A 104,051-nucleotide genomic window follows, 5' to 3' on the forward strand; every position below is an offset into this window, starting at 1 on the left:
AAGCCTTTCGAGGCTTTAATTTCTAAGTTTTGGCTATAAATTTTAGTTACTGTTAGAAAATAAAGGCTCAAAGCTTGACTCAATCAAAGTTTCAGAATCTTGCTTCGATTATTGTTTTCCGAGAGTGACAGAACAGGGCTACTGACTATTACCTCCTTTCAAAACGAGCGACAATAGTCTTGCCTTTAGAGATGATTTCTGAATACACAAAAATGAAATTTAGTGAAATTGTAAATAAACTTGACGACATTGCCACTGACAATAGTCTCACCGCTAATCAAGACCAAGACCCAGAAATTGTAGGGTTAGCAGCCATTGATATAGCTACAAGTGGTACTTTGAGCTATGTAGAAGGTGCAAAATTTGCATCTCTTATGGGTAAAACAGGTGCTAGTGCTTTAATTTTGCCTCAAGACAAAACATTACAGATACAAGCACAAGAACGAGGTATTGCCTGGATAGTTACACCAGATCCGAAACTGTTGTTTGCCAAAGCAATCAGATTATTCTACCAACCATATCGCCCTACTCCAGAAATTCATCCTACTGCTGTGATTCACTCTACAGCAAAAATTGGTAGCGATATTTACATTGGCCCCCATGTTGTAATTCAGCAAGGAGTGGAAATTGGTAATGGTGCGATCGTTCATCCCAACGTGGTGATTTATCCAGATGCTAAGATAGGCGATCGCACTACCTTACACGCTAACTGCACCATCCACGAACGCACCCAAATCGGTGCAGATTGTGTAATTCACAGTGGTGCAGTTATTGGTGCAGAAGGATTTGGCTTTGTGCCTACGCGCACAGGTTGGTTCAAAGTAGAACAATCAGGTTATACCGTTATCGAAGATAACGTGGAAATTGGTTGCAACAGCGCCGTTGACCGCCCAGCCGTTGGCGAAACACGGATAGGTCGCAGTACAATTATTGACAATTTAGTACAAATAGGTCACGGTAGCAAAATAGGTTTTGGCTGTGCTATAGCGGGTCAAGCTGGCATGGCAGGAGGCGTAAAAATAGGAAATCGTGCGATCCTGGCTGGACAAGTAGGAATTGCCAATCAGGCTAAGATAGGCGATGGGGCGACTGTATCTGCTCAAACCGGAATTCTTAGTGATGTCGCACCAGGAGAAATTGTCTCCGGCACGCCAGCAATGCCCCATAAAATATACCTCAAGGCATCTGCTATCTATAGCCGACTGCCAGATATGTATCAATCCCTCAAAAAATTGCAACGTCAACTAGGGCAAAAGTGATTGGGGACTGGGGACTGGGGAACTCGGGGCTCCCTCTGGGGATTAGGGGCAATGGGGACTGAGGACTGGGGAAAGAATTGCTCCTCTGCCCCTCCGCCCCTCTGCCTCCTAACTCCTAACTCCCAACTTTTCTAACACCGACTTTGTGGAAACAATGTGTCGTTCTAAACCGAGTTCCTTGGGGCTAACTCCTAGTGCTAAAGCAATTAATTGGGGTAAATGTAGTACTGGTAAACCTAATTTACGCTCGATGACCTTTTCGACTTCTGGCTGGCGAGAATCTAAATTCAGATGGCATAGAGGACAAGGCGTAACTAAACAATCAGCGCCAGCTGCTAAGGCTTCTTGAATATGCATTCCTGCCATCTTGAAAGATTGGGTAGTGGCGTAGCTAGAAAGAGGCCAACCGCAACATTGGGTACGACCACGGTAATAAATTGGTGTTGCCCCCACTGCGCGAAACACGTTTTCCATCGCTTCCGGCTGGAAGGGGTCATCGTAGGGCATGGATTTTTGAGCGCGGAGAAGATAGCAACCATAAAAAGCTGCACATTTCAATCCACTTAACTTACGAGTTACACGTTTGGTAATTTCCTCTAAACCGTAATCTGTTACTAACGCATAAAGGAGATGTTTAACTTCGGTACTGCCACGATAAGGTAAACAACCTTCTTTTTGCAGCAAACCATTTACCTGCTCAACATAGGTAGGACTATTTGTCTGGCATTCTTTCAGGCGTTCGTTGACATGACCAATTACACCCTGACAAGTGCTGCAATGGGTAAGTAGAGGCAGATTTAATTCTTCTGCTAAAGCAATATTTCTGGCGTTGACAGTATCTTCCAGCAATTGGGAATCTTCTTTAAACGTACCCGAACCGCAGCAAGCAGCTTTTTTCAGTTCAATCAGTTGAATACCCAATGCCTTGGTAAGCGCTTGAGTTGATTGGTACAATTCTCGGCAAGCTCCTTGGGCAACACAGCCAGGAAAGTAAGCGTATTTTAGTGTGTGAGATAGCATAATAAGTATGTTAGGGTTAGGGCAATTCCCCCCGATAATAACTGTTTTATCATCCCTGCCAGATGATACTGACAAGGAAATGTATCCCCCTTTGGACATTCGCCCAAAAATTTAGTAATAAGTAAGAATCGGTAAAAAGCATTTACACACCGTATGCGATCGCCCACGGGGGTTTCATTGCCCAACCTTGCTCTTATAAAGCTGGGTGGCATTTTCCTTTTGAAAATTGCTAGGAAAATATAAACCATCGCGTGGCGTGTCCCTACTATGCAACTGTGCAAGTAGTAATCCCGTTGTTGAAAGTAACGCAGGAGAGTTTTTCTCTAGGAAAACCCCTTGCTAGTATCCGGGCGATCGCGCTTTCCGATAAGATGTATATGCTCAAAACCATGTCGCCCATAAAGAGCGGTTAATAGCAACTGGTGAAGGACTTTTATCTATGAGCCAAGCGGAAATTTTTGAAAAGGTCAAGAAGATCGTCGCCGAACAACTAAGTGTTGAAGCAGAGACGATCGCACCTCAGTCTAATTTTGCCAACGATTTAAATGCGGATTCCCTAGATACTGTTGAACTAGTAATGGCTTTGGAAGAAGAATTTGATATCGAAATTCCTGATGAAGCCGCCGAAAAAATTACAACGGTTCAAGAAGCGGTGGATTACATCAACAACAAAGTTGCTGCATCCGCCTAAAAAGCGATTGGAGATTAGGGATTAGGGATTGGGTATTAGAGATTGGGGATTAGGAATAATTTATGACTATATTTCTATCTCTTTCCCAGTACTCAGTACCCAGTACCCATTCCCCAGTCCCCAGTACCTTCTTTACGCAGCTTTCTCGCTATCTTTAACTGAGTCATGACAGATTATAAACGTAAACGCGTTGTTGTAACGGGTGTGGGCGCGATTACACCTATTGGGAATACACCAGCGCAATATTGGGAAGGATTGTTGAGTGGACGCAATGGCATTGACTACATCACCTTTTTTGATGCGTCTAGCCATGATTGCCGTATTGCTGGTGAAGTGAAAAACTTCGATCCACATCAATACATGGATCGCAAAGAAGCCAAGCGGATGGACCGATTTGCCCAATTTGGGGTTGCGGGTGCAAAACAGGCTCTCCAAGATGCAAAGTTAGTCATTAACGAACTAAACGCAGAACAGATAGGGGTGATGATTGGTTCTGGTGTGGGCGGCATTAAGGTTTTGGAAGACCAGCAAACAATCTACCTGAACCGTGGTCCCGATCGCTGTAGTCCATTCATGATTCCGATGATGATTGCCAATATGGCAGCTGGGTTGACAGCAATTCACACTGGTGCTAAGGGCCCCAACTCCTGCGCTGTAACTGCCTGTGCTGCTGGCTCTAACGCCATCGGGGATGCTTTTCGCTTGATTCAAGGCGGTTATGCCCAAGCGATGATCTGTGGAGGGTGTGAGGCAGCGATTACACCTCTATCTGTAGCCGGATTTGCCGCAGCACGAGCGCTTTCGACTCGCAATGATGACCCAGCTCATGCTTGCCGTCCTTTTGATCGCGATCGCGATGGCTTTGTGATGGGTGAAGGTGCGGGAATTTTAATTCTCGAAGAACTACAACATGCCATTAGTCGCGGCGCTCGCATTTATGCGGAAATGGTCGGTTATGGCATGACTTGTGACGCTCACCATATCACCTCGCCAGTACCCGGAGGCGAAGGAGCCGCTAGAGCGATACGACTGGCATTAAAGGACGCAGAACTAACTCCAGAACAAGTGAGCTATATCAATGCTCACGGCACTAGTACCCCAGCTAACGATTCGACTGAAACCGCAGCGATGAAAAAAGCTTTGGGCGACCACGCTTATAAAATAGCTGTGAGTTCTACCAAATCGATGACAGGTCATCTTTTGGGTGGTTCTGGTGGGATTGAAGCGGTGGCAACAGTATTGGCGATCGCTAACGATCAAATTCCACCAACAATCAATTTAGAAAATCCCGATCCAGAGTGTGACCTAGATTACGTTGCTAACTCTAGCCGCGCTCAAAAAATCGAGGTAGCCCTATCCAATTCTTTTGGGTTTGGTGGTCATAATGTCACACTGGCCTTTAAGAAGTATCCCTAAAATTCTCAAGACTAAAAAAGTCTGAAGTGTAAAGGTGAGACAGCGCGGTCTTGGGGAGCCACTGCGTTGGGCGGCTTTGCCGACTTGAAGCAAGTGGCGTGGTTTCCCCCATGAGCGACTGCGAATCCGAAGGGATGAAGCGTGAAATATAAACCCATTGGTAAATGCTTCGCCCACAAGTGGCGCGAAAAAGTAAACTTTTTCCAATACTCAAACTTCATCCTTTTGGGGGTAGAGTCATTTCATACTTCATAACTTGAGCCTTGAAGTAGCTCTCCTGAGATAACACACAAAAGTATCATAAATAACATTCATATCTGAATCTAGCGTTCAGCATGACCAATTTATCAGCTTGATTTATCACCAGAAACTCAGGAGATCCCGCTTGTAGATCGATAATCTGGAATGGGATGATGAAGATAGTGCGGGGAAATTTCAATCAGTGGTCAGTTATCAGCGATCGGTGACCAGGCTGATGGTGGGAAATTGAACCCGCCACAAAGAGCTAACCACCAGTTAGTGGGAAGCTTAAACCCAATGAATAAAACCCTTAACTGTTAACTGTCAACTGTTAAAAACAACCCCGGCAAAAGAGAAGCTTAGAGAGTGCTAACCCGTCGTTAACAACAAGAGATTATGGCTGTTGCAACCCAATCCCTCGAAGAACTTTGTATTAACTCGATCCGCTTCTTGGCTGTTGATGCCGTAGAAAAGGCAAAATCGGGACACCCAGGGCTGCCGATGGGCGCGGCTCCCATGGCTTTTGTATTATGGGATCGCTTTTTACGGTTTAATCCTAAAAATCCCAAATGGTTTAACCGCGATCGCTTTATCCTGTCTGCCGGTCATGGCTCGATGTTGCAGTATGCCCTGCTCTATCTGTATGGTTACGACAGCGTGACCATCGAGGACATTAAGCAATTCCGTCAGTGGGAATCCAAAACCCCTGGTCACCCCGAAAACTTCATGACTGCTGGTGTGGAAGTCACCACTGGCCCGTTGGGTCAAGGAATTGCCAATGGAGTCGGTTTGGCAATAGCAGAAGCACACCTTGCCGCCAAATATAACAAACCCGATGCGAAGCTTGTTGACCATTACACCTACGTAATTTTAGGTGATGGTTGCAACATGGAAGGAGTTTCCGGTGAAGCCTGTTCTTTCGCGGGTCACTTGGGATTAGGTAAACTCATCGCTCTGTACGACGATAACCACATCTCTATCGACGGTTCCACAGATGTGTCATTCACCGAAGATGTTTCCAAGCGCTTTGAAGCATACGGTTGGCACGTCCAACATGTCCAAGACGGCAACACTGACTTAGAAGCGATCGCCAAAGCAATTGAAGCAGCCAAAGCTGTCACCGATAAGCCTTCTTTCATTAAGGTGACAACCACCATCGGTTATGGTTCACCCAACAAAGCAAACACCGCTGGCGTTCACGGTGCTGCCTTAGGTGGAGACGAAGTGGCATTGACTCGTAAAAATTTAGGTTGGGAACACGAGCCTTTTGTAGTTCCACAAGATATTCTCAATCACACGGGCAAAGCAGTGGAACGCGGCGCTGGCTACGAAGCCGACTGGAACAAAACCTATGCCGACTACAAAACTAAATATCCCCAAGAAGCGGCTGAGTTTGAACGTTACATTGGCGGCAAATTGCCCGACGGTTGGGATAAGGTACTACCAACCTACACCGCCGAAGATAAAGCATTACCCACCCGCAAGCATTCAGAAACCTGCCTTAACAAACTAGCGGCAGTTTTACCTGAGTTAATTGGTGGTTCAGCTGACTTAACCCACTCCAACCTCACTGAAATCAAGGGCAAGGGTGACTTTCAAAAAGGGCAATACCAAAACCCCAACATCCACTTTGGCGTGCGGGAACATGGTATGGGCGCAATCTGTAATGGTATAGCGTTGCATGATTCAGGATTAATTCCCTATGGTGCCACCTTCCTGATCTTCACAGATTACATGCGGGCTTCAATCCGCTTATCTGCCCTTTCCCAAGCCGGCGTAATTTGGGTAATGACCCACGACTCCATTGGACAAGGTGAAGACGGGCCAACGCACCAACCAATTGAAACGCTGGCTTCCCTGCGCGCCATTCCTAACCTCACAGTGATTCGTCCCGCAGACGGTAACGAAACCTCTGGTGCTTACAAAGTAGCCATTGAAAGAGCAAAGCAAAACGCTCCCACCCTGTTGGCATTCACCCGTCAAAACGTCCCCAACTTGGCAGGTACGTCCCTTGAACATGTGGCTAAGGGTGGATACACCGTAGTGGATTCCGATGGTACGCCGGAACTGATTTTGATTGGTACTGGTTCAGAATTGAGCCTCGCTGTTACCGCAGCCGAGAAACTCACAGCCGAAGGTAAGAAAGTCCGTGTTGTTTCGCTACCTGCGTGGGATTTATTTGAAGCACAAGATGCAGCTTATAGAGAGTCCGTTCTACCTAAAGCTGTCACCAAGCGCTTAGCTGTAGAAGCTGCCTCCAGTTTCGGCTGGCATAAGTACGTGGGTACTGAAGGCGACGTTGTTAGTATCGATCGCTTTGGTGCTTCTGCTCCTGGTGGTGTCTGTATGGAGAAATTCGGCTTTAGCGTTGATAATGTGTTAGCTAAGGCTAAGAAATTGTTGGGTTAATTAGCAACAGAATATTCTCTTATTTTGTCGGGTGGGTCGAAAGGCCCGCCCTTTTTTTGTTTTTGAATTCAGCTTGTAAGTACCTAGTAAAATTAATATCAGCCAACTCAATGCTAAGTAAGCATTTGAATCAAGCTTGATGGATAATTTAACTTTTTGCAAAAGTTCTTAAGTATGGATCAAGTTACAGAAATTTTGATTTTATCAGCAAATCCTAAAAATACGAATCGTCTACGCTTAGATGAAGAAGTTCGGGAAATTGAGGAAGGTTTACAACGTTCCAGAAATCGGGAGCAATTTAAAATCCGTTCAAAATTGGCAGTACGTCTTAGAGACTTACGTCGGGCACTGTTGGATTATGAACCACAGATAGTTCATTTTTCTGGACATGGAGAAGTAAATGGTCTAGCAGTAGAAGATGAGGTTGGGAATGCTGTTTTACTCAATCCAGATGCTCTCGAAGGTTTGTTCGAGTTATTCACTGACAAAGTAGAGTGTGTACTCCTCAATGCGTGTTACTCAGAATTACAAGTGCAGGGAATTAGTAAACATATCCAATATGTCATTGGAATAAGACAAGGTATTAGCGACAAAGCTGCACTTGAGTTTTCTGTTGGATTCTATGATGCTGTCGGTGCTGGAAAATCTATTGAAGAAGCGTTTAGATTTGGTCGTAATGCGATTCAAATATACAACATTCCTGAGCATTTAAATCCAATTCTCTCGAAAAGCGTGAACATTCATTCAAATTCATTTTTAGGAGGAATACTAGACAGTAAAGAATATGTATTCAAATTTAGAGCAGAGTGCGATCATGATGTGAATGAATTAGATAAACTTATTGGAAAACATGTAAAAAAAATCATTAAAGTCAGGGAATCTCTTTTACCAGATGTAGAAGTAGAAATTTATGTAAATCTGTCACTTAATGAGCTTCGTAACGCTATGAGAAAAATTGAAGATGGACACGTTATGGTTCAAACCGTAGCACCGAAAGATAAATATACAGGAGAGCGAAACTATTCGCTTTGATCGGTTATTGTAATTCTTATGAGACAATCAATATGCGTACCACAAAACTATTTTGTACAGAAAACAGTAATGGTGGGTTAAGTGTAAATAAGTAAAACTGAACATAATTTTGGTAGTATTTGAATTTAGCGAATCTGAGTAAGCCAGTTATCACCTAAGTTCCTTGCTAGAATAGTTTTGTCATATGTAATAAATTGGAAATGTATCATGCAAGAAGTTTATAGTTACAATCAAGAACTTTTTAATCGCATCTCGCCAATAGCAGACAACCTCTTTAAAACTAATAGTTTGTACTTGGTGAAGTTAAAAAAATGGCAAATGATTGAGCATTTAGTAGAATTATTTGGTAAATTTTTTCCTGAAGAAATGAGAGCTATTAAAGAAGAAGATTTAACACGCAGAATTGATAAAATTTTAGTGTTAGAGGCTGTTTCTGGAACTTTAAACGATTTAACACCTGAACAGATCAAAATCTTTGATGAAGCTGTAGAAGGAAAATTAAGAGAGTGACCTATTTATTAGATAATTGGGTGGCTGCTGAGTTTTAAATTGACTAAAAAAGCGATATTATCGCGGACATTATCCCATTGAACCGATCGCTGTAGAATTAGGAATTTGGCAAGGTCGCTATCAAAATTTAGAATTACCTTGGTTGCGCTGGTGGGACGATCGAGGTAATTTGCTACAGACAGGATGGGAGCGATCGCAGTTAGTAGAAGCACGAGTCGAACGCTTGGCTAATAAACTAAGAGAATTAGGTCTTAACCCTGATGAGTTAGTGTAATTCTTACGGGGCGAGCAACATACCCACCCTGTAAAACTAACCTATAAATTAGGCAACTACGATATAAGGCGAGTTAATCGCCGCTACACGACCAGCATCGACTAAAGCTTGATAAACTATCGCAGCCACCTCAGCGCGTGTAGCATCGCGGGTGGGGTTGAGTTGTTTGGGATTCGGGTAATTGACGATAATCTGCTTATCTATAGCTTTTACTACCTCATCTTTGGCATAGTCAGGAATCTTTGCTTGGTCATCGAAAGCTTTAATGGTGGTTGCACCATCAGCAGATAAATCTAGTCCATTCACCACAGAGACTATAACTTGCACGCGCTGGATATTTTTGTTGGGAGCAAAGGTATTGTCGGGAAAACCAGAGAGAAATAGACCTTGATATGCCTCCTGAATTACCTTGGATGCCCAGAAGTCTGCTGGCACATCCTTGAATTTGATAGCTGCCCGTTTTGGCGATGGATTGAAAGCTTTTACCAGTAAGGCAGCGTATTGCGCCCGTGTCATCGTAGCATCAGGTCTAAACGTGCGATCGGGAAAACCATTGATTATCCCCTGTTTGACTAATTCTCGAATAAATGCAGCTGCCCAATGATTACTAATATCTGTTAAATCAATAGGACTGGGTGTTGGTGTCGGCGTAGGCGTTGGCGTGGGAGTGGGTATTGGTGTCGGTGTCGGCGTTGGGGTAGGTATGGGAGTAGGTGTTGGTGTCGGTGTAGGTGTTGGGGTGGGCGTGGGAGTAGGCGTTGGTGTCGGTGTGGGAGTGGGTGTTGGAGTGGGTGTTGGAGTGGGTGTTGGTGTTGGTGTCGGTGTTGGCGTAGGAACCTGACTATCAACAAATTCTACGCTTCCCGTGACTTTAGCCGGATTGATTTGATTGCCTACAGAAACCAGCTTGTTAGAACTGGCATTTTGCAAATCAAATTTACCATTGTTCCGTAGAATGTTGCCCCCAGGATTACTAGTACTGCCGAGATCCGGTAGGGCAGTTGAAATTACTGTTAAACCATCGTCAGTATTGTTTTCACTGACATTATTACGCAGTATGGGACGCGCACTACCAGAGACGACAATCCCAGAACGGTTTTCAGAAATTTTGTTATCTAGAAGTGTGGGTGAAGCTGTATCACTAATGGCAATGCCAAAACCTGTTTTTAAGCAAGTATTACCTTGAATTTGACCTTTGGAATTTTTAGCGATCGCAATCCCATTGGCTGCATTCTCACTGAACACATTACCTTGAATAACTGGGTTAGCATCACCTGTAGCAAAGACTCCCTCACGCTTACATTGGGTGAAGGTGCAATTAGCAACAGTAGGGTTAGTTGATTCAATCCAGACACCACTACCACGGCTAGCTAAGTTTGTTACAGTCACACCCCTGAGTGCAGCGTTATTTTGTAGCACCAAGGTGACGTTTTGACCGGCAAAAGTGCGGCTGAGGTAAGTACCGCTGCCTTCAATTAAAATGCCACTGCCCTTGTTGGCTTCATTACCGACTACCGTTACCCCAGATGGAATTGTTAGGGGAAAAACTTCACCGCTAGCAGCGTTGTAATTTCCCTGTGCCAGTTGAATCTTAGCGTCAGATGTTGCCACCTTCAGGGCTTGCGTAATCGTTTTCAAAGGTGTTTGTTGGCTACCAGAGTTGTTGTCACTGCCTGTTGCTGGATTTACGTAAAGAATTTGTGGCATATTTATACTTTCAAAAAATACATAGCCATACTAGCGCTAATGTCAAATTGGTTAGCGATCGCTAACATTTAATTTGCAACATTGACTACCAAATTCACCTAGTAGATTCCGGAAAACAGGGGTAAGGGGAGATGGAGGGACGCAAAGACGCAGGGACACGGGGACAAGGAAGAAAAGGTGAGACAGCGCTGCGAAGAGAAGTGCCTTGCGCGGGTTTCCAAGGCACTCCGTTGGGCGGCTTTGCCGACTTGAAGGAAGTGCCGTCGCGTTGTGGCAACTTCGGGGAGGGTTTCCAACGCCAGTCGCTCATGAGGCAGACCCCCAAGTAGAGGAAGTGGCATCTAAGACTGCGACTGCTTCACCTCCTGCTTTCTGACTAATGACAACTGATAAACTTAAGCAACACCCTTTGATAGCCTAAAACGATGAAAGCATCTGCTAAGTTCGACTTTGAGGACGAGAAATTTAATGCACCCCCTTCTCAAGTCATCCCCTGGTGTCAGATGATTAATCCTCGGTATGGCACAGATGGCACTCTTCAGCCTTATGGTTTGGCGCTGAAGCTAGATAATGCCCATGCTGTTGGCTTTCAACTAGATGAAAATTGGCAGCAGGTAGAGCATGAATTTAGTTCTGGTGTCGAAACGATTTTGCTCAGCACCACTCCACATTTGGTCATAGTACGCCGAGGCCCCTTGTCTGTCAAAGACCGAGAAACTGGTACTAAACTGGGTACGCTCAAAGAGAATTATGATGCTTTTTTAGCAGACAAGCTTAAATTTAAAACCTTTACTCGCTACCTAATTTTTCTAGTAGGAGAAAATAAAAAGTTTTTACATGAATCACCACTGCAATTAACTCTTAATGGTGCAGCAGGAGCGAGTTTCAGTAAAACTTACTGCGAATACCAACAAGGCAAAGTGGTCAGTGGATTCGTTGCTGAATTAGAAAAAGCTTATGCTGTATACCGTAAGCAACCCGTGACACCAAAAGGCCCATTGTTCCACGCGCACGGGATTTTTAGCCCCATAATTGAGTGTGAAGAAAGAGGCATCGAACCAAATATTGCTTTGGTAGCTTCAACTGTAGACTTCAAACATCCGACAGTCGGGACTTTGACACAATATTTAATTGCTTCTGATTCTCCTGAATCTGCAATCATCTGCAAAACGTTTGAAGAATACAAAGATTTTGGTAAGGAACCCGTAAAAGTAGAATCATCCAAGTTGGCAATGGCTGGTGCTTCCAGTTCTTACATTTACGCCGATGAAGATGATTTTGGGTATCCACCGTATTAGGGACTGGGGACTGGGAAGACGAGAAAAGGTTAAACATTCAAGATTAAAGGGATGGTTCTTCCCTTTTCCCCTTCCTTCTTTCCCTTTCCCCAATACCTAATCCCCAGTCGCCAGTCCCCGATCGCCAATCTCTATTCTTTGAGCAGTAAATAATATAGTGAACCATTGCCGCCTGTGACACCAGCGCGATCGCCTGCTAATTTGCCAGAACCCATGAAATAATCCACCCGTCCCGGGCCTTTGATGGCGCTGCCTGTATCTTGATCGAGTACATATCGGCTAACAGCACGAAACTCTAGCCCGCCCGACTTAGCAGGATAGGGAAATGAATTATAAATCAGCGCTAGTGCGCCCGGAGGCATGAGAGACTTATCTGTAGCAATGGAACGCTCTGCTGTGACTGGCACATTAATACTACCTGTAGCTTGTCTACCACTGGTTTCTTTAAAGAAGACAAACCGTTCCCAACGAGGCAGGTAATTACTCAACTCCTGCGGCTGTTGGCGGAAATAACTAATCAGACGTGGCATTGTCAAGCCTTCTAAGGGCAGTTTGCCATCTTTTGCCAGTTCTTTGCCAATACTAGTCCAAGGGTAATCAGTTCCACCTGCATAGCCAATAGACGTTTTCTTGCCATTAGTTAACTGAATTTGGGCAGAACCTTGGATGTGTACCATGTATGCATCTAGGCGATCGCGGAACCAAAGCATTTCTAAACCGCGCAATTGGCTTTTATCCCCTAGCAAACCATCTTGCCCTTCCAAGTCAATCCGTTTTGGATGAGGTTTAGCCCATTGCTCGAAGTCAGGCGGTAGCCGATAAAGGGGATATTTATATACTGAAGTTTTTACACGACTAGCAGTATAAACAGGCTCGTAATAGGCAGTAAATTTAACAGTACCCTTGCTATCGTTGCCTACAGATTTGTAAAACACAAACTCGCGTCGCACAGCAGCTTGCAGTTGTGCTGGGGATTTAGAATTGACAACCAGTTGGCGAAAACGTACTAAACTCCGACGCACGCGATCGCGGGTAATCCCTGGAACCGGATAGTTTTGATACGCTGCGATCGCCTTAGAGCTTGTCAGATAACGCAGACTGTTGTCAATTGAAGCCAATAGCGCCTTGCGATCGCCGAGTTTACCCTTTTGACCCAAAATTTGCTCGTCCCAACCCAAGCAAGCGTGCTTGGGAGTACAATCAGTTCCGAGGTTGACGGGCTTGAGCGGTGGTTGTATTTCTGGAGTACTTGGCGTGACTGGTGGCTGTATTTCCGGATTGATCGGTACTGGCAATGGTATGGGAACCTGAGCAACAGCTGACCAGATTGTGTTTACAAGGACAATTCCTAGACTCAAAGAAGCTAAAGCAAGGGTTTTTCTCATCATTTAGTTGAATCTTTCAACACTAGAGCTAAAAACAGGTTCTACCCGAATTGACACAATCCGGGATGGGCGTACAACCATATACTCCCCTTGAATATTTTTGATCGGTACGCTGATAAAGTCATTAGAAGCAGACTTAGGTACAAGTTCGCCACTATACCATTTTTGAAATTCCTGAATAGTAGGAAAACGTACTTCTTCACGGTGACCACTTTCTAGGAGGAGGTATACAGCGTATTCGTTCGGTGTTCTAGGCATAAGGTTGAATCTTTTGAAACACATTCAACCAATGTTAACCACGTCACCCCAGAATGAAAAGGGTAAGCATACGGGAGCAAGAAAAGCATTTTAAAAGAGTTATAAATTAATAACTCATAACTTATCAACACCCTACCCTTCTTTTAAGGTCGCTGTTGCTACGTTGCTTCCCCTCAGGGGTAGGGGAACGCTCCTAAGAAAGAGATGCTCCTGCGTCGCTAACGCCGATTCCCAACAAAAGGAAACCTTCTTTTAGGACTGGACTCACCACTTCCTACAACTTTGCGAACCAAAGCAACACAGTAGCCTAACACTTCACTTCGCCTATGACGATTGCTCACCTAGAAACAGTTCCCATAAAATCTTCAACTGCGCCTGTTATATTCTTAAGCAATTATTTCTACCGATACTGTTGCTTATGTCAAGATTAAGGTAAGGACTTAGGCAAGTCATACAATGTTAGGAAATTTACTAGATGGGCGTTATCAAGTCCTGCAAATATTAGGTGGAGGAGGATTTGGCCAAACCTATATAGCCAGAGATACCCACCGACCTGGTTACCCTAAGTGTGTTGTCAAGCACCTTAAGCCTGTCACTCAAAATGTCGAATTTCTTGAAACTGCTAGACGATTGTTCACTAGTGAAGCAGAAATCCTAGAACGACTAGGTAACCATGACCAGATTCCTCGGCTTTTAGCCTACTTTGAGGAGAAACAAGAATTTTTCTTAGTACAAGAGTTTATTGAAGGGCATTCTCTTTTAGCAGAATTATTACCAGGTAAAAGCTGGACAGAAGAGCAAGCTATTCAACTACTGTCACAGGTTTTGGAAATCCTAACGTTTATTCATAGTCACAATGTCATCCATCGAGATATTAAACCGGAAAATATTATCAGACGGCAAATAGATGGCAAGTTAGTGCTAATTGACTTTGGCGCGGTCAAGCAAATTCAATCCCAACTGCTTACTGCTTTCGGGCATATGGCTACTACTATTGCCATCGGTACGCCAGGATATATGTCTACAGAACAGGGTCGAGGCAAACCCCGACCCAACAGTGATATTTATTCTTTGGGTATTATTTGTATTCAAGCGCTGACCGGATTGCATCCCAGACAACTTGAGGAAGATCCAGAAACAGGAGAAATTGTCTGGCAGCATTTGACAAATGTCAGTCCTGGGCTGGCAACTGTGCTAACTAAAATGGTGCTACACCACTTCAGAGAACGCTATCAGTCTGCAACAGATGTTCTACAAGCGCTTCAGCAAAGCTGTAGTGTAATTAACGCTCAATTAACTCAAGCACCATATTTAACACAGCCTTCCCCAGTTTCCCTATCCTCACAAAATACAACTCTCTCTAAAGAACAGTACAGCCGCCTAGAAAATATACTCTTAGAAATTGTTGGCCCCGTAGCTCGGACATTATTACGACAAGTTACAGCATCAGCACCTAATAACCAAGCATTAATAGATAATTTGGCGCTTCATCTACCAGGAAATCAACAAATTGAGCTGAAGAAGCGAGCAACGTTCCTCATCGAAGAACCTACAGGCAACTCTACCAGCAAACAACAGAATATACTGCCAACACCATCTCAGGTACTCAGTGAAAGCTTTGTCCGTCAATGCGAGCGAGATTTGACTGATTTAATTGGCCCCATAGCAGCTTTTCTTGTTCAAAAAGCTATCAAAACTTCTCCTCAGATTTCTCGCACTGAACTTGTGCAAACTTTGGCAGCACACATTAGCGATCCGCAAAAAGCCCAGCAATTTCAGCAACGCTTACTTGCTTAAGTTTTTAAGACCATAATTCAATCTAAACCTCGTCCATGTTGAAACCTGGATTTTCCAAGAATTCAGATGCATCCATCTTGGCAAAAAACTACAGTTCTCAAGGTAAAAGAGGTTTAGCAAGTTTGAATTACCCTTCAGGTGACGCTCACAAGCTCGCTAACGCTACGCTAACGGGAGTTTGCCATCGACGCAAAGCGCCTTCGCGCCAGCGTCTCCCCTTTGGGAGAAGACGGCAACTCGCTCACGAATTACGAATTATTGACTTTGCTGATTCAACAGGTTCATAGCTATTTCTAAACTAGATTTCATCCGGTTAAAAGCTGCTGCTAAACCACCAATTTCATCATGAGACTTTTCTGCAAAATCAACGCTCATATCACCAGTACTAACTTGTTGAGCGACTTTTTCAATTTTCCTAATCCGCTGAATCACAGTTTTTTTGATTAAAAAATTAATTAACAGAACGACTATCGCAAAGATCGCAACTAAAAGTCCCATAATCAAATTCCAAGTCTGTTTGGCATTGGTAAATACATCTTCAGACGGAACAGAAATTATTTGGGCAGCAATAATCTCGTTGAGTTTCCAGCCAAAACCATTTTCAGTTCCATAACTTGCCAACAGACTTTTAGGAGCTTGATCGGGCGTGGAATGACATTGCAGGCAATTCTGTTGTTTAATAGCTAGTGGTCGCGCAATATAAAATACTTTACCGTCAGGAAAGTCACGGAAGCCGGAAATTTCTTGAATCTTCGAGTCTTGGCGGAACCGCTCAACTATTTTAGCTTCAAAATTATCAGCCTTATCCCGCAAATTAGTGGGATTGAGGGTTGCTTCTTTATAAAGGAAATTTTGATATTCTTCGTTTTTACGTAAATTCTCAAAAACTTCTGTAGCAGAGTATGCGGGTACTGTTTCTGGAATAAACGCCGCTTCGGTTGCTAACCTGGGTGCTAGTAGAGCATTTATATGATTTTGTGTATAACTTCTGACAGAGTTCATTGTTTTAATCAGAATTAGCGCTTGAGAAGTCACTTCATTTTGCGCTCTCTGGTCAAGTACCCTGGATAAAGCGATACCACTCACAAAAATGCTAATTAAAAAAACTAGCATTAAAATTAAGTTAAATTTACTACCTATCTTTAAGTTTTTTAACATCTTCTTGTGCTAATAAAAGTTTACACATGAAACTAGTATCTTAGTTACTCTAAAATCGCTGATAGCTAGTAGAAAGATATATTTCAAAAAATCAATAAATATTAATTTTTTTGCTGATAAATGATTTGTCTTTACTCCAGCCTAGCTTATTTAGATAAAACCTGAAAACACAATTATTTTCTTAACCATAATTAGTGATGTCTTGGCAATTTTCACGTCGTTTGTTTATTTTACAGCTTTTAGGTTGGACAATTACTGGATGCAAATCAACACCGAAATCTGAGGGCGTGTTAACCATTGGTGTTATCAATTATGGTGGAGGCGAAGAAATAATTAAACAATTTGCTAAATTCAATAGTCATCTGGCGCAAAAAATAAAAATGCGCATTCGACTAGAGCCTGCTTTCAATGAGAATAAAGCAATTGAGCGCCTAGAGGATCAAGCGTGGTCATTGGTATTTGCACCGCCAGGGTTAGCGGCTGTGGCGATCGCTCGTTATCGATATCTATCCATGTTTCCTTTAGTGGGTGTTAGCAATTTGCGCTCAGTATTGATCGTTCGTAAAGACAACCCGATTCAGGAGTTAAAACAGTTAGAGGGTAAAACAGTTGCCTTAGGCCAACCAGGTTCAGCAACAGGATATTATTTTCCCCTTTATAATCTCTACGGATTGACACTGGCTGAAATATTGTCTGCACCTGCACCCAAAACGGTTTTGGAATGGGTCGCTGAAGGAAAAGCTGATGCTGGGGCTATTTCCATAGCAGAATTGAATCTCTATAGTCCTCAGTTACGCCCGACTGAGTTCCGTATACTCTACACAGATCCTCACTATGTTCCACCCGGTGTAGTTTTGATTGGCTCTTCTGTGGAACGCAACCGCCAAGAATATATCCGCAAAGTCATGAGTCAAATATCTTCTGTTTTGGCTCAAGAAGTGGGGTATGTGCCTAATGGGAAAGTACCAGATTATAAATACATGATTGATGTAGTGGATCGGGTGAAATCAATTACTTCCCAGTTACAAAACAAGCCTGTTCGCCTATTTTGAGTAAACTAAAATCCAAAATGGTATACAGATGGTTTGCATTCAATTACCGTAATTACTCTATACTAAAAGCTGCACTGTCAGAATACTTGTCCTCATAACGTCGGTATCTATGTATAGAATTCGCTAACAAAGCCTCGTAGCTGCTTTACCAGTTGCAACAGACAAAGAAAATATTTGTCTGGGGTAATTTTGTGTGACTAGGTAAACTATTTATTTTTGGGTGGCGAGGCTTTCTTTATGTCAATCATTGCTAGCGAATTGAGAGAACAGAAACTTAGTTATGAGTCAAGTGGTTGTAGTTCACTTTGCAAATTTCCATTTCGACTATTACAGCATTATTCCCCATAGAACCAAGCCGCAAGTGTTAATGCTATGTGATGAAAATGGCTGGTCTTTGCCGTGGTTTGTACCTGACGAGCATCACTTTGGGGTCGTGAACCACATCAATCAAGCGATCGCAGCACAATTAGGATGCAATGTGACGGTGCTGAGATGTTTCTATGAAGATTACAGTCTAGAAACCAAAAATGGGTGTAGGGTTTATGCAATGGAAAATCACTCTCCCCAATGGACACCGCCTGAAAATTCACGTTGGGTAGGGTTTGAGGAATTAGACAGCCTCAAATTTGTTATTCCCAAACTTCGCCAAGTTCTTGACTCTTGGTTTGCTGACATTAGCAGCAAAAATATTCCAAAAATGCGAGTTCCTTGGGCACAAATAGGGTGGTTCGAGCGAGCAACGGACTGGATTAATTTACAACTTTATTTTCTAGGAGTAAATACAACTGCTCCAATTCAGCAAGTAAAATCTCAAACTCGCTCTTGCCTATTAAAAATCAGTACAACAGACGGAGAAATTTACTTCAAAGCAACATTTGGTATATTTGCTAGTGAAACCATATTCACTAAGTCAATTACTGAATTTTATCCCGAACACCTGCCTGAATTGCTAATTGTAGATACACAAAAAAGCTGGATGTTAATGCCAGATTTTGGAGGTAAACATCTGGGAAAAATTCACAATATATTCCATTGGAAGAAAGCGCTAAACTCGTTTGCTAAAATGCAAATTCAAGCTAGTAGTCAGGTAGAAAAATTGCTAGCTATTGGCTTTACTGACCGAAGAATTGAGCAAATTATTAGCCAGATTGAACTACTATTTGCAGATAACTTACTAGTACCGCAAGACGATCCGCGTCTTTCGTCTACTGAAATAGAGGCATTACGCTCTTTGATTCCCCAATTAAGAGCAATGTGTAATGAGTTAGCTATATGTGGTATACCTCAAACTTTAGTACATGGTGATTTTCACTGCGAAAATGTAATTCTTACTGATGAAAAATTTATCTATTTCGACTGGTCTGATGGTGCAGTATCTCATCCATTTTTTGATGCAGTTTTCTTTTTGGAAGATATTACGCAACAACTTCCCGATATAAGTGATGTACAAGTAAGTTTACGCAATGCTTATCTAGAACCGTGGACAGTCTACATGCCAATAGAGCAATTGATTTCTGTCTTTGCTAAAGTGCAACCATTAGCTTATCTTTACTATGCAGTTGTTAGTTATGAAATTACTCAAAGTCTTGAAGTTTCTCATAGGTGGGAAAATGAAGAAGCAGTTTCTTATTGGCTGAAAAAGTTGTTAAACTGTAGTGAGCAGACAGAATAGGGTAACTCCAACAACAAATGTTCTGCTTGAAGTTTTTGACAGTGGTCATCACTCAACAATTTTAGTATCAATAATATCTTCAAAAAAATAATTTGAATCTTGCAAGCTGAGTTTCAATCGCCTTTTTGAGAATTTTATTTAGTTCTTTACTGTCTTTGAATTGCAAGATTTGCTGTATGGGTAAGTCAAAAGGAAATTGCCCATCAATGTCTGGGCGTTGCATGTGCGCCAACAAAATTTGTTCTGAACGCTTACTTTGTATTGCATAGCCAATTTCAACACAGACATTAGGACTAGGAATCAATTGGGTGGTTTCTTTGCCTGTAATGTTGGCAATGGGTGTAGTGTCTGCAATAAACAACAAACTCTTACGGATTTTTCGCATCATGGTGCGGCTTAACCGTAGAGGAGCATCGCTCGGACGATAGGATTCTACTAATGATAGGGGAAGGCGCGATCGCAAATTTAAAGATTCTAAACTCTTTTGCAATCCCTCTTTTAGGGCATCACTCGCGGCGGCATACTCAGTTTGATAGCAGAAAAAAATTGTTGGATCTAACTGAGCTAACAAGGCTTGTTTAGTGAAATAAATTTCATGGCTGATCAAATCAATGTTAGCGACACAATAGCCACCACTACCTTCTATATAAAACTCAACATTTTCCCCTTCCAGATAGCGCCCAAACCAAGTTGATTGCTTTACTTCGTCACTGTCTTCTAAAAAGTCCGCTCGCATTGCCGATCTCAGCAGGCTTTTTTTACTGAGGCGAATGTCTGGCGGACGTTTTTCTAGTTCTGCGATCGGTTCATAATCCTGAAGATACCATGCTCTGAGCGCAATAATTGACATAAGGCGCTATTTCAAATGTCTCTTGCTATTCAACTTTGTACAAGTTTATACCATTTTGGATTAGGAATCGCTTTACATGTTCAGTGTGTGTGAATCCATCTGTCGCAATCATTTTTCAAATTGGTATGACATCTTGCCGTACCCTTAAATGCAACAACACCCAAGCTTCTACTAGCTTTGATTATTTCCTCCCCTTGTTTATTCTAGCCAGGGATGTACTTTTTTCCATCACTATAAACAAGCAATGAAAACCAGTTACAGCGCCCCCTGATTTTCAATAATTTGAGGAAATATCAGCGTTCGCGTTGGGTGTTGTTGGGTTTGGGCGAGACAGACATGTATCAAACAGCGTCTTTTACCTCTTTTCGTTTCAATCTAGCTGTTGCATCTGCCAGGGAAGCTTTATTAGCTTCAATTATTAGATTAGCACTACTAATATTAATGTAGATTTTTTTGCAACTAAACTTTACTTTTAATGTGAATGAAAGCCGAGCGAGCTTGAAATCAACTTACAGATAAACCTGCTAGTTCTTTATCTTTAGCAGCCTACTTTGTTGTTATCCCAGTCAATAGTTATACAGCTTGTAAAAAGAGTATAAGCCTCTAGTTTTTTAGTCAAATTCCAAAAACTTTTGATTTTTTTACCTAGTCCCCGATCCCTAATCCTCAGTCACGTTTACTTTTCTTAGCAGTTTGATAGGAATCTCAATCCAAAATTCTGTTCCTTTACTTGGCTCTGAAATACACTCCATTAGTCCACCATGGTTTTCTACAACGATCTGATAGCTGATTGCCAGCCCCAGTCCTGTACCTTTACCTACTGACTTGGTAGTATAAAATGGATCAAAAATTCGTTTTCTGACTACTTCAGTCATTCCTGGACCATTGTCAGCAATGCGAATTAACAGGCGTAATTTATCAATTGAGAGTCTAGTAGAAATCCAAATTTTAGGTGAGGGAAGCGAATTATTTCCTTCTATTTTTCTATTTTCTTCTAAGGCATCAATGGCATTGGTGAGAACATTCATAAATACCTGATTCATCTGCCCGGCGTAGCATTCTACCCGTGGCAAGTTGCCATAGTCTTTGATGACCTCGATAGCAGTAAAATGGACATTTGATTTGAGGAGATGGTGCAAAATTAATAATGTGTTTTCTATCCCTTCATGGATATCAACTGGCTTATTGTCGGCTTCATCCAAACGAGAAAAATTTCGCAATGATAATACTATAGAGCGGATGCGATCGGCTCCGACTTGCATTGAAGACATGATTTTTGGCAAGTCTTCCACCAAAAAATCTAAATCGATCGCTTCGGTTGCTAGGTCAATTTCCTTTTTCGGGCGGGGATAGTGCAACTGGTAGAGTTGTAAAAGTTCCATCAGTTGTTGAGTATAAGTACTAGCGTGGTACAGGTTGCCGTAGATAAAGTTAACGGGGTTGTTAATTTCGTGTGCCATACCCGCAACTAACTGTCCTAAACTGGACATTTTTTCGGAGTGAATTAATTTTGACTGTGTTTCTTGGAGTTCATGCAGTGTATGCTCTAATTGTGCAGCTTTGGCATTGGCTTCTGCTTCGGCAACACAGCTTTGTTCGTAAAGTTGCGCTTGTTGAATCGCGATCGCTGCTTGATCGGCTAACTGTCGCAAGAAATCAATTTCTGCATCCTGCCAATTTCTGGGAGCATCACACTGATGGGCAATAAGTAACCCCCAAAGTTGCGTTCCTATTTTGATCGGAACGATCAAGTTAGCTTGCACTTGCAGAGTCTGCAAGAACTCTTGATGGCAAGCACTTAAAGAAGCCTTTGACACATTATTAATCGCCCTTACCCTGCCTTGAAAGTAAAGACGGCTATACTCGTCGGGAAAGCATTGTGGTGGCGCTTTCATTCCTAACGCCGATACCCAGTTGCCATTTATCTCTTCTACAATCACTTGACCATTAGCTTCATCCCCTATCTGGAAAATCAACATCCGGTCTGAATTTAATAGGGGACGGACTTCCCGCACAATAGTTTGCAAGGTGGTTTTCAAGTCCAATGTACTGCGGATATGCTCTGTGACTTGTTTGAGTACCTTGGTAATTAGTAGCGATTTTTCGAGTTCAGCGGTTTGCTCTTGCACCCGATATTCTAAGTTGGTATTCAATACCTGTACTTGTTGGTAAGTTTGCTGCTGCTGAATTGCTATGGAAAAGTGATAGCACAAGGCTTCCGCTAGCGAGATTTCTTCAGGTTTCCACTCAAGTGCTTGCCCCCTTTTTTGCTCTCGCCAAACTTCAAAAGAAAGCCGGGGTAGTCTTTGTTGCTGATTTTGGTCGTGCCGTCCTGCCCATAAGATTTCGCTATCGAATCCAGGGCGAAAAATGCTGATAACACCAATGAAATTTTGGCGTAAATGTAGGGGAATCAGCAAAATTCCCCGAATCTGAGTTAATTGGAAGGCAGGAGCCAAAACTCGCAGACGCGGTTCTTTGTAAAGATCGGTAATTGCCCAAATATTAGCTGGTTTAAATTCAGCTATCCAGTTTTGCCAGACGGGATGTTGTTCGATGATACTGTTTTCTAAACCATAGGGCAGCTTCGGTTGTTCGCCCCATGCATACACTTCTGTATTGCGATCGATATAAAGCCTACCACCTACACCACCAAAGGTCGCAATCACTTCTTCTAGCGCTTCCTGCAATTGGATTGTAGGTAGTTTATGCAAAAGCATGGTGACTCGGTTAATTGTGGCTTCTCGCTCTTGTTGGGCACGGGCTTCGGTGAGTAAGTTACTTTGAGCGATCGCGATCGCAACTTGATCGGCGACTTGTTGCACTACTTTCAGTTCCCGCTTTAAAATCGTTCGCGGTTGACTGTGGTGTGATACCAATAATCCCCATAATTTTGGTTTTGCTGATTGTCCGCTAGGGTCTTGATGTAAAATCGGCATTACCAACGAAGACTGTACGCCCATTGCCTTTAAGTATTGAATATGACAAGGATCTACCTGTCTATAGTAAATATTTTCCGTTTCTAGAGAGTTACCATCTTTTGACTGTAGTGGCGATAGTCCTATCTGTCCGGTGGTGACATCCACTATCGAACGTTGCCGTACTGAAAGAAACAGTTCTCTCGCCTCTTGAGGAATATCATCTGCTGGGAAATGCAATCTTAATAGTGATGGCAGACGCTGTTGATTAATAGATTCGGCAATGACTTCACCGCTGCCATCAGCATCAAACTGATACACCATTACCCGGTCTGTACCCAAGAATAAGCGAATTTCCGCAACAGTAGCTGTTAATATCTCTTGCAGATCGAGCGATCGCCTAATCTGGTTTGTTATCTGATGCAATAAACCTTCTTGGTTGAAAGTTTGCGGCGAACCACTTGGGTTATCGGGAAATGCCATTACCTATTACACCTAAATAAAAGTTATAAAATTGTTCAGAAAACCCTTGCCAGATGCGACATACCATTTGGATCTATAATTTTTCAAGGGTCAAACATTAAAAAAATATTATTAATAACGCTTAATTTTATATCCTCAGATATTGAGATGTATTCGGTAAAACTATGCAAATCATTAAAATCCAAATATTTTTCTATTTATATATTTGTTATATTTTTATAAATTTTTGATAGTTAATAATAAATAAATAAGTAATTTTAACTAGTAAATTTGCAATAGCATCAAATCTGGGTGACTAAAATCATTCCTACATCTTTGCAAACACCTTCAAACACTGCTCCCCAATCCCCATACCTTCAATACCTTTCGGTTAAGGGAGAAGTATTACTTTAACATTCCGAGATTTTCTACTTTCAGTTGAAAAATTCTGCAATCCTAAATTTGCAATAGAATGCAACAGATGGATTTAACAAAGCAAGGTACAGTCAGCTCTTCAAAAGCTAAAATCTAAAATGGTAGAAGTAATCAAATACGGAAGAATCGACAATACAGTGGATTAAAATTCTTCTTCCACTCCCAAGTACGGGTACAAGGCCTTACGCCTCTGCTTCTCCCTATATTCACACGAGCTAAAATCAAAATGTTTACTTATTCGCGCTTAGGTTGTGGCTAAAATATCTTGTCCTCGCTGTCGGCAACTCGTTGATAATCAAGCTATTAGCTGTCCTTATTGCCGTACAACTCTCAAAGCTTATGGGCATCCTGGTATTCCATTACACCGTGCTACAGGGAATGAGTATCTATGCGATAGCTGCACCTATCACGTTGACAACACCTGTAACTTCCCCCAACGTCCTTACGCCAAAGACTGTACGCTCTATGAAAATCTTGAACAGAGCAAGTTAAATTTGGAAAAGCAGTCTGATACTAGTAGCTTTGGCACAACTTTTAAAAGCTGGGTAAACCGCAATCAGGCTTTGTTGCTATTAATAGGTTTATTATTCGTCTGTTTGGTAATAACAATGTCACTAACTTGAAAGTGCTGAGTTAGGAGGCACAAAGAGGGCAGAGGGGGGGAGGAGCAGAGGAGAGAATTCTTCAATAATTTCTCTGTGTCTTTGTGTCCGTAGTTCCTAGCCCCTTTTTTATGCATGTTGGTGAATTTTTTTAATTAAGGACTGCCTTCTAACTAATCTGCTTAATTCTCCAAAATTTCCAATAACTGTGCTTCGTTTAACTGATTAATTCCCAATGCCTGTGCTTTATCCAATTTAGAACCTGCATCTTCTCCTACAACCAAATAATCAGTTTTTTTGCTGACTGAATCAGTCACTTTACCACCAGCTTTTTGAATCAATTCCTTTGCCTCGTCTCGCTTTAAAGTTGGCAAAGTACCTGTAATTACAAAAGTTTTACCTACCAATTTTTGATTACTATCACCTATAGTTGTTTCTTCTACGGCGGTAAATTGTAAACCTGCTACTTGCAAACGTTCAATTAAAGTTTGATTAGCATTAATGCGAAACCATTGGTACACAGACTGAGCTATTTCGGCACCGATACCATAAATGCCTTCGATATCTGATTGCTTCGCTGTTGTTAACTGTTCTACTGTGAAATACTTTTGTGTCAATAATTGAGCATTCACGCTGCCAACATGACGGATACCTAAACCATACAATACTCTTGCCCAAGGTTGGTTTTTCGATTGAGCGATCGCATCTACCAATTTCTGCGCCGATTTTTCCCCCATTCTTTCCAACGCACACAACTTATTTTCTGTCAATTCATATAGATCGGCAACGGAATGCACTAAACCTTTATCAACAAGTTGATGCACTAGCTTTTCGCCCACACCTTTAATATCCAAGGCATCACGACTTACCCAATGTTCAATTGAGCCTTTTAGAATCGCCGCACAGGAAGCATTGACGCACCTAGTTACTGCTTCACCTGATTCGCGCACCACTAGCTGACCGCAGACTGGGCAATGAGTGGGCATAACAAAGGGTTCGGTGTCAGCAGGACGGAGTTCTTTGAGTACCCGCACCACTTCTGGGATGATTTCCCCAGCTTTGCGGACAATCACAGTATCACCAATGCGGATGTCTAATTGGGTGACGCGATCGCTATTGTGTAAAGTAGCACGGGAAACTGTCGTCCCCGCTAGTTGCACGGGGCGCATTTCTGCCAATGGTGTTAACGCACCTGTTCTACCGACATTCACTGCAATATTTTCTACACGGGTGGGTGCTTCTTCTGCTGGGTACTTCAACGCCACAGCCCACCGAGGGAATTTCTGTGTAAACCCTAGCTGTTCTTGTAGTTTAAAAGAGTTTAGCTTCACTACTACCCCATCGGTCATGTAGGGTAAATTCAGCCGTTCCGTATCCCAGTACTTGTAATATTCTGCCACTTCTACTATGGAGCCACACAGCTTATGGTTAGGGTTCACCCGAAAACCCATCTTCTGCAACAACTCCAACGCTTCCCATTGCGTATTAGCAATACTCGCGTCATCCATACCAGGAATGTGCAGCGTATAGGCAAAGAAATCTAATCGCCGCCGAGCTACAATGCGCGAGTCTAATTGCCTAAGTGTACCAGCTGCGGCATTGCGAGGATTGGCAAATAACTGCTCACCTGCTTTTTGCCTTTCCTGGTTGATTTGTTTAAACACTTCTAAAGGCAAAAACGCTTCACCTCGCACTTCTATTTTTTCTAGGTTTTCTAAACCTGCTAAATTCAAGCGCAACGGAATTGAGCGAATTGTTCGGACATTTTGGGTAATATCTTCACCCATCACTCCATCACCTCTAGTTGCCCCTCTAACTAGAATGCCATTTTGGTAAGTAAGAGCGATCGCAGATCCATCAATTTTGAGTTCAGAGACATATTCTACTGAGGCTATTGTTGGTACTTGTCGTCGCCAACGCTGTTCCCACGCTTGCAACTCATCAACATTAAATGCATTCTCTAGACTGTACAGGGGGATGTTGTGCCGCACCGAGGTAAACTGCGTTGCTGGTTTCTCACCCACGCGCTGAGTAGGACTATCGGGCACGATTAATTCTGGATACTGAGTTTCTATCTGTTGCAATTCTCGATACAGCTGGTCATAAACTGCATCCTCCATAATTGGTGCATCTAGTACGTAATATGCATAGCTGGCTTGTTGCAACAACTGGCGCAGTTCTTGTACGCGCTTTACTACTGGCTCAATCTGTATCATTAGACTTTTGGTTAAATACTTAGGAATAGAGTTTAAAGACGATGAAACCTGCTTATGCAGGCTTTGTTTGTATAGTTCACCTACAAGGGTGAAGATAGCGCAAGAGGTTGGTCAACGATCCCAGTCTTCGACTTTATATAAAAATCGGGTTTTGCCAATCAGTTTACGATTAGCAGAGGTGTTTTGGACAAACACAACGTACTTTTCTAGGTTACTCGGTTTAATGCGAATCGTTGCATCCATCAGTAGACCTAACATTTCTCGTGCTGCACCTCCTTCAAATAAATCACCAGTTGCCCTATCCATCAAGATAATTTCTTTGTGAGCTTGGATAGTTTCCATTTTTGTATTTCAGACAGCAAATCTACTCTTAAGTTTGACTAATTTTATACTTTTAAGAAAGCAGAAGGAATACCCTAAATTTATTTATTTATAGGATAAAAAATTTTCCTTTCTGCTTCTGCTCTCTGCCGTTTGCCTTTCTTCGGGAATTTTTTATTAATAGACGAAAATAAGGATATAAAACTGAATTTTGAGTTGTTAACTTACAAAACCACAAATAGGATGTATAGTTATGGTTAAAACTTTCACAGGTAAACACCCAATTATCATTGCTCACCGAGGCGCTAGCGGGTATCGTCCCGAACATACTTTAGCTGCTTATGAATTAGCGATCGCATTAGGAACTGACTACATAGAACCAGATTTAGTTTCAACTAAAGATGGTGTTTTAATTGCTCGTCACGAAAATGAAATTTCACAAACCACCGATGTTGCCGATCGTGCAGAATTTTCTCACCGTCAAACTACCAAGATAATTGATGGAGAATCAAAAACTGGTTGGTTTACAGAAGATTTTACGCTTGTAGAATTGAAAACACTACGAGCTAAAGAACGTATTCCTCAGATACGCCCAAAAAATACTAACTATGATGGATTATTTGAAATTCCTACACTGCAAGAAATCATTGATTTAGTTAAGCTGAAAAGTGTAGAAATTGGGCGAAATATTGGTATTTATCCAGAAACTAAACACCCAACTTACTTCCAATCTCTTGGGTTATCTTTAGAAGAACCTCTATTAGCAATATTACAAGCAAACCATTATCAAGGAGCTAACGCACCTGTTTTCATTCAGTCTTTTGAAGTGAGTAATTTGCAAGATTTGTCTACAAAAACTGATTTACCGCTGGTGCAATTATTTAACATCAGCGGCAAACCCTATGATTTTGTCGTAAATGGTGATAACCGCACCTATGCAGATTTAGCAACTGTATCAGGTTTAAGAGAGATTGCTAAATATGCACAAGCGATTGGTATTCATAAAAATCTGTTGGTTCCAAGAGATAACATCGGTAAGTTACTGTCGCCGACTTCTTTAGTGAAAGATGCTCATACAGCTTCTTTGCTGGTTCATGTCTGGACTTTTCGTAATGAAGACTTATTTTTACCGCTGGACTTTCAAGAAAATCCCCAAGAGGAATATAAATTGTTTTTCAGCTTCGGTATTGATGGCGTATTTAGCGATTATCCAGATACAGCCAAGCAAGTAATTTTAGATTTTGCGAAAAGTAGTAAGGAGGGTTTCCCTCCGCAGCAAACTTTTCAAGACGGATTTTAGATTTTGGATTTTAGATTTTGGTAATGGGTTTATGGTTCATCCCTCACCCCTTATAGGCAGAATAAATTGACTCAATTAGACTATTGACCCTTAATAGTCATTAGTCAACATATACTTAAATCGCGCCAATCTACTTAATAATTTTCGCTTAAACAAATATCATTTTCAGGTAACAACACTCTGGTTTCGCTGCCGATTCTACCCATTTTAGGTTCTAAACCCATTTCCATCTCGATTAGGTAAGTCCAAGTATCTGCTTCTGGTAAACAGCCTTTGATGATGCCTAAGCCTCCCACGAAGCTTACTTGCTGCTCTTTTTTAAACCTGGGTAAAGTTGCTGCTATTGTCAGCATAGTTAAATCCTTTTTCAATTACAAACAGTTCTGTTTGAGATGCTCGTACCTGGAAATAGATAAATTGCAAATATGCAAAGAACTTATACAGCTATGAGAAGAAATTAAATTTCAGTACTTTCGCTTGCGAGGTAATTGAGTGAGCGAAAACGAATGCCAACGAGTTGCTCATAAAGCGGGTTAAGCTTACACAATGGTGGAATATGAAAGATTGTTCGCTGAAAAACTTTGATAGTTCTTTCAAACGGGCAGCAAGATGGAATCAGCCAACAAAATAATTGAGCAACTCTAGGATTAGTAATTTCGAGTGAATCAAGTTTTTGGCGCAAGTAATTCAATAAATCAAAATAGGCGATGGCTTGAGTTTGAATTAACATCTTTCCACTCCACACTTATTAGGTGATTAAGGTTTGTAGGCTCAAAGAGTTATGCCGTTTTCAAATTCTGTCTAAATGTAATAGTTCGAGCTTGTGCTGTTGAAATTAAAGTCCAACCTGAATGACGCAATTTCTGATAAGTCGCCCATCCCTTTGAACCGTGAGGGATGTCATAATCTTGTACAGCCTCTGGACGGGTTCTGTAAGGTTGCCATGGTTGATTAGATGCTGTCCTTAAGTGCAAAATCAATTCGCCATTACTTCCTAAAGTTGGGAGCCAGCACATTTGTCCAGTCATAAATTTACATCCTTGTAGAGGGTTTTCTGCTGCTTAAAAAGCATTCAATCGTTGAATGGAAAAGAAACACAAAATTTGCTAATACTAAAGATGTATTAGAAATTAGAAAAATCTACCTCAAGTTAAAAGCAGTTTTGAAGTAATTGCTAGTGAGGATAAGAATTAAAGTTATCCTTTATTATTCATGCTTTCACTTGAATGCTTATTAATTAGAAGCTATTTACTATGCTTCTATTTTGTCGAATTAAACTATAAAAATCTTCGCCCTTGAGAATTAATTGTAAGTTTAATTAGATATTCCTTTCGACTTTTTTACAATATCATTTGGTGTAAATACTATGTATTTGCAGTTCTATTAGCTTCTTGGCAGAAGTGAATACTTTCTTTTTAATTAACGAATATTTTGGAGAAATGATTAATTATTGCTAATTGTAAAGAAAGTTTACTCCAATTTATTTAAAAGTTGAAGTAGCTTTGATTGCGGTATTTCTAGCAGAATTCAGGATTCAGGATTCAGAATTCAGAAGTAAAACACGCTTTCTACTTGGCTTTGAAAACTAGGTTGTGTACTTCACCAACTTGAAATCCGCTGTATATTCATAAATCCTGATTTGGCATTTAGTCGATATCCGTGCGATCGCAATTTGTTCTGGAGACACTCAAGCAATGGGAAATTCCAAGCTGCCATAAGCTGTCCCACCTAGAACGGGTAAAAGCTATAAACCCTCTCCTGTGCCCCCTGCTTTCCTGCTCCCCTACCGCTCCGAAGTTTGCTCAACGGGGGGAACCCTCCGTTCGCGCAGCGTCGACCATAGCAGAAGTTCGCTTAGAGGGAAACCACGCCACTTGCTACCCTGCGGGTTCCGCTTTAGCGATACAAGTCGGGGAACCCTTTCGGCAGTTCGCAACCGACGGAAACCGCCAGGACTGCGACTGCCGACGCTCCTACGTCGCTACCGCTACGCTAACACCAACGCAGTGGCTCCTCCTGGCGACTTCTCTTTGCACGCAACTTCTCTTTGCGTCTACGCAACTTGGGATATACTTTGAAGAAATGTGACATTAAATTGCGTTTTTATAAAAATCAGCTCTCCATCAGTTGATTCATGAGCCAGTCTGAAGATATTGCTGCCCAAACAAATTCTTTGACTAACCACGATCGCAAACCCATTCATATACCTGGCTCTATTCAACCTCATGGCTTACTACTAGCACTTAGTACCGAGCTAGAGATTCTGCAAGTTAGCAACAATACCCAAGAATACTTGGGCAAAGAGCCAAAAGATTTACTTGGTCAATCCTTGAGCTACTTGCTTGACGCTCGGACAGTTGAAGCGATCGAGCAGTACTTGGTGAAAAAAATTGGTAGTGTTAATGCTTTTAAAGTATCAATTATGACTTTGAATGGTGAACGATACTTTGATAGCATTGCTCATCGTACAGAAGAAGTTCTGATTCTTGAGCTAGAACCGACATTTAGTTCGGAGTTGAGTTTCTTAAGCTTTCAAGCTTTGGCAGGTGAAGCGATCGCCAACATGCAAAGCACATCAAACTTGACAGAATTTTTACATCTGGTAGCGATCAACACACGAGAAATTACGGCATTTGACCGGGTTATGGTCTATCAATTTGACCACCAAGGAGCGGGTTCTGTGATTGCCGAAGCCAAACGGGAAGATTTATCACCATATTTAGGACTCCACTATCCTGCTACAGATATTCCCCAGCAGGCAAGAGAACTATATACACGCTGCTTACTGAGATTTATCCCCGATTTGAATGCTCAACCTGTCAAACTAGTTCCAATTGAAAACCCTACAACACAACAACCTCTCGACTTGAGCTTATCTGTACTCAGGAGTTTTGATTCGTGTTGCGTGGAATATCATCAAAATATGGGAGTGACGGCTCTTTTGGTAATTTCGCTCGTTCAAGAGCAGCAGCTTTGGGGATTAATAGCTTGTCATCATAAAACCCCGAAGCATATTCCTTACGAAATGCGGAAGATATGCGAGTTTTTAGGAAGGATTGTTTCGTTAGAGTTAGCCCACAAAGTCAGTCAGTCAGAGTTAGACTACAAAGTAAAACTCAAATCGCTACAGTCTGAGTTCATAGAATCCATTTCCCAAGCAGACAATTTTATAGATGCCCTAATTAAACCGGAAATCCGCTTGCTGGATCTTGTCGGTGCTTCCGGAGCAGCAGTTTGTTTGAATGATGAAATTACACTTGTGGGAGGAACACCAGATATTAATCGGGTGCAGGCGTTAATTGAATGGGCAGACACCCAAGTTAATGACAATTTGTTTGTGACCGATTCTCTACCGAAGCTCTACCCAGAGGCTGTTACATTCAAAGATACTACTAGTGGCTTGCTGCTGTTGCGGATTTCTCAAGTTCTAAGATATTACATCCTTTGGTTTCGCCCCGAAGTCATCCAAACGGTACACTGGGCAGGTAATCCCAACGAATCCATTCAAGTTGAGGCAGATGGTAACGTTACCCTTTGTCCGCGAAAATCCTTTGAGAATTGGCAAGAAACAGTTCAATTAACTTCCTTACCTTGGAAACAATGTGAAATTGACAGTGCCTTAGCTCTGAAGAATGCGATCGTGGGTATTGTACTTTCTAAGGCGGATGAGTTAGCCAAAATTAACCTAGAGTTAGAGCGCAGCAACCGAGAACTAGCCTCCTTTGCTTATGCTGCTTCCCACGACCTCAAAGAACCCTTGCGCGGCATTTATAACTTCTCGACTGTGTTGCTAGAAGACTACGCCCAAGTCCTAGACGATGATGGGATTGAGTGCTTGCAGACAGTGGTTTCCTTGTCCGTGCGAATGGAAACTTTGATTAATGCGCTGCTGCGGTTGTCGCAGTTAGGACAAACGCAACTGCGACAACAACAAATCAATCTCAATGAATTGCTCAACCAAGTAATTGATGTCTTTCATGCTAGTCGCCAAGACTCAGAGCTTATTGATATTCGCATTCCCCGACCTTTACCAACAGTTGAGTGTGACCCAGTTCTAGTTAACGAAGTCTTCAGTAACTTGATTAGCAATGCGTTCAAATACAACGATAAAACAGAGTCATGGATTGAGATTGGCTACCAAGGAGAGCAGGGGAGCAGGGGAGCAGGGGAGGCAGGGGAAGATAAAACAATTAACTCCCAACTCCCAATCACTTTCTACGTCAGAGATAACGGTATTGGTATTCCGGAGCATCACCTAGAAACTATCTTCCGACTCTTTAAGCGGCTCCACTCTCAGGAAAAGTACGGTGGAGGTGCAGGTGCAGGGCTAGCTATTGTTAAAAAGATTGTTGAGCTTCATGGCGGTCATATCTGGGTTGAGTCCAGCATAGGTTTTGGCTCGACGTTCTATTTTACGCTGAAATAATCTAAAATAATAACATTATATTTTTTTTTGTTAAGTTTTTTTAAGAGCGAGAATGACAACAAAACTTCATGAACCGCTGCTTGTTGTAGAGGACAGCAATGAAGATTTTAAGATGCTACAACGCCTAATGCGGCGGATGGCTGTCAAGAACCCCATATATCGCTGTACTAATGGGGATGAGGTTTTAGAATTCCTCTATTCGGGGGGAAACGATGCCTACGGCAAGGGCGAAGCCCCACGCAATCTTGATGTAGTACCACGGCCCTCTGTCATTCTACTCGACCTCAATTTACCAGGGATTGATGGTCGTGACATTTTAGAGCGGCTAAAGCAAGATAGGAGTTTTAAGGAAATCCCCGTTGTGGTTTTTACCACATCATCTAACCCTAGGGATATTGAATTCTGTTACCAAAAAGGCGCAAACGGCTATCTGGTTAAGCCAATGGATGCTCAGGAACTACAAAAGACAATTCGAGCATTCGTAGACTACTGGCTAGCAACCAATACTCCGCCAATTGCAGATCAATTTGTGTAGACGGGGGATGGAGAGGTTGGGGAGCAGAGGGGCAGAGGGGCGGAGGAGCAGAGGAGCGGGGGAACAAGAAATAACTAACTCCTGCTTCTTTCCCAGTACCCAGTCCCCAGTACTTTTGCGTTTAGTAAAGAATTTTAGATTTTATTTATATTTGTTTCGGATTTTAGATTATTTTTAGAATTATGTAATAAATCACAATCTAAATAAGAGGGATCTATATTGTTCCCAGCTCCTGTATGTTAGATACATGGAAACTACTCATCATTGATGATTGTGTAGCAGATCGAAAAATCTATCGTCGATTTCTTTTGAGAGATCCGCACCTGTCTTACCAAATCTTAGAGGCAGACTGTGCAGATGATGGACTTGCTTTGTGCCAAGAAATGCACTTCGATGTCATTCTGCTTGATTTTTGCCTACCAGATATGAGTGGGCTAGAACTCCTGGATAAGCTAAATCAAGAAGTTTTTGATACTGCTACACCAGTAATTATATTGACAGGACGTGGCGATCAAGAAGTCGCTGTACAAGCGATGAAAAGGGGTGCTTTAGATTATTTGGTTAAGCAACAACTAAAGCCAGATGTATTGCAACTAGCAGTCCGCAACGCCATCAAGCAATTAGGCTTGCAAGTTCAGCTCAACAAAACTCAGGAGCGTCAGCGTTTAATAGCCACAACTGCTCTGCGAATTCGTCAGTCTCTTGACTTAGAGCAAATTTTGAATACGGCTGTAGTAGAAGTACAGCAACTTCTGAAGTGCGATCGCGTGATGGTATATCAGTTCGCCCCAGACTTGAGTGGTAAGATAGTTGCTTCCTCTGCTGAATCATCCGACGTTGTAGGACTATACGATCGCGTAGACAGCGAAAGAGTGGTTTATCAAAGAGTAGCCTCTCATTTGGAGAATCGTATCCAAGATATCTGCTATGAGGACACAGAACTAGAGACTGGAGACTGGAGACTTTTAAGAGGCAGAGGAGCAAAAGAGCAGAAGAGTAGAGAGGTAGAGGAGCAGAGGGTAAATTTAGATTCTTCTCCTATGGTTTCCTGCTTGTTTGCTAATACTCAATACCCATTAGGGGCCCCAGAGTTACCCAATCCCCAATCCCTAATACCTTGTAAACGAGCAATTTCTTATGTCTATGAAGCTGGCTTGAGTAATTGTTATGACACCCTCACAGAGCAATTTCATACTAAAGCACATCTAGTAGTTCCCATTAATCTAAGTAACAATGGCAAGCCAACCCCCAAGCCTTGGGGCTTGTTGATTGCCTATCAAAATTCAGGGGAGCGACAGTGGCAACCTGATGATGTAGAAATGCTTTATGAAGTGTCGGTGCAACTAGCGATCGCTATTCAACAAGCTGAATTACTTGCTCAAACTCAAGCGGCGTTACAGAAAGAAAAGCAACTCAACGTTTTTAGATCTCAAATCATTGGCACAGTTTCTCACGAGTGTCGAACACCCTTAACTTCCATTCTTGCTGCTGCATCAACTATAGAAAAACATGGCAAGCGGTTGGACGAATCGAAACAACACAGATTCATGCAAATTATTGAGCAGAAAGCAAGGTATATGTCCAAACTCGTGGATAATATGCTTTTAGTTAACCAATTTGAGTTGGATAAAGCCAAGTTTAAGCCAATCCCGCTCGATTTGCTGCAATTTTTCTCTGATCTCATAGAACAAGAGCGAGAAACATTAGGCGAGCGTCATAAATTGATTTTTCAGATTACTGGGAATAACCAAGGCTTTTGGGGCGATCGCGGACTTTTGCAGCAAATCTTTGCAAATTTAATGTCTAACGCAATTAAGTACTCTGCCAATGAAAGCACTGTAGAATTTCACCTCATCGGCAAAGAATCAGAGGTGATATTTTCTATTAAAGATGAGGGAATTGGGATACCGCTCGCAGACCAAGAAAACTTATTTCAATCTTTCTGTCGTGGAAGTAACGTTGACACAATTCCTGGTACAGGCTTAGGGTTAGCGATCGCTAAAGCTTGCGTAGAGTTACATGGTGGCAGTATTACCTTGTCTAGTCAAGTAGGACAAGGAACTACAGTTACAGTCAGCTTACCAAAGCGACTTACTACTAATTGAGTAGGTAAGTGAGAATAAACGTCACTATTTTCTATCATGATGCGCGACCTCAAACAAAAAATGGTGCAGACAGTTTAGAAGATTCTCTTCTCGAAGGACTGCAAATTACACCGCAACAGATTTTTCAACAAGCAGGAATTACCTGAATCGTGAGTACTAGTATCAAAATCATAACTGCCATGTCAGTATGGAGTTGACATGGCAGCGATTAAATTAACGATCAATTTATGCTTTAACTGCGCCTCCTAGTCTAATGATGGTTACAGCCGCCTTGCTGATTGTGGTGGTGATGACCATTACCGTGGGCACAGCCTTGCAAATCCTGGTTCATTAGGCTTTCACTCATTTCTTTGAAGGATTCATCTACAGGTTTTAAGCCAATCCAAGCATCGAGTTTTTCTACATCAAAGCCTACCTCACGGTGATCGCCTACTTCAATCAAAGGACGGCGAATGAGCAAAGGTTCTTTCAGCATTAACAACAAAGCGGTTTCTTCATTGGTATTTTCGGGAACCACCTCACCAGATTTTACCTTTGGGGCAGAACGATTAAACCATTCCGCTACGGGGCGATCGCCAAAAAATGAGCGTAAGCGTTCAACTGTCCAAGGTTCTGTTAATAGGCTGTATGCTACTACCTCATGACCAGCAGCTGTTAATAAAACTTTTTGCCTAGTACCATTTTTACAGCCTGGTTTTTCATAGAAAATTACTCTTGCCATTCAACTGCCTCCTAATTATTAATTCGTAATTCGTAATTCGTAATTACAACTACTGTAGAGACGCACCATAGTGTGTCTTTACATAGATTTTGGCTTCGGAGCTTACGCAGTTAAAAAATGTTGTAAGCATGGTGTTAAAACTTTTTAGCACTATGTTTAACTGGATCGAACTCGAATCTTTCTTTCGGATCGGTTTCCCCATAAACATTAAAAGTCACAGTTGGTTCGTCACCTACTGCTTGTACACTGTGAATTGCTCCAGGAGTGAAGCTCACAATATCTCCTGGAGATAAGATTATTTCACCCGTAAGTTCAATTTTGTCCTCTGATTCTGGGGTGCGATCGCGTCGCCAAAAAGTATTTTTTTCCTGACCTTTTAACACGGCGACCACTCCCCACGTCCCATGATTATGAATGTTTGAGATAGTTCCCGGTGCAAATGTTACTGTTTGCACAGTTAGGGGAAAACCTAACTCATCATATAGGAGTAAAACAGAAGTTCCCGTTTTGGGAGAAGGCTCTAAATATTGACTTCTTACCCAGTAGGAATTCACAATCAAACGCCTTACAAGCATTCTGATTTCTAGCAGACTACTGGATTCATCGTCCACGCCATTGAGAACATCTTCTACTTCGGTTAGAAACCGATAAAGACGATAATTCTCTCTTAATAAATCCCATGCTCTGACAGATTTACAGACTTGATAATGACCGTCTTCAGTTACCAGCCAATCCCTACCTTTCATAACCTTTAAAATTTCAGTTGAGAAGATTGTGGTAAGAGAAATATTGGCGCAGGGTATTGAGAGCCAACATTATCATAATTGGGAATGCTGACAGGAGATATGGGAACAGTAGAAGGAAGAGGGTTACTAGGAAGACTAGATGAAATGGAAAGAGGATGGTAAAAAGTATTCATGACTGTTGGTTGATGACTGTTGGCTGATTAATCTTCTTCTGGCGGACGTGTCAAAATATCTAGGAGAATTCCAGCTCCAAAATCGTTCTTTTGGTCAATGTCTTTGACTCTGATGCTTATTTCTTTCGCCTGTTCTATTTCTCCTAATTTTGCTAATACTAATCCAGCAGCAGCATAAGCATTTAAATACAACCTGATTTTTGGTTCTTCTCGCCGATTAACTAATATAGCCTGGAGGAGATACCAATTATCAGGAAATTGCTCTTCTTCTTTAATTTTATCTAAAACTTTGACTGCTGTTTGTAGCGCAAGTAAATAATTATTTTTATAATAGAAAAATCTATAAGCTGCTACCAAAACCTCTGTATTTCCATCAGATTTAGATAAAGCTTGTTGAATATACTTTTCTGATTCTGAGGTGTTTTCCCAGTTTTTTGCTGCTAATATTAGTAACTTTTTGATATCTTCTGGAACCTCAAACCAGGAGAATCGATTGGCATCAACTTGCATAATCTTTTGGGGAGTAGGGAGTAGGGAGTAGGGATAAGGGAGAAATAATAACTACTCTTCCCTGTTCCCTATTCCCTGTTTAAAACAAAGTGAGAATGTAGACTAAGGTGAAAAGAACAATCCAGATGATGTCTACGAAGTGCCAGTAAATTTCTGCCATTTCGATGCCAGTATGTTTGGTCGCGGAATAGTGATTGGGACGACGCGATCGCCACAATACTCCTAATATCAATAACAGTCCCACAAAAACGTGCAAACCGTGGAACCCAGTCATGATATAAAAGCAGTTGGCGAAGACGTTGGTGGTCAAACCATATCCTAAAGTTGCGTACTCATAAGCCTGACCAAGTAAGAAAATTGCCCCCATGATTGCGGTAACAATGTACCACCGCCGCATTCCTTTGACATCATTCTTTTTAATCGCCGTATCACCCCAGTGGATGACGAAACTGCTGGATACCAGAATGATGGTGTTAATTGTGGGCAATAACAGTTCTACTTCGGTTCCTTCTGGAGGCCAAGCTGCTGTACTGCCTCTAAAGAACAAGTAAGTAGCAAAAAACCCTCCAAACATCAGAGATTCCGAGACTAGGAACGTTAACAGTCCCCATACTCTTAAATCTGGATGGTGTTCTTCGTGATGTTCGCTCGTGGTCGCTATGGTCATATTGTTGACCTAATGAATAAATGTCTAATAATGGTCAGGTAAAGACGCGATTGATCGCGTCTCTACAATGTTTGCCTTATCTAAGCACTAGCTTCTGGTGTGGCTGCTGGCTGTACTTCTGCGTGACCGTAGTCGTAAGGGCCATGAGTGACAACGGGTAACACTTCCCAGTTTTCGATGAGGGGTGGCGAGCTGGTTGTCCATTCTAAGGTCAAAGCTTGCCAAGGATTATCACCCGCTAGCTTGCCTTTGCTCCAACTGTAGATGATGTTGATCGCAAAGGGAATTACCGATAGCCCTAAGACAAATGAACCAAAGGTACAAAGCTGATTGAGGTCGATAAATTGCGGGTCATACATGGCAACTCGTCGGGGCATTCCTTGCAAGCCCAACTCGTGCATGGGTAGGAAGGTGAGGTTGGTGCCGATGAAGGTGAGGGCAAAGTGAATTTGACCCCAGGTTTCATTCAGTTTCCGTCCGGTCATTTTGGGGAACCAGTGATAGATACCGGCATAGATGCCAAACACGGAACCGCCAAATAGAACGTAGTGGAAATGCCCGACTACATAATAGGTGTCGTGGACGTGAACATCAAAGGGGGCTGTTCCCATTGTCACGCCGCTTAAGCCGCCCATAACAAACATGGATAACAAGCCAATGGCGAAGAGCATGGCACTGGTGAAGCGGATTTTACCACCCCACAGGGTAGCAACCCAGCCAAAAATCTTCACGCCAGTGGGAACGGCAACAATTAGGGTAGAGATGGTGAAGAACATCCGCATCCAACCGGGTGTACCGCTGGTAAACATGTGGTGTACCCAGACGAACAAACCGACGACGCAGATTGCCAAACTTGAATAAGCGATCGCTTTATAACCAAAAATTGGCTTCCGGGCGTGAACGGGAATCACTTCGGACATGATGCCGAAGATGGGCAGAATCATCAAATATACTGCGGGGTGGGAATAAAACCAGAACAGATGTTGGTAAATAACGACGTTACCGCCTGCATCTGGTTTAAAGAAGGAAGTCCCAAAGTTGAGGTCAAACAACAACAGTATTAAACCCGCAGCTAACACTGGGGTGGAAAGCAGTGCCAAAACTGAAGTTGCTAGGATTGCCCAACAAAATAAGGGCAGCTGATCCCATTTCATGCTGGGAACCTTCATCATCAGGATGGTGATCACAAAGTTCAGCGAACCCAAAATTGAGGAAGTTCCCACCAAGACGATCGCTAATATCCACATTGTTTGAGCGATGGGCGCTGTTACCAAGCTCAAAGGTGGGTAAGCTGTCCAACCTGATTGCGAACCGCCAAAGATGAAACTACCTAGTATTAACGCACCGGCTGGCGGGTTTAACCAAAAGGCGATCGCGTTCAGCTTCGGGAAAGCCATATCCCTAGCACCGATCATCAGTGGCACTAGATAGTTACCAAATCCCCCAATCGCACTAGGGACAATCCATAAGAAAATCATGATTGTCCCGTGATTGGTCATGAAAGCGTTATACAGATTAGGGTCTAGCACATCTGCATCTGGTGTTGCTAGTTCGGCACGGATAGCGATCGCCATCAGTCCACCGATGAGATAGAACACAAACGCCGTCACTAGGTATTGGATACCAATAACTTTGTGGTCAATATTAAACGTGAAGTAGTCGTACCATTTCCACGCCTTGGGATGAGAGGTGTGGGCAACAGCCGTTGGGGGTTTATTTTCTTCTGGTGGCGTGTTCCGTGGAAATTCTACTTGTGTCATATTTTTGTCCTTTGTCCTTTGTCAGTTGTTAGTTTTTTGCCACTGACCACTGACTACAGACGCGATTAATCGCGTCTCTACTACTGACCATTGACTAATGACTCTAGAGTTGCTGCACTAATCCCCATATGATGAGCATGAGGTGCAAGAAACTCTGATGTTGATAAGTCGGCTGGATTGCTTGCAACGATTTGTTGGGGGTCTTGCTTTTGAGCAACTTGATTTTCAGTCAGCCAGCTATCAAACTCTTCTGGTGTGTGGACAACTACTTGTGTCCGCATGGAACCGTGATAACCGCCACACAGTTCAGCACAAACTACGGGATATGTACCCGGTTTGGTGGCGACAAATCGCAGTTCTGTAGGGATACCAGGAAGCGCATCTTGCTTCAACCGGAAATTTGGTACCCAGAATGAGTGAATTACATCGTCTGCGGAAAGGTTGAGTTGCACGTCAGCACCAACGGGAACATGCAATTCCCCAGAACTGATACCAGTTTCCGGATAGTTAAATAGCCAGGCGTATTGTATGCCTTTAACATCGACAACCAAGTCGGCTGGTTTGCCTAGGGTTTTGGGAGTTGCGCCAATGCCAATTGCTGGGGCTGTTGTGGCTTCGGAGGTATCATTCAGAGTAGCTGCGAGAGCGGTTCCCGGCATATGGGCAACATGAGCCGAAGAATGGGGATGACTCCCTGGTTCAAAGCCTCCCATTCGGTTAAAAACATCGACACTGTAGATGCCTAATACAAGGACAATCAGTGATGGGATTGCCGTCCAAAAGATTTCTAAAGGAACGTTACCTTCTACTCGCACGCCATCACTATCATCTCCTCGACGGCGACGATACTTAATCAAAAAAATCAGAATGGTTCCTTCTACAACCAGAAATAGGGCAATGGCGATGGTAAACATGATGTTGAAAAATCCGTCTACCAAAGGTGCTTGTTGCGATGCTTGTACTGGCAGTAGAGTGTGATTTTGCCCAATCCAAACGCTGATAGCTGTGACTACTATCCCAGCGACCAGAGTCCATAGTGAAACAGGAATTTGTTCCATACATGCTACCTGCTCTGTAAAACGTCTTTATACGTGTGATTTTCGGCTTTTAAGTATTAGGTAATGGTTGTTAGGTATTAAGTCTTGGGAAAAACTCATTTTCTAATCCCCAATCCCTATTCTTGGCTACTGACTTTTAGATTTTCACAGGGCAGCTTTTTCTTTTCACTTATTATTTTTCTATCTCACAGTTATAAAAATTGGGGGAATTTTCCAGATCTTTTCACATCCTTACCCCCAATAAATCACAATATATTTTAACTCCTATGGCAAAGGAGCTTTTTGGTTACAAAAAAGCTACGTTCTACAAGAGTACACCGTTAGTCTTAATATTGACCAAGCTATATTAGCAGCAAGTATGAATTTGTTAATAACTAACAATTTGTGATTTACGGTTCTGTTTACTGCGAACTTTGTGTTGAGATTCGCTAAGTATCTATTATTCCCCTCTAATTACCTTGCCTAGCACATTCATGCTTTTTTCTAACAGTGCCCCATGTAAAAATAATAACTTTGAACAATTCTAAAAAACCTTAATTGTTCAATTCCGCATGGCTGTAGCAGTTCTTAGGACAAATCCGCGCACAAGCTTCACAACCAATACAGTTTTCTGGAGTAGCAACTACCATTACTTTCCGTTCGATTTCTTCATCATCTTCGTCTTCTACAAATTCTCCTTCTTCGTTGAGTGCTTTCAAATCCAACACACTATAACCACAGACTTTCATACATCTGCCACAGCCGATACATTTGTCTTTGTCAATTGCTTGAGCAAATTTTGGTGTCCAAGTCTTTCCTCCAAATGTTACTCCTGTTAGTGTTGCCATCATTAACTCCTTGGCAGTTATGCCTACAATTTTGTTGGTGCTTTAATCATCATCCTAACCTAATCTCATTCTCTTGTTTTGATGTCAATCAATTAATTTTCAACTAATCAAATTTTGATGACTTTATGAAAAAAAATCGTAATTTTCTAAGTTTTAAATTCTAAATAACACTTTTTATCAATAATTATTGAGTAAATTTTACTAACAAGACGCTTATTTTACATGATTCGCATTATCCCAGGTCTTATAAAGCTTATCTGACTAGCCGACTTATGCTTAGGCGATAATAAATACATGTGTCAGCACATACAAATAATTTTTTGTTGGTTATCTATATGCAGTCAACAGTAATCCTATAAATAATGAGATTATGTTTCAAGTTTTCAATCCGCACAAAAAATGTAATTACAATAGTATTTGCCTATACAATTTATCCGTTGAGCTATGAAAGTTGCATGTTTTAAGCTGAGATTAGGCAAAGCAATAATACTCAATTAACCTCTTATTCAGTTGTCTATATAATTTTTATCAAAGCATGAATTATCGATTGATATAAATGCAACTGAGGCAGTCAAGTTAAGTTATAAAGGAAATGTAACGTTTATAGCAGAATATTAAATAGTGTTAAATATTAAAATTATTAATAAATCGCATAAAGCTTAATTGTAATAGGCGTAAACACTCGTTAAAAAGACTTTAGGTAAGATTTCTCAGTCAAATAGAAAAGGTTAGTAAGCTAAATATTTATTCAAATATAAAGAAATACTTCTAAGCTCATTGTGAACAAACTTATTGAAATCTTTATGAAAAGTATAGTTAATAAAGAAGTGATATTAGGCTCAGTTTAAAAGCCTGAAATAGCTTCCAATTGGATGGGAAGTCTGAAGATGAATGTGGGGAATGATGACAGCAAGAAAAGATTATTCTTGCTACGGAGATAATGTGGTAGCGAATGATAAATAAGAGGACACATCCAGGGGAAACCTGAGCCAGACATCTCAACGATTAGAGTGGGAACTAGCCCTATGCCTTATACAATTCCTAACAACAGTTGCGTTGGATGTGACAACTGCCGTCCCCAATGTCCTACGGGTGCAATCAAACTAGAAAACGATGAATACTGGATCGATCCTTGTCTTTGTAACAACTGCGAAGGCTATTATCCGGAACCGCAATGTGTAATAGCTTGTCCGACAAAATCTCCGATGCCTTGGCAGGCGAAAAAGGGGAGATGTAAAGTTGAACCGAGAGACGCTACCAGCTCAGATTTATTTTCCAATGGTAAGAGTAACCCATTTGCTTCTGCGATCGCAATTTGGGAAGCTTGCAACGTATTGGCACAACGTACATCTTTGAACTGGCAAACCGATGCTGAAGGTTACTTGTGTTATGGCCGACAAGTCAAACAAGGTCGGGGAGCGATCGCTTTTCACATCCAAGATCCATGTAAAGTTAGCGATCGCGTCACAGACTTAGCAGCAATTGAAGAACTTGACATTAGAGCTGCTTGCATTCATTTGATATTTGCAGCTCATGCTACAGCTTTAGAGCAACCTTGGGAACAGGAATTTGCGATCGACGAACGCCAAATTGAGAAATATTTAGGCTTAGAGAAACGCAAAGACCTAAGTAAAAATGCCAAGCTAGCTTTAATGAAAAACATCGTGCAACAAACTTGCTCGTTAATCGTTTCCATTGACTGGCCCCAACAAGGTCGAGTTCAAGGATTCTCAGTTAAACAGAGCCGCTTGTGGCACTTGGTAGACATTCAGCACCACTTTCAAGAAGACAACATGGGGTGCAAATATTTAGTCGGACTAACTTTTAAAGTCAGAGCAGGGATATGGGCCCAGTATTTCTCAAACAAACAAGCATGTAAAGAGCGTACTGGATTCTATCAATACGGTAGTCTACCCAAAACGCTGTTAACTACTGTAATGAGCATTTGGCAGCAACATGAAGGAGCAGTCAGACTAATGCTGTGGTTGCTGTTTAAAACTAAAATGGGTAAAGAACAACGCATCACAGTTCCTACCTTACTACGCATCGCTTACGGTGAAGAAAAAGTCGCCCTTGCTGCCAGACAACGAGAAGAACGTAAACGTTTGCTGCGAACATTTGAAAATGATTTAGAAGTTCTCAATCATCTTGGCATTAAACCAATTTTCGATCCTGTAACTTACCCACCAGAAATTCAACCATTGTGGGCCAAGTTAACGGGTATTCCAGAAGATCCAGATGAAGCATTAGAATTTTGGATTAATGATGGTGGTGGTGAAAACCGTCTCACAGATACAGGCCCTCGTGGCAAGTGGAATCTGTTGATGAATGCACGAATTTTATCTTTTGAACTACCGCCAGAATGGGAACAACAAAACTCTGAATCTGAGAAAAAGCAGCGGCGAACTATCAAGTCTAGAAGAAAGCCTAAAACCACAGGTGATTTACTTGGCGAACAGATTTTGCAAGCGCGGCAAAATTTGAAACTTTCTCAGCGGGAATTGGCAAAGCTCACAGGTAAAAGTCAAAGCTGGATTCGAGATGTAGAAAATGGTCGGTTAAAAGCCAAGTTAGAAGACCAAGTACTGTTACGAAAAGTCCTAAATATTGCTTAATTGAAATCTGCAACTATAGATACACGCTGATAATTATCCCCATCATCAGCGTGCATCAGTAGTTGCATGACAACACTTTTGTCTTCTGACGAAAAGGAACAGAGCAACCTTTGCTAATTTCTAACTTTTAGATTAATCATGTCCAACTGAAGTAAGAGGGTTAAGTTTAGGGACTCATCACAATAAGTAGTTATACATTCTAGTGAGGACAATGTATGAAACGCTTAGCATCTATTGTGATGGCTTTATTTTTAGGAACAGCTAATGTTGGAGTTGTTTGTTTGGACTCCCAAGCTGCACCAAGAAGGCAAACTTCTCCAACGCGAGTTTACCGTCAAAATCGTCTAAGACCTCATTCTTCGCGTTATAACCGTCGCGGATATACACAAAATCGAGTGCGGCGTGGTCAAGAGCGTATTTCACCCCGTACAACTCCTCGCCCAGTATATCGTTAGCGCTTCTCCCTTTCTGAAACTTTTGGTATCCTTGCCTAACTCTGCAAAGACTTTTAAGAGATACGCTCACCTACCACCGATATATAGTCTGTTTATGAGCAGATAGTTCAGACAATCATTATTTAATATGCCCTAACATCTTCTTCAACGATATGTTAAGGTGTTTTTCTTTCTATTATTGTGCCACTTTGGCTAGCAATATCGAGTTCTGACCAAAGCGCTACATGACAATCTTCACACTCAACGATCGCTATAAATTATCGTATTAACAGTTTTCTGCCCATAGTTGAATCAACCAATCTGCTGGCATGAAGTTATCAATCTCGATATGAACTGCGATCGCAGTTAATGTATTATGCTTGTGAGCAAAAGTGGCGATCGCCATCCCACCAATTTTACTGATAACTAACCACACCTGTGTGTCCTACGACTTGCGGTGCATCAACCTTTAACCCCATTTGCTCATAACGCACAGTTAAAGTTGGCTGACCTAAACCTATCTCAGAAAAAGGACTTTCGGCAAAGACTTCCAACTGAGAACCAATCAAACCCAACAGAGATTCACATTCAAAAGGAAACATCAGCAAATCAGCACTCTTTGCACTGAAACTAGACGCGCTGAACCGTTGTCGCCACGCAAAATTTTGTTGATTGTAATTTAAGCTACACAGCAGTTGGTTTCCCCGACGCACAGTGACACGCTTTTCTTGTTCCCAAGTAAATTCTGCTAGTTCCTTGGGTAGTCCCCAAATTTCTTGACCACCAGCCACTGAATCAGCATTATCTACATAAATGTGGGAAACCCAAGCGCCTATTTTACCTCGATAATTCACGACAGCAGGCGCAACAATTAATTCACTGTACTCCAGTATTGAGCCTGAACCGTAACAGGATAAATAAACGCTTCCAAGGGTTTTACCGGGCCATACAGGGATAATCTTGAACTCAGCAGGGATAAGATGGCGCGATCGCTCAATATCGACCAAATGCAGAGTTTGGATAGCGTAGCCTTGAAGTTTCCAAGGTGCTGGTGGATATGACATAAAAAAATTGAGAGTTAAAAGCTACAGGAATCTGACATCTCTTAATTACGAATTACGAATTAAAATAACTCCTAACTCCTTAAAAAAAAATCCCCACCCAGGCAAATGCTTGGATGGGAAATATTGAGTAGGGAAGTTGTCGTCTTCCCTACACTATTGGAGGAATTATTTGTTGTCACTCTCAGTGAAATCTGCGTCAATCACATCATCACCGCTACCAGAGGAGGTAGAAGAACCGCTATCTTGAGGGCCAGGGCCAGCAGCAGCGTCGCCACCAGCTTGTTGATAGATGTTGCTACCAACAGCGAACAGTGCTTGTTGCAGTTCTGGAGTCAGCTTTTTAATTTGCTCGTCATCTTCTTTAGCAACCGCTTCGCGCAGTTCTTTCACCAAACCTTCAACTTTGGTTTTGTCAGCTTCGGGAACTTTATCGCCCAATTCTTGAAGTTGCTTCTCGGCTTGGTATGCCAAAGAGTCAGCTTGGTTTTTACGTTCAATTTTCTCGCGGCGATCTTTGTCAGTAGAAGCATTTTGTTCGGCTTCTCTGACCATCCGATCAACATCAGTTTTATCTAGGGTGGAAGCACCAGTAATGCTGATGGACTGTTCTTTACCAGTACCTTTATCCTTAGCGGTGACATTCAGGATACCGTTGGCATCAATGTCGAATACAACTTCGATTTGGGGTACACCGCGTGGTGCTGGAGGAATGCCATCGAGGCGGAAGGTTCCCAAACTCTTGTTATCGTTGGCAAATTCCCGTTCGCCTTGGAGGACGTGAATTTCTACGTTGGTTTGTCCATCCACAGCGGTAGAGAAGACTTCCGACTTCTTGGTAGGAATTGTCGTGTTGCGGGGGATAATCTTGGTCATCACACCGCCCAAAGTTTCTACACCCAATGACAGTGGTGTTACGTCTAACAGCAAGATACCGGACACTTCATTGTTCAGTACCCCTGCTTGAATAGCTGCACCGACTGCCACAACTTCATCAGGGTTGACGCTTTGGTTAGGATCTCTACCCAATAACTGCTTCACTAACTGTTGTACAGCGGGAATACGGGTAGAACCACCAACTAATACTACCTCGTCAATGTCACTTTTGCTCAACTTGGCATCTCGTAGCGCATTCTCAACAGGAATACGAGAACGGTCAATTAAGTCAGAGCAGAGTTCTTCAAACTTGGCACGAGTTAAGGTTGTATCCAGGTGCTTTGGCCCGTCTTGGGTAGCGGTGATAAATGGCAGGTTAATTTCCGCTTGGGTGACGCTAGAAAGCTCAATTTTCGCTTTTTCTGCGGCTTCCGTCAGACGTTGCAAAGCTTGCTTATCTTTCCGTAAATCGATGCCTTCGTCTTTTCTGAATTGTTCAGCTAAGTAGTCAACGATTTTCTTATCGAAGTCATCACCACCAAGGTGGGTATCACCAGAAGTAGCTAACACTTCAAATACGCCATCACCGACTTCTAGGATGGATACGTCGAAAGTACCACCACCTAAGTCAAATACAAGAATGGTTTCGTTGCTCTTCCTATCAAAGCCATATGCCAGAGAAGCAGCGGTAGGCTCGTTAATAATCCGCAGAACTTCAATCCCGGCAATTTTGCCAGCATCTTTGGTGGCTTGCCGCTGCGAGTCGTTGAAGTATGCCGGAACAGTGATTACAGCTTGGGTTACGGTTTCACCAAGGTATTTACTAGCATCTTCTACTAGTTTGCGGAGAACTTGGGCAGAAATTTCTTCTGGAGCAAATTGCTTACCTGCGCCTGGAGAATCCAGCTTGACATTACCGCCGCTGCTCAACACTTTGTAAGAAACTTCGGTGGTTTCCTTAGTGACTTCATCGAAGCGTCGTCCGATAAAGCGTTTGACGGAGTAAAAGGTATTTTCCGGGTTCATCACCGCTTGGCGCTTGGCGATTTGACCAACTAAGCGATCGCCGTTTTTCGCAAATGCAACCACTGACGGTGTTGTCCGAAAACCTTCTGCGTTAGCAATAACCGTGGGTTTACCACCTTCCATCACTGCTACGCAGGAGTTAGTCGTACCTAAGTCAATTCCAACTACTTTTGCCATTTTAGGTGCTGGCTCCGTATAACTACAAATGAATGGGAATATAAAGAACTAAATCTTGAACCAACCGATTGAAGAAAGCAGTCATTTCAGCATCAATAACCTTTTCTTCGGCTTTGCTGGGGTTGAGACTCCAGGTTATGCTGATATATATACTGAGCTTATATAGCCAGTCCATGAAGGGTGGTTTCCCGAACCCTTGATGGGACGGTTAATCTTAAAGATTGCGTTTAGTTGGTTCATGGATTGATTTGCTTTCACTCTGTCTAATTTATGAGAATTAATACCATGAGTAATTAGGGTGAACCGTATCATCAAAGTGGTGTTTGCCGTCTTTAGGAGTAATAAATCATAGAGTTACTGAGGCCAGACAGGCATCAAAAGCAGCGATCGCTCTAATAATTCCGTGAAATCTCAGTTAAACCACAGATATTTATCAACAGAGCATTTTGTATTATTCATGTAATAAAATTGTATTTAGAAAATGCTAGCTCCATGTTGATGAGGTCTGTAGTTTAATTCGCATTAAATTCAGTAGTTATGCCTGCTGCGATCGCATTTTCTTATTTTTCATTTTTAATTGTTTATGCTTTGTATGGGCATGTTAGCTGAACAAAACAAATCCATCGTGCTTCAAATGTATAAGTCCTTTGACCAAGGTAATTTAGAGCTAGCGCAGGAATTTCTCGCCTCGAATTTTATCGCTCATATACCTGGTGCTACCGAGCCACTTAATCGTGACACCTTCGTGCAAAACGTACTCATGGTATTCCGCTGTGCCTTCCCTGATGGGATTCATACCTTTGAAGACACGATCGCCGAAACAGATAAAGTCGTAACACGGGGAACATTCAGTGGCACTCATCACGGAGAACTACAGGGCATTCCTCCCACAGGCAAGCGAGTCACGATTCCATTCTTTCATATCGATCGCATCGTAGATGGTAAACTCGTGGAACACTGGGGACAAAGTGACTTACTAAGCTTGATGCAACAAGTTGGAATAGTTCTACTACCAGGGCCAGGTCTGATTACACGAAAATTATATTTTGCGATCGCTTCCATTACACATAAATTCAATAGACAAGCATATTAAGCTAAATAAATATCATTATTGTTATTAAGTTTAATAATTTTATTATGGTTACTCTGTCACCTACTCTTAAAGTTAGACTCTCCCAACCCCTAAAAATCGGCTCTTTTGAAGTTAAAAGCCGAGTTCTTCAATCGCCTTTATCTGGGGTGACAGATATGGTGTTTCGCCGCTTAGTACGTCGCTATGCACCAGATTCGATGATGTATACGGAAATGGTTAATGCTACGGGGTTGCACTACGTCAAGCAGCTACCCAAAATTATGGAGGTAGACCCCAACGAAAGACCAATCAGCATTCAGCTGTTTGACTGTCGTCCAGATTTTTTGGCTGAAGCAGCAGTCAAGGCAGTGGCTGAAGGTGCTGATACTGTTGATATCAATATGGGGTGTCCGGTAAATAAAATTACCAAAAATGGCGGTGGTTCTTCATTATTGCGACAACCAGAAGTGGCTGAAGCAATTGTGCGGGAAGTGGTGAAAGCTGTTGATGTACCAGTGACAGTTAAAACCCGCATTGGCTGGAATGACAAAGAAATCACGATTCTCGACTTTGCCAAGCGGATGGAGGATGCTGGGGCAAAAATGATTACAGTACACGGACGCACCCGCGCCCAAGGGTACAATGGCAATGCCCGCTGGGAATGGATTGCTCGTGTGAAGGAAGTGCTTTCTATCCCGGTGATTGGCAATGGCGATATATTCTCGGTTGAAGCGGCGGTGAAATGTCTAGAGCAAACTAATGCTGACGGGGTAATGTGTTCCCGTGGAACTTTGGGTTATCCCTTTTTGGTGGGAGAAATCGATCGCTTCCTAAAAACCGGGGAAATTTTACCACCACCAACGCCAATTCAGCGCTTGGAATGTGCCAGAGACCATTTACAAGCTTTGTGGGAATATAAAGGCGATCGCGGTGTGCGTCAAGCCCGCAAGCACATGACTTGGTATGCTAAAGGTTTTGTTGGTGCTGCCGATTTGCGCGGACAATTAAGTGTCATTGAAACAGTCCAGCAAGGTTTGGATTTGATTGACAAGGCAATTGAACAGTTAACTCATGGTTATGAACCAGTAGAAGAAGCAACTAATTTTCAAGTTGCGTGATACATTTGTTACTGATAGATTTCTGGGTTGACACAATAAGGCAGACGATCGCCTCTAAGTCCAGCAATCAAGTTTGCGATCGCCATCTTTGCCATCTTTGAGCGTGTCTGACGGCTGGCACTACCAATGTGGGGCGTAATAATTAAATTATCCAGAGTCAGCAACGGGCTATCATTAGGAATTGGTTCTGGTTCGGTCACGTCCACCGCAGCTGCCGCAATTTTACCATTTGCAAGCGCTCGATATAAGGAATCTGTGTCTACAACAGTTCCCCGTGCCGTATTAATTAGGATGGCTTCTGGCTTCATCAAATCGAACTGGCGATCGCTAAAAAGATGATAAGTGTCATCACCTCCAGGGGTATGAAGCGTTACAAAGTCCGACTCTTGGAGTAATTGTTCCAATGGTACAAACTCCACACCCAAGGAGTTTTCTAATTCCGGTTCCCATTGGTATGTACTCGCATACAGAATTCGCATATCAAAACCTTTTGCGCGACGGGCAACTGCTTGACCAATGCGACCAAAACCGACAATTCCCAAGGTAGCACCTGTGATGTTAGGCCCCAGTAGCAAATCCGGTTCCCAAGTTCGCCACAAACCTTTACGAGTAAAACGATCCGCCTCCACTACTCGCCGTGCTGCTGCCATCAGTAATGCCCAAGTGAAGTCCGCAGTAGCATCTGTCAACACATCAGGAGTATGCCCAACCGGAATCCGTCTTGCAGTAGCTGCTGCGACATCTATATTGTCGTAACCTACTGCAACTTGGCTGATGACTTTGAGATTTCCTGCTGCCATCAGTTGTTCATCAATTCGGTCAGTCAGCAAGCATAGCAATCCATCTATAGCTTTAACTTTTTTCAACAAAACATCATAGGGAGGTGGTTGGCGCTCTGTCCAAACTTCGACATTCGCAACCTGTTGCAGTTGCTCTAATCCGACGGGAAGGTGACGAGTGAGAAAAACTTGAGCTTCCGGCATGGTTGAGTTTTTTGATTTATTCTAGGGTGTAGGGTAAAACAGCAAGTAAACCAAAGGAACATTAAGAAATCTTACATAAATTTGCTGGGCAAAAGGTGTCTGACATCCTCAAGTCCAAAAAAGGAAGTATTAAACAGGCTCCACTTCCTGAAGAATCTCCTAGTTGGGATGAGTTTGGTGAAATGCTTTGGGAAGAAATTGAAGCGGGAGCAGAAGCAAATCAACCAGGCTTTAAAGTTATTCGCAAGTTGTTAAGCGATAAAAGATTTGACAAATGAAAAGTAATGGATTTGGTAAATTAGTTAGATTTTTAAATCAATTAGAACAAGAACGAATTAGTTACAGCCTAGCCCATCATCGGGATGAAGCCGTGATGGTGAATTTGGTGGTTCCTGGGGAGAGATGGGAAGTGGAATTTTTTGAGGATGGTTCGGTAGAAGTAGAACGATTTGTGAGTAATGGAGAAATTGATGGAGAAGAAGCTTTGACTCAGTTATTTACAATATATTCACAGCCAGAAAATAATTCTGCAAAATTCACTCAAAACACCAATTTCGCAAGCACAACCTGATATTGAACGTCTTGAAAATAGCAAGTGGGGAGGAGGAGAGAGTATTAACAACTGACCCTTCAGGTGACGCTCATGCGTCGCTAGCGCTGTGCGCTAAGAGCGCCCCGCTTCGCTAACGCTAACGTCAGTTGTTCATGGGGGAAACCACGGCAGGTGCTTTATGCCGGGTAACCCGTCCACCGCACTGCCGACCCAAGACCACACTGACTCACAACTGACAACATTGACTATATATAGCTAGCGAAAGCTGGCTTGATTTGTGTAGTTTCAAATTTCTTGATTGAGGAATAATCAGTTATCTCACAACCAACACTCTTAACATTAGCCAACATTAACTCATCGCGTTGATGCCAAACTGCAAATATTTTTTCTCTGCCATCATAAAATGTCTCTGGATCGATTTGATAAACCTGATTTTCTCGTTTTAGCTTTAAACCCAACAGATTTAATAGGCGGCTGAGTATTTTGATTGGCGAAACACTTTCTTTTCCCCTCACTAAATCAATATCCAGTACTCTTTTAATTTGTTTATCATGCTGAAACACCAATTCTTTCAGCAATATTAGATCGGTATCATTTTCAAGTAATTTTCTTTCTATTTCTAGAAATTGTAGCATTCCTAAAGCTCTCATCGCTTCAACTTTGAAGGTGTATGTTTTTAAATCGGGTAGAAAAACTTTTCCCTCACCCCAAGACAATTGCTGATGCCATTCTTGCCGATCCCTGAAGTGAAAATACTCACTTTCGTGGGTTAGATAATAGTGAATTAACAATTGAGAATAATAGCCTTTCTCATCTTGCAATTTTAGTAGAGGAGTGACTGCAATACCATACCTTTGCCTGAGAATGTATTTATGAATTTGGTTGCGTTCCTCATCAGTTAGAGAATGTTTGGCTAATAACTGCTCGTATTCTACGTAATCAATATCCCTAGCATTAGCTACGGTATTTGCAGTAACTAATTGATTTTGCTGTTTAATTTCTTTAATGTGACGTTTAATTTCTTTAGCTTTTTGTCGTTTATCTACCCAATCTTTTTGTACTTTGACAATTTCTAAAATCAACCTTTTACGAGTTTCTACATCACTAGGTTCAGTTGCTAAAAAGGCGAGTCTTAAGTCTCGAATAATATTATTATGAACAGCATTACTCCGTATCCAAATTTGATGACCATCTTCAACTAAACCATCTTGCATTGATTGGCGGTAAAGACGAATAGAAGCGTTTACCCTTGCAGACAACTTTGCCCAGGTACGCAAATGAATAGGGTCATATACTAACGGCAAATCTACATCTATTTTATGCAATGGGCTAAGCAAAGCTAGGTTTTCTTTTTGATTTTCCTGATACCAGTCAGACAGTAAGCGATAATTTGTACTACCACTGCCAATTAAGCCAATTCCTCGCTTCGCACACCAGACAATTCGCGGCACATCATCCCGTACTCTGGCTAATGCTTGTCGTGCTTCTGAGTCAGGAATCACTCCTTGAAAAATGCCATAAACACGGTCAAAATGCTGGACATCGATACTAATACCTGTACCAAGGCTAGGAGTGACAAAAACTGTATTGTATTCAGTAATTTTTTGATTGATAGCTGCTACAAAATCAGCTGCTGCATGACCTGGTGTGTTTGTCGTATGACTGCTAACTACTAGGGTTTTAGGAAATCGCTGCCGTAACTTTTCTAAACGTGCTTTGAGGTAACGTTCGATGGTTTCGCAACTGTAACGTCCAGAGCGACTATCGGTCGTAACATAACATTTACGCCCAGCAAGTAAATCTACCTCCAGTTGATGAATTAGCGGTGTTGGGTTAGGGGAATCATAAAAAGTCACATCCCAACCTCGCTGTGGTTTCCATTGATTCACAACCACCCAAGGCGTTATTTTAATTCCTGCTAATCCCTGCAAATATTCTAAAGATACATCTGATAAATCAGCATCTTGGGCAATTACTAATCCTCCAGTTCGCAAAACTGTAGAAATTAGTTGCTGAAATAATTTTAAAATTCTAACACGTTTATGTTTACAAGTATTACTATTGAGTAAATGCCACAACGATTGCTCTACTTCATCTAAAATTACTACCGCACCTTGCCAATCTTCAGGGTTAATTCTCCAAAGAGAATCAATACACAACCCAAAAGATTTGCTAATTGGTAATGAATAATTCCTAATTGGGTATTCAGATTCTTCTATGTCCGATTGTCCATGTCCTATTCCCCATTGAATACCAATTTTTTCACACAAAAACTTTCCTAATTGGATTCTATGAGTAATTAATAAGATGGGTCGATTAATACTTTTTGCTTGATTAACAAGGGCTTGCAATCCTGTGGTTTTACCTGTTCCTTTTGCTGATTTGACTCCCACTAGTCCAGAAGTAGGGAAAGATATTGCCTCTAAATAGGGACGGTTAAGAGTAAGTGCAGCCGGAATGGTTAACTCGGTATGGAGTTTGATTTGGGCAAGATAAATTTCTAAATCAACGCTTTGGCGATAAATCTTTTCAAAAGTGTTTGCACCTTTGGCAACAATAAATTCATCAACACCTTTTTCTATTCCTGGAAGTTCGATAACTTTCACAGGACATTTTTTAGCTTGGAACAAACAACCAAGTTGAGAAATAGCATTATTTATCGCGGCAATTTTTTTTGGTTGAGTTTCAAAGTCAAAACAAATATAAAAGGTACGTTTTGTAATCGCAAATACCGCTAAGTCAGGAATAAGTTGGCGACTAGTAACTTTGCCAAATTTATCTTTGACAACCCGATAACCGCTGGTAATTCCAGGAATTGCGATCGCAGCATATCCTTGTGATAATAATGCCGCTGCTTTCTTGACTCCCTCGCAGATAATTACCGGGATGTTATGTTCCATCACCCATTGCCAAAAACCCACAGCTTCGCCATTAGAGTCAATGCTGATATCGCTGGGCATTGCCAGATTATAACGCTGGGAGACTTGCTGCCAGATTTGTAGTGTCACCCGCAGACAAAACACCCGTGTTGGCGTACTGGGGGGATGTTCGTACTTAATGGACTTGCCTTTATCGTTCATTCGGGGTTGGTTTGGCTTAAAACACCCCCATTCCATGAATTGCCAATTCTTTAGAGGATCTAGTCCAGAACACCACCAACCGCCTGCCGCAACATGGGTGTAACGCTGTAACCAACCACTTTTAACCATGCCAGTGTTGGTGCGAGGGAGATGCTCAGAAATTAATAAATACTCATAAGCGGTTGTATCTTGGAGAGACTTAAAATTAAGCTGCACCAAGTTTAAATTGATACCACTGCTCTTGACTAATTCCTCAAGATGTTGGGGCTGTAAATAGTGCAGATGCATGGGGCGAACCGCGAACGGAATACGATGGATTTAAAATTTACCATGCATTTACTCTTTTGTTATAGAAGATATTATGAGGGTTTACTGTTACTTTTTTTACTTCGTTCCAGGAGATACATCGGTGAATGGTAAAGGGAGTTGTTTTGTATAACTGTGTTGATGAAGTAATAACCTTGTACTGTGATATTTAATTACTGTAAATTTTTATTTATCAGTAAATTTTCTAAGTAGACTGATTAACACATCTGCGGAAATTTAACAATCAGGCTTTGTTAGGATGAGTAGACAAACAGTAGCTTACGTTTATACATAAGTATTTGAGAAATTGTAACAATAGTAACAGAAGTCATCTGGCTAGTTATAAAAAGGGAGTGTGGACTAGCTACCAATGCAACTTCGTCTTAGTGCCTTTATGGTTGAAAAAATATTTTTGAACTACTGACAAGGTTGGATAAATTTAATACTGCCTAAACTGAGACTGTGTACTTCAAGCAGTATAATGTCGCGTGATTCTACTCACTACACTACGACACCCGCACATGAAAAGCTCCAAGAAACGTTGGTTGCGTAAGGGATTCAAAATCACCGTAGTTATGCTGCTAGTGCTGGGACTGTCGCTTGTCGGATTTGCCACTTACACTATCAGGCGTTCCTTTCCTGTAGAAACTGGGGCAATTCAACTGCCTGGAATTAAGGCTGAAGTTACAGTCCAGCGGGATAAATGGGGAATTCCCGACATTTACGCCACTAACTCCCACGATTTATTCATGGCACAGGGTTATATTCATGCCCAAGACCGTTTCTGGCAAATGGATTTTTGGCGACACATCGGTTCTGGGCGACTGGCAGAAATGTTTGGTTCTTCTCAGATAGATACTGACAAATATCTGCGAACAATGGGTTGGGCAAGAGTGGCGCAGCAAGAAATCCTACAAATGGATGCAGAAATGAAAGCCAACTTGCAAGCCTACGCGGATGGTGTGAATGCTTATTTGGCAGAACGTCAAGGAAGCGCCCTCAGTCTAGAATATGCTGTGCTGCAATTACTCAATTCTGGATACAAACCAGAACCTTGGCAACCGCTACACTCAGTAACTTGGGGCAAGGTGATGGCTTATGACTTGGGGAGAAATTTAGATCGCGAAATTGAACGTACTATCCTGCTCAAAACTCTCACTCCTGCTCAAGTAGAGGAACTGTTCCCGCTTTATCCTCAAGACCTGCCAGTGATTTTACCTGAGTTTCCAAAAGAGAAAACAGGGCAGGAGGACGATCTTGAACAGCCACCATTGATTGCATCTGATATTCAGGAAGTAGATGAAGTAATCACCCCTGCTTTAGAGTCAATTACCAAGCCAATGATGGCTTTGGAACAACTCATCGGTTCTACAGGAGTGAATGTTGGCTCGAACAACTGGGTGATATCAGGTCAGCGCACAGAAACGGGCAAGCCTATCTTGGCAAATGACCCTCACCTAGCAGTGCAATTACCCTCTATCTGGTACGAGGTTGGTTTGCACTGTACGCTCAAGAGTGCAGAATGTCCTTACAACGTTACTGGCTTTTCCTTTGCGGGAATGCTAGGAGTGATTATTGGCAATAGCGATCGCCTTGCCTGGGGTGTGACTAATATACAATCCGATGTGATGGATTTATATATTGAGAAAATCAACCCAAAAAATCCCAATCAATACGAAGTCAATGGCAAATGGGTAAATATGCAAGTTGTGCCAGAGACAATTCAAATTGCAGGCAGTCAGCCGATTGTGCAAACAGTACGTTACACCCGACATGGCCCAATTCTCTCGGATGTTTCACCAAATTTGCAGCAATTTAACCAAAATCAAAAAGTTGAAATACCACAAAACTATGCCGTTGCCTTACGCTGGACAGCCTTAGAACCTTCAAAACTAGCCTATTCAATTCTCCAGATGAATCGCGCTCAAAACTGGCAGGAGTTCCGCACTGCTGCTAGCAACTTTGATATTGCTGCCCAAAACTTGGTCTATGCTGACATAGAAGGCAACATCGGCTATCAAATGCCTGGGAAATTGCCCATTCGGACAAAAGGGAATGGGCGCTATCCTGTTCCTGGCTGGATAGATGAATACGAGTGGCAAGGCTATATTGACTTTGAGCAGTTGCCCAAAAGTTTTAATCCGCCCCAAGGTTATATTGTGACTGCCAACAATTTGGTAGCTAAAGATTATCCTTATCTAATCACTACAGACTGGGTTTATGGCTACCGGGCACAGCGCATTGTGGAGATGATTGCACAGCAAACCGAACCGATTTCCCTTAAGGATGTGCAGCAGATGCAAGGTGACAACCGCAATTTGAATGCACAGATCCTTGTACCACTGCTAAAAGCTATTTCTCTGAATAATCCCCGCTTGGAAGCAGCTCGAAAACTACTGCTAGATTGGAATTTGCAATTAGAAATGACATCCCCTGTGGCTGCTTTGTTTGAAGTATTTTGGAAACACTTGCTTGCAGATACCTTTCACGACCAATTGCCTGGTGAGTACTTTCCCGATGGCGGCGATCGCTGGTACGCTGTAGTGCAAAATCTCCTCAAACAGCCAAATAGTTTCTGGTGGGATAATCATCAAACACCAAAAGTTGAAAACCGCGACCAAATCTTACAGCAAGCTTTCAGCAAAGCTGTGGAGGAACTAGAACGAATTCAAAGCAAAGACCCGAAAAACTGGAACTGGGGAAAGCTGCATACAATCACTTTTCGTAATGCCACCTTGGGTAAATCTGGAGTTGCACCAATTGAAGCTTTGTTTAATCGTGGTGCTTTTGCTACTGCTGGCAATGGCGAAACCGTGAATGCTAACCGCTGGAGAGCAAACAAATCTTCTTTTGAAGTGACTGATATTCCTGCTATGCGAATGATAGTAGATTTGGGAAATCTAGATAACTCACTAGCTATTCATGCGCCTGGACAATCAGGACATGCTTTCCATCAACATTACACAGATATGGTTGACTCTTGGCGCAAGATTGAATATCACCCAATGTGGCAACAAAAGACGATGGTAGGCAATAATGCTGCAACATTGAGATTGATTCCCAAATCAGCAGATTGATATATTATCGCGATCGCTCCAGGACGGACACCAATCTATAATTTTAATTTTTATTAACTTAGTATAATTTCATACCAATTAGCAGGAGTATGAAGTATAACGTATCAGGGCTGACAGAAATTTAGCAGCAAAAATAAAGACTCTTGCGGGAAAGTTATAACTTTTTACTTCAAAAGGTATTTTTGCCAAGCACCTATTTCTTCTGCCCAGTTTTCTAAGAATATAGTGGGAGATAATAAAACAGATGCAACACGTCTTTCAAAAAACTGTGATGCTTTCAACAACTGCTGCGATCGCATTACTAGTTACGGGTTGTGGAGAAAGTAAGGTTTCTCAATGTAACAAAATAGTAAAGATTGCGAATCAAGCAGCTACGATAGGTCAAGAATTTGGCAAAAATCCCAAGCCTCAACAAGGTTCTAAATCCTTAACTGAAGTTGCTGGTAAGATAGACCAAGTTGCCAATGACATGAAAGCGGTAGAAGTTAAAGATGAAAAACTACAAGGCTTTCAGGGACGTTTTCTCACACTCTATCAGGACACCAGCAAAGGATTGCGTGATGCCGCAGGTGCTTTGGATAAAAAGAATTTCAAAGCCGCTAATGGCTATTTAGCATCCCTGAAAAAGAGTACTAGTCAAGAAACTGCAATAGTTCAGGAAATTAATACCTATTGCTCTGGCAAATAATCAATTTCGCGCCGAGCTTCATACCAAATATAGCGGTTAAATTTGGCTGAAATACAAGTTAGTAGTCATCGCTTTAGCGATTCGATCGTCTTGATTTATTACACTCAATTGCAAACTGCTATATTTGATTTATTTTTATGAAAAATTTTCCTTTCAAATTTTTGTAGGTGGAAATACTGTTACCAGTTTTTCAATCGTGACGGTTTTATGAAGTAGCTTTTGAAAGCTGTTTTGCTAGAATTCTGGCAGTGTTTTTAGTCTTATTGGTCTTGTTGACAATGCTTGACCTATCTTTTTCTACTGTAAAAGCTTCATTCTCCGATATCTCAACCCCTCTTCACTCTGTCATATCTATGGCTTTGGTCTGGATTGTACAATTCTCTTGCTAGCATTAATAGGCTTGACCCTCATCTATGGGTGACTCGATCTATGGGTGGCAATGTAATCAGGAGAATAACTATCAATGAACTTGGATAAACCTTCTCAAGGTGGAACTTCCGAAGAATGTGCCGTTAGAGTCATGGAGACAGTTCCATTAGTAATGCGGTTTATCCGATCCCAGATGCGTGCTCATAATGCTGCTTTTCTTTCTATACCTCAGTTGCGATCGCTAGCATTTATTAACCGCAATCCTGGTGCTTCATTATCTGGCTTGGCAGAGCATCTCGGTGTTACCTCTGCTACGGCATCAGCGACAATAGAACGGCTAGTACAACGCAACTTAGTAGAACGCTATCACCATCCTCAAGAACGACGGCGGATAGTCCTCAATCTCACCGAGGAAGGTAAGTATCATCTTCAGCAATCCCAAGCTTATACGCGCGCTCATATCGCTGACATGCTCAAGGATATGACAGATGAAGAACTTTCTCACATTGAAGAAGGTTTAGCTCTATTAAAAAATGTCTTCGAGCAAACGGAATTCAACTCCTAAAAACACTGAGGTTACACCACACGATTCCTTTGCTACTCTGAGGTTTAAAGAATAAATTGCCTCAAACAATACTAATGCTGAAGAATTATGAAGCTTGAAGTCAGCAATATCAATGCTGCGATCGCATTTTCGAGGTCTGAATCTCAGTCGTGCTTGGATGCTAGAGGGCATCATTTCTGGATTACCTGCTGACGATTCCCGACTTGGTGCGCTCCATTCTACTGCTACTTTACATTGTCAAAGTGGGTTGATAAATGTTGCAAATGACCATTATTCTAGTAGTCATTGGTTGGAGACTTTTGCAGTTTATCTTCTGACTACTCGTGGGCTGTGTGGGTAGTTGATTGTAGAAGTTCACGCACTCGAACAAATTGTTGGAGTTTGAACATAGTTTTTTACTTTGTTTCAGTCTTGCTAAAATTTTCAATGTGAATGAAAATAAAACCTAATTTACAACTATTTCTAAAAATATCTATCTTTCCATTATTCTTGATTCAGCACTCAACCTTATGACTCCAACTTTACTTGGTCGCTGGCAAACTCGATTATTACTATTTGCCACTGTGGGTGTATTAGTATCCTTGCCCTTTGCAATAGGCTTAATTGGCCCTGGTGCCAACTCTGTCTATTTTTGGATACTCGGCTACGTCGCCATTTTTGGTCTGGGTTGGGATGTGCTTTATGACTATATACAAAAATTCCGTTGGGATAGAGATTGGCCCGCAGCTTATCAACTTTTAGCTGGTATTTGGGAATTAGTATTTGTCTTCTGTGGAATAAAACTTTTTGGCTTCTTACCAATACCTCTACCTAAAGAGGAACTGCCGCTAGGAGTTTTTTTATTCCACTACAGTATTGTTTGGCTAGCAGTTTTTATTGTGTCACAAAGTCTCATGCGAATTATTTTCCTACGTTGGCGTTTCCGAGGTGGGCAGTGGTTGTAGAAATTTTGTGAAGTAAGGACAAATTCAAGGAGTAGAAAAAGGAGAGACATTCAGGATCAAATAGAGATCATGCCCCAAAAATTTCGGGTGGCTGCATAACCTGCTCAATTGATAAGGATGATTTGTTCTCAAGCTGTTGTAATTTTAAGGAGGTAATTTGAGATTTTGGATGGTGGATTTATAAAGTAGAGGTGTTTAAAATTTTGTATAAGTAAAGTATCGATCGCCTGCTGAGTAGGTGATTCTTCTTGAGCACATACAAAAATGCAATTTTGTGTGACAATTTCTTCCAATCCCATCTAATAACCTCAAAACTCTTGAAATCACGAACTTAACGTAAACATTTATTTAGCAGAAGTCAGTATGCCGCTATCCTGGCTTATATTTAAAAACATTTTTCTAACTTAGGCATCTTACTTCGTCAATTGGCGTAAATTTTGATATCTCAGATGTCCTCTGAGATGTATTAATACAATATCCTGACCGTGTGGGTGTTAGATGGTATATTGTGAAATATTACAGTGTAAATTTGTACACAAAGTTAAAAATTATCGGAAATAATATAAAATACAATACAAATAACTCCTGCAATGTCCAATTTTGATAGGAAATTCAGCGCTGTTGCACTGAGTAGACACAATGCTAGGTACAATTTTAGACAAGCGCTATAGAATTATTCAACAACTGGGTAAAGGTGGGTTTGGCGAAACATACCTTGCTGAAGACATCCGCAGAATGGAGAGGCAGTGTGTCGTCAAGCGTTTGCAGCCAACCAGCAAAGATCCATACACATTGCGAGAGGCAAAGCTGTTTTTTGATTCTGAAGCAAGAACCTTAGCAAAGTTGGGACAACATGACCAAATTCCCGATATTCTCGACTACTTTGAGGAGAATGAAGAATTTTATTTAGTTCAGGAATTGGTTGAAGGTAATTCTCTCAATCAAGAAATGATACCTACTCAACCCCCAGCAGAAACTGAGGTAATTGGCATAATTTCAGATGTGTTAAATGTCTTGAGTTATGTACACCAGTGTCAGGTGATTCACCGTGACATTAAACCTAGTAATTTGATGCGGCGGTATAAAGATAGAAAAATAGTTTTAATTGATTTTGGAGCCGTCAAGCAAGTTCACACGCAATATGTAAATTCACAAGGGCAAACAACTTTTTCGCGGGTGATTGGTACGCCAGGTTATATGCCTAACGAACAAGCCGGAGGTAGACCGCGCTTTTGTAGCGATATTTATTCTTTAGGCATAGTGACGATTGAAGCCTTGACAGGCTTACATCCCAGTCAATTACAAGAAGATCCCCGTACGGGTGAAATTATTTGGCACGAATATGCAAAGGTTAGTCCTCAGTTAACAGTAATTATAGACAAGATGGTGCGATCGCACTTTAGCGATCGCTATCAATCTACAGACGAAGTACTCCATGACTTAAAAAACTTACAATTTCCTCCAGAACCACCACCTCCACCACCGCCTAATAATAAGAAGTTAGTACTCATTAGTGCTTTTCTGGTATTGGGATTAGGTGCATTTGGAGGAATTAGATATTTCGGACTGCATCCCAATCAGGCTGACAACTTCTTTAACCAAGGATTAGAAAAGGTTGAAAAAGAAGATTGGAAAGGAGCGATCGCCGCTTTTGATAAAGCTATTGGGATCGATCCCAAGAATGGTGAAGTCTATTTAAATAGAGGTAATGCCCAGTCTCAACTCAAAGAGCCGCAAAAAGCAATTGACGATTATAACCAAGCACTCACCTATTTAGAACAAGATGTTGCTGGTATTGGTGTTCAATGGCAAATCAGCGAAGAAACCAAGTTACTTACAGTTACTAACGTCTATGAAAAAACTTCTGCCTTCGAGGGAGGGTTGAAAGCAGGCGATCGCATTCTCGCAATTGATGGTCAATCTACCAAAGGCAAAACTGTCAGCAATGCTGTGAAGCTGATTCGTAGTGGGAAAGTGGGTACTCCTGTCACCTTGGACATTACCCGCACTACCGGCGGTGAGTTCAAGCTAACGCTGAACCGAGTAAGCATTCCCAATAGCGATCGCGCCTCTGCGTACTACAACCGAGGTAAAGCCAATTCAGAGCTAGGCAATAAACAAAAGGCAATTGATGATTACACAGAAGCGATTAATATTAATCCTAACGATACTGATGCTTACTACAAACGCGGGATTATTCGCTCTGAGTTAGGTAATAAACAAGACGCTATTAATGACTATACAGAAGTTATTCGACTCAATTCCAATTATGCTGATGCCTACTTCAAGCGGGGTTTCATTCGCTATGAATTAGGCAATATCTCAAAAGCAATTGAGGATTATACAGAAGTTATTCGGATTAATCCTAATAATGATGCTGCCTTCTATAATCGGGGTGTTGCCCGCCACGACCAAGGCAACAAGCAAGATGCAATTGAGGATTATACAAAAGCAATACAAATTAATCCTAACTATACAAATGCTTACATCAACCGAGGCAATGCTCTCGGAAATAAACAAGAAGCGATCGCAGATTATACTCAAGCCATTGCAATTAATCCTAATTATGGCCTTCCCTACTATAACAGAGGTGTTGTTCGAGGGGCTTTAGGAAATGATCGAGAAGCGATCGCAGATTATACGCAAGCTATTCGTCTTGAACCTAATCGTGCTGATGCCTACTACAACCGGGGGAATGCCCGCTTTCGTCTCGAAGATAAACAAAGTGCGATTGCAGATTTGCAAAAAGCGGCAGAACTTTATCAGCAACAAGGCAAGCAAGATCTTTACCAAAAAACACTCAGCCGTATTAGTCAACTGAGCGTAATTAAAAATTAAAAAAGCCTTATTTATAGGCTACTATTCGCCTGGGTAAAGCTACATATGTACAATTAATTTGAAATAAGTTAAAGCAGCTTTTGAACAGCATCACTGAACTGCTCGTAAGCAGAAACTCCTATGATGCTTTCTACTAAGTTTCCATCTTTGAAAAATAAAACTGCTGGAATACTACGAAGACCAAATCTTTTAAAAACTGGTTTATTGTTATCAATGTCTATCTTAACAACCTTAGCACTATCTTGAAATTCTTCAGCAAGTTGATCCATTAGCGGACTAACAAGGCGACAAGGACCACACCAAGTAGCAGTAAAATCAACAACAACAACTTTCTCTTCAGTTAAAAGAGCATCAAATTCACTTTCTTCAACGTAAGCAACCGTATCAGTAGACATTATTTAATTTTCCAACGTGAAACTAAAATTTTAGTAAAAAGCTAACTATACAAACTATACTTCCTTTTGAGCATTGAGTTTAATAATTGCCTGTAAGTAGCCGTCATGACGAATTCCTCATGACGGCTACTTAGCAGAAAATTCTCTTCAACAAACAGACGCAAAGACAAATCAGGTAGGGATTGTGTGACCCCACCTGAATTTAAGGTGCTGAATCAAGGTTTCAGCAGGGTATTCAGATATTTTCGATTTCACAAAGCAAGAATCATCTAGGATTAATGTGCCGTCTAGTTCCCCATCCTGGATTGACTATGGCAGCTAAATCTTCTTCAGATAATTTGTCAATCTCACTGTTCAGTTCTTCGGCAGTGAATTCATAGCCACGTTCTTGAGCAATCTTAATAAAAGCTTCTGGGTTAGCTGTTGCTTTGAGTCTTTGCTGTAGTGCTTGATCTTTTTTTACAGCTTGAAAAAGTCTGGCAGCATTTTGCTGTGTCATGACAGTCTGTCTCCTGTTTCAAATATCAGGTTTGAATGTAGTGATTCGATTCCTGTGGATTCATCAAATTCTGTCAAGAATTTCTAGATTTATAGTTTTGATTTTAAAACAAACGAGAAAAACGTGCTGATTATGACAAAAAAATATAACTTTTAGGGTGATAATGTGCTATTTCGTAAAGTTAAGTTTTAAGACAGTAGCAATATTTAGTTAAAATAGATTGCTTCGATTGGGAATAGCGCGTGCAAGCTCTTACTGACGGAAAATAAAATATCTCAGGGCTATTTCAGAGTGCGATCGCGCCTTTGCTACCATCTTGCAACCGCTAATTTTAATCAGCTTGATGAAAATTACAGTCATCTTTACGAAGAATCGTAGCTAAAACAAAGATTAGCTACGATTCCAAGTGTTAGTTAGGCAGGAATTAACACTGTATCAATGACATGGATTACACCGTTATCAGCAGCAACATCTGGTGTTGCAACAGTCGCATCATTTATTTTGACACCATTAGAAGCGTCAATTTTCACGTCCGATCCTTCAACAGTAGTAGCTGACTTCAGCTTAACTACGTCGGATGATAACACTTTGCCTGAAACAACGTGATAAGTGAGGATCTTCTTCAGCTTGGGAATGTCTTTCAGTAATGCATCTACTGTACCTGCTGGAAGTTTAGCAAATGCTTCATCTGTAGGCGCAAAAACAGTGAATGGGCCGGCACCTTTGAGGGTATCAACTAGCCCAGCAGCCTTAACGGCAGCAACTAAAGTGTTAAAGGAGCCAGCATTTACAGCGGTATCAACTATGTCAGCCATGTGTTTTGATTAATTTCTGTACATTTCGTTACAAATGTAATCTTTCTTCACAGTAAATGGTATCTACCCTTAGACATAATGCTTCATCAAAAAATTGCAAATAGCAAAAACACTGGTATTGCCTATAGCATTTTTTACCAGTGTTATAAATAAAAATCTTCACCTCAGCGGACAGGTATAGTTTTTAGCTATGGTTTGTCTGTCAACTCATAAAATCTCGATGGGCAGCTACAAGCATCTGTGCTTGCCTTAAAACGTTGCCAAATAAATAAGTAGGAATCTGCCAGGCTGCAACAGTAACTTCTTTAGTGATATCCTGCACACTAATTGCGATTAATTCATGGTCTAGTGGCTCTCCTTCAACTGCACCAGACCAAGTAAAAGCTAATAAGAAATCATCGTATCCAGGTAAGGATGCAACCAGGCATTCTTCTGGCGCTGCCTGGCAATTAATCCCGTATTCATTTGCAAGTGCTACTAGTTTTTGGAAGTTCTTTAAATTCGTCATTTGTCTTTTGCTTTACATCAACAGCGGCTACTATCAAATTTTCTTAACTGGTGAAGATTTAAATGTTTGCTTGGGTTTGAGAGTTCTTAAGTTTTTATCAAAGTTGACCCATAAATTTTACTGCGAATGCTTTAGTGTCATTAGCAACAATTGCTACCGTTCTACAAAAGTTTGATTACCTGCTTTTTTGGCGAAGTCTATTGACCAAAAGCCTCTAGTACTCGACTAATCCAAAATAGCCAAGCGATCGCAATGACTGTAAATATTTTTGTACATCTACTTAGTCGGTGGAAACAGTTATAGTCTAAACTCCGTTATTTTCGCCACAGGTATATTACACAAATCTCTCATGCAGGTGTCTTTGCGGAATAAGAAATAATACTGATGTAGCGATAATTGCAGCATCCGAGTTTACTTTTAATTTTGGCTAGTACGCAGAGCAAATCTGAAGTAGAGGAGAAATTATTCAATCCAGAGACGCGAAATTTCGCTCTTGTACAATTGCTGTTATTTACTCTGGACTTAAAGATTGCTATATTTGCCTTTCGCAATCCTGCCATTTCTTAGAAAGGAATTCAAATGTCGAATTTTGAGCTAGTGCTGAAGCTATTACTCCAGTTAACTGTTATTTTGGTAGCTTGTCGGTTGGTAACTTTTGTTGGGCGACGCTACCTTGGGCAAACCGATGTTGTTTGCGAAATGATTGCTGGTGTCATGTTGGGCCCATCATTGTTTGGTTTAATCGCCCCTGATTTACAACAATGGCTGTTTCCCAAGGTTCCAATTTTGCTTGCCACAGGAGCAAAGATTCCTAATCCATCAATGTCAATTCTCTTTGCCGTCAGTCAAATTGGGTTAGTAATTTATATGTTCTTGATTGGCTTAGAGTTTAATACCGATTTGATTAAGCAGCGAATCAAGAGTGCAGGTTTAGTTTCTGGGGCGGGGATACTTGCACCATTTACTTTAGGTGCAGCCGCAGCTTTTTTATTGTATGGCAAAGCTGAACTCTTTAAAGAAGGGGTGACTCCTTGGGCAGCAGCCTTATATCTAGGCGCTTCTATGTCAATTACGGCATTTCCGATGTTAGCCCGGATGCTGTACGAGCGTGGTATTGCTAAAACTCGCTTTGGAACTCTGGCATTAGCAGCAGGTTCCATAGATGATGCAACTGCATGGTGTTTGCTGGCTATTGTACTAGCAAGCCTAAAAGCCAATGCAAGTATTGCCGCTCTTGCTATTGGTGGTGGTATTGGCTACGTACTACTTTCAGTTTTTGTTGGCCGTTCAGCATTGAGCATTTTTACTCGCATGACAAAACGTGAGGGTGGCGTTAGTATCCAAACTCTGACTTTAGTATTAATTGTTTTAATGTTCAGTTCCTGGTTAACTGATGCAGTTGGTATCTATGCAGTATTTGGTGCATTTATTTTAGGTACAGCAATGCCACGAGGCGAATTTGCAGAGCAAGTACGCGATCGCACTGAGTATTTGACTACTTCATTTCTACTGCCAATATTTTTTGTGTTCTCCGGACTCAATACTCAAATCGGATTGGTAAACACACCTGCTTTGTGGGCGATCGCGCTCTTAATTGTGCTAATAGCCATTCTCGGTAAAGGCATTGCTTGCATGTTGGCAGCAAAATTGGCGGGAGAAAATTGGCGAGACTCAGCAACTATTGGCGCTCTAATGAATGCTCGTGGTTTGATGGAGTTAATTATCCTTAACATTGGTCTTGAGCAAGGCGTAATCACCCCAACCTTATTCACTATTATGGTTATTATGGCAATTATTACTACGCTCATGGCATCACCGATAGTTGCCTTTTTGTTGCAAGGTACAAGCTATGCTAGTTCCACTTCAACAAATTTAAATTAAAGCTTGAAAGTTAAATCAGTACCGACAATTGGACTTTGGTTATAACTGCTGATTTTCTTGTAATAGTATTGAAGCGCTACTAAAAATCCAATACCTCAAAACTATTACCTATTTATGCTTCAATACTATTTATTTAAGAATTGTTTGTGACGATTTCACGCATCTCTAAACGTGCCATAGCATGTCCCTAAAGAGGTTAAGAAAAATCATCTTAGGTAAACCAGATAGTCACTTTTGAGGAAACCATGCACACAGTTATTCTTGTTCTGATTGAGGTGCTGATTGTTATTGGACTGTCACGGTTAGCAGGATTAGTATTCAAGTCAATTAAGCAACCGTTGGTCATTGGTGAGATTGTCGCTGGGATTATGCTCGGCCCCTCTTTATTTGGTTTAGTTGCTCCCCATTTAGCAGCTACCCTATTTCCAGCAGAAACTCTTCCTTTTTTAAATGTTTTGTCTCAGGTGGGACTAATATTTTTCATGTTTCTAATTGGGCTAGAGCTAAATCCCAAATATCTCAGCGGTCAGTTAGAAGTAGCAGTTTTAACTTCTCACGTCAGTATTTTAGTACCGTTTTCCTTAGGAACGCTGCTAGCGCTGTTACTTTATCCTCTGGTTTCCAATGCTAGTGTCTCGTTTACTGCCTTTGCCCTATTTCTAGGGGCCGCGATGTCGATTACAGCATTTCCAGTACTAGCTCGGATTATTACGGAGAATAATTTGCAAGGAACGCGCTTGGGAACATTAGCGCTAACTTGTGCGGCGGTAGATGATGTAACAGCTTGGTGCTTGTTGGCAGTAGCGATCGCTGTGGCTAAAGGAGGCAGTGTGATTAGTGCATTGCCTACCATTATCGAAAGCTTAGTTTACATCGTTTTCATCTTGACGGTGGGTCGTTGGTTCCTGCAACGCTTAGAGCGCCACTACCAGCGTACCAAACGCCTCAGCCAATTATTAGTAGCTTTAATTTACATGGCAGTGGTAGCTTCTGCCCTGATCACCGAAGTTATTGGTATTCATCTCATTTTTGGGGCATTTCTACTGGGCGCAGCCATGCCCAAAAATGCAGACTTAGTTAGAGAATTAGCAGAAAAAACAGAAGATTTTGTCCTGGTATTTCTACTGCCAGTGTTTTTTGCCTACAGTGGTTTGCGGACGCAAATTGGCTTGCTTAACAGTCCTGATTTGTGGCTTTTATGTGCATTGGTTTTAGCAGTGGCGATCGCTGGCAAGTATATTGGCACTTATGTAGCAGCTCGTGTCAGTGGAATTAATAACCGAGAAGCCTCGGCACTTGGTTGGTTAATGAATACTCGCGGTTTGACCGAGCTGATTGTCCTCAATATTGGTCTGGAGTTAGGAGTAATCTCACCCTTGGTGTTTACCATGCTGGTGATTATGGCGTTGGTAACAACGTTTATGACCTCGCCACTGCTGGAATGGACATATCCGAAACGGCTGATCAGGTTAGATATAGTAGAGCCAGAACCGCAAGAAAAAATAGCTACCACAAATGATGGTGAATCTTCCCGTCCCTACCGAATTTTAGTGCCAGTAGCTAATCCTAGTACGCAAAAAGGCTTGCTACAGTTGGCAGTAGCCATTGCTCTCAACGACCAACAACCTGCCATTGTCAATCCTCTGAGCTTGATTGAATTAGAGGAAGACTATGCTTTTGAGAGTACTCCAGTTGAAGCTAACCGATTAATTGCCCAGCGTCGAGCGCAGCTAGAAGACCTAATTAATACTCTAGAACCGCCGATAATACGGTCTTATGTGCATCCCATCGTTCGTACATCCAGCAATGTCGCGAGGGAAACCGCAGAGATTGCTAAAATCGAACAACCCGATTTAATTCTTGTAGGATGGCATCGCCCAGCATTCAGTAACAATCGCTTAGGTGGACGAGTCGGGCAAATTCTCAGCACTGCACCAGTAGATGTAGCAGTGTTTGTCGATCGGGGAGGAGAGCAATTAGAAAAGTTACTAGTTCCCTACTCAGCAAATATCCATGATGATTTGGCACTGATACTAGCTCTCAGACTGTTAATTAATCGTGACACCTCTATGTTGCAAATTTTACAGGTGGTTGCAGAAAATCACATCCAGGATGAATTGAGTTACGATCTGCACGCAATGATTAGGCAATTGCCAACCAGTGTACGCGATCGCATTGAAATCAAGATTGTCGAAGCCACAGAGCCAATTCAAGCTGTAGTCGCAGCCTCAGAAGGTGTTGACCTCACTATTGCTGGTACCAGTCGCGCTTGGGGTATTGAGCGCCAAACCTTAGGACGCTACACAGATGCACTAGCCATCCAATGCCGCTCTTCACTGCTGATTACCCGCCGTTACAGTCAAATCACCTCTCACCTCGCTTCTGTACTTTCTGAGGTTAGCAATCCAAAATCAATACTCAGCAACTGAAACAATGAATCATTTCAACTTCAAATCCTTAGCTTTCTATGGAGTAGCAATAGGTTCAGTTCTACTATTGTTTAAAGTTGTCACGGCCTATGGAGAAAACAATCTCAAAGCTCCTCCTACAATTAACGGTCGTTATCGTCTGACGCTAGCTGAAAATTTCCCAAATTGTGCAAAATTAGCCCCCTTGATGTTAGACATTCAGCAATCAGGTATTTACTTGAATGCCTCTTTATTACCAGCAAACGCCAACGCAGACACGGAGGAACAACACTCTCTCACAGGTATCTTCAAAAATCAACAATCGAGTTTATCTGGAAAAGTTGACAGATACATCCTTTGTCATATCTCTGACACTCAAGGCGATCGTAACAAATTAGTCACAATCCAAATGCAACTGGTAGATCGAGGTAAGATTACTGGTCAATTAACTGTCAATGGTATTCCCCAAACTATAGGATTGACCGCAATGCTACAGGAAGCCCAAGAGGAATCACAGAAGTCAAAAAGCCACTGAAAGTACTGTAGACGCTTCTGCGGCTACTCTTCTCCTAACGGAGACGCTGCACGTAGCTTGCTTCCCCGCAGGGGTACGAGAACGCCTAAAGGCGAACCCGCCGGTTGGAGCCACTGCGTTGCGGAGCCAGTTACCTAGTGAGGCAGCGCAGTCTTGGGGGTTTCCCCCATGAGCGACTGCCGTTAGCGAGTCCTCTCCCAAGGGGAGACGCTACGCGACCGAGCGTCAAGGCTCTGCCGACTTGAGAGAACTGGCGTGGGGTTCCCCAGTTGAAGCAAGTGTCGTTGCTGAGTGAGGAATTCAGAGTTAGTTGTCAGCAGTTATATCTTCCCCTGCTCCTCTGCTCTCCTGCCTCTTGCACTGGCTCATTTTGCTTTTAACTTTTGATATTGGTCTTATTCATTACCAACTATTACCAAATGCCCGATTGCTCAAGATACAAGGGATAAAAATAATGTACAACGGACTGAAGACCAGGCAATTTTTCCAATGGAGCAAGCAGCTATTTGGCTTAAGCTTGTTTGGCTTGTATACAGCAATTGCCCTAGAAACTGGTACTAGTATTGCTGCGCCAGTAGCAAAGCTAGATGATTGGCGTTTTTCCCCAGAAGTTCTGCAACTGGAAATTACACTCTCAGCAGGTGCAATTCCTCAGTACTTTTATCTCTCCCAACCCCCTCGTCTGGTTGTAGATTTTCCAGATACCAAGTTAGGTTATGTTCCTACTAAACAAAATTATGCGGGAGCAATCCAAAGAATTCGCGTTTCCCAATTAAATGCCACCGTCACTCGCATTGTTCTGGATTTGGCAGCAGGGACATTTATAGATCCCAAGCAGATACAACTGCAACCCGTGTCTAAGCAAAACCCCACTCGCTGGGTGTTACGTCCTTTTATTTCTAGCTATAGTCGTCCCTCCATACAACCGGGAAACTCCCAGCCGTCACCCAACAACCTACCACCAAATTCTTATAACTACTACCCGCAACTGCCTAGTAACGTACCTCCAAGCCCAAACTACTCCCCGCAGCCCAGTAATTTGACCCCAAGTAACTACCTTCAGTTGCCCAGCACGCTACCAACAGCTACTAACCAGCAGCCCTTTGTCACTGTACCGCCCCTCGCTCCTAGCAACTCCTCTCAAGTACCTAGTTCTCTTCTTCCTCCACCTAGTTTCCCCAATCAACCCGGTAATTTTCAGAATACTCCTCCCACAGCAAATCCTGATTTTCCCGTCCCAACAGTCCCCAATGAGTATCCAACCCCAGGCGAACAAGATATTAAGGTGATTGAGTTTGGTCAACCCCTTCCTAAGCATAAATAATAGAATCATTCCAAGCAGTAAATCATCCCATTTGAAGTTATTAACAACCAACAATTACAATGGGATATTTTTGATTCGGAAGTCCCAACCTTGTGCAAATCTAGAATCTATCGGTTTCCTGAGATGGTGCAACCGCTCCTGGTTGAGCCATAAAGAAGTTTTGAGCTGCTTCGTTTTGGTAAATACACCTAATATCAGGCTTTTCACTATCCAAATTACCTGTAAAGCCAAAAGTATTCAGGCGATTCTTACATTCATTTACCTGTTGAGATGTCACAAGTTTGCGTTGCTCTAAAAGTGCCCAGTTATTTTGACGGAGAACACATCCAGGCCGCATATTTGGCTGAGCAACGTAGACATTAAAGGGATTGAGAGTCACAAACAGTCTGGCATCCATTACCATTGCACTGGCTCCATACTGCACGCAAATCTCAGGGTTTGGTGCTTTAGTATCAATGAACTCACGGGAAGCCACATTTGATGGGCTTAACGTAGTTGTAGAACTAAAAGCAATGCCTATTCCAATTCCCAAAACAAGCACTCCTGCCAAAATGGCAATTGTAGTGAAGTTAAACATCGGGGATTGGAAAGCAGAAGGTTTAGAAGTAGTAGCCGATCTACCAGTAGATTTACGTCTCATTTTCGCTGGATCAGTTTCACGCTTAAGAAAGCAGGGAGTGGTTTAACCTGTCCCTCTTTCAGTATGCCGATTCTTGACTGTAATTGCCTGTAACTTTCTAAAAATATTTTATTTAAATCACAAAACTAGCAAAGTTTACGATCTCAGGTTCCTGAGTAGAGTGTACCAATCATGCGATCGCTTTTTCTTTTTGGGTTAATGATAATTTTGTTTGCCATAAAGGCGATCGCACCTTGGCTGAGTATACAAAAGTAGCGATCGCCCCTAATCTTTAGTTAATTACACAGCTTGATAGCTAGCTGAGAATGTATCTTTGAGAGGTTGCCAACGAAAAGCGCGATCGCCACCCCTTTCGACAACCACCTTCACTCGTGGTTCCAAACTGGGCAAAGTTGTCAAAAACTCAACTTCCTGATCGGAAAGAATATGCCCTTCAATCATCCACAAGACCAGCCCCTTTGACTTTGGTGGTAGCTGTTCTAGGTGATAATTGACAAGTGGTGGCAAATAGTATGTATAACCTACTGCCGCGCCACTACCAGTACTTTTTTTACCCAGATGCGGTGGTCTGACTCCATGAACCCCTGTCAGATAAGCAGCCAAGTCGCCCAGCCCCCTAGCAGTAATATGAAGGGTGACATAGCCAGCTGTACGCAGTCGGCGTTGATACCGACCTTCAAAACCTCCTTCCAAAGGTACGTACACACCAACAGAGCCAAATTTTTCCAGATCGCGAATTAAACCATTGCCAGTGGTAATTAGTGCCATAGATTTTTGTCCTATCCCACCTAGATATCTCTATTATTGACCGTGAACTGAGAGATTAAGTTAGATAAACTTCACTCTTTAGTTTATCTGTGCCAACTCAAAGCCAAAAATCAGTATATAAATTCCTAGACAAAAATAAAGAAATGATTTATATTATTAGATTGTGACCAAACGTGCCTTTTAGACTGCCTTTTAACTGCAATTGTGAACTGGTGTTAGCACTAAGGCTGACGACTTAATTTAAAAGAGTCTAGACTAGTTCAAATGAGCAAGAGACTGGTAAACTAGAAAAGCTTTCCGGTCAACCTAGGAGCCGACGGCTAGAAAACTCCAGCCAATCCTCAGCTCCAAACTATGTTCACTCGTGTAGCCCACCTGAACAAACCAGGCAAAACCTTAAGCTGTTGTTTAAGGTATTTAGTGAAGTAGGAACTGAGCGATAATGTTGGTTTAAAGACATTGTATTAGCCTCAGTTAAAGGATACTGGGCGGTAAAACCCGCTTAAGTCCCACTACAGCAAGGCGATCGCCTTTAGTTGGGAAACCAACCAACAGGGATGCCTCCAAAAGTGCCATAGCAATTGCTTGGACGAAAGCATTGCTGCACAAAGCGCAAAGCTCTAAAGCATTGCCTTGATTCCAGAAGTTATTTCTTCCCATTGGGAAGACGCTTATGGCTGTTCTGGTGACCATGTGAGTGAAAGTAACCGGATTCACCAAGCAGTAAGGGTACATCTGTGTTCGTGAGAAGTTGGAGCAACAACTTCTGGAGGCTCGTCCACCCTCAAACGATGTTTACACAGCGTTTCTTATAGAGTCCGATTTCAAGGTCAGCAAGTAGATAAGGAGAACCAGTTACTGTGTCTGTAGGTATTCTCGGCACCAAGCTGGGCATGACCCAAGTGTTTGACGAAGCAGGAGTAGCAATTCCTGTAACTGTCATTCAAGCGGGCCCATGCACTGTTACACAAGTTAAAACGAAACAGACCGATGGTTACGCCGCCATTCAAGTTGGCTTTGGCGAAGTAAAACCAAAGGCATTAAACAGACCACTACTGGGTCACTTGGCCAAATCATCTGCCCCAGCATTGCGTCATTTAAATGAATATCACACAGATAGCTCTAGTGATTATGCTTTAGGTCAAGAGATTAAAGCAGATATTTTTAGTGCAGGTCAAATTGTAGATGTAGTCGGTACAAGTATCGGTCGCGGTTTTGCAGGCAACCAAAAGCGCAACAACTTTGGTCGCGGGCCCATGTCCCATGGTTCCAAAAACCACAGAGCGCCTGGTTCCATCGGCGCTGGTACAACACCAGGTCGTGTTTATCCAGGTAAACGGATGGCAGGGCGTTTGGGTGGTAGCCGCGTCACAATTCGCAAGCTGACTGTAGTGCGAGTTGATGCAGAACGCAACTTATTGCTAATTAAGGGAGCCATTCCTGGTAAACCAGGGTCCTTAGTGAATATTCTGCCTGCAAAGCAAGTTGGTAGTAAAAAATAGCTGTTAGCTGTCAGCGTCAGTAGAAAATATCAGGACAACTGACAAAAGACAACTGACAAAAGACAACTGACAACTGACAACTGACAAAGGACACAAAGATGGTAGAGAGTGTAGTTAAAAATTGGCAAGGAGAACAAGTCGGGCAGGCAACGCTCGAATTGCGAGTTGCAAAAGAAGAAACAGCGGCTCATATTGTTCACCGAGCCTTAGTAAGACAACAAACTAATGCTCGCCAAGGCACTGCCAGTACAAAAACTCGTGCCGAAGTTAGAGGCGGCGGTCGCAAACCTTGGCGGCAAAAAGGTACTGGTCGCGCTCGTGCAGGGTCTATTCGTTCACCGCTGTGGCGTGGTGGTGGTGTAATTTTTGGGCCAAAGCCCAGAGACTTTAACCTGAAGTTAAATCGCAAAGAGCGACGTTTAGCTCTGCGGACAGCACTAGTAAGCCGCATTGACGACTTGATAGTAGTAGAAGAATTTAGCAACGAGCTAACCCGCCCAAAAACCAAAGAATTGATCGCAGCACTAGCTCGTTGGGGCGCAGAACCAGAAAATAAAACACTGTTAATTTTGTCTGAGATTGCGGAGAACGTTTATTTATCAGCCCGCAATGTAGAAAATTTAAAGTTCATCGCAGCTGACCAGTTAAATGTTTATGATTTGCTGCACGCTGACAAGATTGTAGTTACAGCATCAGCACTAGAAAAAATTCAGGAGGTCTACAGTGCCTAACTTTGACCCCCGCAACCTTCCTGACTTAGTACGTCGCCCAATTGTCACAGAGAAGGCGACCATCCTGATGGAGCAGAATAAATACACCTTTGAAGTGACTCCAAAGGCAACCAAGCCAGAAATCAAAGCGGCAATTGAAGATTTGTTTCAGGTGAAGGTTGTAAAAATTAATACCGCATTACCACCACGCAAAAAGCGGCGAGTTGGTAAATTTATAGGTTTCAAGCCCCAATACAAGCGAGCTATTGTCACCGTCGCACCTGGGGACGAAGAGAAGATCAGACAAGTTCTATTCCCAGAAGTCTAAATCAAAGTTAGGAGTTAGGAGTTAAGAGTTAGGAGTTATGAATTATAAGTTACTACACTCAAAACTCATCACTCAAAACTTAAAATTCAAAACTCAGCACGGGCTCAACGCCCCGCCATCGCTAACAGCACTCAGCACTTAAAAATATGGGTACTCGTTCTTATCGCCCTTATACCCCAAGTACTCGCCAAGTTACTATCTCCGACTTTTCCGAAATCACGAAAACGGAGCCGGAGAAATCGCTAACGAAGTACGTACATCGTCCCAAAGGCCGCAATAATCAAGGGCGGATTACTAGCCGCCGTCGGGGTGGCGGACACAAACAACTTTATCGGATTATTGATTTTAAAAGAGATAAGCGTAGTATTCCTGCCACAGTTGCAGCTATTGAATACGATCCCAACCGTAATGCTCGCATTGCCCTTTTACATTATGAAGATGGCGAAAAGCGCTATATCCTTCAGCCCAATGGGTTAAAAGTTGGGACAAAAATTATTGCTGGGCCTGAGTCTCCTATTGAAGATGGCAATGCTTTGCCACTCTCGAATATTCCTTTAGGTACGAGCGTTCACAACGTAGAACTGACTCCTGGTAAAGGCGGTCAAATTGTACGTTCAGCGGGTGCTACAGCACAAGTTGTAGCAAAAGAAGGTAATTATGTGACCCTCAAGCTGCCTTCAGGAGAAGTCCGGCTGATTCGGCGGGAATGCTATGCCACCATTGGACAAGTAGGCAACACCGATGCCAGAAACTTGAGTGCAGGTAAAGCAGGGCGCAATCGCTGGAAGGGACGCCGTCCTAAGGTTAGAGGTAGTGTGATGAATCCCGTTGACCACCCCCACGGCGGTGGTGAAGGTAGAGCGCCTATCGGTAGGTCTGGGCCTGTAACACCTTGGGGTAAACCAGCCTTGGGTGCGAAGACACGTAAACGCAAAAAAGCCAGCAGTAAATTGATTGTGCGCCGTCGCCGCAAATCATCTAAACGCGGTCGTGGTGGTCGTGAATCTTAAAGAGTTGAGAGTTAGGAATTAAAAGTTATATCTAATTCCTCACTCCTGACTCCTCATTCCTAATTCTCAAATCCAAAATCAAACTATGGGTCGTTCTCTAAAAAAAGGTCCTTTCGTTGCCGATCATTTACTCAGCAAGATTGAAAAGCTGAATGATAGAAACGAAAAACAAGTTATCAAAACTTGGTCGAGAGCATCGACAATTTTGCCCCTGATGGTTGGACATACTATAGCTGTTCACAACGGACGGCAACACGTTCCGGTTTTTATCAATGAGCAGATGGTAGGACACAAGTTGGGTGAATTTGCCCCGACACGTACCTACAGAGGTCATGGAAAAAGTGACAAAAAAGCAGGGAGATAGTCATTAGTCATTAGTTCTTAGCCGATGACTGATGACTAATGACTAATGCCTAAAGGAGAAAATTATGGCTATTGATACTACTGAAGTAAAAGCGATCGCCCGTTTTATACGCATGTCTCCCTTTAAAGTGCGGCGCGTACTCGACCAAATTCGAGGGCGGTCATACCGAGAAGCACTGATTATCCTGGAATTCATGCCCTACAGAGCTACCGAACCAGTATTGAAACTTCTCAGAAGCGCTGCGGCCAATGCCGAGCATAACGCTGGGTTAGACCGGACTCAACTAATCATTTCCCAAGCATACGCAGATCAAGGCCCGGTGCTAAAACGGTTCCAACCTAGAGCCCAAGGACGAGCTTACCAGATTCGCAAGCCGACATGTCATATTACTTTAGCCGTTGCTGCTAATCCCGATGCTGAATAAGCATCCTGACATGAGAAACCGGGTAAAGTAATAAATTTTAGAGGAAGTATTTAGTGGGACAGAAAATTCATCCAGTTGGTTTTCGTCTGGGTATTACACAAGAACATCAATCCCGTTGGTTTGCCGTTCCTGACCGCTATCCAGAACTTCTCCAAGAAGACCATAAACTACGTAAATACATAGAACAAAAATTGGGCAGACTCGCTCAAAACAACGCCGGAATTTCTGAAGTTCGGATTGAGCGCAAAGCAGACCAAATAGACTTGGAAGTCCGCACGGCTCGCCCAGGTGTAGTAGTAGGCCGTGGTGGACAAGGTATCGAAGCATTGCGTACCGGACTCCAAGAACTTTTGGGTAGCAATCGCCAAATTCGCATCAACGTAGTTGAAGTACAGCGAGTTGATGCTGATGCATATCTAATTGCTGAATACATCGCTCAACAATTGGAACGCCGCGTTTCCTTTCGGCGGGTGGTCAGGCAAGCAATTCAGCGTGCCCAACGTGCCGGTATCCAAGGTATTAAAATCCAAGTCAGCGGCCGGCTCAACGGGGCAGAAATTGCCCGTACAGAGTGGACGCGTGAAGGTAGAGTACCTTTACATACCTTAAGGGCTGATATTGACTACTCGTACTGTACAGCCAAGACAGTTTACGGCATTTTGGGTATCAAAGTGTGGGTATTTAAGGGAGAAATTATTCCTGGACAGGAAGAAACTCCACCTCCACCAGCAGCACATGAGCGCGAGCGCGAACCCCGTCGCCGTCAACAACAACGCCGTCGCCAGCAATTTGAAGACCGTTCAAATGAAGGATAAAAGCGGACTGGTGACTGGTGACTGGGTAAGAATTACACCCAATCCCCAATCCCTAATCCCCAATCCCTAATCCCTAATCCTCAGTACCTAGTCATGTTAAGTCCTAGAAGAACTAAATTCCGCAAGCAACAGCGCGGACGGATGGAAGGTCTAGCCTTCCGTGGCAGTACCCTCAACTTTGGTGATTTTGCACTCCAAGCTCAAGAACCAGCCTGGATTACCTCTCGTCAAATTGAGGCTTCCCGTCGGGCAATGACCCGTTACATCCGTAGGGGCGGACAAATCTGGATTCGGGTTTTCCCTGACAAACCTGTAACTATGCGCCCCGCTGAAACCCGGATGGGTTCCGGTAAAGGTTCGCCGGAATTTTGGGTAGCAGTAGTCAAGCCTGGGCGAATTTTGTTTGAAATCGCTGGCGTTTCGGAAGAAGTCGCCCGTGAAGCTATGCGCTTGGCTTCATTTAAGCTGCCAATCAAAACCAAGTTTATTGTGCGCTCTCAGCCACAGGAGCAGGAGTAGGTTATGCCTCTTCCCAAGATTTCAGAAGCTAGAGAATTAAGTGACGACAAACTGGCTCAGGAAATTGTCGCCATTAAAAGACAATTATTTCAGTTGCGTTTGCAAAAAGCCACAAGACAGCTAGAGAAGCCCCACCAGTTCCGACACGCCCGACATCGCCTAGCCCAATTACTGACAGTAGAGGCAGAACGCAAACGGGCAGCAAGTCAACCGCCTCAAGAGTAAAAGTAGGAGATTATGGCAATCAAAGAACGAGTTGGCTTGGTAGTGAGCGACAAGATGCAAAAAACGGTGGTAGTTGCCGTGGAAAACCGCGCTCCCCATCCCAAGTACGGCAAGATTGTAGTTCAAACCCGGCGCTATAAAGCTCACGATGAAGAAAATCAGTGCAAAGTGGGCGATCGCGTTCGCATTCAGGAAACTAGACCCCTGAGTAAAACCAAGCGCTGGCAAGTCACAGAAGTCCTGAACGCCAAAGCTACAACTTAAATAGTTGTTATTTCTATAACAACTTCACAAGGGAGATTAATTGTGATTCAACCCCAAACCTACCTAAATGTCGCAGATAATAGCGGTGCCCGTAAACTTATGTGCATCCGCGTTTTAGGCGCAGGTAACAGCCGTTATGGTTTTATCGGCGACAAAATAATTGCCGTCGTCAAAGATGCCATCCCCAACATGGCTGTCAAAAAATCTGATGTTGTGGAAGCTGTGATTGTCCGCACTCGCCACAATATCCGTCGAGACAGCGGTATGACCATTCGCTTTGACGATAACGCTGCTGTAATCATCAACAAAGATGGTAACCCTAGAGGCACACGGGTCTTTGGTCCAGTTGCACGGGAACTGCGCGATAAAAACTTCACCAAAATTGTTTCTCTGGCTCCGGAGGTGCTGTAATGGCAACCAAACAGGATACGCCGAAAGTATTCCACAAAATGCACGTCAAAACTGGTGATACCGTGCAAGTAATTGCTGGCAAAGACAAAGGTAAAGTTGGTGAAGTGATTCAAGCACTGCCTCAACTCAGTAAAGTTATTGTCAAAGGTGTCAATATTAAAACTAAGCACGTGAAACCCCAGCAAGAAGGGGAATCGGGACGGATTGTCACCCAGGAGGCTCCTATTCATAGCTCCAATGTGATGCTCTATTCAACCAAACAAAACGTTGCTAGTCGCGTTTGCTATACCTTCACAGAGGAAGGCAAGAAAGTCAGAAAGCTCAAGAAAACTGGCGAAATTCTAGATAAATAGTTAGGAGTTAGGAGTTAAGAGTGAGAAATTAGAAATTAAATTTAAATAATCACTAATAGCTAATAATCTAGTAACTCATAACTCATAACTAAAAACTTTCCCTGACCAAGCCCAGGGATAATCAGGACAAAAAACTATGGCGACCACAAGACTCAAAACTTTATACCAAGAGACAATCGTCCCCAAACTGACTAATCAGTTTCAATATACCAACGTTCATCAAGTGCCGAAGTTGGTAAAAGTTACTATTAATAGAGGATTGGGGGAAGCGGCTCAAAATGCGAAGGCGCTGGAAGCGTCTTTAAATGAAATTGCGCTGATCACTGGTCAAAAACCAGTAGTGACACGGGCAAAAAAGGCGATCGCTGGCTTCAAAATTCGTCAAGGTATGCCTGTGGGCATCATGGTGACTCTGAGAGGCGAGAGGATGTATGCCTTTCTCGACCGACTAGTTAGCTTGTCACTGCCCAGAATTAGAGACTTTCGCGGCGTTAGTCCCAAAAGTTTTGACGGTCGCGGTAACTATACTCTAGGTGTGAGAGAACAGCTAATTTTTCCAGAAGTCGAGTACGACAGCATCGATCAAATCCGTGGTCTGGATATTTCCATCATCACCACAGCGAAAAATGACGAAGAGGGCCGCGCCTTACTTAAGGAATTGGGAATGCCCTTTCGCGATCAATAAGTTCATCTAAAGAGGGAACGATGGCGGCTAACGACACAATTGCAGATATGCTGACGCGCATCCGCAATGCCAATTTGGCAAGGCATCAAACTACACAAGTGCCAGCCACAAAAATGACACGTAGTATTGCCAAAGTGCTGCGAGAAGAAGGCTTTATAGCTGAATTTGAAGAAGCAGGAGAAGGGGTAAAGCGTAATCTGGTGATTTCCTTGAAATATAAGGGTAAAAATCGTCAGCCTCTCATTACCACTTTAAAGCGAGTCAGTAAACCTGGTTTGCGCGTTTATTCCAACAGAAAAGAATTACCAAGGGTACTAGGTGGCATCGGCATTGCCATTATTTCTACATCCAGTGGCATCATGACAGACCGCGAAGCGCGTCGTCAGAACTTGGGTGGTGAAGTACTTTGCTACGTTTGGTAGTTATTAGTCATTAGTCATCGGTCATTAGTCATCGGTCATTAGTACAAAGACAACTGACCCTTCAGGTTCGTCAGTTGTTCATGGGGGAAACCCCCAAGACCACACTGACTCACAACTGACAACTGACAACTGACAACTGACAACTGACAAAGGACAAAAAGTTATGTCTCGTATTGGTAAACGTCCAATTACTATTCCCGCCAAAGTACAAGTGGCGATTGATGGCACAAAGGTAGTTGTGAAAGGGCCTAAAGGGGAACTTTCTCGCGATCTGCCTGCCAATGTCATAGTTTCCCAAGAAGGGGAAATATTGCAGGTCACTCGTCGGGATGAATCCCGTACTTCCAGGCAACTACACGGTTTGAGCCGGACTTTAGTTGCCAATATGGTCGAGGGAGTTTCCCAAGGTTTTCAACGCCGTTTGGAAATCCAAGGTGTGGGCTACCGGGCACAAATTCAAGGTCGTAACCTAGTCTTGAACATGGGTTACAGCCATCAGGTGCAAATTATTCCACCAGATGGAATTCAGTTTGCAGTCGAAGGTACAACTAACGTCATTGTCAGCGGCTATGACAAAGAAATAGTAGGTAACACAGCAGCTAAAATTCGTGCCGTTCGTCCACCAGAGCCTTACAAAGGTAAAGGCATTCGCTATGCAGGTGAAGTGGTAAGACGCAAAGCTGGTAAGACTGGTAAGAGTGGTAAGAAGTAAAAATGAAACTTACTCGTAAAGAATCAAAACAGCGTCGCCATCGACGTATCCGTGGCAAAGTTCACGGTTCTTCAGAACGCCCACGCTTAGCCGTATTTCGCTCGAACGAGCATATTTACGCGCAGGTAATTGATGATACTAAACATCAGACTTTAGTGGCCGCATCAAGTGTAGAACCTGAATTGAAATCTAGTTTAGCTTCCGGTGCTAACTGCGAAGCATCCTCGCAAGTCGGCAGATTGCTCGCCGCGCGATCGCTAGAAAAAGGCATCACCCAAGTAGTATTCGATCGCGGTGGTAACTTATATCATGGTCGTGTCAAAGCGCTAGCTGAGGCAGCACGCGAGGCTGGTTTAGATTTCTAAATCGGTCAGTGGTCAATAGTCAGTAGCAACTGACAACTGACAACTGACAACTGACAACTGACTAATAGAGAGCATTTGATTATGGCAACTGGTCGTCGTAAAGCTAACCGCGCAAAGAAAGAAGAAACCAACTGGCAAGAGCGGGTCATCCAGATCCGACGAGTAAGCAAGGTCGTCAAAGGAGGTAAAAAACTCAGCTTCCGAGCGATCGTTGTCGTCGGTAACGAACGCGGTCAAGTTGGTGTCGGAGTAGGCAAAGCCTCAGATGTAATTGGTGCTGTGAAAAAAGGCGTAGCTGATGGCAAAAAACATCTAATTGACATCCCAATTACCAAATCAAACTCCATTCCTCATCCCATTGATGGAGTTGGTGGCGGTGCCAAAGTGATTATGCGCCCAGCCGCACCTGGTACTGGGGTAATTGCTGGTGGTGCTGTCCGGACTGTACTGGAGTTAGCTGGGGTTCGTAATGTCTTAGCTAAACAACTCGGCTCCAATAATCCGCTTAATAATGCTAGAGCCGCAGTTAACGCCTTATCTACACTGCGTACCTTTGCTGAAGTCGCTGAAGATCGCGGTATTGCTATTGAAAATCTCTACATCTAAGTAGTCATTTGTCCGTAGTCTAAAAAGGCAGAAGGCAGTAGGCAGGAGGCAGAAGGTTATTAAGCTCATACAGTAAGCTTTTTCAACTGGATAGTTATTTCCGTTGTACTAATCTTTTGTTCTTATTTTCAGACAACTGACAACTGACAACTCACAATTCACAATTTTTAGCTTATGAGACTCAACGATGTTAAGCCGCAAAAAGGCTCAAAAAAGCGCCGCCGCCGTGTAGGTAGGGGTATTTCCGCCGGACAAGGTGCCAGTGCTGGTTTAGGTATGAGAGGTCAAAAATCTCGCTCTGGTAGCAGTACCCGACCAGGGTTTGAAGGGGGTCAACAGCCGTTGTACCGTCGTCTACCCAAACTGAAGGGCTTTCCGATTGTGAATCGGAAGAATTACACTACGATTAATGTAGAGAAGTTAGCTTCTCTTCCTGCCAATACAGAAGTAAATTTGACCTCCTTAAAAACAGCAGGAATTCTGACTGCTGTCAAGGGGCCATTGAAAATTTTAGGTAATGGCGAATTAAATGTACCTCTCAAGGTACAGGCAGCAGCTTTCACGGGCCAAGCTCGTAGCAAAATTGAGGCAGCTGGCGGGAGCTGTGAAGTTTTAGAGTGAGCCAGAAAAGCGCACTTTGCAAGCCAACTCGCTGCCAGCGCCTGGTTAACTATGAAGGTAGCACTCTATGATCAGTCGAGACAAAGCCCCAACGGCTCAAGAAACTTTTATGCAGATGGCACAAGCAGCCGGACTGAGAGGTAGGCTGCTTGTCACCGTCGGTATTTTAATTTTGGTGCGCCTAGGCATCTTTTTGCCCGTACCAGGGATTGATAGACCAAGGTTTGCCGAAGCTATATCGGGCAACAATTCCATATTTGGTTTATTGGATATCTTTTCTGGGCGAGGACTTTCAACTTTGGGAGTCTTTGCTTTGGGAATTTTGCCCTTCATTAATGCGTCTATTATCATCCAATTACTCACCGCTGCAATTCCATCTTTAGAAAATTTACAGAAAAACGAAGGCGAAGCAGGTCGGCGAAAAATCTCGCAAATCACGCGCTATGTCTCTCTGGGTTGGGCAATTGTTCAAAGTGTAGCTTTTTCAGCTTTATTCTTACAGCAATTTGCTTTAAATCCAGGGCCGATATTCGTAGCGGAAACCGCGATCGCTCTCGTGGCTGGTTCAATGTTCGTCATGTGGGCTTCGGAACTGATCACAGAACGTGGTATTGGTAACGGTGCATCATTATTGATTTTTGTCAATATTGTCGCTTCATTACCTAAATCTCTAGGCGATACCATTGATTTGGTGCAGGTTGGCGGCAGAGAAATAGTTGGTCGCGTGATTGTGCTGGTGCTGGTATTCCTGGCAACGATTGTTGGTATTGTGTTTGTTCAGGAAGGAATCCGCCGCATCCCGATTATTTCAGCCCGTCGCCAAGTTGGTCGGCGAGTTTTAGCAGAACAGCGTAGCTATCTACCCCTGCGGCTTAATTCCGGGGGTGTAATGCCGATTATTTTTGCAGCAGCCATTTTGAGTTTGCCACTTTTAATCGCCAATTTCACAAAAAATCCGGAAATAGCAAACATTGTAAACACTTATTTAAGTCCTGGTGGTTCTGCACCTTGGGCTTATGCCTTGGTTTACTTAACTTCGATTATTTTCTTCAGCTATTTCTATTCTTCGTTGATTGTTAACCCAGTAGACATAGCACAGAACTTGAAGAAAATGGGTTCTAGTATTCCGGGTATCCGTCCAGGTAAGGCGACTAGTGAGTATATAGAACGGGTGATCAATCGACTGACTTTTTTAGGTGCTGTCTTTTTGGGCTTCGTTGCTATTATTCCCACCGCTGTCGAAAGTGCTTTGGGAGTGCCAACCTTTAAGGGATTGGGTGCTACCTCTTTGTTAATTCTGGTCGGTGTGGCGATTGATACAGCTAAACAAGTTCAAACTTACGTTATCTCTCAGCGCTATGAAGGAATGGTGAAACAATAGTGACGCGATTAATCTTCTTGGGGCCACCTGGATCTGGTAAAGGAACTCAAGCTCAAACCTTGGCTAAAAACTTGCATATTCCTCATATTTCTACGGGTGAAATATTAAGACAAGCCATGAAAGAGCAAACTCCGTTAGGGATTAAGGCTCAAAGTTATGTTGATAGCGGTGAGTTAGTCCCTGACCAGCTAGTACAGGATTTGGTTCAGGAGCGTCTTAACCAGTCGGATGCCCAATCTGGTTGGATTTTGGATGGTTTTCCTCGCAAAGTGACGCAAGCAGTTTTTCTAGAAGAACTACTGGCAAAAAACCATCAAAGTGGCGAAAAGGTAGTCAATCTGGATGCGCCAGATAAAGTTGTGGTAGCCCGTTTACTGGCTCGAGGACGAAAAGATGATAGTGAAGAAGTGATTCGTCGTCGTCTGGAAGTTTACCGCACGGAAACCGCACCTTTAATAGATTATTACCGCGATCGCCAAAGGCTCCTGACTGTTAACGGCGACCAGTCCCAAGAAGAAGTCACCACTGAACTGCAAAAGGTATTAACTGCCTAGCCTGACAACAAGGAGTAGGGAGTAGAAAAAATATTTCCCACTCACCACTTTCTACTGACTACTCCTCTATCTCTATAGGAAGCAGATCAATTTTAGCTAAGATATATTAAGAAACTGTTGAGATATTTCTTAAAATGTGTTCTTTTGCAGCTAGGTGCTGCGGCTGAACAGGAAATTGTTGAGTTGAGGAAAAAATAATTGTCTAAACAAGATTTGATTGAAATGGAAGGCACAGTTACAGAGTCTTTGCCTAATGCGATGTTTCGCGTTGACTTAGACAATGGCTTTAACGTCTTGGCCCACATTTCCGGCAAGATTCGCCGCAATTACATTAAGATTTTACCTGGCGATCGCGTCAAAGTGGAATTAACTCCCTACGACTTGACTAAAGGTCGGATCACCTACCGCTTGCGTAAGAAGTAAATGCAAGTAAAATCTTCATCGGAGGTAAGTAAATTATTGACCAAACCAGAAGCAATTCAAATGGAAGGCAGTGTTACAGAATTATTACCTCGTGACAGCTTTTTGGCTGAACAGATGGTGATTCCATCTTTGCTTACCTTGCCGTTAGCTGTAAACATATCATTGTTAACTGGGAATCGCGTCAGAGTGAAATTAGACAGTACTGACATGATAAAAGGCAGAATCAACTATCGATATCGGAAGAAGTAAGTAGTATGTAGAGAAGTCTACCATAAAACCATTTTTTTTGGTTTTACTCATTCATTTAATTGAATAAGTGTTCATAGAAATGCTATGATTTACTATTTGGAGTCAGTTTAAAAAGGCATGAAAGTCAGAGCCTCAGTCAAGAAAATTTGTGAAAAGTGTAACGTAATCCGCCGTCGTGGGCGCGTGATGGTGATTTGCGTGAATCCCAAGCACAAGCAACGTCAAGGATAAGGTTCTTAGATATCTGAGAGTGAGTGCGACGCACGCGATCGCCATAAACAAGTTATAGACGCGATGAGTCGCGTTTTTCCAACAGCAATTGCGATAAAAATAGGGAGAGATTCATTGTGGCACGTATTGCCGGAGTAGACCTTCCACGTGATAAACGCGTCGAGATTGGTCTAACTTACATTTACGGAATTGGATTATCTAGGTCGCAGGAAATTCTGGCGGCTACAGGTGTGAACCCAGACACCCGCGTTAAAGACCTAAGTGATGCCGATGTAGCAGCCCTGCGAGGAGAAGTAGAAAGCAACTATCAAGTTGAAGGGGATTTGCGGCGCTTAGAGGCAATGAACATTAAGCGCTTAATTGATATTGGAGCTTACAGAGGCCGTCGTCATCGCATGGGCTTACCAGTCAGAGGTCAAAGAACCCGCACTAATGCTAGAACCCGTCGAGGGAGAAGGCAGACAGTGGCAGGTAAGAAGAAGGCTCCAGGCAAGTAATATTTCAACCCTTGCTCACCAGAGCAAGTTTCACCTTAAATTAACTGAACAAATATGGCGAGACAACCAACTAAAAAAAGCGGGAGCAAAAAACAGAAACGGAACGTCCCCAATGGGATGGCCTACATCCAGTCTACTTTCAACAATAGCATTGTCACCATTACCGATCAAAACGGAGATGTCATCTCCTGGGCCAGTGCTGGTTCTAGCGGTTTTAAAGGTGCAAAAAAGGGAACTCCCTTTGCAGCCCAAACTGCTGCTGAAAGTGCAGCACGTCGAGCTATCGACCAAGGGATGCGTCAAATCGAGGTGATGGTCAGCGGCCCTGGAGCAGGTAGAGAAACTGCTATTCGGGCACTCCAAGGAGCAGGACTGGAAATTACACTGATTCGGGATATTACGCCCATTCCTCACAATGGTTGCCGTCCTCCCAAACGTCGCCGAGTTTAGATACAACCTGTGAGGCAGTATGTAGGCAAAAAGTTTGAGCCAAGATAAAGTCACCTGCAATGGTTGCTTGAACGGTTGGTGTACAAACTGTCAAGCAGGGTGATCGCTAAACAAATTTGGACAGATTGGGTGACCAGAAGCAAATCAGATCTTCCTAAATCAGGGGGCTGCTAAACTTCGGATAACCCAAAATAATCATCACTTGCAGACCTAAGTAGGAATATCAAACACTGCCAAGCGCATATTGGCAATTTGATACACCTAAAGGCATCTCAAGGCAATAAAGTAAATTTCGAGAGGCAATTGATTTGCCTGCTAGCAGCACCTTAACACAAGGGAGGCTACTCCGTGGCGCAGTTTCAAATTGAATGTGTAGAGTCTAATACTGAGGAAAGTCGAAGCCATTATAGTAAATTTGTTCTGGAACCTCTAGAGCGCGGTCAAGGAACAACAGTTGGCAACGCGCTGCGGCGGGTTTTACTGTCCAATCTAGAGGGGACAGCAGTTACAGCAGTGCGAATTGCAGGTGTTACACACGAGTTTGCTACAGTTCCGGGTGTACGCGAGGACGTACTGGAAATCCTCATGAAAATGAAGGAAGTCATCCTCAAAAGCTATTCATCGCAACCCCAGATTGGTAGACTACTCGTAAACGGACCTGCGACAGTTACTGTGGCTCATTTTGACTTGCCCAGTGAAGTAGAAGTCATCGATCCGACCCAGTATGTAGCCACCTTAGCTGAGGGTGGAAAACTGGAAATGGAATTTCGGATCGAGAGAGGCAAAGGGTATCGCACTGTAGAGCGAGGACGTGAAGAAGCCACATCTTTGGACTTTCTGCAAATCGACTCAGTGTTTATGCCTGTACGGAAAGTTAACTACAGTGTCGAGGAAGCCCGTGGGGATGGCTCAATTACAAAAGACCGACTACTGTTAGAAGTTTGGACAAATGGTAGTGTCTCACCTCAAGAAGCACTATCTTCAGCCGCTGGGATCTTGGTAGAGTTATTCAACCCCTTGAAAGATATCTCTCTCGATCAACCCGGCCCAGATTCAGAAATTCCAGACGATCCCACTGCTCAAATTCCTATCGAAGAGTTGCAACTTTCCGTGCGGGCGTACAACTGTCTCAAGCGGGCACAAGTTAACTCTGTTGCCGACTTGTTGGATTACACCCAAGAAGACCTGTTAGAAATTAAAAACTTTGGTCAGAAGTCAGCAGAGGAGGTAGTAGAAGCTTTACAGCGGCGCTTAGGCATTACGCTACCACAAGAAAGAGGATCTAAACACAGTTAAGCGCAAACCCCTAATCATATCACAGTGCCTTATTATGCGTCACCGGAATCGAGTCAAAAAACTCAGTAAACCAGCTGACCAGCGCCGCGCTCTATTGCGGGCGCTGACCACCGAACTCATCCGTCATGGTCGGATTACCACTACTTTAGTCCGAGCTAAAGTACTGCGAAGTGAAGTAGATAAAATGATTACACTAGCCAAAGACGGCTCCCTAGCATCGCGTCGGGCAGCTCTTGGTTACATCTATGACAAACAACTAGTTCATGCTTTGTTTGAGCAAGCTCCTACTCGGTATGGTAATCGTCAAGGTGGTTATACCAGGATTCTCCATACCGTGCCTCGTCGGGGAGATAATGCTGAAATGGCAATAATTGAACTGGTCTAAGAAGGATGAAGGATGAAGGATCGAGGATGAAATTTTCAGACTTCAAACTTCAAACTTAAGTTAATTCTATGTTAGATAGCCACCAGCCTACACCAACTCAGCGAGTGGCCCTAGTAATTCAATACCTGGGCACTCATTTTCATGGCTGGCAACGGCAAAAGAAACATCGTACAGTTCAAGAAGAGATAGAAATAGCGATCGCTAAAATTCTTGGACATCATGTGACACTACATGGTGCTGGGCGTACCGATGCCGGAGTTCATGCTGCCGCTCAAGTCGCCCATTTTGAAGCTACAGGTTTGATTCCGGCTCACAAGTGGGCTACTGTTCTAAACAGCTATCTGCCATCAGATATATTAATCAGAGCTTCAGCTAGTGTAGATAATCGTTGGCACGCTCGCTTTAGTGCAGCTTATCGACGCTATCGCTACACAATATACACTGAAGATCGACCGAACTTGTTCGTGAAACCTTTCAGTTGGCATTATTATTATGCACCCCTGGATGAATCTTTAATCCAAGCTGCCCTGAAACCTCTGTTGGGAAAGCATCATTTAGCGGCTTTTCACCGTGCAGGCTCAAAGCGATCGCATTCCTGGGTAGAGGTGCAAGCAGCAGAGTGTCTTCGCAGCGGGCCATTTATCCATATTGAAATACAGGCAGATGGATTTTTGTATGGCATGGTACGGCTTTTGGTAGGAATGCTGGCGCAAGTCGGCTCGGAACAGCGGACGCTGGCTAGCTTCACCGAACTCTGGAAAGAACAACGCCGGGAAGAAGTAAAACACGCCGCACCTCCGCAAGGCTTATGCTTGTTACGAGTCGGATATCCAGATTTTCCCTTCAAGAGCGAGATTTGGTACGACACCCAACCAAAGCTAGTGATGAGTCAGTGTTGAGGGATTAGACAAAAACAACTGACCCTTACGGGTGACGCTCGAAAACTCGCTAACGCTGCGCTAACGACAGTTGCTTCAAGTCGGGGAACCCGCCCAACGCACCGCCTCACAAATAACAACTAACAACTAACAAACAAACATGAGTAAAACATACCTTCCTCCTCAAGAATCCCTTGAGCGTGAGTGGTACGTAGTCGATGCTACTGACCAACGCCTTGGTCGCCTCGCCAGCGAAGTCGCCCAAATTCTTAGAGGCAAAAACAAAGCTGAATATACTCCCCACTTAGATACAGGTGACTTCGTTATTGTCGTCAACGCTGAAAAAATCGCAGTTACAGGCAAAAAGCGTACCCAGAAAGTCTACCGTCGCCATTCTGGTCGTCCCGGTGGGATGAAGACAGAAACCTTTGCCAAATTGCAACAACGTTTACCAGAACGGATTGTCGAACACGCTGTTAAAGGTATGCTACCTAAAAATAGCTTGGGCAAGCAGTTGTTCACAAAACTGAAAGTCTACGCAGGCCCGACTCATCCCCACACAGCGCAAAAACCTAAAGAACTGAAAGTTAATACAATTCCTGGAGCAGAAGATTAATGGTAGTAGCAGAAAGCAATAGCGGTCGCGCCGTGTACTGGGGTACTGGCCGTCGTAAGTCCGCAGTAGCACGGGTACGCTTGGTTCCCGGTAGCGGTCAAATGATTGTGAATGGCAAGCCTGGAGACTTGTATTTCCAATTCAATGCCAATTACCTGGGAGTCATCAAAGCGCCCTTAGAAACTCTGGGACTAGAAAACGAATATGACATTTTAGTGAAAGCGGAAGGCGGCGGCTTGACCGGACAGGCTGATTCTGTTCGCTTAGGAGTTGCCCGTGCTTTATGCCAACTAGACCCAGATAACCGCCCACCTTTAAAAACTGAAGGTTATCTAACTCGCGATCCACGGGCAAAAGAGCGGAAAAAATATGGTTTGCACAAAGCCCGGAAAGCACCTCAGTACTCGAAGCGATAGGCGATTGGGGACTAGGGATCGGGGATTGGGTATTGGGAAGAACTATCGATTTAAACTTTTCTCCTCTTACCTAGTCCCCAGTCCCCAGTCACTAATCCCTAATCCTATTTGAGACTTGAAAGTTATAATTTATATAGATTCACCACAAAAGGAACAATGGCTAAATCTGATATTCATCCCAAGTGGTATCCAGACGCAAAAGTATATTGCAACGGTCAAGTTGTGATGACTGTTGGTTCTACTAAGCCAGAATTACACGTAGATGTCTGGTCTGGAAACCATCCCTTTTACACTGGTACTCAGAAGATTATTGACACTGAAGGTAGAGTAGAGCGCTTCCTTCGCAAATACGGTATGTCGGGCGAACAAAGCTCTGGTGGCAAAAAGAAGAAGTAGCTGATTGGCTCTGCTGTTAACGACGACCCTGCATCGGCTGGGTCGATTGTCATTTAATGCTCGAGCCAATTTGTTATTTTAAGGAGCGATCGCACTCGTCATGGCTGAATCATACTTACTGGATAAACTAAAATCCGTAGAACAAACCTTTAATGAATTAACACGTCGTCTTGGCGACCCCGATACTGCTAGCAACCCTGATGAGTATCAACAAATTGCTAAGTCTCGTTCTTCTTTGGAAGAGGTAGTTAATACCTATGAAACTTGGAAAACAGCTCAAGAAGACTTGATCGGAGCGCGTCAGGTTTACAAAGAATCTGCGAGTGACCCAGAGTTGCAAGAAATGGCAGCACTGGAAGTAAAGGAACTTGAAGAAAAAATAGAATATTTAGAGACTCGCTTGAAAGTCTTACTGCTACCACGCGACCCCAATGATGAAAAGAATATCATGTTGGAAATTCGCGCTGGCACTGGTGGTGATGAAGCAAGTATTTGGGCTGGCGATTTGATGCGGATGTACACCCGCTATGCCCAGACACAAGGTTGGAAAGTTTCTCTAGTGAGCGAATCTCTGGGAGAAATGGGTGGCTGGAAAGAGGTCATTCTAGAAATTAAAGGTGATGACGTTTACAGCCAGTTAAAGTTTGAAGCTGGAGTGCATCGCGTGCAGCGCGTGCCAACAACTGAAGCTGGGGGACGGGTTCATACTTCCACAGCTACCGTGGCGATTATGCCAGAGGTGGATGATGTGGAAATTCACATTGACCCAAAAGATATTGAAATGACCACAGCGCGTTCTGGTGGTGCTGGCGGACAAAACGTCAACAAGGTGGAAACTGCCGTTGACTTGATGCACAAACCGACAGGAATCAGAATTTTCTGTACGGAAGAACGCAGCCAGTTGCAAAACAAAGAACGGGCGATGCAAATTTTGCGGGCGAAGTTGTATGAAATGAAGTTACGCGAACAACAAGAAGCTGTAACTTCCATGAGGCGATCGCAAGTAGGTACAGGGTCGCGATCGGAAAAAATTCGCACCTACAATTACAAAGACAACCGCGTTACCGACCACCGTTTAGGTCAAAACTATTCCCTTAACCCTGTTTTAGAAGGTGATTTAGAGTCGGTTATTCAATCTTGTATCTCTCAAGACCAGCAGGAACGTTTGGCGGAGTTAGCCGCTTCTGGTGCTACTGGCTAATCGTCTCTGTAAAATAATATAGAAAACCGCTTGTTTTGCTGTTGCTTTCAACATACACAGGCGGTTTTTTCATGGGATGTGGTTCGATTTACCTTTGATAAGGATAATGGGCAAATTTGTACTATATGACGCGGTTTAACTTATTAAATTCTTTAAAATTTGGTAGCTATAAATTATTTTTACATTTATCTTTGCTAGCAAGCAAAAAATATGCTATGACAAAAGCTGCTAGAGATTTTACCTTTTTTGTATCACTAAGAAATATACACCTGATGCTGTAAACAGTAGATTTTTTATATTTGCTTGATTTCATAGCCTTTGGCTTTCAGAGCTGCTTTGGGCTGCAAATTCAGATATTTGCCACTGTTTTGCTTGAGTCTTATTAGGAATTACGCTTAATGTGAATTAAGTCTTGAAACCTTTGTAATTTCGTAGATAGATAATCCCAAAATAATAATTTTGGGCGAATTTATAAACCATTGTAGAAGAAGCATTTTTAATTCACGCTTGATGTGAATTAGAAAAATTTGCTTTGTCAACTCAAGTTTAAACAATAGTAATCGGTTTATTCTTCTAACTTAATTGAGTTCTAATCATGGGAAAAAATACTATTTTAGCTCCTCTAATAACCGAGAGTCGAAGTGAAAAAATTTGTCAGATTTTAGGAGAGACTTACGAGCGCAAAAACTGGAACGATTGGCGCTGGCAAATGCGGCATCGGTTAACTAAGCTAGAACACTTTCAGCCGTTGCTGCGGCTTACTCCTACTGAAGAAAAGGGACTTTTAATAGCACCAGAGAAGTTTGCTGTAGCTATAACACCATATTTTGCATCGTTACTCGATCCAGAAGATCCGCTTTGTCCGTTGCGGTTACAAGTGATACCGCGAGAAGAAGAACTAGTAGTTAGTACCTCAGATATGGTAGACCCATGCGGTGAGGATAACGATGCTCCAGTACCAGGACTCGTACACCGCTACCCCGACCGGGTATTGCTGCTGGCTCTAGACACTTGTGCTGCTTATTGCCGTTACTGTACGCGCTCTCGTTTAGTGAGCCAAGGTGAGATGTACCCAGTAACGCGGCGGTTGGATGCGATCGTCGCTTATCTTGAGGAACACACTGAGGTACGTGATGTACTAATTTCTGGTGGCGATCCTCTGTTAATGTCTGATGAACCTTTAGACAATTTGCTAGGACGGCTGCGTGCTATTCCACACATAGAGTTTCTACGTATTGGCTCTCGCGTACCCAGTTTCTTACCGCAGCGAATTACACCAGAACTTGTTGCCTTGCTTCGCCAGCATCGCGTGTGGCTGTCTTTGCATTTTTGTCACGTGCGGGAACTAACACCAGAAGTAGCACAAGCCTGCGATCGCCTGGCTGACAGTGGCATTCCTTTAGGCAGTCAAACCGTGCTATTGAAAGGTGTGAATGACTCTGAAAAAGCGCTCAAGAATTTGTTTCACGGTCTTCTCAAGCTGCGCGTGCGACCCTACTACCTTTACCAATGCGATCCAGTTGTCGGTACTGCTCATTTGCGAACGAGTATCCAAACTGGGATCGATCTCATCTCTAAATTGCGCGGTCATACCACTGGCTATGCTGTACCAACCTATGTAATTGATGCTCCTGGCGGCGGTGGCAAAGTACCAATTCAAGCCGAGACTTTACTTGCCTACGAAAAGGGTACAGCTTTAATACGAAATTGGGCAGGCGAGACATACAACTATGTAGATCCAGTAGAGCAGGGTTGATGTCATACATATGAGTTAATTGTCATCATCTAAAAGAACCAGTAGGGATGATTCAGTTGGCTGATTGGCGAACTAACAAGCTAAGTCATCGCAGAGGAGAGTACTTGGAATGTTAATTGTGGGCAATACAAACCTTAAAGGTCGAGGTGTCTTCGCACAGAAGCCCTTTTTGAAAGGAGAGCTGATTGAAAGAACGCCAGTTGTTGTTATACCCGCAGAACAGGTTAAGTTAATCGACCAAACAGTTTTGGGTAACTATTACTATGATTGGGAAGATAACGCTGCGGCGATTGCACTAGGTTTATCTTCCTTAATTAACCATTCTTACAATCCCAATAGTTACTATGTGAAAAAATTTTCTGACCGAAAGTTGGAGTTAATTGCTTACCAAGATATAGAAGTGGGAGAAGAGATTACTGCAAACTATAATGGCTCTCCTAACGATAAATCTCCTATTTGGTTTGATGTTGTTGATGAGATATCTTCGATTTAATCAAAGACTTAGTTATCGTAACTCCTGCAATTAAGATACCTGATTGAGATATTAAATAACAGCAAAAACTTTCTCACTAAGATTTATAAAATTATGGGGTTATTCATTGGTCTGTGTTATGACCTGAAGGCAGACTACCTTAAGGCTGGTTTCAGCGCTGCTGAAGTGATGGAATTTGATGATCAAGAAACCATTATCGGGCTGGAAGCTGCACTACTCCAGTTAGGTCATCAAGTTGAACGTGTTGGCAATGGTAGAGAACTGGCTTTGAGGTTGGCAAAAGGCGATCGCTGGGATTTGATTTTCAATATTGCTGAGGGGTTGCAGGGTCGGTCTCGGGAAGCGCAAGTCCCCGCAGTTTGTGAATTATTTGCTCAACCTTATACCTTTTCCGATCCCCTCACCTGCGCCCTAACGCTAGACAAGGCTCTTGCTAAAAGGGTAGTGCGCGATCGCGGCTTGCCTACAGCCCCCTTTGAAGTGGTGAGTACTACCGCAGAAGCAACAGCCGTGTCACTGCCAATGCCACTTTTCCTCAAGCCTATGGCAGAGGGCAGTTCTAAAGGGGTAACTGGACGTTCGTTTGTTAAAGAACACGAAGAGCTAGTAAATACTTATCAATTGTTACGCAAACTTTTTCAGCAGCCCGTACTGGTGGAAACTTTCCTTCCCGGTCGAGAAGTAACAGTCGGCATTGTTGGCAACGGTAGCAACTCACAAGTAGTAGGTGTAATGGAAGTAATTTTTACGGACCAAGCAGAAACTTCTGCTTACACGACCCTCAACAAAGATGAGTATTTGGAACGGGTATCTTATCGTTTGCTCATAGATCCCGACCCACTCGCAGCACAAGCAAAGCAGCTGGCACTGGATGCCTATCATACTCTTGGTTGCCGTGATGCTGCTCGCGTGGATCTGCGCGGCGATGCTAGTGGTGTATTGCAGTTCATGGAGGTTAACCCGTTGCCAGGACTACATCATATCCGCTCAGACCTGCCAATTATGGGGCGTTTGGCTGGTGTGTCATATACAGAAATCATTGCTGAAATAGTTGAATCTGCATGGCAAAGGTACAAATGTTGAACAAGTCACGGATGGTTAATGTTCAAGACTGAAAGATTCGGAAGTTAAAAGATAAAAACGCCAAGTTAAAAGCACTGCACCTACGAGCAGCCCTAGTGCTAAACCCAACCATAAACCGATAGCACCCCAACCTAAAGTCAGTGCCATCAAATAACCTCCACCTAGACCAACCCCCCAATAAGCGAACATGGTGATTAACATCGGTACTTTGGTATCTTTCAACCCGATCAAAGCACCAGCAGCAATAGCCTGAATAGAATAAAAAAACTGAGCTATTGCCGCCATCTCTAGGAAAGAAATTGCTGTTTTCAGTATCTCGACATTATTCAAATCAGTAGTATCTAAGAACATTGCCACAATAGAGTTAGGAAACAGCCAAAAAATTAGTACCACGATGCTCACAAAGGGAGTGATAAGGGCAATTCCGACAAATCCTGCTCTGAAGACACCCCTAAGATCGTTTTGTCCCCTCAGCTGTCCCACTCTCATCGTGATGGCATAAGAAATACCTATAGATACCGTCTCGACAAAACTTTCTGTCTCGACGGCAATTTCATGAGCTGCTAACGTCTCTGTCCCAAACCACCCGATCGATAAGGCAATGGCAGTGAATACTCCAACTTCTGCTCCATACTGCAAGCCCAAAAACCACCCAGTTTGCAAGATATCTACAAACATATCCTTATCGAACTGATGCAGAGCGCAATTAAGCTGGTAATCTTTGAAGTATTCATCGAAGCAGATCCATCCAGCAGCGGCGATGAAATTCAGCCAAAGAATAAGTGTGCTTGCCCAACCAATGCCAGCTAAACCAAGAGTTGGTAAACCAAAGTTACCGAACATAAGCATGTAATTAGCAGCTGCATTCATTAACAATCCAGCTACCGTAATTACCGTCAGAAATTGAGGGCGATTGAGGGCGGAGCTAACTTCTTTTAAGATACAGAAGCCAAGCGCAGCAGGAAAACCCCAAACAATAGAATGCAAATATGTTTTAGCCAGTAACACATTGCTTTCTTCTTGACCGCTAAGCAGCAGAACAGAGTCAAAGTGCCAAATAATAAACATCATAGGTAAGCACATGAGAGTCGCTAACCAGATTCCTTGACCAGTGGCACGGCTAACTCGATCTATTTTTCCTGCACCAAAGGCATTTGCGACACTCGCACCTACTGCTGAAAGAGTAGAACGACAAACGGAAGCTAAAGTAGAAAAGGTTACTGCACCTAAAGCACCAGCAGCTAAAGCTTGACTGTTAAGCAACCCCATCATCACTCCATCCAATAAAGGAATACCCGCTTCCAATATTTGAGCAATTACCAAAGGGACTGCCAATTGCAGGCAAGCTTGGACTTCTAATATCAGATCTGACTTAAAATCTTTTGAAGTTAACTCCATTCCGGCGCAAAATTAAGGAAAGTGCTAAAAAAGTAACACTTAAGTACATTAAGATATATTAAGACATTTTTTGAGCTAAAGCGCATTTAATTTGCATAAATACTCGTAGCGATTGTTGTCGTTCTGGTATTGCTGCTGGACAAAACGTCAACAAAGGCGATCGCGAACCAGTACTAACTTGCGATCGCTGTTTTTTGCGATCCCATTTACATCAGCTAATCGTCATTTAAATTGAATCCCCGCGTCCCTCTTCGGGTGACGCTCGCAGGCTCGCTAACGCAGTCGCCTGCGGAGGAGCCAGCGCGGTCTTGGGGGTCTCCACGCCACTTGCTTTATGCTGGGGAACCCGTCCACCGCAGTGGCTCCCCATGAGCGACTGGCGTTGGAAACCCTACCAAGAGTGCTGTCTCACCGCGTCTTTCTGATACCAATTCACAATTCGCAATTCGCAATTCGCAATTAAAAAACTTAGATGCAGCAAGGTTTTCAGGGTTTACATCTGTTTCATAATTTTAGTGAACTGGTATGAGGCTAAGGTTATGCAACTTAAAAGCACATCAGCTTACCACCCTATGGCAACAACTCAATCAGCTGTAGAAAGATTATTGCGGTAATTGACCGAAGTAAAGGTAAGCCTGTTACCTGAATGCTAAATTCAGCTTTGAGATTGCTATAACAGTTAAAGTCTCAAAACTTTATACAGGTGCAGCTATGTCACTACGGAATGAACCCTTGAGTTGGCAGCTCGAACCAAAGAAGTGCGAGATGGTTCGGAAGAAGAAAACGACACATAAACAGCAATTTTAAATTCCTATCAATTCATAAAAAATGACAGTATATTTTATCGCCTATTTCAAGAATATCTAGGTATCCTTTTTGAACTCATCGGCAATTATCCTGAGGAGGCTAACCTTTATCAATTCTCATCTATTGAAATCAAATAGCATTCATAATTGATGGTGTATTCCTGTCAATGCGACTGGGAGAAAACCAGATTTACTTTGTGGAGGTACAGTTTCAAGCAGATGTTGAATTTTACTCATGACTGTTTGCAGAAATATGCTTATACCTGCATCAAAATCAGCCACAAAATGATTGGGGTGTTGTGGTTTTATACCCAAGCAGGAGTATAGATACAGGAAATATTAAACATTATCGTGAATTCTTTGCTAGCCAGAGAGTTAAGAGGATTTAACTTGATAAATTAGGTGAAGCTTCATAACTACCAGTTGGTATCGCAACCATCAAATTAGTAATTGCAACTGAAGATACAGCAATTGTAGAAGCAAGGAAGTTAATAGACAGAACAAGGCAAGAAATAAACTCATCGCTGCCACAGCAGCAATTATTACAAGTAATAGAGACTATCTTGGTTTATAAGTTTCCCATATTGAGCCGGGAGGAATATAGAAGCAATGTTTGGATTAAGTGAGTTAAAGCAAACACGAGTTTATCGGGAAACCTTAGAAGAAGGTGAACACAGAGGCAAGTTAAAAGCAGTACTACTAATGTTGGCAGCTGGGTTGGGCGTAAAGCAGAGCAGAGGCTTTAGATTTGAGCATAGAGGAAGTATAGCAGGCAGCACAACAGCAGACTTCTAGTGAAGGTTAATAGCGCAGAAAAGAAGAATGTTGAGTTAATTTTTGTTAATATTGGAAGCGTTGTTAGTACTTCGTCCTCAATTACCCATTCCCTACCTGAGAGAAACTTGATGCTGCGACTCGAACATATTAGTAAAATTTATCCCACAGGCGAGGTTCTCAAAGATATCAACTGGGAAGTCAAACCAGGCGATCGCATTGGCTTAGTCGGTGTCAACGGTGCGGGAAAATCCACCCAACTGAAAATCATCAATGGGGAAATGGAACCCACTGCTGGCGAAATTATTCGTCCTAGCAGTCTGCACATAGCCTACCTCAACCAAGAGTTTGAAGTAGATCCCAGCCGTACCGTTAGAGAAGAATTTTGGACAGTCTTTAAAGAAGCTAACTCTGTGCAGCTATCTCTAGCACAGGTGCAGCGAGATATGGAAACGGCTAACCAAGAGGAATTAGATAAATTAATTAATAAATTAGATCGCTTACAGCGGCAGTTTGAAGCTTTGGATGGTTACGGCTTAGAAGCACGCATCGGGAAAATATTACCAGAGATGGGGTTTGAGCAAGAAGATGGCGATCGCCTAGTAAGTGCTTTCAGTGGCGGTTGGCAAATGCGGATGAGTTTGGGTAAAATCCTCCTACAAAAACCCGACTTATTGCTGCTGGACGAACCGACTAACCATCTAGACTTAGAAACTATTGAGTGGCTAGAAAATTACCTCAAAGGGCTGACTACCCCGATGGTAATAGTCTCACATGACCGAGAGTTTCTTGACCGCCTCTGCACTCAAATTGTGGAAACTGAACGCGGAGTCTCCGCCACTTATCTAGGTAACTACTCAGCATACCTGCAACAAAAAGCCGAAAATCAATTAGCACAACTGGGTGCATACGAACGCCAGCAGAAAGAATTAGAGAAACAGCAAGCTTTTGTAGACAGATTTCGCGCTAGTGCTACTCGCAGCACCCAGGCAAAAAGCCGGGAAAAACAACTGGAGAAAGTTGAGCGTATCGAAGCACCGATTGCTGGAGTAAAAACTCTACACTTCCGCTTTCCTCCTGCACCCCGCAGTGGACGAGAGGTAGTAGATATCAAAGATTTAACTCATATCTACGATGATAAAATTTTGTTTTTAGGATCGAATCTTCTGATTGAAAGGGGCGATCGCATCGCGTTTCTTGGCCCCAACGGTGCTGGAAAATCTACGCTTCTGCGCGTAATTATGGGGATGGAACCACCCACAGAAGGCAGCGTTAAGTTAGGCGATCATAACGTGATCCCCGGTTACTTTGAACAAAATCAGGCAGAAGCTTTGGACTTGAAGAAAACCGTCATGGAAACTATCCATGATGAAGTTCCTGATTGGAAAAATGAAGAAGTTCGCACGCTTTTAGGACGGTTTTTATTCACTGGTGACACGGTATTTAAGCCAGTTGGGGCATTGAGTGGAGGTGAAAAAGCTCGTTTGGCATTGGCCAAAATGCTCTTACGTCCCGCTAATTTACTGATATTAGATGAGCCGACAAACCACCTAGATATCCCAGCCAAAGAAATGCTGGAAGAAGCGCTGCAAAATTACGATGGCACTGCTATTGTCGTTTCCCACGATCGCTATTTTATCTCTCAGGTAGCCAACAAAATTGTCGAAATCCGGGATGGTGAATTCCGCGTCTACTTAGGAGATTATCATTACTATCTCCAGAAAATTGCTGAAGAAAAAGAACAGGCAAGGTTAGCTGCAATAGCCGCTGAAAAAGCTGCTAAAAAAGCTGCTAAAGCTGCTAAATCTTCTGGGAAACGCAAGTGATATACAGCAGAATTCAGGAGTTAGAATTCAGTACGAGTGGCGGTAATCTTAGGGGGTTTAAGCCCCCACCCAATCTTGTCGGCGAAATGCTATACGAAGTGTGAGTTTGGTCTTCAATGAATGGAGAATTTTAGATCCTACACTCATTGATTATGAATTCCGCATTCTTCTCCAAGTATCACAAAATCCACACATTAGTTAGGGAATATTAAAAAACATTGTAAGCAATTCATAAAAGAAGTTAATAAGCAGAAATTCACTTGCACCTGGGATTAGCAGTGGTATCATTCGGGTATTACAAAAAGTAAAGGGCAATTTTACTATGACCAAAGCACCTGTTGCTCCTGTGGTGCTAGTCATTTTAGACGGATGGGGCTACTGCGAGGAGACACGAGGAAATGCTATTGCTGCTGCTCAAACTCCAATTGTGGAAAGCTTATGGACAGCTTACCCGCATACACTCATCCACACCTCAGGAAAAGCCGTAGGGTTGCCAGAGGGTCAAATGGGCAACTCGGAAGTTGGTCATTTGAATATTGGTGCTGGGCGAGTGGTGCCCCAAGAATTAGTCCGCATCTCCGATGCAGTTGAAGACGGTTCTATCCTCACTAACCCAGCACTTGTCAAAATTTGCCAGTCAGTTCGCTCTCGCAATAGCAAGCTGCATCTAGTAGGGCTTTGTTCTGAGGGAGGTGTACACTCGCATCTCACCCATCTATTCGGACTAATTGACTTAGCCAAGGAACAGCGAATTTCGGAAGTTTGTATCCATGCGATTACTGACGGTCGTGACACTGCACCCACAGAGGGTATAAAAGCGATCGCACTCCTGCAAGACTACATCGACCGTGCAGGAGTTGGGCGCATAGTCACTCTCAGCGGTCGCTACTACGCCATGGATCGCGATCGCCGCTGGGATCGGGTCAAACGCGCCTACGATGTCATCGCACAAGATGGTACAGGTAATGACCGCAAGGCTGTAGAAGTCTTGCAAGCATCTTACGCCAAAGGGGTGACAGACGAGTTCATCGACCCAATCCGGATTGCTCCTGGCGCATTAGCACCAGGGGATGGGGTGATATTTTTCAACTTCCGCCCCGATCGCGCCAGACAATTGACTCAAGCTTTTGTGAGTGACAAATTTACAGGTTTTGAACGACAGCTAATCACACCGCTGTCATTTGTCACCTTTACCCAGTACGATCCAGATTTGCTAGTTGATGTAGCCTTTGCACCTCAAAATCTAAGTAATATTCTGGGGGAAGTAATTGCCGATCGCAATCTCAAGCAGTTTCGTACCGCCGAAACAGAAAAATACGCCCACGTCACCTATTTCTTTAACGGCGGACTAGAAGAACCTTTTGCTGGAGAAGACCGAGAACTTGTCAGCAGTCCGATGGTAGCGACTTACGACAAGGCCCCAACGATGTCAGCAGAAGCAGTCACAAATGTAGCGATCGCAGCGATTCAAAAAGGCATCTACTCGCTAGTGGTAATTAACTATGCCAACCCAGACATGGTGGGGCATACAGGGCAGATAGAGGCTACGATTACAGCCATTGAAACGGTGGATCGCTGTTTAGGTCGCCTCGTCGAGAGTATTGTCAAAGCCGGCGGCACAACAATTATTACTGCCGATCACGGCAACGCTGAGTATATGCTAGATGAGGAGGGTAATCCTTGGACGGCTCACACTACTAACCCAGTTCCCCTAATATTAGTAGAAGGGGAGAAAGTTAAAATCCCTGGATATGGCACCAATGTCGAACTGCGAAACGATGGCAAGCTAGCCGACATTGCCCCCACAATTCTAGAGATTTTACAATTGCCCCAGCCGCCAGAAATGACAGGGCGATCGCTGCTCAAACAAGCAGAATACGATGTGCAACTCACTCGTACTCCCGTGCAAGTGGGTCTGTAAATAAAGTTAGGAGTGAAGAGTTGAAAATTAAAAATTTTCTAACTCCTAACTCCTGTACAGACGCAATTAATCGTGTCTCTCCTAACCCCTCTTTTTGAAACTTCTTATAAATGAGATTGCTACCATGACAGTTACTAATATCGTGCAAGGCATTTGGGCATTTTCCGCAATTGGTTTGATTGTTTTAGTATTGCTGCATAGCCCCAAAGGGGATGGTATTGGAGCCATTGGTGGACAAGCTCAGCTTTTTAGCAGCACCAAAAGTGCAGAAAATACCTTGAACCGAGTTACTTGGGCACTGACAGTAATTTTTCTCGGTTTAACAGTAGTTTTAAGCGCAGGCTGGCTACCTAAATAAAACAAGGATAGGAAAATCGGGAAATGGGAAGAACCCAATACCCAAAATTTAATATCCTGAAAAATTTTATTAAATGGCGGTTATTAGCAGCTCTGGTATTAGCTATAGGCACAGGGCTGCTTGTCATTTTGACTAACCTCCAATCCAGTGGTGTTTTGGCAACACCAAAACACCACTCAGAATTAATCACTCTTGCCCCGAAACCCCATCCCCTCCCGCCTACATTGGCCCAATGGCAAGATAATGCAAACAGTGGTGACTACTTTTCGCAAATCCAACAAACCCAAGTCCGTTACTTAGTCTGGACACAATTTCCGGTGCGAGTTTACGTAGAACCACCAAAAACAGTTAGTGATAAACAGGCTCAAGCGTGGGTTAATAATGTCTTACAGGCTGTGCAGGAATGGAGTGCTTATTTACCTTTGACAGCAGTTGCAAACCCAGAGGTAGCTGATATTAGCATTTTGCGAAAAGCGCCTCCTCTTCAGATTTCACCTAATAACAAGATCCCGCGTGCGCGTTCTGCACAAACCACTTACGAGTTATACTCCAGCAACAATGTTTTGTTGCACCGCTTCACCATCCTATTGAGTCCCAGCCAAACTGGAAATTATCTGATTGCAGCAGTTCGTCATGAACTCGGTCACGCGTTGGGAATTTGGGGTCATAGTTCGCTACAAACTGATGCCCTATACTTTTCTCAAGTTCGCAACCCGCCACCTATTTCTCCTAGAGATGTGAATACCTTGAAGCGGATTTATCAACAACCGACTAGTTTGGGGTGGTCTTTGGTACATAAGTAGGGGGGGCAGGGGGCAGAGGCTCACAAGTGTAGGTTTTTAATCAAGCAATGAGTAATGACTATAAAACTAACGCTCTAATCATCATTTCTTCTACCCCTACACCCTTACACCCCCACACCCTTACACCCTAAAACCAGGGTTTTAGGAACAAAACGTAAA

107 protein-coding genes and 4 pseudogenes are annotated in these 104,051 nt (G+C 42.8%); 77 read left to right on the forward strand and 34 right to left on the reverse strand.

Annotated features, from left to right (window positions below; genetic code table 11):
• Positions 1-212: 212 nt before the first annotated feature.
• Positions 213-1,259 (forward strand): UDP-3-O-(3-hydroxymyristoyl)glucosamine N-acyltransferase, encoded by a 1,047-nt coding sequence (gene lpxD / locus RMY31_RS36730; RefSeq protein ID WP_322657322.1) that lies wholly within the window; start codon positions 213-215, stop codon positions 1,257-1,259.
• Positions 1,260-1,367: 108 nt separating this feature from the next.
• Here lpxD and RMY31_RS36735 read toward each other — a convergent pair whose 3' ends face one another.
• Positions 1,368-2,279, reverse strand: coding sequence for a CoB--CoM heterodisulfide reductase iron-sulfur subunit B family protein (locus tag RMY31_RS36735; protein ID WP_322657323.1), 912 nt, complete (start codon positions 2,277-2,279; stop codon positions 1,368-1,370).
• 439 nt (positions 2,280-2,718) lie between these two features.
• On the opposite strand from RMY31_RS36735, the gene acpP reads away from it, so the two are divergent.
• Positions 2,719-2,970, forward strand: coding sequence for an acyl carrier protein (gene acpP, locus RMY31_RS36740; RefSeq protein ID WP_322657324.1), 252 nt, complete (start codon positions 2,719-2,721; stop codon positions 2,968-2,970).
• A gap of 165 nt (positions 2,971-3,135) precedes the next feature.
• Positions 3,136-4,386, forward strand: coding sequence for a beta-ketoacyl-ACP synthase II (gene fabF, locus RMY31_RS36745; protein WP_322657325.1), 1,251 nt, complete (start codon positions 3,136-3,138; stop codon positions 4,384-4,386).
• An 11-nt stretch (positions 4,387-4,397) separates the two neighbouring features.
• Here fabF and RMY31_RS36750 read toward each other — a convergent pair whose 3' ends face one another.
• Positions 4,398-4,607, reverse strand: coding sequence for a hypothetical protein (locus RMY31_RS36750; RefSeq protein WP_409879753.1), 210 nt, complete (start codon positions 4,605-4,607; stop codon positions 4,398-4,400).
• Positions 4,608-5,022: 415 nt separating this feature from the next.
• On the opposite strand from RMY31_RS36750, the gene tkt reads away from it, so the two are divergent.
• From tkt to RMY31_RS36770, 4 genes and pseudogenes are all read left to right on the forward strand, one after another.
• Positions 5,023-7,035, forward strand: a complete 2,013-nt coding sequence (gene tkt / locus RMY31_RS36755; protein WP_322657327.1) for a transketolase — start codon at positions 5,023-5,025, stop codon at positions 7,033-7,035.
• 174 nt (positions 7,036-7,209) lie between these two features.
• Positions 7,210-8,067 carry a CHAT domain-containing protein gene (locus RMY31_RS36760; RefSeq protein WP_322657329.1) on the forward strand — a complete coding sequence of 286 codons (858 nt, stop codon included), beginning with the start codon at positions 7,210-7,212 and terminating at the stop codon, positions 8,065-8,067.
• A gap of 207 nt (positions 8,068-8,274) precedes the next feature.
• Positions 8,275-8,577 carry a hypothetical protein gene (locus tag RMY31_RS36765; protein WP_322657330.1) on the forward strand — a complete coding sequence of 101 codons (303 nt, stop codon included), beginning with the start codon at positions 8,275-8,277 and terminating at the stop codon, positions 8,575-8,577.
• Positions 8,578-8,638: 61 nt separating this feature from the next.
• Positions 8,639-8,851 (forward strand): annotated as a pseudogene (locus tag RMY31_RS36770) (Uma2 family endonuclease); the annotation flags it as partial.
• A 48-nt stretch (positions 8,852-8,899) separates the two neighbouring features.
• Here the strand turns inward: RMY31_RS36770 and RMY31_RS36775 are convergent.
• Positions 8,900-10,558, reverse strand: a complete 1,659-nt coding sequence (locus tag RMY31_RS36775) for a DUF1565 domain-containing protein (protein ID WP_322657331.1) — start codon at positions 10,556-10,558, stop codon at positions 8,900-8,902.
• A gap of 131 nt (positions 10,559-10,689) precedes the next feature.
• Here RMY31_RS36775 and RMY31_RS36780 point away from each other — a divergent pair, with 131 nt between their 5' ends.
• Both RMY31_RS36780 and RMY31_RS36785 read left to right on the forward strand, forming a co-directional pair.
• The gene (locus tag RMY31_RS36780; protein WP_322657332.1) at positions 10,690-10,887 is read left to right on the forward strand and encodes a hypothetical protein; all 198 of its coding nucleotides are present in this window, start codon (positions 10,690-10,692) and stop codon (positions 10,885-10,887) included.
• Positions 10,888-10,983: 96 nt separating this feature from the next.
• Positions 10,984-11,856, forward strand: coding sequence for a DUF5895 domain-containing protein (locus RMY31_RS36785; RefSeq protein ID WP_322657334.1), 873 nt, complete (start codon positions 10,984-10,986; stop codon positions 11,854-11,856).
• A gap of 131 nt (positions 11,857-11,987) precedes the next feature.
• Here the strand turns inward: RMY31_RS36785 and RMY31_RS36790 are convergent, their stop codons facing one another.
• Entirely contained in the window at positions 11,988-13,241 is a 1,254-nt protein-coding gene (locus tag RMY31_RS36790; protein ID WP_322657411.1) for a murein transglycosylase A, read from the reverse strand.
• A 3-nt stretch (positions 13,242-13,244) separates the two neighbouring features.
• The gene (locus tag RMY31_RS36795; RefSeq protein ID WP_206263395.1) at positions 13,245-13,499 is read right to left on the reverse strand and encodes a hypothetical protein; all 255 of its coding nucleotides are present in this window, start codon (positions 13,497-13,499) and stop codon (positions 13,245-13,247) included.
• A 456-nt stretch (positions 13,500-13,955) separates the two neighbouring features.
• On the opposite strand from RMY31_RS36795, the gene RMY31_RS36800 reads away from it, so the two are divergent.
• Both RMY31_RS36800 and RMY31_RS36805 read left to right on the forward strand, forming a co-directional pair.
• Positions 13,956-15,296 carry a serine/threonine-protein kinase gene (locus RMY31_RS36800; RefSeq protein WP_322657336.1) on the forward strand — a complete coding sequence of 447 codons (1,341 nt, stop codon included), beginning with the start codon at positions 13,956-13,958 and terminating at the stop codon, positions 15,294-15,296.
• 35 nt (positions 15,297-15,331) lie between these two features.
• Positions 15,332-15,583, forward strand: coding sequence for a hypothetical protein (locus tag RMY31_RS36805; RefSeq protein ID WP_409879762.1), 252 nt, complete (start codon positions 15,332-15,334; stop codon positions 15,581-15,583).
• Here RMY31_RS36805 and RMY31_RS36810 read toward each other — a convergent pair.
• Positions 15,552-16,454 carry a DUF3365 domain-containing protein gene (locus RMY31_RS36810; RefSeq protein ID WP_322657338.1) on the reverse strand — a complete coding sequence of 301 codons (903 nt, stop codon included), beginning with the start codon at positions 16,452-16,454 and terminating at the stop codon, positions 15,552-15,554. The genes RMY31_RS36805 and RMY31_RS36810 overlap by 32 nt on opposite strands.
• 197 nt (positions 16,455-16,651) lie before the next feature.
• On the opposite strand from RMY31_RS36810, the gene RMY31_RS36815 reads away from it, so the two are divergent.
• Positions 16,652-17,506, forward strand: a complete 855-nt coding sequence (locus RMY31_RS36815) for a phosphate/phosphite/phosphonate ABC transporter substrate-binding protein (protein ID WP_322657339.1) — start codon at positions 16,652-16,654, stop codon at positions 17,504-17,506.
• Between the two features lie 280 nt (positions 17,507-17,786).
• A complete protein-coding gene (locus tag RMY31_RS36820) occupies positions 17,787-19,178 on the forward strand; it encodes a phosphotransferase (RefSeq protein WP_322657341.1) in 1,392 nt (463 codons plus the stop codon).
• Positions 19,179-19,257: 79 nt separating this feature from the next.
• On the opposite strand, the gene RMY31_RS36825 is transcribed toward RMY31_RS36820, so the two are convergent.
• The gene (locus tag RMY31_RS36825) at positions 19,258-20,028 is read right to left on the reverse strand and encodes a hypothetical protein (protein WP_322657343.1); all 771 of its coding nucleotides are present in this window, start codon (positions 20,026-20,028) and stop codon (positions 19,258-19,260) included.
• A 659-nt stretch (positions 20,029-20,687) separates the two neighbouring features.
• Positions 20,688-23,429 carry a GAF domain-containing protein gene (locus RMY31_RS36830; RefSeq protein WP_322657344.1) on the reverse strand — a complete coding sequence of 914 codons (2,742 nt, stop codon included), beginning with the start codon at positions 23,427-23,429 and terminating at the stop codon, positions 20,688-20,690.
• A 665-nt stretch (positions 23,430-24,094) separates the two neighbouring features.
• Here RMY31_RS36830 and RMY31_RS36835 point away from each other — a divergent pair.
• Positions 24,095-24,466 (forward strand): zinc ribbon domain-containing protein, encoded by a 372-nt coding sequence (locus RMY31_RS36835; protein WP_322657345.1) that lies wholly within the window; start codon positions 24,095-24,097, stop codon positions 24,464-24,466.
• A gap of 161 nt (positions 24,467-24,627) precedes the next feature.
• On the opposite strand, the gene ligA is transcribed toward RMY31_RS36835, so the two are convergent.
• Together ligA and RMY31_RS36845 are read right to left on the reverse strand one after the other, a co-directional pair.
• Positions 24,628-26,661, reverse strand: coding sequence for an NAD-dependent DNA ligase LigA (gene ligA, locus RMY31_RS36840; RefSeq protein ID WP_322657346.1), 2,034 nt, complete (start codon positions 26,659-26,661; stop codon positions 24,628-24,630).
• Positions 26,662-26,772: 111 nt separating this feature from the next.
• Positions 26,773-27,003, reverse strand: a complete 231-nt coding sequence (locus tag RMY31_RS36845) for a hypothetical protein (RefSeq protein WP_322657347.1) — start codon at positions 27,001-27,003, stop codon at positions 26,773-26,775.
• Positions 27,004-27,235: 232 nt separating this feature from the next.
• On the opposite strand from RMY31_RS36845, the gene RMY31_RS36850 reads away from it, so the two are divergent.
• Complete coding sequence (locus RMY31_RS36850; RefSeq protein ID WP_322657348.1) at positions 27,236-28,282, forward strand: glycerophosphodiester phosphodiesterase; 1,047 nt, start codon at positions 27,236-27,238, stop codon at positions 28,280-28,282.
• Positions 28,283-28,416: 134 nt separating this feature from the next.
• On the opposite strand, the gene RMY31_RS36855 is transcribed toward RMY31_RS36850, so the two are convergent.
• From RMY31_RS36855 to RMY31_RS36865, 3 genes and pseudogenes are all read right to left on the reverse strand, one after another.
• Positions 28,417-28,635 (reverse strand): hypothetical protein, encoded by a 219-nt coding sequence (locus RMY31_RS36855; RefSeq protein ID WP_322657349.1) that lies wholly within the window; start codon positions 28,633-28,635, stop codon positions 28,417-28,419.
• A gap of 104 nt (positions 28,636-28,739) precedes the next feature.
• Positions 28,740-28,979, reverse strand: a pseudogene (locus RMY31_RS36860) (Mo-dependent nitrogenase C-terminal domain-containing protein); the annotation flags it as partial.
• An 82-nt stretch (positions 28,980-29,061) separates the two neighbouring features.
• A complete protein-coding gene (locus tag RMY31_RS36865) occupies positions 29,062-29,310 on the reverse strand; it encodes a hypothetical protein (RefSeq protein ID WP_322657350.1) in 249 nt (82 codons plus the stop codon).
• Positions 29,311-30,156: 846 nt separating this feature from the next.
• Here RMY31_RS36865 and RMY31_RS36870 point away from each other — a divergent pair.
• The 5 genes and pseudogenes from RMY31_RS36870 to RMY31_RS36890 form a co-directional block, all read left to right on the forward strand.
• Complete coding sequence (locus RMY31_RS36870) at positions 30,157-30,360, forward strand: hypothetical protein (protein ID WP_322657351.1); 204 nt, start codon at positions 30,157-30,159, stop codon at positions 30,358-30,360.
• Positions 30,361-30,416: 56 nt separating this feature from the next.
• Entirely contained in the window at positions 30,417-32,708 is a 2,292-nt protein-coding gene (locus tag RMY31_RS36875; protein WP_322657352.1) for an ATP-binding protein, read from the forward strand.
• A 52-nt stretch (positions 32,709-32,760) separates the two neighbouring features.
• A complete protein-coding gene (locus RMY31_RS36880; protein WP_322657353.1) occupies positions 32,761-33,243 on the forward strand; it encodes a response regulator in 483 nt (160 codons plus the stop codon).
• Positions 33,244-33,479: 236 nt separating this feature from the next.
• Positions 33,480-35,348, forward strand: coding sequence for an ATP-binding protein (locus tag RMY31_RS36885; protein ID WP_322657355.1), 1,869 nt, complete (start codon positions 33,480-33,482; stop codon positions 35,346-35,348).
• Between the two features lie 20 nt (positions 35,349-35,368).
• Positions 35,369-35,494: pseudogene (locus RMY31_RS36890) on the forward strand (Uma2 family endonuclease); the annotation flags it as partial.
• Positions 35,495-35,598: 104 nt separating this feature from the next.
• Here the strand turns inward: RMY31_RS36890 and RMY31_RS36895 are convergent.
• The 7 genes from RMY31_RS36895 to fdxB all read right to left on the reverse strand — a co-directional run bounded on the left by RMY31_RS36895 (position 35,599) and on the right by fdxB (position 41,810).
• Entirely contained in the window at positions 35,599-36,069 is a 471-nt protein-coding gene (locus RMY31_RS36895) for an ArsC/Spx/MgsR family protein (protein ID WP_322657356.1), read from the reverse strand.
• 134 nt (positions 36,070-36,203) lie between these two features.
• Positions 36,204-36,815 carry a cupin domain-containing protein gene (locus tag RMY31_RS36900; RefSeq protein ID WP_322657357.1) on the reverse strand — a complete coding sequence of 204 codons (612 nt, stop codon included), beginning with the start codon at positions 36,813-36,815 and terminating at the stop codon, positions 36,204-36,206.
• A gap of 200 nt (positions 36,816-37,015) precedes the next feature.
• Entirely contained in the window at positions 37,016-37,498 is a 483-nt protein-coding gene (locus RMY31_RS36905; RefSeq protein WP_322657358.1) for a hypothetical protein, read from the reverse strand.
• Positions 37,499-37,577: 79 nt separating this feature from the next.
• Positions 37,578-38,165 (reverse strand): heme-copper oxidase subunit III, encoded by a 588-nt coding sequence (locus RMY31_RS36910; protein WP_322657359.1) that lies wholly within the window; start codon positions 38,163-38,165, stop codon positions 37,578-37,580.
• Positions 38,166-38,245: 80 nt separating this feature from the next.
• Positions 38,246-39,925 carry a cytochrome c oxidase subunit I gene (gene ctaD / locus RMY31_RS36915; protein WP_322657360.1) on the reverse strand — a complete coding sequence of 560 codons (1,680 nt, stop codon included), beginning with the start codon at positions 39,923-39,925 and terminating at the stop codon, positions 38,246-38,248.
• Positions 39,926-40,005: 80 nt separating this feature from the next.
• Positions 40,006-40,983, reverse strand: coding sequence for a cytochrome c oxidase subunit II (locus RMY31_RS36920; RefSeq protein ID WP_322657361.1), 978 nt, complete (start codon positions 40,981-40,983; stop codon positions 40,006-40,008).
• Positions 40,984-41,516: 533 nt separating this feature from the next.
• Entirely contained in the window at positions 41,517-41,810 is a 294-nt protein-coding gene (fdxB, locus tag RMY31_RS36925; RefSeq protein ID WP_322657412.1) for a ferredoxin III, nif-specific, read from the reverse strand.
• Positions 41,811-42,835: 1,025 nt separating this feature from the next.
• On the opposite strand from fdxB, the gene RMY31_RS36930 reads away from it, so the two are divergent.
• Both RMY31_RS36930 and RMY31_RS36935 read left to right on the forward strand, forming a co-directional pair.
• Positions 42,836-44,425, forward strand: coding sequence for a helix-turn-helix domain-containing protein (locus RMY31_RS36930; RefSeq protein ID WP_322657362.1), 1,590 nt, complete (start codon positions 42,836-42,838; stop codon positions 44,423-44,425).
• A 215-nt stretch (positions 44,426-44,640) separates the two neighbouring features.
• On the forward strand, positions 44,641-44,880 hold the full coding sequence (locus RMY31_RS36935) for a hypothetical protein (RefSeq protein WP_322657363.1): 240 nt from the start codon (positions 44,641-44,643) through the stop codon (positions 44,878-44,880).
• 265 nt (positions 44,881-45,145) lie between these two features.
• Here the strand turns inward: RMY31_RS36935 and RMY31_RS36940 are convergent, their stop codons facing one another.
• The 4 genes from RMY31_RS36940 to RMY31_RS36955 form a co-directional block, all read right to left on the reverse strand.
• On the reverse strand, positions 45,146-45,295 hold the full coding sequence (locus RMY31_RS36940; protein WP_322657364.1) for a hypothetical protein: 150 nt from the start codon (positions 45,293-45,295) through the stop codon (positions 45,146-45,148).
• Positions 45,276-45,923, reverse strand: a complete 648-nt coding sequence (locus tag RMY31_RS36945; RefSeq protein ID WP_322657365.1) for an acetoacetate decarboxylase family protein — start codon at positions 45,921-45,923, stop codon at positions 45,276-45,278. Before RMY31_RS36945 ends, RMY31_RS36940 begins: the two co-directional genes overlap by 20 nt.
• 165 nt (positions 45,924-46,088) lie before the next feature.
• Positions 46,089-47,999, reverse strand: coding sequence for a molecular chaperone DnaK (dnaK, locus tag RMY31_RS36950; RefSeq protein WP_322657366.1), 1,911 nt, complete (start codon positions 47,997-47,999; stop codon positions 46,089-46,091).
• 22 nt (positions 48,000-48,021) lie between these two features.
• On the reverse strand, positions 48,022-48,174 hold the full coding sequence (locus RMY31_RS36955) for a hypothetical protein (RefSeq protein ID WP_322657367.1): 153 nt from the start codon (positions 48,172-48,174) through the stop codon (positions 48,022-48,024).
• 459 nt (positions 48,175-48,633) lie between these two features.
• On the opposite strand from RMY31_RS36955, the gene RMY31_RS36960 reads away from it, so the two are divergent.
• Together RMY31_RS36960 and dusB are read left to right on the forward strand one after the other, a co-directional pair.
• Positions 48,634-49,092 (forward strand): ester cyclase, encoded by a 459-nt coding sequence (locus RMY31_RS36960; protein ID WP_409879838.1) that lies wholly within the window; start codon positions 48,634-48,636, stop codon positions 49,090-49,092.
• 44 nt (positions 49,093-49,136) lie between these two features.
• Positions 49,137-50,189 (forward strand): tRNA dihydrouridine synthase DusB, encoded by a 1,053-nt coding sequence (gene dusB, locus RMY31_RS36965; RefSeq protein WP_322657370.1) that lies wholly within the window; start codon positions 49,137-49,139, stop codon positions 50,187-50,189.
• Positions 50,190-50,197: 8 nt separating this feature from the next.
• On the opposite strand, the gene RMY31_RS36970 is transcribed toward dusB, so the two are convergent.
• Positions 50,198-51,172: a D-glycerate dehydrogenase gene (locus tag RMY31_RS36970; protein WP_322657371.1), complete on the reverse strand. Its 975-nt coding sequence runs from the start codon at positions 51,170-51,172 to the stop codon at positions 50,198-50,200.
• 95 nt (positions 51,173-51,267) lie between these two features.
• Here RMY31_RS36970 and RMY31_RS36975 point away from each other — a divergent pair, with 95 nt between their 5' ends.
• The gene (locus tag RMY31_RS36975) at positions 51,268-51,450 is read left to right on the forward strand and encodes a hypothetical protein (RefSeq protein ID WP_322657372.1); all 183 of its coding nucleotides are present in this window, start codon (positions 51,268-51,270) and stop codon (positions 51,448-51,450) included.
• The gene (locus RMY31_RS36980) at positions 51,447-51,743 is read left to right on the forward strand and encodes a hypothetical protein (RefSeq protein WP_322657374.1); all 297 of its coding nucleotides are present in this window, start codon (positions 51,447-51,449) and stop codon (positions 51,741-51,743) included. The genes RMY31_RS36975 and RMY31_RS36980 overlap by 4 nt, the downstream gene beginning before the upstream one ends.
• 227 nt (positions 51,744-51,970) lie before the next feature.
• Here the strand turns inward: RMY31_RS36980 and RMY31_RS36985 are convergent, their stop codons facing one another.
• Positions 51,971-55,093 carry a plasmid replication protein, CyRepA1 family gene (locus tag RMY31_RS36985; RefSeq protein ID WP_322657375.1) on the reverse strand — a complete coding sequence of 1,041 codons (3,123 nt, stop codon included), beginning with the start codon at positions 55,091-55,093 and terminating at the stop codon, positions 51,971-51,973.
• 539 nt (positions 55,094-55,632) lie between these two features.
• Between RMY31_RS36985 and RMY31_RS36990 the strand changes: the two genes are divergently transcribed.
• From RMY31_RS36990 to RMY31_RS37015, 6 genes are all read left to right on the forward strand, one after another.
• Positions 55,633-58,188: a penicillin acylase family protein gene (locus RMY31_RS36990; RefSeq protein WP_322657376.1), complete on the forward strand. Its 2,556-nt coding sequence runs from the start codon at positions 55,633-55,635 to the stop codon at positions 58,186-58,188.
• Positions 58,189-58,432: 244 nt separating this feature from the next.
• On the forward strand, positions 58,433-58,876 hold the full coding sequence (locus RMY31_RS36995) for a hypothetical protein (protein WP_322657377.1): 444 nt from the start codon (positions 58,433-58,435) through the stop codon (positions 58,874-58,876).
• A 463-nt stretch (positions 58,877-59,339) separates the two neighbouring features.
• Positions 59,340-59,810 (forward strand): MarR family transcriptional regulator, encoded by a 471-nt coding sequence (locus RMY31_RS37000; RefSeq protein ID WP_322657378.1) that lies wholly within the window; start codon positions 59,340-59,342, stop codon positions 59,808-59,810.
• Between the two features lie 94 nt (positions 59,811-59,904).
• On the forward strand, positions 59,905-60,150 hold the full coding sequence (locus RMY31_RS37005) for a DUF2891 family protein (RefSeq protein ID WP_322657379.1): 246 nt from the start codon (positions 59,905-59,907) through the stop codon (positions 60,148-60,150).
• A 169-nt stretch (positions 60,151-60,319) separates the two neighbouring features.
• A complete protein-coding gene (locus RMY31_RS37010; protein ID WP_322657380.1) occupies positions 60,320-60,754 on the forward strand; it encodes a hypothetical protein in 435 nt (144 codons plus the stop codon).
• Between the two features lie 639 nt (positions 60,755-61,393).
• Entirely contained in the window at positions 61,394-63,592 is a 2,199-nt protein-coding gene (locus tag RMY31_RS37015) for a tetratricopeptide repeat protein (RefSeq protein ID WP_322657381.1), read from the forward strand.
• 68 nt (positions 63,593-63,660) lie between these two features.
• On the opposite strand, the gene trxA is transcribed toward RMY31_RS37015, so the two are convergent.
• From trxA to RMY31_RS37035, 4 genes are all read right to left on the reverse strand, one after another.
• Entirely contained in the window at positions 63,661-63,987 is a 327-nt protein-coding gene (gene trxA / locus RMY31_RS37020; protein ID WP_322657382.1) for a thioredoxin, read from the reverse strand.
• 265 nt (positions 63,988-64,252) lie between these two features.
• Positions 64,253-64,486, reverse strand: coding sequence for a Nif11-like leader peptide family natural product precursor (locus tag RMY31_RS37025; RefSeq protein ID WP_322657383.1), 234 nt, complete (start codon positions 64,484-64,486; stop codon positions 64,253-64,255).
• 413 nt (positions 64,487-64,899) lie between these two features.
• Entirely contained in the window at positions 64,900-65,301 is a 402-nt protein-coding gene (locus tag RMY31_RS37030; RefSeq protein ID WP_322657384.1) for a fasciclin domain-containing protein, read from the reverse strand.
• A 202-nt stretch (positions 65,302-65,503) separates the two neighbouring features.
• Positions 65,504-65,809, reverse strand: a complete 306-nt coding sequence (locus RMY31_RS37035; protein ID WP_322657386.1) for a hypothetical protein — start codon at positions 65,807-65,809, stop codon at positions 65,504-65,506.
• 579 nt (positions 65,810-66,388) lie between these two features.
• Here RMY31_RS37035 and RMY31_RS37040 point away from each other — a divergent pair.
• The 4 genes from RMY31_RS37040 to RMY31_RS37055 all read left to right on the forward strand — a co-directional run bounded on the left by RMY31_RS37040 (position 66,389) and on the right by RMY31_RS37055 (position 71,957).
• Positions 66,389-67,690: a cation:proton antiporter gene (locus RMY31_RS37040; protein WP_322657387.1), complete on the forward strand. Its 1,302-nt coding sequence runs from the start codon at positions 66,389-66,391 to the stop codon at positions 67,688-67,690.
• A 245-nt stretch (positions 67,691-67,935) separates the two neighbouring features.
• Positions 67,936-70,119, forward strand: a complete 2,184-nt coding sequence (locus RMY31_RS37045; RefSeq protein WP_322657388.1) for a cation:proton antiporter — start codon at positions 67,936-67,938, stop codon at positions 70,117-70,119.
• A gap of 4 nt (positions 70,120-70,123) precedes the next feature.
• A complete protein-coding gene (locus RMY31_RS37050; protein WP_322657390.1) occupies positions 70,124-70,633 on the forward strand; it encodes a hypothetical protein in 510 nt (169 codons plus the stop codon).
• 454 nt (positions 70,634-71,087) lie between these two features.
• Positions 71,088-71,957, forward strand: a complete 870-nt coding sequence (locus RMY31_RS37055) for an AMIN domain-containing protein (RefSeq protein ID WP_322657391.1) — start codon at positions 71,088-71,090, stop codon at positions 71,955-71,957.
• Positions 71,958-72,057: 100 nt separating this feature from the next.
• On the opposite strand, the gene RMY31_RS37060 is transcribed toward RMY31_RS37055, so the two are convergent.
• The 3 genes from RMY31_RS37060 to RMY31_RS37070 all read right to left on the reverse strand — a co-directional run bounded on the left by RMY31_RS37060 (position 72,058) and on the right by RMY31_RS37070 (position 74,100).
• On the reverse strand, positions 72,058-72,597 hold the full coding sequence (locus RMY31_RS37060; protein ID WP_322657393.1) for a DUF3172 domain-containing protein: 540 nt from the start codon (positions 72,595-72,597) through the stop codon (positions 72,058-72,060).
• Between the two features lie 279 nt (positions 72,598-72,876).
• Entirely contained in the window at positions 72,877-73,365 is a 489-nt protein-coding gene (locus RMY31_RS37065; protein ID WP_322657394.1) for an NAD(P)H-quinone oxidoreductase subunit N, read from the reverse strand.
• Positions 73,366-73,839: 474 nt separating this feature from the next.
• Complete coding sequence (locus RMY31_RS37070; RefSeq protein WP_409879795.1) at positions 73,840-74,100, reverse strand: hypothetical protein; 261 nt, start codon at positions 74,098-74,100, stop codon at positions 73,840-73,842.
• 125 nt (positions 74,101-74,225) lie between these two features.
• Here RMY31_RS37070 and rplC point away from each other — a divergent pair, with 125 nt between their 5' ends.
• From rplC to RMY31_RS37245, 35 genes are all read left to right on the forward strand, one after another.
• Positions 74,226-74,867, forward strand: coding sequence for a 50S ribosomal protein L3 (rplC, locus tag RMY31_RS37075; protein ID WP_322657396.1), 642 nt, complete (start codon positions 74,226-74,228; stop codon positions 74,865-74,867).
• Between the two features lie 98 nt (positions 74,868-74,965).
• Positions 74,966-75,598, forward strand: a complete 633-nt coding sequence (gene rplD, locus RMY31_RS37080; RefSeq protein ID WP_322657397.1) for a 50S ribosomal protein L4 — start codon at positions 74,966-74,968, stop codon at positions 75,596-75,598.
• Positions 75,591-75,905 (forward strand): 50S ribosomal protein L23, encoded by a 315-nt coding sequence (locus RMY31_RS37085; protein WP_322657398.1) that lies wholly within the window; start codon positions 75,591-75,593, stop codon positions 75,903-75,905. Before rplD ends, RMY31_RS37085 begins: the two co-directional genes overlap by 8 nt.
• Positions 75,906-76,051: 146 nt before the next feature.
• A complete protein-coding gene (gene rplB, locus RMY31_RS37090; protein WP_322657399.1) occupies positions 76,052-76,915 on the forward strand; it encodes a 50S ribosomal protein L2 in 864 nt (287 codons plus the stop codon).
• Between the two features lie 85 nt (positions 76,916-77,000).
• Positions 77,001-77,279: a 30S ribosomal protein S19 gene (gene rpsS / locus RMY31_RS37095; protein ID WP_214435238.1), complete on the forward strand. Its 279-nt coding sequence runs from the start codon at positions 77,001-77,003 to the stop codon at positions 77,277-77,279.
• A 64-nt stretch (positions 77,280-77,343) separates the two neighbouring features.
• A complete protein-coding gene (rplV, locus tag RMY31_RS37100) occupies positions 77,344-77,703 on the forward strand; it encodes a 50S ribosomal protein L22 (protein WP_322657400.1) in 360 nt (119 codons plus the stop codon).
• 53 nt (positions 77,704-77,756) lie between these two features.
• Positions 77,757-78,518 (forward strand): 30S ribosomal protein S3, encoded by a 762-nt coding sequence (rpsC, locus tag RMY31_RS37105; protein ID WP_322657401.1) that lies wholly within the window; start codon positions 77,757-77,759, stop codon positions 78,516-78,518.
• A gap of 93 nt (positions 78,519-78,611) precedes the next feature.
• Positions 78,612-79,037, forward strand: a complete 426-nt coding sequence (gene rplP / locus RMY31_RS37110; RefSeq protein WP_322657403.1) for a 50S ribosomal protein L16 — start codon at positions 78,612-78,614, stop codon at positions 79,035-79,037.
• A gap of 3 nt (positions 79,038-79,040) precedes the next feature.
• Positions 79,041-79,262: a 50S ribosomal protein L29 gene (gene rpmC, locus RMY31_RS37115; RefSeq protein ID WP_322657404.1), complete on the forward strand. Its 222-nt coding sequence runs from the start codon at positions 79,041-79,043 to the stop codon at positions 79,260-79,262.
• 12 nt (positions 79,263-79,274) lie between these two features.
• Entirely contained in the window at positions 79,275-79,526 is a 252-nt protein-coding gene (gene rpsQ, locus RMY31_RS37120) for a 30S ribosomal protein S17 (protein WP_322657405.1), read from the forward strand.
• Between the two features lie 42 nt (positions 79,527-79,568).
• Positions 79,569-79,937 (forward strand): 50S ribosomal protein L14, encoded by a 369-nt coding sequence (gene rplN, locus RMY31_RS37125; protein ID WP_193896007.1) that lies wholly within the window; start codon positions 79,569-79,571, stop codon positions 79,935-79,937.
• The gene (gene rplX, locus RMY31_RS37130) at positions 79,937-80,290 is read left to right on the forward strand and encodes a 50S ribosomal protein L24 (protein WP_409879805.1); all 354 of its coding nucleotides are present in this window, start codon (positions 79,937-79,939) and stop codon (positions 80,288-80,290) included. Before rplN ends, rplX begins: the two co-directional genes overlap by 1 nt.
• 136 nt (positions 80,291-80,426) lie before the next feature.
• Complete coding sequence (gene rplE / locus RMY31_RS37135; RefSeq protein ID WP_409879809.1) at positions 80,427-80,975, forward strand: large ribosomal subunit protein uL5; 549 nt, start codon at positions 80,427-80,429, stop codon at positions 80,973-80,975.
• A 20-nt stretch (positions 80,976-80,995) separates the two neighbouring features.
• On the forward strand, positions 80,996-81,397 hold the full coding sequence (gene rpsH, locus RMY31_RS37140; protein WP_322664459.1) for a 30S ribosomal protein S8: 402 nt from the start codon (positions 80,996-80,998) through the stop codon (positions 81,395-81,397).
• Between the two features lie 163 nt (positions 81,398-81,560).
• Positions 81,561-82,109 (forward strand): 50S ribosomal protein L6, encoded by a 549-nt coding sequence (gene rplF, locus RMY31_RS37145; protein ID WP_322664461.1) that lies wholly within the window; start codon positions 81,561-81,563, stop codon positions 82,107-82,109.
• Between the two features lie 2 nt (positions 82,110-82,111).
• Positions 82,112-82,474 carry a 50S ribosomal protein L18 gene (gene rplR / locus RMY31_RS37150; protein ID WP_322664463.1) on the forward strand — a complete coding sequence of 121 codons (363 nt, stop codon included), beginning with the start codon at positions 82,112-82,114 and terminating at the stop codon, positions 82,472-82,474.
• 81 nt (positions 82,475-82,555) lie between these two features.
• A complete protein-coding gene (gene rpsE / locus RMY31_RS37155) occupies positions 82,556-83,080 on the forward strand; it encodes a 30S ribosomal protein S5 (protein ID WP_322664465.1) in 525 nt (174 codons plus the stop codon).
• 174 nt (positions 83,081-83,254) lie between these two features.
• Complete coding sequence (rplO, locus tag RMY31_RS37160) at positions 83,255-83,701, forward strand: 50S ribosomal protein L15 (protein ID WP_322664467.1); 447 nt, start codon at positions 83,255-83,257, stop codon at positions 83,699-83,701.
• Between the two features lie 67 nt (positions 83,702-83,768).
• The gene (gene secY, locus RMY31_RS37165) at positions 83,769-85,082 is read left to right on the forward strand and encodes a preprotein translocase subunit SecY (RefSeq protein ID WP_322664469.1); all 1,314 of its coding nucleotides are present in this window, start codon (positions 83,769-83,771) and stop codon (positions 85,080-85,082) included.
• On the forward strand, positions 85,082-85,636 hold the full coding sequence (locus RMY31_RS37170) for an adenylate kinase (RefSeq protein WP_322664471.1): 555 nt from the start codon (positions 85,082-85,084) through the stop codon (positions 85,634-85,636). The genes secY and RMY31_RS37170 overlap by 1 nt, the downstream gene beginning before the upstream one ends.
• A gap of 198 nt (positions 85,637-85,834) precedes the next feature.
• Positions 85,835-86,059: a translation initiation factor IF-1 gene (infA, locus tag RMY31_RS37175; protein WP_006276978.1), complete on the forward strand. Its 225-nt coding sequence runs from the start codon at positions 85,835-85,837 to the stop codon at positions 86,057-86,059.
• Positions 86,060-86,308, forward strand: a complete 249-nt coding sequence (locus tag RMY31_RS37180; RefSeq protein WP_322664473.1) for a translation initiation factor IF-1 — start codon at positions 86,060-86,062, stop codon at positions 86,306-86,308.
• A 117-nt stretch (positions 86,309-86,425) separates the two neighbouring features.
• Positions 86,426-86,539 (forward strand): 50S ribosomal protein L36, encoded by a 114-nt coding sequence (rpmJ, locus tag RMY31_RS37185; protein WP_010998333.1) that lies wholly within the window; start codon positions 86,426-86,428, stop codon positions 86,537-86,539.
• 116 nt (positions 86,540-86,655) lie between these two features.
• Complete coding sequence (gene rpsM / locus RMY31_RS37190; RefSeq protein WP_322664477.1) at positions 86,656-87,036, forward strand: 30S ribosomal protein S13; 381 nt, start codon at positions 86,656-86,658, stop codon at positions 87,034-87,036.
• Positions 87,037-87,090: 54 nt separating this feature from the next.
• Complete coding sequence (gene rpsK / locus RMY31_RS37195; protein WP_010998331.1) at positions 87,091-87,486, forward strand: 30S ribosomal protein S11; 396 nt, start codon at positions 87,091-87,093, stop codon at positions 87,484-87,486.
• 348 nt (positions 87,487-87,834) lie between these two features.
• On the forward strand, positions 87,835-88,782 hold the full coding sequence (locus RMY31_RS37200; protein WP_322664484.1) for a DNA-directed RNA polymerase subunit alpha: 948 nt from the start codon (positions 87,835-87,837) through the stop codon (positions 88,780-88,782).
• Between the two features lie 34 nt (positions 88,783-88,816).
• Complete coding sequence (gene rplQ, locus RMY31_RS37205; protein ID WP_322664486.1) at positions 88,817-89,167, forward strand: 50S ribosomal protein L17; 351 nt, start codon at positions 88,817-88,819, stop codon at positions 89,165-89,167.
• Between the two features lie 68 nt (positions 89,168-89,235).
• Positions 89,236-90,066 carry a tRNA pseudouridine synthase A gene (gene truA, locus RMY31_RS37210; protein ID WP_409879821.1) on the forward strand — a complete coding sequence of 277 codons (831 nt, stop codon included), beginning with the start codon at positions 89,236-89,238 and terminating at the stop codon, positions 90,064-90,066.
• 139 nt (positions 90,067-90,205) lie between these two features.
• On the forward strand, positions 90,206-90,661 hold the full coding sequence (gene rplM, locus RMY31_RS37215) for a 50S ribosomal protein L13 (RefSeq protein WP_322664490.1): 456 nt from the start codon (positions 90,206-90,208) through the stop codon (positions 90,659-90,661).
• Positions 90,661-91,077, forward strand: a complete 417-nt coding sequence (gene rpsI, locus RMY31_RS37220; RefSeq protein ID WP_206265065.1) for a 30S ribosomal protein S9 — start codon at positions 90,661-90,663, stop codon at positions 91,075-91,077. The genes rplM and rpsI overlap by 1 nt, the downstream gene beginning before the upstream one ends.
• A gap of 156 nt (positions 91,078-91,233) precedes the next feature.
• A complete protein-coding gene (gene rpmE, locus RMY31_RS37225) occupies positions 91,234-91,473 on the forward strand; it encodes a 50S ribosomal protein L31 (RefSeq protein WP_214435217.1) in 240 nt (79 codons plus the stop codon).
• Between the two features lie 100 nt (positions 91,474-91,573).
• On the forward strand, positions 91,574-92,674 hold the full coding sequence (prfA, locus tag RMY31_RS37230) for a peptide chain release factor 1 (protein ID WP_322664494.1): 1,101 nt from the start codon (positions 91,574-91,576) through the stop codon (positions 92,672-92,674).
• Positions 92,675-93,269: 595 nt separating this feature from the next.
• The gene (locus RMY31_RS37235; RefSeq protein ID WP_322664496.1) at positions 93,270-94,430 is read left to right on the forward strand and encodes a KamA family radical SAM protein; all 1,161 of its coding nucleotides are present in this window, start codon (positions 93,270-93,272) and stop codon (positions 94,428-94,430) included.
• A 109-nt stretch (positions 94,431-94,539) separates the two neighbouring features.
• Entirely contained in the window at positions 94,540-94,923 is a 384-nt protein-coding gene (locus tag RMY31_RS37240) for an SET domain-containing protein (RefSeq protein WP_322664498.1), read from the forward strand.
• Positions 94,924-95,016: 93 nt separating this feature from the next.
• Complete coding sequence (locus tag RMY31_RS37245; protein ID WP_322664500.1) at positions 95,017-96,006, forward strand: D-alanine--D-alanine ligase; 990 nt, start codon at positions 95,017-95,019, stop codon at positions 96,004-96,006.
• A 15-nt stretch (positions 96,007-96,021) separates the two neighbouring features.
• On the opposite strand, the gene RMY31_RS37250 is transcribed toward RMY31_RS37245, so the two are convergent.
• On the reverse strand, positions 96,022-97,404 hold the full coding sequence (locus RMY31_RS37250; RefSeq protein WP_322664502.1) for an MATE family efflux transporter: 1,383 nt from the start codon (positions 97,402-97,404) through the stop codon (positions 96,022-96,024).
• Positions 97,405-97,738: 334 nt separating this feature from the next.
• Between RMY31_RS37250 and RMY31_RS37255 the strand changes: the two genes are divergently transcribed.
• The 6 genes and pseudogenes from RMY31_RS37255 to RMY31_RS37280 all read left to right on the forward strand — a co-directional run bounded on the left by RMY31_RS37255 (position 97,739) and on the right by RMY31_RS37280 (position 103,892).
• The gene (locus tag RMY31_RS37255) at positions 97,739-97,867 is read left to right on the forward strand and encodes a hypothetical protein (protein WP_409879829.1); all 129 of its coding nucleotides are present in this window, start codon (positions 97,739-97,741) and stop codon (positions 97,865-97,867) included.
• A gap of 358 nt (positions 97,868-98,225) precedes the next feature.
• Positions 98,226-98,979 (forward strand): annotated as a pseudogene (locus RMY31_RS37260) (Rpn family recombination-promoting nuclease/putative transposase).
• 136 nt (positions 98,980-99,115) lie between these two features.
• Positions 99,116-100,810 carry an ABC-F family ATP-binding cassette domain-containing protein gene (locus RMY31_RS37265; protein WP_322664533.1) on the forward strand — a complete coding sequence of 565 codons (1,695 nt, stop codon included), beginning with the start codon at positions 99,116-99,118 and terminating at the stop codon, positions 100,808-100,810.
• Between the two features lie 322 nt (positions 100,811-101,132).
• The gene (gene gpmI / locus RMY31_RS37270) at positions 101,133-102,731 is read left to right on the forward strand and encodes a 2,3-bisphosphoglycerate-independent phosphoglycerate mutase (RefSeq protein WP_409879832.1); all 1,599 of its coding nucleotides are present in this window, start codon (positions 101,133-101,135) and stop codon (positions 102,729-102,731) included.
• Between the two features lie 124 nt (positions 102,732-102,855).
• Positions 102,856-103,089: a preprotein translocase subunit SecG gene (secG, locus tag RMY31_RS37275; protein WP_162396570.1), complete on the forward strand. Its 234-nt coding sequence runs from the start codon at positions 102,856-102,858 to the stop codon at positions 103,087-103,089.
• Between the two features lie 23 nt (positions 103,090-103,112).
• Positions 103,113-103,892 (forward strand): peptidase, encoded by a 780-nt coding sequence (locus RMY31_RS37280; protein WP_322664508.1) that lies wholly within the window; start codon positions 103,113-103,115, stop codon positions 103,890-103,892.
• Positions 103,893-104,051: the final 159 nt, after the last annotated feature.

It is taken from the genome of Dendronalium sp. ChiSLP03b (genome assembly GCF_034531165.2).
Classification (GTDB): Bacteria; Cyanobacteriota; Cyanobacteriia; order Cyanobacteriales; family Nostocaceae; genus Dendronalium; species Dendronalium minutum.

Bases quoted from the DNA above. Each gene is read 5' to 3' on its own strand.
- lpxD (WP_322657322.1), top strand. From the start codon at position 213: ATGAAATTTAGTGAAATTGTAAATAAACTTGACGACATTGCCACTGAC.
- RMY31_RS36735 (WP_322657323.1), bottom strand. From the start codon at position 2,279: ATGCTATCTCACACACTAAAATACGCTTACTTTCCTGGCTGTGTTGCC.
- acpP (WP_322657324.1), top strand. From the start codon at position 2,719: ATGAGCCAAGCGGAAATTTTTGAAAAGGTCAAGAAGATCGTCGCCGAA.
- fabF (WP_322657325.1), top strand. From the start codon at position 3,136: ATGACAGATTATAAACGTAAACGCGTTGTTGTAACGGGTGTGGGCGCG.
- RMY31_RS36750 (WP_409879753.1), bottom strand. From the start codon at position 4,607: ATGAAGTTTGAGTATTGGAAAAAGTTTACTTTTTCGCGCCACTTGTGG.
- tkt (WP_322657327.1), top strand. From the start codon at position 5,023: ATGGCTGTTGCAACCCAATCCCTCGAAGAACTTTGTATTAACTCGATC.
- RMY31_RS36760 (WP_322657329.1), top strand. From the start codon at position 7,210: ATGGATCAAGTTACAGAAATTTTGATTTTATCAGCAAATCCTAAAAAT.
- RMY31_RS36765 (WP_322657330.1), top strand. From the start codon at position 8,275: ATGCAAGAAGTTTATAGTTACAATCAAGAACTTTTTAATCGCATCTCG.
- RMY31_RS36775 (WP_322657331.1), bottom strand. From the start codon at position 10,558: ATGCCACAAATTCTTTACGTAAATCCAGCAACAGGCAGTGACAACAAC.
- RMY31_RS36780 (WP_322657332.1), top strand. From the start codon at position 10,690: ATGGAGGGACGCAAAGACGCAGGGACACGGGGACAAGGAAGAAAAGGT.
- RMY31_RS36785 (WP_322657334.1), top strand. From the start codon at position 10,984: ATGAAAGCATCTGCTAAGTTCGACTTTGAGGACGAGAAATTTAATGCA.
- RMY31_RS36790 (WP_322657411.1), bottom strand. From the start codon at position 13,241: ATGAGAAAAACCCTTGCTTTAGCTTCTTTGAGTCTAGGAATTGTCCTT.
- RMY31_RS36795 (WP_206263395.1), bottom strand. From the start codon at position 13,499: ATGCCTAGAACACCGAACGAATACGCTGTATACCTCCTCCTAGAAAGT.
- RMY31_RS36800 (WP_322657336.1), top strand. From the start codon at position 13,956: ATGTTAGGAAATTTACTAGATGGGCGTTATCAAGTCCTGCAAATATTA.
- RMY31_RS36805 (WP_409879762.1), top strand. From the start codon at position 15,332: ATGTTGAAACCTGGATTTTCCAAGAATTCAGATGCATCCATCTTGGCA.
- RMY31_RS36810 (WP_322657338.1), bottom strand. From the start codon at position 16,454: ATGTTAAAAAACTTAAAGATAGGTAGTAAATTTAACTTAATTTTAATG.
- RMY31_RS36815 (WP_322657339.1), top strand. From the start codon at position 16,652: ATGTCTTGGCAATTTTCACGTCGTTTGTTTATTTTACAGCTTTTAGGT.
- RMY31_RS36820 (WP_322657341.1), top strand. From the start codon at position 17,787: ATGAGTCAAGTGGTTGTAGTTCACTTTGCAAATTTCCATTTCGACTAT.
- RMY31_RS36825 (WP_322657343.1), bottom strand. From the start codon at position 20,028: ATGTCAATTATTGCGCTCAGAGCATGGTATCTTCAGGATTATGAACCG.
- RMY31_RS36830 (WP_322657344.1), bottom strand. From the start codon at position 23,429: ATGGCATTTCCCGATAACCCAAGTGGTTCGCCGCAAACTTTCAACCAA.
- ligA (WP_322657346.1), bottom strand. From the start codon at position 26,661: ATGATACAGATTGAGCCAGTAGTAAAGCGCGTACAAGAACTGCGCCAG.
- RMY31_RS36845 (WP_322657347.1), bottom strand. From the start codon at position 27,003: ATGGAAACTATCCAAGCTCACAAAGAAATTATCTTGATGGATAGGGCA.
- RMY31_RS36850 (WP_322657348.1), top strand. From the start codon at position 27,236: ATGGTTAAAACTTTCACAGGTAAACACCCAATTATCATTGCTCACCGA.
- RMY31_RS36855 (WP_322657349.1), bottom strand. From the start codon at position 28,635: ATGCTGACAATAGCAGCAACTTTACCCAGGTTTAAAAAAGAGCAGCAA.
- RMY31_RS36865 (WP_322657350.1), bottom strand. From the start codon at position 29,310: ATGACTGGACAAATGTGCTGGCTCCCAACTTTAGGAAGTAATGGCGAA.
- RMY31_RS36875 (WP_322657352.1), top strand. From the start codon at position 30,417: ATGAGCCAGTCTGAAGATATTGCTGCCCAAACAAATTCTTTGACTAAC.
- RMY31_RS36880 (WP_322657353.1), top strand. From the start codon at position 32,761: ATGACAACAAAACTTCATGAACCGCTGCTTGTTGTAGAGGACAGCAAT.
- RMY31_RS36885 (WP_322657355.1), top strand. From the start codon at position 33,480: ATGTTAGATACATGGAAACTACTCATCATTGATGATTGTGTAGCAGAT.
- RMY31_RS36895 (WP_322657356.1), bottom strand. From the start codon at position 36,069: ATGGCAAGAGTAATTTTCTATGAAAAACCAGGCTGTAAAAATGGTACT.
- RMY31_RS36900 (WP_322657357.1), bottom strand. From the start codon at position 36,815: ATGAAAGGTAGGGATTGGCTGGTAACTGAAGACGGTCATTATCAAGTC.
- RMY31_RS36905 (WP_322657358.1), bottom strand. From the start codon at position 37,498: ATGCAAGTTGATGCCAATCGATTCTCCTGGTTTGAGGTTCCAGAAGAT.
- RMY31_RS36910 (WP_322657359.1), bottom strand. From the start codon at position 38,165: ATGACCATAGCGACCACGAGCGAACATCACGAAGAACACCATCCAGAT.
- ctaD (WP_322657360.1), bottom strand. From the start codon at position 39,925: ATGACACAAGTAGAATTTCCACGGAACACGCCACCAGAAGAAAATAAA.
- RMY31_RS36920 (WP_322657361.1), bottom strand. From the start codon at position 40,983: ATGGAACAAATTCCTGTTTCACTATGGACTCTGGTCGCTGGGATAGTA.
- fdxB (WP_322657412.1), bottom strand. From the start codon at position 41,810: ATGGCAACACTAACAGGAGTAACATTTGGAGGAAAGACTTGGACACCA.
- RMY31_RS36930 (WP_322657362.1), top strand. From the start codon at position 42,836: ATGCCTTATACAATTCCTAACAACAGTTGCGTTGGATGTGACAACTGC.
- RMY31_RS36935 (WP_322657363.1), top strand. From the start codon at position 44,641: ATGAAACGCTTAGCATCTATTGTGATGGCTTTATTTTTAGGAACAGCT.
- RMY31_RS36945 (WP_322657365.1), bottom strand. From the start codon at position 45,923: ATGTCATATCCACCAGCACCTTGGAAACTTCAAGGCTACGCTATCCAA.
- dnaK (WP_322657366.1), bottom strand. From the start codon at position 47,999: ATGGCAAAAGTAGTTGGAATTGACTTAGGTACGACTAACTCCTGCGTA.
- RMY31_RS36955 (WP_322657367.1), bottom strand. From the start codon at position 48,174: ATGGACTGGCTATATAAGCTCAGTATATATATCAGCATAACCTGGAGT.
- RMY31_RS36960 (WP_409879838.1), top strand. From the start codon at position 48,634: ATGTATAAGTCCTTTGACCAAGGTAATTTAGAGCTAGCGCAGGAATTT.
- dusB (WP_322657370.1), top strand. From the start codon at position 49,137: ATGGTTACTCTGTCACCTACTCTTAAAGTTAGACTCTCCCAACCCCTA.
- RMY31_RS36970 (WP_322657371.1), bottom strand. From the start codon at position 51,172: ATGCCGGAAGCTCAAGTTTTTCTCACTCGTCACCTTCCCGTCGGATTA.
- RMY31_RS36980 (WP_322657374.1), top strand. From the start codon at position 51,447: ATGAAAAGTAATGGATTTGGTAAATTAGTTAGATTTTTAAATCAATTA.
- RMY31_RS36985 (WP_322657375.1), bottom strand. From the start codon at position 55,093: ATGCATCTGCACTATTTACAGCCCCAACATCTTGAGGAATTAGTCAAG.
- RMY31_RS36990 (WP_322657376.1), top strand. From the start codon at position 55,633: ATGAAAAGCTCCAAGAAACGTTGGTTGCGTAAGGGATTCAAAATCACC.
- RMY31_RS36995 (WP_322657377.1), top strand. From the start codon at position 58,433: ATGCAACACGTCTTTCAAAAAACTGTGATGCTTTCAACAACTGCTGCG.
- RMY31_RS37000 (WP_322657378.1), top strand. From the start codon at position 59,340: ATGAACTTGGATAAACCTTCTCAAGGTGGAACTTCCGAAGAATGTGCC.
- RMY31_RS37010 (WP_322657380.1), top strand. From the start codon at position 60,320: ATGACTCCAACTTTACTTGGTCGCTGGCAAACTCGATTATTACTATTT.
- RMY31_RS37015 (WP_322657381.1), top strand. From the start codon at position 61,394: ATGCTAGGTACAATTTTAGACAAGCGCTATAGAATTATTCAACAACTG.
- trxA (WP_322657382.1), bottom strand. From the start codon at position 63,987: ATGTCTACTGATACGGTTGCTTACGTTGAAGAAAGTGAATTTGATGCT.
- RMY31_RS37025 (WP_322657383.1), bottom strand. From the start codon at position 64,486: ATGACACAGCAAAATGCTGCCAGACTTTTTCAAGCTGTAAAAAAAGAT.
- RMY31_RS37030 (WP_322657384.1), bottom strand. From the start codon at position 65,301: ATGGCTGACATAGTTGATACCGCTGTAAATGCTGGCTCCTTTAACACT.
- RMY31_RS37035 (WP_322657386.1), bottom strand. From the start codon at position 65,809: ATGACGAATTTAAAGAACTTCCAAAAACTAGTAGCACTTGCAAATGAA.
- RMY31_RS37040 (WP_322657387.1), top strand. From the start codon at position 66,389: ATGTCGAATTTTGAGCTAGTGCTGAAGCTATTACTCCAGTTAACTGTT.
- RMY31_RS37045 (WP_322657388.1), top strand. From the start codon at position 67,936: ATGCACACAGTTATTCTTGTTCTGATTGAGGTGCTGATTGTTATTGGA.
- RMY31_RS37050 (WP_322657390.1), top strand. From the start codon at position 70,124: ATGAATCATTTCAACTTCAAATCCTTAGCTTTCTATGGAGTAGCAATA.
- RMY31_RS37055 (WP_322657391.1), top strand. From the start codon at position 71,088: ATGTACAACGGACTGAAGACCAGGCAATTTTTCCAATGGAGCAAGCAG.
- RMY31_RS37060 (WP_322657393.1), bottom strand. From the start codon at position 72,597: ATGAGACGTAAATCTACTGGTAGATCGGCTACTACTTCTAAACCTTCT.
- RMY31_RS37065 (WP_322657394.1), bottom strand. From the start codon at position 73,365: ATGGCACTAATTACCACTGGCAATGGTTTAATTCGCGATCTGGAAAAA.
- RMY31_RS37070 (WP_409879795.1), bottom strand. From the start codon at position 74,100: ATGTACCCTTACTGCTTGGTGAATCCGGTTACTTTCACTCACATGGTC.
- rplD (WP_322657397.1), top strand. From the start codon at position 74,966: ATGGTAGAGAGTGTAGTTAAAAATTGGCAAGGAGAACAAGTCGGGCAG.
- rplB (WP_322657399.1), top strand. From the start codon at position 76,052: ATGGGTACTCGTTCTTATCGCCCTTATACCCCAAGTACTCGCCAAGTT.
- rpsS (WP_214435238.1), top strand. From the start codon at position 77,001: ATGGGTCGTTCTCTAAAAAAAGGTCCTTTCGTTGCCGATCATTTACTC.
- rplV (WP_322657400.1), top strand. From the start codon at position 77,344: ATGGCTATTGATACTACTGAAGTAAAAGCGATCGCCCGTTTTATACGC.
- rplP (WP_322657403.1), top strand. From the start codon at position 78,612: ATGTTAAGTCCTAGAAGAACTAAATTCCGCAAGCAACAGCGCGGACGG.
- rpmC (WP_322657404.1), top strand. From the start codon at position 79,041: ATGCCTCTTCCCAAGATTTCAGAAGCTAGAGAATTAAGTGACGACAAA.
- rpsQ (WP_322657405.1), top strand. From the start codon at position 79,275: ATGGCAATCAAAGAACGAGTTGGCTTGGTAGTGAGCGACAAGATGCAA.
- rplX (WP_409879805.1), top strand. From the start codon at position 79,937: ATGGCAACCAAACAGGATACGCCGAAAGTATTCCACAAAATGCACGTC.
- rplE (WP_409879809.1), top strand. From the start codon at position 80,427: ATGGCGACCACAAGACTCAAAACTTTATACCAAGAGACAATCGTCCCC.
- rpsH (WP_322664459.1), top strand. From the start codon at position 80,996: ATGGCGGCTAACGACACAATTGCAGATATGCTGACGCGCATCCGCAAT.
- rplF (WP_322664461.1), top strand. From the start codon at position 81,561: ATGTCTCGTATTGGTAAACGTCCAATTACTATTCCCGCCAAAGTACAA.
- rplR (WP_322664463.1), top strand. From the start codon at position 82,112: ATGAAACTTACTCGTAAAGAATCAAAACAGCGTCGCCATCGACGTATC.
- rpsE (WP_322664465.1), top strand. From the start codon at position 82,556: ATGGCAACTGGTCGTCGTAAAGCTAACCGCGCAAAGAAAGAAGAAACC.
- rplO (WP_322664467.1), top strand. From the start codon at position 83,255: ATGAGACTCAACGATGTTAAGCCGCAAAAAGGCTCAAAAAAGCGCCGC.
- secY (WP_322664469.1), top strand. From the start codon at position 83,769: ATGATCAGTCGAGACAAAGCCCCAACGGCTCAAGAAACTTTTATGCAG.
- RMY31_RS37180 (WP_322664473.1), top strand. From the start codon at position 86,060: ATGCAAGTAAAATCTTCATCGGAGGTAAGTAAATTATTGACCAAACCA.
- rpmJ (WP_010998333.1), top strand. From the start codon at position 86,426: ATGAAAGTCAGAGCCTCAGTCAAGAAAATTTGTGAAAAGTGTAACGTA.
- rpsK (WP_010998331.1), top strand. From the start codon at position 87,091: ATGGCGAGACAACCAACTAAAAAAAGCGGGAGCAAAAAACAGAAACGG.
- rplQ (WP_322664486.1), top strand. From the start codon at position 88,817: ATGCGTCACCGGAATCGAGTCAAAAAACTCAGTAAACCAGCTGACCAG.
- truA (WP_409879821.1), top strand. From the start codon at position 89,236: ATGTTAGATAGCCACCAGCCTACACCAACTCAGCGAGTGGCCCTAGTA.
- rplM (WP_322664490.1), top strand. From the start codon at position 90,206: ATGAGTAAAACATACCTTCCTCCTCAAGAATCCCTTGAGCGTGAGTGG.
- rpsI (WP_206265065.1), top strand. From the start codon at position 90,661: ATGGTAGTAGCAGAAAGCAATAGCGGTCGCGCCGTGTACTGGGGTACT.
- rpmE (WP_214435217.1), top strand. From the start codon at position 91,234: ATGGCTAAATCTGATATTCATCCCAAGTGGTATCCAGACGCAAAAGTA.
- prfA (WP_322664494.1), top strand. From the start codon at position 91,574: ATGGCTGAATCATACTTACTGGATAAACTAAAATCCGTAGAACAAACC.
- RMY31_RS37235 (WP_322664496.1), top strand. From the start codon at position 93,270: ATGGGAAAAAATACTATTTTAGCTCCTCTAATAACCGAGAGTCGAAGT.
- RMY31_RS37240 (WP_322664498.1), top strand. From the start codon at position 94,540: ATGTTAATTGTGGGCAATACAAACCTTAAAGGTCGAGGTGTCTTCGCA.
- RMY31_RS37245 (WP_322664500.1), top strand. From the start codon at position 95,017: ATGGGGTTATTCATTGGTCTGTGTTATGACCTGAAGGCAGACTACCTT.
- RMY31_RS37250 (WP_322664502.1), bottom strand. From the start codon at position 97,404: ATGGAGTTAACTTCAAAAGATTTTAAGTCAGATCTGATATTAGAAGTC.
- RMY31_RS37255 (WP_409879829.1), top strand. From the start codon at position 97,739: ATGCTGGGGAACCCGTCCACCGCAGTGGCTCCCCATGAGCGACTGGCG.
- RMY31_RS37265 (WP_322664533.1), top strand. From the start codon at position 99,116: ATGCTGCGACTCGAACATATTAGTAAAATTTATCCCACAGGCGAGGTT.
- gpmI (WP_409879832.1), top strand. From the start codon at position 101,133: ATGACCAAAGCACCTGTTGCTCCTGTGGTGCTAGTCATTTTAGACGGA.
- secG (WP_162396570.1), top strand. From the start codon at position 102,856: ATGACAGTTACTAATATCGTGCAAGGCATTTGGGCATTTTCCGCAATT.
- RMY31_RS37280 (WP_322664508.1), top strand. From the start codon at position 103,113: ATGGGAAGAACCCAATACCCAAAATTTAATATCCTGAAAAATTTTATT.